71 protein-coding genes and 4 tRNA genes (1 of these 75 running past the window's edge) are annotated in these 82,881 nt (G+C 71.0%); 36 read left to right on the top strand and 39 right to left on the bottom strand.

All coding sequences use genetic code 11. From position 1 onward, the window contains the following. Positions 1 to 179: 179 nt before the first annotated feature. The 8 genes from ACFZA2_RS08920 to ACFZA2_RS08885 are packed head-to-tail and all read left to right on the top strand — an operon-like array spanning position 180 to position 8,269. A complete protein-coding gene (locus ACFZA2_RS08920; RefSeq protein WP_391403386.1) occupies positions 180 to 1,124 on the top strand; it encodes a carbohydrate ABC transporter permease in 945 nt (314 codons plus the stop codon). Further along, positions 1,121 to 2,050 (top strand): carbohydrate ABC transporter permease, encoded by a 930-nt coding sequence (locus ACFZA2_RS08915; RefSeq protein WP_391403383.1) that lies wholly within the window; start codon positions 1,121 to 1,123, stop codon positions 2,048 to 2,050. The genes ACFZA2_RS08920 and ACFZA2_RS08915 overlap by 4 nt, the downstream gene beginning before the upstream one ends. Next, positions 2,047 to 2,928: an NAD-dependent epimerase/dehydratase family protein gene (locus ACFZA2_RS08910; RefSeq protein ID WP_391403380.1), complete on the top strand. Its 882-nt coding sequence runs from the start codon at positions 2,047 to 2,049 to the stop codon at positions 2,926 to 2,928. The genes ACFZA2_RS08915 and ACFZA2_RS08910 overlap by 4 nt, the downstream gene beginning before the upstream one ends. Next, positions 2,925 to 4,190, top strand: a complete 1,266-nt coding sequence (locus ACFZA2_RS08905; RefSeq protein WP_391403377.1) for an enolase C-terminal domain-like protein — start codon at positions 2,925 to 2,927, stop codon at positions 4,188 to 4,190. Before ACFZA2_RS08910 ends, ACFZA2_RS08905 begins: the two co-directional genes overlap by 4 nt. Before the next feature lie 31 nt (positions 4,191 to 4,221). Continuing rightward, positions 4,222 to 5,502, top strand: coding sequence for a DUF4038 domain-containing protein (locus ACFZA2_RS08900; RefSeq protein WP_391403374.1), 1,281 nt, complete (start codon positions 4,222 to 4,224; stop codon positions 5,500 to 5,502). Further along, complete coding sequence (locus tag ACFZA2_RS08895) at positions 5,502 to 6,416, top strand: sugar kinase (RefSeq protein ID WP_391403371.1); 915 nt, start codon at positions 5,502 to 5,504, stop codon at positions 6,414 to 6,416. Before ACFZA2_RS08900 ends, ACFZA2_RS08895 begins: the two co-directional genes overlap by 1 nt. Beyond that, positions 6,413 to 7,246 carry a hypothetical protein gene (locus tag ACFZA2_RS08890; RefSeq protein WP_391403368.1) on the top strand — a complete coding sequence of 278 codons (834 nt, stop codon included), beginning with the start codon at positions 6,413 to 6,415 and terminating at the stop codon, positions 7,244 to 7,246. The genes ACFZA2_RS08895 and ACFZA2_RS08890 overlap by 4 nt, the downstream gene beginning before the upstream one ends. A 12-nt stretch (positions 7,247 to 7,258) precedes the next feature. Then, on the top strand, positions 7,259 to 8,269 hold the full coding sequence (locus ACFZA2_RS08885) for a LacI family DNA-binding transcriptional regulator (protein ID WP_391403364.1): 1,011 nt from the start codon (positions 7,259 to 7,261) through the stop codon (positions 8,267 to 8,269). Between the two features lie 150 nt (positions 8,270 to 8,419). Here the strand turns inward: ACFZA2_RS08885 and ACFZA2_RS08880 are convergent. After that, positions 8,420 to 8,510: transfer RNA gene (locus ACFZA2_RS08880), tRNA-Ser, on the bottom strand. A gap of 125 nt (positions 8,511 to 8,635) precedes the next feature. Here ACFZA2_RS08880 and ACFZA2_RS08875 point away from each other — a divergent pair. Next, positions 8,636 to 9,589: an L-lactate dehydrogenase gene (locus ACFZA2_RS08875; RefSeq protein WP_391403361.1), complete on the top strand. Its 954-nt coding sequence runs from the start codon at positions 8,636 to 8,638 to the stop codon at positions 9,587 to 9,589. 416 nt (positions 9,590 to 10,005) lie between these two features. Beyond that, positions 10,006 to 11,373: a DNA repair protein RadA gene (radA, locus tag ACFZA2_RS08870; RefSeq protein WP_391403358.1), complete on the top strand. Its 1,368-nt coding sequence runs from the start codon at positions 10,006 to 10,008 to the stop codon at positions 11,371 to 11,373. Between the two features lie 447 nt (positions 11,374 to 11,820). Here the strand turns inward: radA and ACFZA2_RS08865 are convergent, their stop codons facing one another. The 6 genes from ACFZA2_RS08865 to ACFZA2_RS08840 all read right to left on the bottom strand — a co-directional run bounded on the left by ACFZA2_RS08865 (position 11,821) and on the right by ACFZA2_RS08840 (position 17,399). Then, the gene (locus tag ACFZA2_RS08865) at positions 11,821 to 12,231 is read right to left on the bottom strand and encodes a dehydrogenase (RefSeq protein WP_315993738.1); all 411 of its coding nucleotides are present in this window, start codon (positions 12,229 to 12,231) and stop codon (positions 11,821 to 11,823) included. A 64-nt stretch (positions 12,232 to 12,295) separates the two neighbouring features. Next, positions 12,296 to 13,012 (bottom strand): GntR family transcriptional regulator, encoded by a 717-nt coding sequence (locus tag ACFZA2_RS08860; RefSeq protein ID WP_315993739.1) that lies wholly within the window; start codon positions 13,010 to 13,012, stop codon positions 12,296 to 12,298. A 24-nt stretch (positions 13,013 to 13,036) separates the two neighbouring features. Beyond that, positions 13,037 to 13,816 carry a 3-oxoacyl-ACP reductase gene (locus ACFZA2_RS08855; protein WP_391403354.1) on the bottom strand — a complete coding sequence of 260 codons (780 nt, stop codon included), beginning with the start codon at positions 13,814 to 13,816 and terminating at the stop codon, positions 13,037 to 13,039. Positions 13,817 to 13,934: 118 nt separating this feature from the next. Further along, the gene (locus ACFZA2_RS08850; RefSeq protein ID WP_391403351.1) at positions 13,935 to 15,290 is read right to left on the bottom strand and encodes an aldehyde dehydrogenase family protein; all 1,356 of its coding nucleotides are present in this window, start codon (positions 15,288 to 15,290) and stop codon (positions 13,935 to 13,937) included. Beyond that, positions 15,287 to 16,063 carry a gamma-glutamyl-gamma-aminobutyrate hydrolase family protein gene (locus ACFZA2_RS08845; RefSeq protein ID WP_315993742.1) on the bottom strand — a complete coding sequence of 259 codons (777 nt, stop codon included), beginning with the start codon at positions 16,061 to 16,063 and terminating at the stop codon, positions 15,287 to 15,289. Before ACFZA2_RS08845 ends, ACFZA2_RS08850 begins: the two co-directional genes overlap by 4 nt. Further along, the gene (locus tag ACFZA2_RS08840) at positions 16,044 to 17,399 is read right to left on the bottom strand and encodes a glutamine synthetase family protein (protein WP_391403348.1); all 1,356 of its coding nucleotides are present in this window, start codon (positions 17,397 to 17,399) and stop codon (positions 16,044 to 16,046) included. The genes ACFZA2_RS08845 and ACFZA2_RS08840 overlap by 20 nt, the downstream gene beginning before the upstream one ends. 151 nt (positions 17,400 to 17,550) lie before the next feature. Here ACFZA2_RS08840 and ACFZA2_RS08835 point away from each other — a divergent pair, with 151 nt between their 5' ends. Continuing rightward, on the top strand, positions 17,551 to 19,086 hold the full coding sequence (locus ACFZA2_RS08835; protein WP_391403345.1) for an amino acid permease: 1,536 nt from the start codon (positions 17,551 to 17,553) through the stop codon (positions 19,084 to 19,086). Between the two features lie 263 nt (positions 19,087 to 19,349). Here the strand turns inward: ACFZA2_RS08835 and ACFZA2_RS08830 are convergent, their stop codons facing one another. The 4 genes from ACFZA2_RS08830 to ACFZA2_RS08815 form a co-directional block, all read right to left on the bottom strand. Next, a complete protein-coding gene (locus ACFZA2_RS08830) occupies positions 19,350 to 20,129 on the bottom strand; it encodes a hypothetical protein (protein WP_391403342.1) in 780 nt (259 codons plus the stop codon). Between the two features lie 738 nt (positions 20,130 to 20,867). After that, on the bottom strand, positions 20,868 to 21,530 hold the full coding sequence (locus tag ACFZA2_RS08825; RefSeq protein WP_315993745.1) for a hypothetical protein: 663 nt from the start codon (positions 21,528 to 21,530) through the stop codon (positions 20,868 to 20,870). Positions 21,531 to 21,630: 100 nt separating this feature from the next. Further along, a complete protein-coding gene (locus ACFZA2_RS08820; RefSeq protein WP_391403339.1) occupies positions 21,631 to 22,140 on the bottom strand; it encodes an amino-acid N-acetyltransferase in 510 nt (169 codons plus the stop codon). 70 nt (positions 22,141 to 22,210) lie between these two features. After that, positions 22,211 to 24,736 carry an ATP-dependent Clp protease ATP-binding subunit gene (locus ACFZA2_RS08815; protein ID WP_391403336.1) on the bottom strand — a complete coding sequence of 842 codons (2,526 nt, stop codon included), beginning with the start codon at positions 24,734 to 24,736 and terminating at the stop codon, positions 22,211 to 22,213. Between the two features lie 189 nt (positions 24,737 to 24,925). Between ACFZA2_RS08815 and ACFZA2_RS08810 the strand changes: the two genes are divergently transcribed. Then, positions 24,926 to 25,552, top strand: a complete 627-nt coding sequence (locus ACFZA2_RS08810; RefSeq protein WP_391403333.1) for a hypothetical protein — start codon at positions 24,926 to 24,928, stop codon at positions 25,550 to 25,552. Next, on the top strand, positions 25,549 to 25,782 hold the full coding sequence (locus ACFZA2_RS08805) for a helix-turn-helix domain-containing protein (protein WP_315993749.1): 234 nt from the start codon (positions 25,549 to 25,551) through the stop codon (positions 25,780 to 25,782). Before ACFZA2_RS08810 ends, ACFZA2_RS08805 begins: the two co-directional genes overlap by 4 nt. 17 nt (positions 25,783 to 25,799) lie before the next feature. Here ACFZA2_RS08805 and ACFZA2_RS08800 read toward each other — a convergent pair whose 3' ends face one another. From ACFZA2_RS08800 to ACFZA2_RS08790, 3 genes are all read right to left on the bottom strand, one after another. Then, positions 25,800 to 26,552, bottom strand: coding sequence for a hypothetical protein (locus ACFZA2_RS08800; protein ID WP_391403330.1), 753 nt, complete (start codon positions 26,550 to 26,552; stop codon positions 25,800 to 25,802). 87 nt (positions 26,553 to 26,639) lie between these two features. Continuing rightward, positions 26,640 to 28,106 (bottom strand): cardiolipin synthase, encoded by a 1,467-nt coding sequence (cls, locus tag ACFZA2_RS08795; protein WP_391403327.1) that lies wholly within the window; start codon positions 28,104 to 28,106, stop codon positions 26,640 to 26,642. A gap of 64 nt (positions 28,107 to 28,170) precedes the next feature. Next, entirely contained in the window at positions 28,171 to 28,368 is a 198-nt protein-coding gene (locus ACFZA2_RS08790) for a hypothetical protein (RefSeq protein WP_315993752.1), read from the bottom strand. A 114-nt stretch (positions 28,369 to 28,482) separates the two neighbouring features. On the opposite strand from ACFZA2_RS08790, the gene ACFZA2_RS08785 reads away from it, so the two are divergent. Beyond that, positions 28,483 to 29,637, top strand: a complete 1,155-nt coding sequence (locus ACFZA2_RS08785; RefSeq protein WP_391403322.1) for a DUF4192 family protein — start codon at positions 28,483 to 28,485, stop codon at positions 29,635 to 29,637. Here the strand turns inward: ACFZA2_RS08785 and lysS are convergent. The 13 genes from lysS to tilS form a co-directional block, all read right to left on the bottom strand. Then, positions 29,588 to 31,108, bottom strand: coding sequence for a lysine--tRNA ligase (lysS, locus tag ACFZA2_RS08780; protein WP_391403320.1), 1,521 nt, complete (start codon positions 31,106 to 31,108; stop codon positions 29,588 to 29,590). The two genes, ACFZA2_RS08785 and lysS, sit on opposite strands and share 50 nt — an antisense overlap. A gap of 156 nt (positions 31,109 to 31,264) precedes the next feature. After that, complete coding sequence (panC, locus tag ACFZA2_RS08775) at positions 31,265 to 32,119, bottom strand: pantoate--beta-alanine ligase (RefSeq protein ID WP_391403317.1); 855 nt, start codon at positions 32,117 to 32,119, stop codon at positions 31,265 to 31,267. Continuing rightward, a complete protein-coding gene (locus ACFZA2_RS08770) occupies positions 32,116 to 32,838 on the bottom strand; it encodes a DUF2520 domain-containing protein (RefSeq protein WP_391403314.1) in 723 nt (240 codons plus the stop codon). The genes panC and ACFZA2_RS08770 overlap by 4 nt, the downstream gene beginning before the upstream one ends. Beyond that, a complete protein-coding gene (locus tag ACFZA2_RS08765; RefSeq protein ID WP_391403311.1) occupies positions 32,835 to 34,670 on the bottom strand; it encodes a PH domain-containing protein in 1,836 nt (611 codons plus the stop codon). Before ACFZA2_RS08765 ends, ACFZA2_RS08770 begins: the two co-directional genes overlap by 4 nt. After that, the gene (locus ACFZA2_RS08760; RefSeq protein WP_391403421.1) at positions 34,667 to 35,221 is read right to left on the bottom strand and encodes a PH domain-containing protein; all 555 of its coding nucleotides are present in this window, start codon (positions 35,219 to 35,221) and stop codon (positions 34,667 to 34,669) included. Before ACFZA2_RS08760 ends, ACFZA2_RS08765 begins: the two co-directional genes overlap by 4 nt. A gap of 64 nt (positions 35,222 to 35,285) precedes the next feature. Beyond that, complete coding sequence (locus ACFZA2_RS08755; RefSeq protein ID WP_315993758.1) at positions 35,286 to 35,771, bottom strand: DUF3180 domain-containing protein; 486 nt, start codon at positions 35,769 to 35,771, stop codon at positions 35,286 to 35,288. Continuing rightward, positions 35,768 to 36,295 (bottom strand): 2-amino-4-hydroxy-6-hydroxymethyldihydropteridine diphosphokinase, encoded by a 528-nt coding sequence (folK, locus tag ACFZA2_RS08750; protein WP_391403308.1) that lies wholly within the window; start codon positions 36,293 to 36,295, stop codon positions 35,768 to 35,770. The genes ACFZA2_RS08755 and folK overlap by 4 nt, the downstream gene beginning before the upstream one ends. Further along, positions 36,292 to 36,660 (bottom strand): dihydroneopterin aldolase, encoded by a 369-nt coding sequence (gene folB / locus ACFZA2_RS08745; RefSeq protein ID WP_391403305.1) that lies wholly within the window; start codon positions 36,658 to 36,660, stop codon positions 36,292 to 36,294. The genes folK and folB overlap by 4 nt, the downstream gene beginning before the upstream one ends. Next, complete coding sequence (folP, locus tag ACFZA2_RS08740; protein WP_391403302.1) at positions 36,660 to 37,451, bottom strand: dihydropteroate synthase; 792 nt, start codon at positions 37,449 to 37,451, stop codon at positions 36,660 to 36,662. Before folP ends, folB begins: the two co-directional genes overlap by 1 nt. Further along, the gene (gene folE, locus ACFZA2_RS08735) at positions 37,448 to 38,035 is read right to left on the bottom strand and encodes a GTP cyclohydrolase I (RefSeq protein ID WP_366374381.1); all 588 of its coding nucleotides are present in this window, start codon (positions 38,033 to 38,035) and stop codon (positions 37,448 to 37,450) included. Before folE ends, folP begins: the two co-directional genes overlap by 4 nt. Before the next feature lie 6 nt (positions 38,036 to 38,041). Continuing rightward, a complete protein-coding gene (ftsH, locus tag ACFZA2_RS08730) occupies positions 38,042 to 40,045 on the bottom strand; it encodes an ATP-dependent zinc metalloprotease FtsH (RefSeq protein WP_391403298.1) in 2,004 nt (667 codons plus the stop codon). Positions 40,046 to 40,168: 123 nt separating this feature from the next. After that, entirely contained in the window at positions 40,169 to 40,720 is a 552-nt protein-coding gene (gene hpt, locus ACFZA2_RS08725) for a hypoxanthine phosphoribosyltransferase (RefSeq protein WP_315993764.1), read from the bottom strand. 50 nt (positions 40,721 to 40,770) lie between these two features. Next, positions 40,771 to 41,769, bottom strand: a complete 999-nt coding sequence (gene tilS, locus ACFZA2_RS08720) for a tRNA lysidine(34) synthetase TilS (protein ID WP_391403294.1) — start codon at positions 41,767 to 41,769, stop codon at positions 40,771 to 40,773. A 167-nt stretch (positions 41,770 to 41,936) separates the two neighbouring features. Here tilS and ACFZA2_RS08715 point away from each other — a divergent pair, with 167 nt between their 5' ends. Then, on the top strand, positions 41,937 to 42,470 hold the full coding sequence (locus tag ACFZA2_RS08715; RefSeq protein ID WP_136586076.1) for an inorganic diphosphatase: 534 nt from the start codon (positions 41,937 to 41,939) through the stop codon (positions 42,468 to 42,470). A 57-nt stretch (positions 42,471 to 42,527) separates the two neighbouring features. Here the strand turns inward: ACFZA2_RS08715 and ACFZA2_RS08710 are convergent, their stop codons facing one another. Further along, a complete protein-coding gene (locus tag ACFZA2_RS08710; RefSeq protein ID WP_391403291.1) occupies positions 42,528 to 43,970 on the bottom strand; it encodes a M23 family metallopeptidase in 1,443 nt (480 codons plus the stop codon). 213 nt (positions 43,971 to 44,183) lie between these two features. Between ACFZA2_RS08710 and ACFZA2_RS08705 the strand changes: the two genes are divergently transcribed. The 4 genes from ACFZA2_RS08705 to ACFZA2_RS08690 all read left to right on the top strand — a co-directional run bounded on the left by ACFZA2_RS08705 (position 44,184) and on the right by ACFZA2_RS08690 (position 47,108). Beyond that, positions 44,184 to 44,256: transfer RNA gene (locus tag ACFZA2_RS08705), tRNA-Glu, on the top strand. Positions 44,257 to 44,286: 30 nt separating this feature from the next. Next, positions 44,287 to 44,360: transfer RNA gene (locus ACFZA2_RS08700), tRNA-Asp, on the top strand. 64 nt (positions 44,361 to 44,424) lie between these two features. Further along, positions 44,425 to 44,497 (top strand) — tRNA-Phe (locus tag ACFZA2_RS08695). A gap of 550 nt (positions 44,498 to 45,047) precedes the next feature. Next, positions 45,048 to 47,108, top strand: coding sequence for an MDR family MFS transporter (locus tag ACFZA2_RS08690; RefSeq protein WP_391403289.1), 2,061 nt, complete (start codon positions 45,048 to 45,050; stop codon positions 47,106 to 47,108). A gap of 380 nt (positions 47,109 to 47,488) precedes the next feature. Here the strand turns inward: ACFZA2_RS08690 and ACFZA2_RS08685 are convergent, their stop codons facing one another. The 3 genes from ACFZA2_RS08685 to ACFZA2_RS08675 all read right to left on the bottom strand — a co-directional run bounded on the left by ACFZA2_RS08685 (position 47,489) and on the right by ACFZA2_RS08675 (position 51,380). Further along, positions 47,489 to 49,072: an AMP-binding protein gene (locus ACFZA2_RS08685; protein WP_391403286.1), complete on the bottom strand. Its 1,584-nt coding sequence runs from the start codon at positions 49,070 to 49,072 to the stop codon at positions 47,489 to 47,491. Positions 49,073 to 49,176: 104 nt separating this feature from the next. Then, the gene (gene chrA / locus ACFZA2_RS08680) at positions 49,177 to 50,370 is read right to left on the bottom strand and encodes a chromate efflux transporter (RefSeq protein ID WP_391403283.1); all 1,194 of its coding nucleotides are present in this window, start codon (positions 50,368 to 50,370) and stop codon (positions 49,177 to 49,179) included. Positions 50,371 to 50,423: 53 nt separating this feature from the next. Next, entirely contained in the window at positions 50,424 to 51,380 is a 957-nt protein-coding gene (locus ACFZA2_RS08675; protein ID WP_391403280.1) for a Gfo/Idh/MocA family protein, read from the bottom strand. A 106-nt stretch (positions 51,381 to 51,486) separates the two neighbouring features. Here ACFZA2_RS08675 and ACFZA2_RS08670 point away from each other — a divergent pair, with 106 nt between their 5' ends. The 8 genes from ACFZA2_RS08670 to ACFZA2_RS08635 all read left to right on the top strand — a co-directional run bounded on the left by ACFZA2_RS08670 (position 51,487) and on the right by ACFZA2_RS08635 (position 59,754). Then, positions 51,487 to 52,641 carry a polysaccharide deacetylase family protein gene (locus ACFZA2_RS08670; RefSeq protein ID WP_391403277.1) on the top strand — a complete coding sequence of 385 codons (1,155 nt, stop codon included), beginning with the start codon at positions 51,487 to 51,489 and terminating at the stop codon, positions 52,639 to 52,641. A gap of 159 nt (positions 52,642 to 52,800) precedes the next feature. Continuing rightward, positions 52,801 to 53,928 (top strand): glycosyltransferase, encoded by a 1,128-nt coding sequence (locus ACFZA2_RS08665; protein ID WP_391403274.1) that lies wholly within the window; start codon positions 52,801 to 52,803, stop codon positions 53,926 to 53,928. A gap of 79 nt (positions 53,929 to 54,007) precedes the next feature. After that, complete coding sequence (locus ACFZA2_RS08660) at positions 54,008 to 54,265, top strand: glutaredoxin domain-containing protein (protein WP_055959528.1); 258 nt, start codon at positions 54,008 to 54,010, stop codon at positions 54,263 to 54,265. Positions 54,266 to 54,312: 47 nt separating this feature from the next. After that, positions 54,313 to 55,194, top strand: coding sequence for a hypothetical protein (locus ACFZA2_RS08655; protein WP_391403271.1), 882 nt, complete (start codon positions 54,313 to 54,315; stop codon positions 55,192 to 55,194). Between the two features lie 31 nt (positions 55,195 to 55,225). Then, the gene (locus tag ACFZA2_RS08650) at positions 55,226 to 56,470 is read left to right on the top strand and encodes a kynureninase (protein WP_391403418.1); all 1,245 of its coding nucleotides are present in this window, start codon (positions 55,226 to 55,228) and stop codon (positions 56,468 to 56,470) included. A gap of 46 nt (positions 56,471 to 56,516) precedes the next feature. Continuing rightward, positions 56,517 to 58,265, top strand: coding sequence for a cation:proton antiporter (locus ACFZA2_RS08645; protein ID WP_391403268.1), 1,749 nt, complete (start codon positions 56,517 to 56,519; stop codon positions 58,263 to 58,265). Between the two features lie 95 nt (positions 58,266 to 58,360). Continuing rightward, positions 58,361 to 59,113 (top strand): SDR family oxidoreductase, encoded by a 753-nt coding sequence (locus ACFZA2_RS08640; RefSeq protein ID WP_363387464.1) that lies wholly within the window; start codon positions 58,361 to 58,363, stop codon positions 59,111 to 59,113. Positions 59,114 to 59,277: 164 nt separating this feature from the next. Then, positions 59,278 to 59,754, top strand: coding sequence for a dehydrogenase (locus ACFZA2_RS08635; RefSeq protein WP_315993777.1), 477 nt, complete (start codon positions 59,278 to 59,280; stop codon positions 59,752 to 59,754). Between the two features lie 118 nt (positions 59,755 to 59,872). On the opposite strand, the gene ACFZA2_RS08630 is transcribed toward ACFZA2_RS08635, so the two are convergent. The 8 genes from ACFZA2_RS08630 to ACFZA2_RS08595 form a co-directional block, all read right to left on the bottom strand. Further along, positions 59,873 to 62,212 carry an ATP-binding cassette domain-containing protein gene (locus ACFZA2_RS08630; RefSeq protein WP_391403263.1) on the bottom strand — a complete coding sequence of 780 codons (2,340 nt, stop codon included), beginning with the start codon at positions 62,210 to 62,212 and terminating at the stop codon, positions 59,873 to 59,875. Positions 62,213 to 62,375: 163 nt separating this feature from the next. Further along, a complete protein-coding gene (locus tag ACFZA2_RS08625; RefSeq protein ID WP_391403260.1) occupies positions 62,376 to 63,929 on the bottom strand; it encodes a DEAD/DEAH box helicase in 1,554 nt (517 codons plus the stop codon). Positions 63,930 to 64,125: 196 nt separating this feature from the next. After that, a complete protein-coding gene (locus tag ACFZA2_RS08620) occupies positions 64,126 to 64,695 on the bottom strand; it encodes a DNA-3-methyladenine glycosylase I (RefSeq protein ID WP_391403257.1) in 570 nt (189 codons plus the stop codon). 166 nt (positions 64,696 to 64,861) lie between these two features. Further along, positions 64,862 to 66,964, bottom strand: a complete 2,103-nt coding sequence (locus ACFZA2_RS08615) for an acyl-CoA dehydrogenase (RefSeq protein ID WP_363387479.1) — start codon at positions 66,962 to 66,964, stop codon at positions 64,862 to 64,864. A gap of 178 nt (positions 66,965 to 67,142) precedes the next feature. After that, positions 67,143 to 69,179 carry a DNA helicase RecQ gene (recQ, locus tag ACFZA2_RS08610; RefSeq protein ID WP_391403254.1) on the bottom strand — a complete coding sequence of 679 codons (2,037 nt, stop codon included), beginning with the start codon at positions 69,177 to 69,179 and terminating at the stop codon, positions 67,143 to 67,145. Positions 69,180 to 69,260: 81 nt separating this feature from the next. Continuing rightward, positions 69,261 to 73,265 (bottom strand): type VII secretion protein EccCa, encoded by a 4,005-nt coding sequence (eccCa, locus tag ACFZA2_RS08605; RefSeq protein WP_391403250.1) that lies wholly within the window; start codon positions 73,263 to 73,265, stop codon positions 69,261 to 69,263. Next, entirely contained in the window at positions 73,262 to 74,299 is a 1,038-nt protein-coding gene (locus ACFZA2_RS08600; RefSeq protein WP_391403247.1) for an FHA domain-containing protein, read from the bottom strand. The genes eccCa and ACFZA2_RS08600 overlap by 4 nt, the downstream gene beginning before the upstream one ends. Then, on the bottom strand, positions 74,296 to 75,660 hold the full coding sequence (locus tag ACFZA2_RS08595) for a hypothetical protein (protein WP_391403245.1): 1,365 nt from the start codon (positions 75,658 to 75,660) through the stop codon (positions 74,296 to 74,298). The genes ACFZA2_RS08600 and ACFZA2_RS08595 overlap by 4 nt, the downstream gene beginning before the upstream one ends. 294 nt (positions 75,661 to 75,954) lie before the next feature. Between ACFZA2_RS08595 and ACFZA2_RS08590 the strand changes: the two genes are divergently transcribed. The 9 genes from ACFZA2_RS08590 to eccB all read left to right on the top strand — a co-directional run. Continuing rightward, positions 75,955 to 76,266: a WXG100 family type VII secretion target gene (locus ACFZA2_RS08590; protein ID WP_076673401.1), complete on the top strand. Its 312-nt coding sequence runs from the start codon at positions 75,955 to 75,957 to the stop codon at positions 76,264 to 76,266. A 28-nt stretch (positions 76,267 to 76,294) separates the two neighbouring features. Then, positions 76,295 to 76,582: a WXG100 family type VII secretion target gene (locus ACFZA2_RS08585; RefSeq protein WP_076673399.1), complete on the top strand. Its 288-nt coding sequence runs from the start codon at positions 76,295 to 76,297 to the stop codon at positions 76,580 to 76,582. Between the two features lie 116 nt (positions 76,583 to 76,698). Continuing rightward, positions 76,699 to 77,094 (top strand): hypothetical protein, encoded by a 396-nt coding sequence (locus ACFZA2_RS08580; protein WP_391403240.1) that lies wholly within the window; start codon positions 76,699 to 76,701, stop codon positions 77,092 to 77,094. Next, entirely contained in the window at positions 77,091 to 78,389 is a 1,299-nt protein-coding gene (locus tag ACFZA2_RS08575; RefSeq protein WP_391403237.1) for a S8 family serine peptidase, read from the top strand. Before ACFZA2_RS08580 ends, ACFZA2_RS08575 begins: the two co-directional genes overlap by 4 nt. Positions 78,390 to 78,445: 56 nt before the next feature. Beyond that, positions 78,446 to 79,930: a hypothetical protein gene (locus tag ACFZA2_RS08570; RefSeq protein WP_391403235.1), complete on the top strand. Its 1,485-nt coding sequence runs from the start codon at positions 78,446 to 78,448 to the stop codon at positions 79,928 to 79,930. A 41-nt stretch (positions 79,931 to 79,971) separates the two neighbouring features. Further along, positions 79,972 to 80,289 carry a WXG100 family type VII secretion target gene (locus ACFZA2_RS08565; RefSeq protein WP_076673392.1) on the top strand — a complete coding sequence of 106 codons (318 nt, stop codon included), beginning with the start codon at positions 79,972 to 79,974 and terminating at the stop codon, positions 80,287 to 80,289. Between the two features lies 1 nt (position 80,290). Then, positions 80,291 to 80,578, top strand: coding sequence for a WXG100 family type VII secretion target (locus ACFZA2_RS08560; protein ID WP_076673391.1), 288 nt, complete (start codon positions 80,291 to 80,293; stop codon positions 80,576 to 80,578). 120 nt (positions 80,579 to 80,698) lie between these two features. Further along, positions 80,699 to 82,033, top strand: a complete 1,335-nt coding sequence (eccD, locus tag ACFZA2_RS08555) for a type VII secretion integral membrane protein EccD (RefSeq protein ID WP_391403230.1) — start codon at positions 80,699 to 80,701, stop codon at positions 82,031 to 82,033. Positions 82,034 to 82,037: 4 nt separating this feature from the next. After that, on the top strand, positions 82,038 to 82,881 hold the 5' portion of the coding sequence (eccB, locus tag ACFZA2_RS08550) for a type VII secretion protein EccB (protein WP_391403227.1). Its footprint extends 485 nt past the window's final position; the window shows 844 of its 1,329 coding nt (coding positions 1–844); its start codon is at positions 82,038 to 82,040; its stop codon lies off the right edge, out of view.

Here is an 82,881-nt window from a genome sequence, read left to right as displayed (position 1 = left end):
GGACGTGGGGGGCCGGCACCCCCCGCGGGGGGGGGCGGGCCCCGTTGGTGGGGGCGGCGACCCCACCCCCGCCCCCCGCACCCCCCCACCCCCCCCCGTGCAGGCGCCCCACCCCCGCTGACCCCCCCCCCGGGGGGGGGCCGCGGGGCGCCCCGCCCCTCCCTCCCCCGGAGACGTCCATGACCGATCTCGACGAGCGTCCGCGCACCGCCGCGCGAACCACCGCCACTCCCGCGCGTACCGCCCGCCGGCGACGCCCCTGGCGCCCCGGCCTGACCGCGCTGCTCATCGCCGCCCCGGCGATCCTCGTCTACGCCTACTTCTCGTGGGGACCCATCCTCAGCTCGCTCGTGATGAGCGTGCAGCGCGTCGTGTTGACCGGGCAGAGCGACTTCGTCGGTCTCGACAACTTCGTCTACGTCCTGAGCGATCCGGGTCTGCCGCAGGCCGCGGGCAACACGGTGCTGTACACGGCGCTCGCCATCGTCTTCGGCTTCCCGGTGCCGCTCGCCCTCGCGGTGTTCATCTCCGAGATGCGCTCGCGCGCCTGGTACTTCAGCGCCCTCGCCTACCTGCCCGTGATGGTGCCGCCGGTCGTGGCGATCCTCCTGTGGAAGTTCTTCTACGCCCCCGACGCGGGCGGCCTGTTCAACACGGTGCTCGGCTGGGTCGGCATCGGTCCCCTGCCCTGGCTCAACTCCCCCGCGAGCGCCATGCCCTCGATCGTCCTGGAGACCACCTGGGCGGGAGCCGGAACCGCGGTCATCATCTACATCGCGGCGCTGACGAGCATCCCCGGCGAGCTGTACGAGGCCGCCGAGCTCGACGGCGCCGGGATCTGGCGCCGCGTCTGGCACGTCGCCCTCCCGCAGATGCGCGGGATCATCGGCACGATGCTGCTGCTGCAGATCATCGGCACGATGCAGGTCTTCACCGAGCCGTTCCTGTTCACCGGCGGGGGTCCGCAGGGCGCGACGAAGACGCTGCTCATGACGATCTACGACTACGCCTTCACCCGCGTCGACTACGGGGCGGCGACCGCGCTCAGCGTGCTCCTCGCCCTCGTCCTCGGCCTGTTCTCCCTGGCCTACTTCCGCCTCACGCGCAGCTGGAGCCGCTCATGAGCCTGCTCTCCCTCGGTCGCCGCCGCCCCGCCGCCGCCCCCGAGCCCCTCACCCGCACCAACATCTCGGATGCCGACCGCTCGCGCCCCTCCGTGCGGATCAGCCTCGGCGTCGGTCACGTCCTCGTGCTCGCGGCGCTGATCATCGCCGGCCTCGGGCCGATCGCCTGGCTCGCCCTCGCGGCGGTCTCGCCGACGCAGGACCTCATCCGCGGCCCGTTCTCCTTCTTCTCCAGCGGCGTCGTGCAGTGGGAGAACCTCGGCATCGCGTGGGAACGCGGCCGCATCGGTCACTACCTCACCAACACCGCGATCCTCGCGGCCGGCTCGGTCGTGACCACGCTGCTCGTCTCGACGACCGCCGCCTTCGTCATCACGGTGCTGCGCCCGCGGTGGGGCAAGGTGCTCTCCGGCGCGATCCTCGCCACCCTCTTCATCCCGGGCATCGTCTCGCTCGTGCCGCTGTACCTCACGGTGCGCGAACTGCCGGTCCTCGGCATCTCGCTCATCGACACGTGGTGGGCGGTCTGGCTCCCCGCGGGCGCGACGGCCTTCAACGTGCTGATCATCTCGCGCTTCCTCGAGGCCATCCCCGCCGACCTGTACGAGGCGGCGCGCATCGACGGCGCGGGCCCCCTTCGCATCCTGTGGAGCATCGTCCTGCCCCTGGCACGACCGATCCTCGGCGTCGTCGGCCTGCTGACCGTGGTGGCGTCGTGGAAGGACTACCTGTGGCCGCTGCTGGTGCTGCCCACCCCCGACAATCAGCCGGTCTCGGTGGCGCTGCCGCGCCTGGCCGATCAGACCGAGCTGAGCGTGCAGATGGCCGCGCTGTTCCTCTCGCTCGTCATCCCGGTGGCGCTGTTCCTCGTCTTCCAGCGCCAGTTCCTGCGGGGCGCGAGCATGGCGGGCGGGGTGAAGGGATGAGTCGCATCCTCGTCACGGGGGCCGACGGAGAGATCGGCCGCGCCGTCAGCGAGAGCCTCGTCGCCGCCGGTCACTCCGTCACCGCCTTGTCGCTGTCGTTCTCGTCGCCCCACCCGGCCGACCGCCTCGTCGAGGGGGACGCGACCTCGCCCGACGTGGTCGACCGCGCGATGGACGACGTCCACGCCGTAGCCCACTTCGCCGCGATCCCGCACCCCACCCTCGGCACCCCCATCGACGTGTTCCGCGTCAACACCGCCGCGACCTTCACCGTGCTCACCCGCGCCGGCGAGCGGGGGGTGCGTCGGGCCGTGATCGCGAGCAGCATCAACGCCATCGGATACCCGAACAACCCCCACGGCGCGTTCCCCCCGGCCTTCCCGCTCGACGCGCACACGCCGCCCGACATCGCCGATGCGTACTCGCTGTCCAAGCTCGTCGACGAGCGCACCGCGGCCTACGCCCACCGCCGCTACGGTCTCGACGTCGTCGCCCTGCGCTTCCCCCTGGTGAAGTGGCCCGACGTGCTGCGCGACGTCGCCCTCGAGTTCGAGGCCGACCCGGGGCGGCTCGCCCGCGAGGGCTGGGCGTACCTCACGATGCACGACGCCACCCGCGCGGTGCAGCGCGCGCTCGAGGCCGACGTCGTCGGCGCGCCCGTGATCCCCCTCAGCGCCGCCGACACCCTGCTGCCGGTCGACTCGGCCGAGCTGGTGGCGCGATACGCCCCCGGTACCGTCCTCGCGCACCCGGTCGTCGGGCGCGCGGCCCTCGTCGACACGAGCGCGGCCCGCGACCTGCTCGGCTTCGCGCCGAGCGAATCCATCCACGACGGCACCGCCACCGAACGAGCGTCCCTGATCAGGAGCGAACGATGACCCTCGCCGAGACCGACACGGCCTTCCCACAGCCCTGGTTGCCGCGCGAGGACGTCCGCATCACCGACCTCCGCGCGATCGTCACCGCCCCCGAGGGAATCCCGCTCGTCGTGGTGCGCGTCGACACCGACCAGCCGGGCCTGTACGGCTACGGCTGCGCGACGTTCACGCAGCGCTGGAAGGCGGTCGTGGCGTTCCTCGAGCACGTGCGCCCGCTCGTCATCGGCCGCTACCCCGGCGACATCGACGACCTCACGCGCCTCGTGCGCTTCACCGGGTACTGGCGCGAGGGACCGGTCGGCAACAACGCGCTGTCGGGGCTCGACATGGCCCTGTGGGACATCGCCGGCAAGAGAGCCGGGATGCCGGTGTACGAGTTGTTCGGTGGGCGGGTCCGCGCCGCCGCCGACACGTACCTGCACGCCGAGGGCGCGGATGCCGCGGCGACCACCGACCACGTCCGGGAGCTGATGGCGGCCGGACAGCGTCACGTGCGCATCCAGTCCGGCCAGCAGGGCGCGGGCCACTACGGGGCGCCCCCGCTCGTCGGCGAGTTCCCCTGGGCGAAGCACGCCGCGGGGTGGCGGGTCGAGGACTACCTCGTCGCCACGCCGCGCCTCTTCGCGCACGTGCGCGAAGAGCTCGGCGACGGTGTCGAACTGCTGCACGACGTGCACTCGCGCCTGAGCCCGAGCCAGGCCATCACGCTGACGCGCCGTCTCGAGCCCTATCGCCCCTTCTTCGTCGAGGACGTGCTCGCCCCCGAGCACTGGCACCGTCTCGGCGAGGTGCGTCAGGCCTCCCCCGTGCCGATCGCGGTCGGCGAGCTGGCGACCTCGTTCACCGATGCCGCCCGGCTCGTGCGCGAGCACCAGGTCGACTACCTGCGCGCGCACCTCTCCGACGTCGGCGGGGTGAGCGCGGCCCGGCGCCTCGCGGTCCTCGCCGACATCGAGGGCGTGCGCACCGCCTGGCACTCCCCCGGCGACGCCTCGCCGTTCGCGGTCGCCGCCGCCGTCGCCCTCGACGTCACCTCACCCGCCTTCGGCATCCAAGAGGGTCACGTCTACAACGAGGCGGCCCACGAGGTCTTCCCCGGCATGATCGACATCGTCGACGGCTGGCTGACCCCCAACGACGCCCCCGGGTGGGGCATCGAGGTCGACGAGAAGGCCGCCGCCCGCTTCCCCGCGGGACTGTCCGGCCACGACGCGTGGGCCGCGAAGGTGCGCGCGCCCGACGGCGCGTTGATCGCCCCCTGACCCTTCCGCCCCCTCCGAAGAGAGATCCCGCATGACCTGGTCCCTCGCGCCCTCGCGGCGCTGGCTGCTCCGCGACGGCGAGCCCGCCTTCCTCCTGGCCGACACCGTCTGGGCCGCCTTCGGCGGCGCCCGCCCCGACGAGTGGCTCGATCACCTCGAGCGCCGGCGTCGTCAGGGCTTCAACGCGCTGCTGTTCAGCATCCTGCCGATCGAGCACGATCGCTCCAGCGGCACGCTCTCGCCCTACGCGATCCGCGACGGGCGGCTCGACTTCGCCGCCGGCGACCCCGCCTACTGGGACGACGCCGAGCGCGTGCTCGCCGCCGCCCGCGCGCACGGCTTCACGCCGATGCTCGTGCTGCTGTGGAACAACTTCGTGCCCGGCACGTGGGGGGCCGGACTCACCCCGGATCACGTGATGGATGCCGAGCAGACGGCGTCGTACGTGGCCGACGCCGTCGCCCGCTTCGCGCGCTTCGACCCGATCTGGATCGTCTCGGGCGACGACGACCTCAACGACGACACCGCTCTCGCGCGCTACAGCGCGGTCGCGGCGCAGGTACGCGAGCTCGCGCCCGACCAGCTGATCACCTGGCACGACACCCCCACGGCCCGGATGCCGACCTCCCTCGCCGACGGCGGACTGCTCGACTTCCACGGCCTGCAGTCCGGTCACAACGAGGCCTGGGACACCCTCCCCGCCGAGCTGACCCGGTACTACCGCGCGATGGACGTCGACCGCCCGATCATCAACCTCGAGCCCTGCTACGAGGGGCTCGGGCGCTTCGCCGGGCGCGCACGGCACTCCGCCGGCGACGTCCGCCGGGCGAGCTGGACCGGTGTCGTCGCGGGCGCCGCGGCCGGCCTCGGCTACGGCGCGCACGGCGTATGGTCGTGGCACCGGCGGGGCGAGGGCTTCGCCGCGGCCGACGTGCACGGCGACCCCTTCCCGTTCGCGGTGGCCGCGGCCTTCCCCGGCGCCGACGACGTCGCCCTCGTGCGGCGCATCGTGGATGCCGAGCGGCTGTGGGGCCTTGACGGCGACGACGATCTGCTGGTCGACGAACCCTCCGGCGCCGTCGCGGGCCGCACGCCCGACGGCGTCGTCGCGGTGTACGCGCCCGAGGCGTTCGCCCTGACCCTGCGCGGGCGCGCCGACGCGGATCTCGAGGTGAGCGTGTACGACCTCGCCGCGCGCCGCCCCGACGCCGCGCGCTGGAGTCTCGTCGACGGCGGCGTGCGGCTCGCGCAGCCGGAGTTCCCCGGTGACGCCCTGTACGTCATCCGCGGACTCGCACCGATCGGCCGCTGATGGCGCACGTGTTCACCCTCGGCGAGGCGCTCGCGACCTTCTTCGTCGATGACGGCGGGGAGCCGTCGACGTTCGCCGTCGCCGGTGCCGAGCTGAACACCGCCGTGGGCGTGGCTCGTCTCGGCCACCGTTCGTCGTGGATGTCGCGCCTCGGCGACGACGCGTTCGCCGGCCTCGTGCGCGCGACGCTGGCGGCCGAGGGGATCGACGACCGCTTCGTGCGCGCGGCACCCGGGAAGAAGACCGGCCTCATCGTCAAGCAGCGCCTGAGCGACGACCTGGTGCGCAGCGAGCACTACCGCGTCGGCTCGGCGGCCTCCGGACTCACCGCCGCCGACTTCACGGCCGACGATCTCGCGGACGTCGACCTGGTGCACGTCTCCTGCATCACGGCCTCCCTCGGCGAGGGGCCGCGTGCGCTCTTCGAACGCGTGGTGCGCGAGGCGGCGGGTCGCGGCATCCCGGTCTCGCTCGACACGAACCACCGGCCGCAGCTCATCGACGACGCCGGGCTGCGTGACGCCGTCGACGACGTGATCGAGCACGTGGACACCCTGCTGTGCAACGAAGACGAGGCGCGGGTGCTCACGGGCCTCGACGATGCGGAGGAGGCCGTCGCGACCCTCCTGGCCCGCGGACCGCGCACGGTGGTGGTCAAGCTCGGCCGCCACGGAGCCGTCGCGGGCGACGCCGCGGGCGTGCGACGCGCGCCTGCCGTGCAGATCCCCCCGCCGCACCACCCGGTCGGCGCGGGCGATGCGTTCGCCGCGGGGTGGATCACCGCGGTCCTCGAGGGGCTCCCCGTCGACCAAGCCCTGCGCCGTGCCGCGTGGTGCGCCGCCCGCGTCGTCGCCGACCCGGGCGACCACACCGGCTTCCCCTCCCGCGACCGCCTCGCCGAGGTCGCCGCGTGAGCGCCGGGCCGGCGCGCGTCGCGCTGCGATCGAACGACCTGCTCGTCGAGGTCGACGCCGAGGGGGCGCGCATCGCCCGCCTGACCCACGTGCCGACCAGCCGGGAGATCCTCGCGACCACCCCCTGGGCGGACGAGGCGCGCGACGCGTTCTCGCTCCCCGACTCCAGCGGCGAGTGGCACCGCCGTTACCCGGGCGGGTGGCACGTCCTGCTCCCGCGCGCGGGTGACGCCCCCGTCGACGTCGCGCCGACGCAGCCGTTCCACGGCGAGGCGGCCTGGCGCACGTGGACGCTGTCGCAGGAGGGCGCCTCGTGTCGCGCCCGCGTGCATCTGCGCACGGTCCCCCTCGAGATCGACCGTGTCGTCTCACTCGTCGAGAGCGGGCTGCGCGTCGACACCGCCGTGCACAACCACTCGTCCGAGACCGTCCGCATCGGGTGGGCGGAGCACCCGGCCTTCGCGGGCGATCTGTTCGATGACGCCGCGGTCTCGACCGGCGGCGGCGGCCTCGCGGTCGCCCCGGCGCCGTCGGCGGGCTTCGACGACGTCTCGGGGGCCGCGGGCTCGCTCACCGTCGAGGGTCGTGAGCTCGCGCTCGCGCTGAGCTGGGACGCGCGGCTCTTCCCCCGCCTGTTCGTCTGGCGCGAGCGCCGCGGATCGACCGGTTTCCCGTGGTGGGCGCAGGTGGATGCCGTGGGACTCGAGCCCTCGTCCGACCCGTACGCCCAGCCGGGCGACGCCCTCGGTTCGATCGAGGTCGCCCCCGGGGCGACGGTGCGCTCGACGGTGACCCTGCACGTCCGCGGCATCGGCGCCGCGACGGCCTAAGATCGATCCGCAATGGCGAAAGACGCGATCTCCCTCCGCGACGTGGCGGCTCTGGCAGGAGTGTCGGTTCCCACGGCGTCGAAGGTGCTGCGCGGACAGGGCAAGGTCTCCGAGACCACGCGCGAACGCATCCTGGCCGTCGCGAAGCGCCTGGACTACCAGCCCAACGCGCTGGGGCAGTTCCTCGCGCAGGGGCGCAGCGCCACCGTCGCGGTGCTGACCGTGAACGCCCCCGGCGCCTTCACGATGCCGGTGCTCACCGGCGCCACCACCGCCTTCGGCGCTCGCGACCTCTCCGTGCTCGTCTCCGACGCCCATCTGGACCGCGCCCTGTTCGCGGCGACGGCCCGCAAGCTCCGCGCCCGCAGCATCGACGGCCTGCTCGTGATCGGTGACGGCTCGAGCTCCGACATCCACTCCATCAGCGCCGGCTTCACGGTGCCCGTGGTCTACGCCTACGGCCACTCCGACGACGCCGAGGACGCGTCGTTCCTCCACGACGGTTACGGGGCCGGTCGCCTCGCCGGCGAGCACCTCGTCTCGATCGGATGCCGTCGCATCGCCCACGTCTCGGCCGCCGACCACGACCGCTCCGCACGCGACCGCTCGGCAGGACTCTCCGACGCGCTGAGCGAGGCGGGACTCGCGCTCGACCCCGCCCTCGTGCTGCGCGGCGACTGGTCGCAGGCGTGGGGCCGCGCGGCAGCCCAGCGCCTCATCGCCTCGGGCGTCGCCTTCGACGGCGTGTGCTGCGGCAACGACACGATCGCCACCGCCGTCGCCGGGGTGCTGGCCGAGGCCGGCATCCGCGTCCCCCACGACGTCGCGATCACCGGAATGGACAACCTCGCCGGCTCCACCGGCCAGGACGACGACAGTCTCACCACGATCGATCTGCGCCTGAGCGCCCTCGGCGACCGTGCCGCGAACTACCTCGCCGACGTCATCGGCGGCACCGAATACGCCCCGGGCCGCCACGTCGAGCCCGCGCAGCTCGTCCTCGGTCGCTCGACGGCCCGCTGAGCGCCCGACGTTCGCGCCGCCGACCGCCCGACCCTCGCACCGCAGGGGCGTCCACCCCTCGCGCCGCCGGGTCCTCGCAGCGGCCCGGCTGAGAGCGGGCCCCGGACGCGGAAACGCGAGAACCCCCGGGATGGACCCGGGGGTTCTCACTGGCGGTGACGGTGGGATTTGAACCCACGGTAGGGGGTTACCCTACACAACTTTTCGAGAGTTGCACCTTCGGCCGCTCGGACACGTCACCGCCGACAAGCTTACGACACAAGGGCGGATGCCGCGAATCGGCGCCGGATCGGCATCCGGCATCCGTTCCTCCACCGTCGAAGCACCCCTGTGGAGCCGTTTCGCGCGCGCTGCCAGGATCGAGCCATGAGCGTGATCGAGAACTCGAAGTTGACGGTCGTGGGCGCGGGGAGCGTGGGGGCGAGCGTCGCGTACGCGGCTCTCATCCGCGGGTCGGCCCGCCACGTCGCGCTGTACGACATCGCCGCCGAGAAGGTCGAGGCCGAGGTGCTCGACCTGGCCCACGGCACGCAGTTCACCGGCTCGAGCGACATCACCGGCGGCAGCGACGTCTCCGTCGCCGAGGGGTCGCACGTCGTCGTCATCACGGCAGGGGCCAAGCAGAACCCCGGCCAGACCCGCACCGAGCTCGCCGCCACCAACGCCCGCATCATCCGCGACATGATGCCGCAGCTGCTCGAGGTCGCCCCGAACGCGATCTACGTGATCGTCACGAACCCGTGCGATGTGCTCACCGTGCTCGCTCAGGAGGCCACCGGCCTGCCGACGCGGCGGATCTTCGCCTCCGGCACCGTGCTCGACACGTCGCGCCTGCGCTGGAAGATCGCCCAGCGCGCCGGCGTCGCCACCTCGAGCGTCCACGCGTGGATCGTCGGCGAGCACGGCGACACCGAGTTCCCCCTGTGGTCGACCGCGACGATCGGCTCGGTCCCCATCACGGAGTTCGAGCTGCCCGACGGCTCTCACTTCGACCAAGACGAACTGGATGCCATCGCCGTCGACGTCCGTGACGCCGCCTACAAGGTGATCAAGGGCAAGGGCGCCACCAACTACGCCATCGGGCTCTCGAGCGCCCGCATCGTCGAGGCGATCCTGCGCGACGAGCACGCGATCCTCCCCGTGAGCACCGTCCTGTCGGACTTCCACGGCGTCGACGGCATGGCCCTGTCGGTGCCGTCGATCGTGTCGGCACGGGGCGCGGTGCCCATCGCCGCGACACCGTTCTCCGACCACGAGAAGACGCTCCTGCGCCGCTCGGCGGACGCCCTCACGACGGTCGCCGACTCGCTGCGCGGCTGAGGCGCCGCGGGACCTGCCAGCGTCGCGAGGCGGGCGCCTGCACGCGTCGCGGTCAGCGCCTGCACCGGCGGGCGGTCGGCACCTGCACGCGTCGCGAGGCCCGCGCCTGCACGCGTCGCGCGGTCGGCACCTGCACGCGTCGCGAGGCCCGCGCCTGCACGCGTCGCGCGGTCGGCACCTGCACGCGTCGCAGTCGGCGACAGCGGCATCCGTGCACGCGCGCCCACGGTGCGCGCCACATCCGGCGCCGCGCTCCCCCGCCACACCGGCGATAAACGCGCGCTGCACTGATAAACGCTCTCGCACCGCGTTCATCAGTGCAGCGGGCGTTTATCGACCTGCCGCCCTTGTCCGCGGATCCCGGATGCCGTGGACGAGGCGCGGGCGATGTCGGAGGCCCCGCGTAGCCTGAAGCCATGGCATCCCGTCGTCCGGCAACCGCTCCCGCTCCCTACCGGTGCACCGAGTGCGGGTGGACGACGCTGAAGTGGGTCGGGCGCTGCGGTGAATGCCAGTCGTGGGGCACGGTGGTCGAGGCCGCCGAGCAGACCGGTATCGTCCGATCGATCACGCCGGTGGCGCCGGGAACGGCCCGCGCCGCGCGGCGCATCACCGAGATCGACACGCAAGACGCCCCGCGTCGCACGAGCGGCGTCGGCGAGTTCGACCGCGTCCTCGGCGGGGGCATCGTCCCGGGCGCCGCGATCCTTCTGAGCGGCGAGCCCGGCGTCGGCAAGTCGACCCTGCTGCTCGAGGTCGCGGCGCAGAGCGCCCGCGCCGGACGCCGCGTGCTCTACGCCAGCGGCGAGGAGTCCGCCGCGCAGGTGCGCCTGCGCGCCGAGCGCACCGGAGCACTGCACGACGAACTGTTCCTCGCGGCCGAGACCGATCTCGCCACCATCCTCGGGCACATCGACCAGGTGGAGCCCGGGCTGCTCATCGTCGACTCCGTCCAGACGGTCTCGTCGGCGCACAGCGACGGGGCGGCGGGGCAGCCCGCGCAGGTGCGGGAAGTCGCGTCCGCTCTCATCCGCGTCGCGAAGGAGCGCGGGCTCCCGGTCATCATCGTCGGCCACGTCACCAAAGACGGCTCGATCGCCGGTCCGCGCATCCTCGAGCACCTCGTCGACGTCGTGTGCCACTTCGAGGGCGACCGTCAGACCTCGCTGCGCTTCGTGCGAGCGCTCAAGAACCGCTTCGGCCCCACCGACGAGGTCGGGTGCTTCGACATGACCGGCACCGGTATCGCCGAGGTCGCCGACCCGAGCGCCCTCTTCCTCGGCCACGGCGAGCCCGAGCCCGGAACCTGCGTCACGATCGCGATGGAGGGCCGCCGCGCCCTGCCGGTCGAGATCCAGGCCCTGGCCGTACGGCAGACGGCTCCCAATCCCCGCCGCATCGTGAACGGCGTCGACTCCTCCCGCGTCGCGATGGTGCTCGCGGTGCTCGAGAGCCGCATGGGTCTCACGCTCTCCGACCGCGACGTGTACGTCTCGACCGTGGGCGGTGTGCGCCTCGTCGAGCCCGCCGCCGACCTGGCGATCGCCATCGCCGTCGCCAACGCGGTGAAGAACCGCAAGGTGTCGAAGCGTCTCGCGGCGATCGGCGAGCTCACGCTCACCGGCGAGATCCGCAACGTCACGCAGGCCGCGCAGCGTGCGTCAGAGGCGAAGCGGCTGGGCTATCACACCGTGCTCGACGCCTCGTCGCGCAAGCTCGCGCAGGCGTTGAACGAGCTGCAAGTGCGCGGCGTCCCGCGCGACGACACCGACCCGGGATTCTGACCCTCCCCCGACGTTCGACGCGACAGCGGCGGTCGACCCACCGAGGGCGATGCATACCGTGACCGGAACGCCAGTAGTCCCCCCGTTCGCGGTGCCCGGGGCGGGCTGAACGTCCCCGCCGTCAGCGACCCGGAGGAGCCGACCGGCGACGGCGGTGCGGGGAGGTCATTCCCAGGACGACGGGGATGACAAGTCCGGCGGCGCACACGGCGCCGGCGATCACGTACTCCATGCCGTCGAGTCTCGCACGCGTCCTTCACCCACGCGACTCGAGTCCTTCACCCTCGACGCGTCGGACAGCCGCCGCCGCCGCGTTCCCGCGATGACGCCGGCCCGCGCTGTCCTGCTCGATCGAGCGTCCACGAGATCCGGACGCCCACGAGAACACTCCGGGTGTTCTGGACACTCGGCCACCCGAACGCCGCAACGCGCCCCGCGGCCGCCGCCTCAGGCGTCGAGCGCGGCGATCAGGTCGGCCGGCGACGCTTGGATCGGGTGGGGCCCCGCGATGTCGATGAACACCGTGGTGATGGCATCCTGATGCGCGCCGAGGAACGATCGGAGCCACTGCGGCGACTGCAAGGCGACGTGCGGCGGTAGTGTCTCGGGCTTGTGCGCCGCGTCGCTGAAGAGCAGCAGCGCCAGCTGCCCGGTGTTCGGGTCGCGGTAGGTCCAGACCTCGCCCACGCTGCGCGGGTCGTCGGCGTCGCCCGGGGTCATGAGCGGGACGACCGTGGGTCCGTGCCGGAGCGCAAAAGCGATGGCGGCCATGTCCTGCGTCTGCAGGGCGTCGGTGAGCGCGGTGTTCTTGAAGTCCATGTCGTGCTTCTTCCCCTTGCGCTTCTTGCTCCCGGCCATCCTCCGAGCCTATCCGCGGCATCCATTCCCCGCCCCTCCTGCCGCGACGCCGCCGAGCAGCGACCTACGCCAGGAACCCCCGGAGCAACGCCTCGGATCCGGCGAGGTGATCGCGCATCGCCGCGTGGGCGGCATCCGGTCGGCCCGAGAGGATCGCCGACACGATCGCGGCGTGCTGCGAGGTGGAGTGATCGATGTTGCGGGGCAGCAGCGGGAACGTGTCCAGCCACGCGTTGACCCGCGCGCGGTTGTCGGCGACGAGGGGAACGAGAGAGGGGATGCCGGCGAGCTCCGCGATCGTCAGGTGCAGCAGCGTGTCGAGCCGGCGGTAGTCCTCTCCCCCGGCGACGGCGGCGGCCTCGTGCCGGGCCCACAGCACGTCGCGCTCGTCGGCGGAGAGCGAGCGCCCGGCGGCCGCCCACGCGGCCCCGGGCTCGAGGACGCCGCGCAGGGCGACGACGTCGCTGAGCTCGGCGGGCGACACCACGGCCGGCTCCGACGGACGCGGCACCGGATCGACGACGAACGTCCCGCCGTAGCGACCGCGCCGCGTCTCGAGCCACCCGGCATCGGCGAGCTCGCGGATCGCCTCGCGCACCGTGTCGCGGCTTACGCCGTACAGCGCCGCGAGCTCGCGCTCGGCGGGCAGCGACTCCCCCGGAGCGACCAGGCCCAACCGCACGGTCTGCACGATGCGCGCGGTGGTGTCCTCGAGCGCGTTGCCGCTGCGGACGGGTCGGTAGACGGCCCGGCGCAGATCATCCAACGGCGCTTCGGTCATCACCTCAGCCTGTCATGCCGCAGGTCACAGGGGCGTCACGTACGCGTTGGTGATGCCGCCGTCGACCACGAAGGCCGTCGCGGTGATGAACGACGCATCATCGGATGCCAGGAACGCCACCGCCGCGGCCATCTCGGCGGGGTCCGCGAACCGGCCCATCGGCACGTGCACGAGTCGGCGCTGCGCCCGCTCGGGGTCCTTGGCGAACAGTTCCTGCAGCAGCGGCGTGTTCACCGGTCCCGGGCACAGAGCGTTCACCCGGATCCCCTGCCGGGCGAACTGCACGCCGAGCTCGCGGGTCATCGCGAGGACGCCGCCCTTCGACGCGGTGTACGAGATCTGCGAGGTCGCCGAGCCGAGCAGCGCGACGAACGAGGCGGTGTTGATGATCGAGCCGCGGCCGGCGGGCACCATGTGCCGTAGCGCCGCGCGGGAGCACAGGTAGACGCTCTTGAGGTTGACGTCCTGCACGCGATCCCAGGCGGGCAGCTCGGTCGTCTCGATCGAGTCGTCGTCGGCCGGCGAGATGCCGGCGTTGTTGAAGGCGATGTCGACGCTGCCGAGGTCGGCGGCGACGCCGTTGAAGAGAGCGTTGACGGATGCCTCGTCGGCGACGTTCACCTGTCGGAACACCCCGCCCACCTCGGTGGCGGCGGCCGAACCCGTGGTCTCGTCGAGATCGGCGATGACGACGCGCGCGCCCTCGGCGGCGAAGCGGCGGGCGGTCGCGAGGCCGATGCCGCTGGCCCCGCCGGTGATGATGGCGACGCGGTCGCGCAGACGCTGGGTGAGGTCGATGGTCATGGTGCGGTGGTTCCTTTCGAGCCGAACCTCGTCCCACTTATGGCTGGTTGGGAGCCTTTGAAGTGGCCATAAGTGGGACGAGGACCGTCATAAGTGGGACAAGGGGGCGAGGGGCAGATCACTCGGTGGCGTAGAACACGTTCTTCACCTCGGTGAAGTGCTCGGCGGCATCCGGACCGAGCTCCCGGCCGAGGCCGGACGCCTTCATGCCGCCGAAGGGGGTCGCGTAGCGCACCGACGAGTGCGAGTTCACCGAGAGCACACCGCTGCGCACCCCGCGCGAGACCCGGATGCCACGCCCCAGGTTCTCGGTCCAGATCGAGCCCGCGAGGCCATAGGCGGTGTCGTTCGCGAGGCGGATGGCATCCGCTTCGTCGTCGAACGGCATCACCGCGAGCACGGGCCCGAAGACCTCGTCGCGCGCGATGCGGTCGCCCGGCTGCGCGAGCACGACCGCGGGCGCGAACCAGAAGCCGTCACCCGCGGGCGCGGAGCCGCGGAACGCGACGTCGACGCCGTCGAGGAAACCCTCGACCGTGGAGCGGTGGGATGCCGAGATCAGCGGCCCCATCTGGGTCGACTCGTCGTGGGGGTCGCCGACCGTCCACGCGGCTACCTCGGGTTCGAGCATCTCGAGGAACCTGTCGTAGACGCTCCGCTCGACGAGGAGGCGGCTGCGGGCGCAGCAGTCCTGGCCGGCGTTGTCGAAGACGGACCCCGGGACCCCGGCCGCGGCCTTCTCGAGATCGGCGTCGGCGAAGACGATGTTCGCGCTCTTCCCGCCGAGCTCGAGGGTGACGGGCTTGAGCATCCGCGCGCACCCGGCAGCGACCTCGGTGCCCACCTCGGTGGACCCCGTGAAGACGACCTTGTGCACGTCGGGGTGCGAGACGAACCGCTGACCGACGACCGAGCCCGATCCCACGATCACCTGGAACAGCCCCTCCGGCAGCCCCGCGTCGAGAGCGAGCTCGCCCAGTCGCACGGCGGTCAGGGGCGTGAGTTCGGCGGGCTTGAGCACCACGGCGTTGCCCGCGGCGAGCGCGGGAGCGAAGCCCCACGCGGCGATCGTCATAGGGAAGTTCCACGGCACGATGATCCCGACGACCCCGTAGGCCTCGTGGTAGGTCACATCGAGGCCACCGGCGACCGGGATCTGCGATCCGATCAGGCGTTCCGGGGCACCGGCGTAGTAGTTGAGCACCTGGGCGACGTGCTGCGCCTCCCACCGCGCCGAGCCGATCGGGTGCCCGGAGTTGCGCACCTCTAGGGCGGCGAGCTCCTCGACGTGGGCCTCGACGACCCGCGCGAAGGCCCGCAGCGCGTCGGCGCGGGCGACGGGGGCGAGTGCCGCCCACGCGCGCTGCGCGCGCACGGCGCCGGCGACGGCGGCATCCACCTGGTCGATCTCGGCGCGCGGCAGCGTAGTGATCGGCGATCCGGTCGAGGGGTCGATGACGGTGAAGGTGCTCATGCGGAGACTCCCTGGTGCGCGGAGGAATGCGAGGCGCGGTAGCGTGCCGCGGCGGCCACGAGCCCGAGGAACAACCGCCGGTCCTCGGCGTTCTCCTCCGGATGCCACTGCACGGCGACGAGGTAGTCGTCCCCCTCGGTCTCGACGGCCTGAACCAGACCGTCGTCCGTCCGGGCGGTGACGACGAGACCCTCGGCGACCCGGTCGACCCCCTGATGGTGGTAGCTGTGGACGGTGAGCGCGCCGGCCCCGACGAGGCCGGCGAGGCGGGTGTCGGCATCCACCTCGACGACGTTCTCGGCGAAGACGCCGCCGCCGATGCGGTAGCGCTCGGTGCCGAGCGCGTCGGGCAGGTGCTGGTGCAGCGTCCCGCCCATCGCGACGTTGATGAGCTGGAGCCCGCGGCAGATGCCGAAGACCGGGATGCCGCGCTCCCGCGCCCCCGCGAGCAGCGCGATCTCCCACGCGTCGCGGTCGGCGCGCGCGGGGTCGGTGGTCGGGTGCCGTTCGGCGCCGTAGAGCTCGGGCTGCACGTCGAGACCACCGGTGAGGATGAGCCCGTCGAGGCCCTCGAGCACGGCGGCGGCGGCCTCGGCGGGTCGGGGCTGCGGCGGGAGCAGCACGGCGGCGGCGCCCGAGGCGGTCACCGCGTCGAAGTATTGCTGCGGCAGGAACGATGCACGCACGTCCCACACGCCCTGCTTCGCTCGTTCGAGATAGGTGGTGAGCCCCACCACGGGGGTCCTGCTCGGATCAGAGGCGCTCGAAACCACGCACCCGCTCCCAATCGGTCACGGCGGCATCGAAGGCCTCGACCTCGATGCGCGCCTGATTGAGGTAGTGCTCGACGACGTCGTCGCCGAAGGCGGCGCGGGCGATCGCCGACTCGCTGAAGAGTCGCGCCGCCTCGCGCAGGGTCGTGGGCAGGGTGTCGACGCCCGCCGCGTACGCGTTGCCGGTGAGCGGGGCGGGCAGCTCGAGCTCGTTCTCGACGCCGTAGAGGCCTCCGGCGATGATGGCCGAGATCGCCAGGTAGGGGTTCACATCTCCCCCGGGCACGCGGTTCTCGACCCGCAGCGAAACCCCGTGGCCGACGACGCGCAGCGCGCACGTGCGGTTGTCGACGCCCCACGCGACACCGGTCGGCGCGAACGAGCCCTTCGCGTAGCGCTTGTACGAGTTGATCGTGGGGGCGTACAGCAGCGTGAACTCGCGGAGGGTGGCCAGGATGCCGGCGATCCAGTGCTCCATGAGCGGGCTGAAGCCGTGCTCCCCGTCGCCCGCCATGACGGCGTCGCCGCCGTCGCCGCGCACCGAGAGGTGGATGTGACAGCTGTTGCCCTCGCGCTCGTTGAACTTCGCCATGAACGTCAGCGACTTGCCGTGGCGGTCGGCGATCTCCTTGGCGCCGTTCTTGTACAGCGTGTGATTGTCGGCGGTCTCGAGCGCCTCGGCGTAGCGGAAGGCGATCTCCTGCTGACCGAAGTTGCACTCGCCCTTCACGCCCTCGCAGTACATTCCCGCTCCATCCATGCCGAGACGGATGTCGCGCAGCAACGGCTCCAGGCGCGTGGTGGCCAGGAGGTTGTAGTCCACGTTGTAGTCGGTCGAGGGGGTGAGCCCGGTGTATCCCTTCGCCCACGCGTCGCGGAACGAGTCGTCGAAGACGATGAACTCCAGTTCCGTCCCCGCGTAGGCGGTGAGACCGCGCTCCGCGAGCCGCTCGCGCTGGGCGTTCAGGATGCCGCGGGGCGACTGCACGACCCGCTCGCGGTCCTCCCACGCCAGGTCCGCGAAGACCAGCGCCGTACCCGGCTGCCACGGGATGCGACGGAGGGTATCGAGGTCGGGAACGAGCAGCATGTCGCCGTAGCCCTTCTCCCAGCTCGACATCGCGTAGCCGTCGACGGTGTTGAGGTCGACGTCGACGGAGAGCAGGTAGTTGCACGCCTCGGCCCCGTGCCCCCGCACCTCGTCGCGCCAGAACCGCGCGGCCACGCGCTTTCCGACCAGCCGGCCCTGCGCGTCGGGGAAGGCGACGACGACGGTGTCGATCTCTCCCGCCTCGATTGCGGCATCCAGGTCGTCGGTGGTGAGATTGCCCGCCATGTGTCGTGTCCCTCTCGCCTCTTCGACGCCCTCCGGTGCGGAGGACGTAACGAGGAACTTACACGCCAAAGGTAGACAGGTCGACCAATAGAGGGCCATGATCTTCCGCAAAGGCGAGCCCGACGCCAGCCCGCATCTTCTTGGAGGTCACATGTCCACCTCGAGCAGTTCCCGCAAAAAGGTCGCCGGAGCCACCTATACGGCAACGGATGCCGGCTACTTCGAGAAACGCACCCTGAAACGCTCGGCGGGCGTGTGGGGCCTGTGGGGTCTCGCGGTCGCCGCGGTCATCTCGGGCGACTTCTCGGGGTGGAACTTCGGCATCGGCTTCGCCGGTTTCGGCGGCATGCTGATCGCCTTCGTCGTCCTCGTCGTCATGTACTACGGCCTCACGTTCTCGATCGGCGAGATGGCCGCCGCCATGCCCCACACCGGCGGCGCGTATTCGTTCGCCCGCTCGGCGATGGGCCCCTGGGGCGGTCTCGCGACGGGCCTGGCCGAGACGATCGAGTACGTCGCGACCACGGCGGTCGTCGTCTATTTCTCGGGCCAGTACGCCGACTCGGCACTCGAACTGCTGACCGGGGTGAGCCTTCCGGCCTTCGTGTGGTGGATCATCCTGTACGCGCTGTTCATCGCTCTGAACGCCGCGGGGGCGAACATCTCGTTCGGTTTCGCCATCGTCGTCTCGATCGTCTCGATCGGCATCATCGTCGTCTTCGGCGCGATGGCGCTGATGTCCGGCGCGTTCGACTGGGGCTCGCTGTGGAACATCGCCCCCACCGACGGCAACACCGAGTTCCTGCCCTTCGGCGTGGGCTCGATCCTGCTGGCGCTCCCCTTCGCGATGTGGTTCTTCCTCGGCATCGAGGAGCTCCCTCTCGCCGCCGAGGAGTCGCACGACCCGGCCCGTGACATCCCGCGCGCCGGCCTCTGGGCGCGGGGCACCCTCATCGTGACCGGCCTCATCGTGCTGTTCCTGAACACCGGCGTACTCGGAGCCGAGGAGACGGGCGGGTCGCTCGAGCCCCTACTCGACGGATTCCGCGCGATGGTCGGCGACCAGGCCGCGGCCCTCCTCTCGCTGCTCGCACTGGTCGGGCTGCTGGCGTCCCTGATGGGCATCATGTTCGCCTACGGCCGCAATATGTACTCGCTGTCGCGCGCCGGCTACTACCCGCGCTGGCTGTCGCTCACCGGGGCGCGCAAGACGCCCTGGGTCGCCCTCGTGTTCGGCGCGGTCCTCGGTTTCCTCGCCCTGGTGATCGTGCAGGCGGCGGGCGGGGACGCGAGCCCCGCCGGAGCGATCGTGCTGAACATCGCCGTGTGGGGCGCGGTGTTGGCGTACTTCCTGCAGATGGTCGCGTTCATCGTCCTGCGGCGGAAGTTCCCGAACGCCGTCCGGCCCTACAAGAGCCCGTGGGGGCTGTTCGGCGCCTACTCGGCCGCGATCATCGCCGCGGTGGTGTTCTTCGGGCTGCTGCTGAACCCCGCGTATCTGCTGGCGATCGTCGCGATCATCGTCGTCTACGCGGTGATCTTCATCGCCTTCGCCGTCTACGGCCGCCACCGCCTGGTCCTCTCCCCCGAGGAGGAGTACGCCCTGTCGGGCGGACTGCACGGCGACCCGCAGAGGGAGGGTTACGACGCAATGGAGGGCGAGGTCTTCGGCGACCGACGCTCCTGAGCGAGAACGGCGGAGTCTCTAGGATGCGAACGTGAACAGGGTATGGATCGTTTTTCACGACAGCAGTCCGCACAACACCATCCTCGGCGTCTTCGACAATGCCGAAGACGCCGGAGCCTATGCGGAAGAGGTCGGATCTGAGTATCAGAACGGTGCTCTTATTACGAACCTCCCCGTCCCATGGCGGGCCACCGACAGAGGAACGACCATAGAAATATAGGTCCTACCCCCCTCATGAGAAGACAGCTGGCCTCGATAGAGGATTAGCCGCACTGCAACCGGTAAGAACCTGTCGAGTCTCGTCCGACGCCGGTCTGCCCCCTCGAGTTCGTACCCCACCCGGTTGTGATCACCTCGAAGTATCTGTCCGTCAAGTTCGCGCAGACGTATTGAACACTCAACTGCTGCATGTTCCCCGTGCCGTAACTGTTGAAAGTCCCAGCCACCTTGACCCAATTCACCCCGCTCCAGCGATACACATCACTGTGCACACCCGTCTTGACCACCCCCGGCGTGCACTCGAGGAGTCTCGGCTTAGATCCGACGGTGCCGTACTTGTAGCCGTATCCTGAAGTTCTCTTCCACATGTTGCCGGGGTCGAGCCGGCAGCGATCCCCGCCAAGCGCGGCATAGACCGCTGGCTTGACGGAGACGCTCATCGCGCTAGGCAGATAGGCGGCCGCTGTCGCGGTCGCACCAGCACGAGAAGCCTCGGCAGCCGGCACTCCAGCGGCCTCACCCTCAGGCATATCGAGGCCCATGCCTGCATCCGGGATCGCCGCATTCAGCTCGCCAACCGGCTGATCGATGTCCAGCACACCGTCTGATGCGGTGATCTCCTTCATCTCCGCCGTCGTGATCGTCTCCGGAAGGTCGGGCACCTGGATACCGCTATCCGATGTGTCAAGGAGCGGTTCCTCAAGGGGAGCTGCTGACGACGACACAGTGACCGTCGGCTCCTCCGAGAACGCCGCAGTCGGCAGCATCAGGACTGCAAAGGTCGCCAAGGCGACCCCCATGGCTGACGTCAATCTCACGCTCATCGATGTCTCCTAATCCTCCGTACGAATTTCACCGAGCAGATTAGGAGGAAACGCTCATGTCTGGGATGGTCGGCTGGCGGGTGAGGAGCTCCCCCTTGACCTGGTGAAGGTGAAGGTAAAGGTGTCGATGGCTTCACCCCGGGGCATCGGCGAGCGCCCACACCGCGTCATGGGGGCCGCAAACGTCCACTCGAACGCGACGAAGCTTGCAGAAGAGTGCACTTGATTCGAGTCCGTCATGGACATCGGGTCCTCTTCGAATGATCGAAGGTGCCGAGACTCCAGGCTCGCGGTTACCCCACGCAGCGCCACTGGTTTCGGCGCCGCATCTGGCGCCCCTGAACGCTCCTCAGCTTTGGATGGCCGTCATTCACCCTGGTGATGCGTCGTGCCGCGAACAGATCGCGACGCGCACGCTGGACGCTTGCTGTTGACGGAGTGCCCTGGTCCTGGCTGCTCGCTCGTCTAGGAGACGGGTTTGAACCCGACTCGCCAACGTGGAGCGAGACCACCGCCGATCTGCTGCTCAGCTGTCATGCGCTCGGCGGAGAGATTGGGGCAACGTCAGGGCCTGATGCAGCAGAGGCCAAGCGGACCGGTCGCAGTGCGCGAGCGATGACACTGACTGACAACGCTCGTGGTGGTGACGAGCGCCCGGTTCCGATGTCGGCTTATGCGTCTACGCGGGGAGGCGCAGCCGGGTTTCTCCTCATGGTCATCTTTCTGGATATCCCGGCGTCACTGCAGGACGAACGACGCGGTCCCCGCGGACGGGATGCCGCCGATCGACACGCTCAGGTGATACGTCGCCCCTCCGCCCGGGGCGTACGGGCGCTCGCTCTCGCATGACCCGACGGACGACCGCGTGCGGTCCCACGTGAGCGGGGCGGAACTGGTGACGACCTGGCCGGCGGCCAGGGTCACCTCCATGTCGCTCGGCTCGGTCTGGCAATCGGTCGAACGCCACCAGACGTCGGATCCGCTCGTGACGGTGAACGACTGCGCGCTGGTGCCGACGTTCATCGTGCACGGATTCGCCGAGGTGTTGGTGAGCCGGATCGACAGCTGCGGGTTCTCTCCCTGGCCGTACTCGCCCTTGTCGGAGAGCGCCTCGACGGTGATGTCGGCCGCGCTGCACTCGACGGGCCCCGAGGGCGCGCTGGCGGTCGGCGTCGGAGAGGTCGACGGTGCCGCCGCGGGGGCGGACGACGAGGGGGCGACGGCGGGGGTGCTCTCGGCGGGCGCGGGGGCGTCGAGCGCTGTCGGGGCGGAGCGCCACGGCGGAGCCGCGACGAGCCACACGACGAGGCCGATCACGACGAGGGCCAAGAGGCCCGCCGCGAGACGACGACGACGGTAGACCGCCGGGGACTGCCTCCGCCTACGGGGGGCATCGGTCATGGTTCCAGGGTAGGCGCCACGGCCGTGGCCGCATTCCACGGCGCGCACGCAACGGCGCGCTCACAGGCTCTTCCGGGCCTGTCCGCGAACGCGGGAACGATCAGAGGTGCTTGAGCATCCGGGTGTTGCCGAGCGTGTTGGGCTTCACGTGCGCGAGGTCGAGGAACTCCGCGACGCCCTCGTCAGGGCTCCGCACGAGCTGCGAATAGACGTCGGGGTCCACGACCTGCTCGCCGATCGGCGCGAATCCGCGCCGCGTGAAGAAGTCGACCTCGAAGGTCAGGCAGAACAACCGGGCGACGCCCAGCTCCCGCGCGCGCTGCTCGAGGTCCTCGACGATCGCCCGCCCCACGCCGTGGTGCAGCCAGTCGTCGTGCACGATGAGCGTGCGGATCTCGGCGAGATCGTCCCACATCACGTGCAGCGCACCGCAGCCGATGACGACACCGTCGGCCTCGGCGACGACGAACTGCTGCACCGAGCCGTAGAGGACCACGAGGTCCTTGCCCAGCAGGATGCGCTTCTGCACGAAGGGCTCGAGCAGCTCGTGGACACGTCGGACGTCGGCCGTTCCGGCGGGGCGGACGACGAACGGCGCGGGAGAGGTCATCGAACCAGCGTACGCCGCATCGCAGAAGGGACCTGGATGCCGTGGCATCCAGGTCCCTGTCTGTTACGCGTCAGCTGCCCGCGAGCGTGTCGGGGGTCGCGGCGATCTCGCCGGCCGTCCCGACGCCGATCGCGACCTTCTCTCCGCGCTGGGCGGTGTCGAAGGTGAACTGGCCGTTCTCGACGCCGACCTTCACGTGGTCGCCCGACTCGAGCTCGCCGTGCAGGATCTTCTCGCTGAGACGGTCCTCGACCTCGCGCTGCATGGCGCGGCGCAGCGGACGCGCACCGAGCGTGGGGTCGAACCCGATCTCGATGAGCTTGTCCTTCGCGTCGTCCGACAGCTCCACCGTCATGTCGCGGTCGAGCAGACGGTCGGCGAGGCGCTTCACGAACAGGCCGACGATCTGACGAAGCTCGTCCTTGTTCAGCTGCGGGAAGACGATCACGTCGTCGACGCGGTTGAGGAACTCGGGCTTGAAGTGGCGCTTGAGCTCTTCGTCGACCTTGCCCTTCATGCGCTCGTACGAGGTCTGGGCGCTGCCCTCGACCTGGAAGCCCACGGGACCACCGGCGATCGCCGACGAACCGAGGTTCGTCGTCATGATGATCACGGTGTTCTTGAAGTCGATGACGCGACCCTGACCGTCGGTCAGGCGACCCTCTTCGAGGATCTGCAGCAGCGAGTTGAAGATGTCGGGGTGGGCCTTCTCGATCTCGTCGAAGAGCACGACCGAGAACGGCTTGCGGCGCACCTTCTCGGTGAGCTGGCCGCCCTCTTCGAAGCCGACGAACCCGGGAGGGGCACCGAACAGGCGCGAGACGGTGTGCTTCTCGCCGAACTCCGACATGTCGAGGGAGATCAGCGCGCCCTCGTCGTCGAACAGGAACTCGGCGAGAGCCTTGGCGAGCTCGGTCTTTCCGACTCCGGTGGGGCCGGCGAAGATGAACGAACCCGAGGGGCGCTTGGGGTCCTTGAGGCCCGCGCGCTGACGACGGATCGTGCGCGAGAGGGCAGCGATCGCCTCTTCCTGGCCGATGACCCGCTGGTGCAGGGCCTTCTCCATGAACATGAGGCGGCTGGACTCCTCCTCGGTGAGCTTGAACACCGGGATGCCGGTCGCCTGGGCGAGCACCTCGGCGATCAGGCCCTCGTCGACCACCGCGTGGGAGGCGACGTCGCCCGAGCGCCACTGCTTCTCGAGGCGCAGACGCTCAGCGAGGAGAGACTTCTCCTCGTCACGCAGCGACGCGGCCTTCTCGAAGTCCTGCTCCTCGGAGGCCTGCTCCTTCTGCTCGCGGACCTTGGCGATCTTCTCGTCGAACTCGCGCAGCTCCGGCGGCGACGACAGGATCGACAGCCGCAGGCGGGCGCCGGCCTCGTCGATCAGGTCGATGGCCTTGTCGGGCAGGAAGCGGTCGCTGATGTAGCGGTCGGCGAGATTGGCCGCCGCGACGATCGCGCCGTCGGTGATCTGCACCTTGTGGTGCGCCTCGTAGCGGTCGCGCAGACCCTTCAGGATGTTGATCGCGTGGGGCAGGCTCGGCTCGGCCACCTGGATCGGCTGGAAGCGGCGCTCGAGAGCGGCATCCTTCTCGAAGTGCTTGCGGTACTCGTCGAGCGTGGTGGCACCGATGGTCTGGAGCTCACCACGGGCGAGGAGGGGCTTGAGGATGGATGCCGCGTCGATCGCGCCCTCGGCGGCTCCCGCACCCACGAGGGTGTGGATCTCATCGATGAAGACGATGATGTCGCCGCGCGTGCGGATCTCCTTGGTGACCTTCTTCAGGCGCTCTTCGAAGTCACCGCGGTAGCGGGAGCCGGCGATGAGCGAACCGAGGTCGAGCGAGTAGACCTGCTTGTCCTTCAGCGTCTCGGGGACGTCGCCCTTGACGATCGCCTGGGCGAGGCCCTCGACGACGGCGGTCTTTCCGACACCGGGCTCGCCGATGAGGACGGGGTTGTTCTTCGACCGGCGCGACAGGATCTGCATCACGCGCTCGATCTCCTTCTCGCGCCCGATGACGGGGTCGAGCTTGTTGTCGCGCGCGGCCTGGGTGAGGTTGCGTCCGAACTGGTCGAGGACGGCCGAGCCGCCCTGCGCGCCCGAGGACTGCTGCTCGCCGGCACCGGTCGCCACTCCCGCGGGCTCCTTGCCCTGGTAGCCCGAGAGCAGCTGGATGACCTGCTGGCGCACCTTGTTGAGGTCGGCGCCGAGCTTGACGAGCACCTGCGCTGCGACGCCCTCGCCCTCGCGGATGAGGCCGAGCAGGATGTGCTCGGTGCCGATGTAGTTGTGGCCGAGCTGCAGCGCCTCGCGCAGCGACAGCTCGAGCACCTTCTTCGCCCGCGGCGTGAAGGGGATGTGGCCGGTCGGCTGCTGCTGACCCTGGCCGATGATGTCCTGCACCTGCTCGCGCACGGCGTCGAGCGAGATGCCGAGCGACTCGAGCGCCTTGGCAGCGACACCCTCGCCCTCGTGGATCAGCCCGAGCAGGATGTGCTCGGTGCCGATGTAGTTGTGGTTGAGCATCTTCGCCTCTTCTTGGGCGAGGACGACCACACGACGGGCACGGTCGGTGAATCTCTCGAACATCTCAGTCCCTCCAGAAATGGGCTGACAGGCACGCCTCCGCGCGCCGTACATCGAGAGTAACCAGCGCCCGGATGCCAGAGACGCGTGTTCGCCGTGGGCATACCGCCGCAACACCGGGCATTGCAAAACCCATCGATCATCGATACCCTATCGACGATCGATAACAACGAATTTCGTTAAGGAGCGACCATGGCATCCCCCCGATCCACCTCGCGCACCCTCTCCCGCGGCGACACCGGCAGCTTCCTGCTCTTCATCGTCGCCGGCGTCGCCATCGCCGTCTGGGCGGTGATCCGCTCCGCGGGAACGATCGTCGCGGCGGCCGGCAACCGTGACGTGCGCGTCCCCGTCGACTTCCTCGACACCATCGCCCAGGCACCGATCGGCCCCGACGGAGCGTCGGTGCCCGTCGAGCTGACCGGCGCGGTCGTCACGGCCCCCTCGCTCCCCCTCGCCTCGCTCTGGGCGCTGTTCCTGGCGGAGGGGACCTTCGCCGCTGCCGTCGTGACGGTGGTGACTCTGCTCCTGATCCTGTGCATCGGCATCCTCCGCGGAGAGATCTTCAGCCGCCGGCACACCCGACTGGTGGTCGCGGTCGGCATCGTCTCGCTCATCGCGGCCTTCGCTGTGCCGTTCTTCCAGAACATGGTCGCGAACGGTGCCCTCGCCTGGCTGTCGGATCGCACCTACGACCGCGGACTGACCCAGCAGATCGATCTCCCGATCCTCATCGTGATCGGCTTCGTCGCGGGACTCTCCAGCACCGTCTTCGCGGTCGGCGACCGCCTGCGTCGCGACACCGAGGGGCTCGTATGAGCCCGGCGGTCGCCGACGAGGGGCCCACCGGCATCCACTGCCGTCTCGATGAGCTGCTGGAAGCCCGCGGGATGACGCTGACCCGCCTCAGCGAGCTCGTGGGCGTTTCGGTCGTCAACCTCTCGGTGCTGAAGAACGATCGGGCGCGGGCGATCCGCTACTCGACGCTGTCGGCCATCTGCCGCGTGCTCGAGTGCGAGGTGGGCGACCTGCTGGTCGTCGCCCCGTGAGGCCCCTCAGGCAGCGCTCAGCGCGAGCCGAGCACCGGGATGGGGTCCGTCGCGTCGACGCCGTCGCCCGACAGAACCACTGACGCCGCTCCGGCGGGCGCCCCGTCTCCGACGTCGGCAAGGGTGACGCGGGGGGCGAGATCCATCGTGCACACCTGATCGGCGGGCGGGGCGGCGAACTGCACCGCGATCTCCGTGCCGGTCGTGGTGACCGACTCCACCGTGGGCGGGCAGCCCGAACTGCCGTAGGTCACGAGGGCGATCGTGCGGGCGTCGACCCACCCGGCGCTCGGCGCGAACTGCCCCGCGTCGGACGGGGCGGTGGTCAGCGCCGCGAGGGTCGTTCGGCCTTCGGCCGCGCCCTGCACGGTCACCTCGAGCGGTCGAGTCGGATCGACGCCCGCGGGCACGCCCACCAGCGTGGCCCGCGGAGCCATATCCCTCGTGCAGTCCGTACGCGCCGACTCCTCGAGGGTGACGGTGAGGGTGTCTGCGGACGCGCTCGGCTCTCCGCTGACCACGGGCACGCACGTCGAGCTCCCGCGGGTGACGACGGCGATCGCGCGACCCGCGTCGAGCCAGGCGGCGCCGAGTTCCGCGGGCGACGCCGACGCCCCGGAATCCGGACGGGACGTCGCGGTCGAAGGGGCCGCCTCCGGCGACGACGACGCGCCGGTGGCGCAGCCGGTGAGAGCGCCGGCGGCCAGCAGGCCGGCGCCGAGAGCGGCGACGAGAGTCAGACGGTGACGGGACAGGCGATCACGGGACATGCGAACCTCCGGGGCGAGTTCCGCCCCATGATGGCGGAGATTCCTGGATGCCGGCGGCGAGAACCGCCACGCGTCACCGCCGTGGGATCACTGCAGCGCGGAGGTGAGCCGCGCCAGGTTGTCGAGGATCGTTGAGCGGAGGGGCTGACGCTTCCACTCCTCGATGGTGAGCTGGCGACTGAGGCTGCGGTATGTGTGCTCGACGGCGCGCATGTCGCGGACGAACTCCTCGCCCCGCACCAGCATCGACACCTCGAGGTTCAGACCGAAGGAACGCATGTCCATGTTGCTCGAGCCGATGACCGCGACCTCGTCGTCGATCGTGACGCTCTTGCTGTGCAGGATGAACGGCTTGCGGTACATCCAGATGACCACTCCCGCGCGCAGCAGCGCCTCGTAGTAGCTGCGCTGGGCGTGGTAGACCATCGCCTGGTCGCCCTCTTCGGAGACGAAGAGTTCGACGTGGACGCCGCGCTGACATGCCGTCGTGATCGCGAGCAGGAGGGCCTCGTCGGGAACGAAGTAGGGGCTGACGATGATGATGCGCTCGCGCGCGGCGAACAGCAGCCCGAGGAAGAGCTTGAGGTTGTTCTGGAAATCGAAGCCGGGCCCCGAGGGCACGATCTGGCAGTCGAGGTCTCCGGGGCCCGAGCTGACCGAGAAGAGGTCGATCTCGTCGGTCAGCGTCTCGTCGGTCTCGCTGTACCAGTCCGAGAGGAAGACGGCGTTGACGCTGGCCACGACCGGCCCCTCGACGCGCACCATGAGGTCGACCCAGTGCAGGCCGCGACGGATGTTCTTGCGCAGGTTGTACGACGAATCGGTGACGTTCTGCGAGCCCATGTAGGCGACGTCGCCGTCGATGACGAGGAGCTTGCGGTGGTTGCGCAGGTCGGGCCGCTGGTAGCGCCCGCGCAGCGGCTGCACCGGCAGCATGAGGTGCCAGTGCGCGCCCATCGCGTCTAGGCGCCGGAGGGTCTGCTTGTAGAAGGGTTTGCCACGATTCGCCCAGTGGTCGAGCAGCACGCGGACGACGACACCGCGCTCGGCCGCCTCCTCGAGAGCCCGGAAGAAGTTGTCGGTCGAGTCGTCGGTCTGCAGGATGTAGAACTCGACGTGCACGTACCGCGTGGCGCGGCGGATGGCCTCGGCCATGGCATCCAGGCTCTGCTGGTAATCGGCGATGAGGGTGGCGGCGTTGTCGCCGGCGATCGGCATCGCCCCGAGGTTGCGGTTCAGGCGAACCAGGGCGCGGAACCAGTCGGGGGCGTTGGGGCGCAGGGTGCCGAACTCCAGCGATGCGCTGGTGTCGTGGATGTATTCGTTGATCGCGGTCTGCTTGCGGCGGCGCTTGCGGGGCAGGCGCGGGTTGCCGATGAGCAGGAAGAGGAAGACCCCGAGGAAGGGGATGAAGTAGATCGCCAGGAGCCACGCCATCGCGGCGGTGGGCCGGCGGTTGCGCGGCACGATGATGATCGCGGCGATGCGCACCACGAGATCGACGACGAACAGCGTGATGACGAGCCAGCTCGCGTCGAACGTCGCGTTGATCACGTGTCCTCCTGGGCGGGTTGTCCACCCAGCGTAGCGACGGGCCCCGACACCCGTCGCGCGTCCGTCAGTTCGCGGAGCCGTCGCCGGGGGACGCGACCGGCGGAAGTCCGCGCTTCGCGCGTTCCTCGGCCTCGATGCGCGAATAGACCTTGCGCTCGGTGCGGTCCATGCGGATCACGTTGCGGAGGATGAAGAAGAACACGACCGAGACGACGATCGTGGGCAGGATCGCCCACAGCATCGCGACCCAGGTGTCATCCATACGATCCAGGATACCCGCGCACCACTCCTCCCCACGCGCCGGGGGCGCCGGGTCATCCACGATCGAGCTTTCCGAAGACCCGCCGGGATGTGGCTTCCCGGCACCCTCGTGCTCATGACCCCCACCGTCGTCCGAACCGCCTCGTCCGCCTCGTTCCTCGCCCTCGTGCCGCACTTGTTGGAGTGCACCCCGCGGCACAGCCTCGTCGTCATCCCGTTCGCGGACGGTCGGTCGCTCGGGGCCATGCGCGTCGATCTCCCCCGCGGCGGGCCCGCCGAAGCCGAGAGCATCGCGTCGACCGTCATCGGCATGGCCTGCAAGGTCGCCTCCACCGACGCCATCGTCCCCGTCGTGTACACCGACGAGGCGGTGACCGGCGACTCCGGGCTCCCGGAACGCGCGCTGATCGACGAGGTCGTCTCGCGCGCGGGCATCTGCGGTCTGCGAGTGCTCGACGCCCTCGTCGTCGGTCCCGACGCCTGGGCCTGCTATCTCGACCCCGCGGGTGCGCCTCCGGGCCTGCTGTCCGAGATCTCCGACGCAGCGGCTCGGGTGCCCGACGGTCTCCCCCGCACCGATCAGTTCTCCGCCGCAGCGCTGCCCGCGGTCGACGCCGAGGCCGTGAAATCGGTGGCACGACTGCTCGGCGACGTCGACGACGCCCTCGGTCGGCCGAGGGACCGCCGTCGCCTGCCGCTCGCGCGCCGCGCGCAGGCCGACGAGGTCGTGTCGCTGCTGACCGATCCGCCCGCCCTGTTCGAAAGGGCGGTCACCGCGACGGGGGGCATGCGGTGGCCGGTGACCGCAGCCCTGGCGTTCTGCCTCGAGCGACCCTCGCTGCGCGACGTCGCCCTCATGCAGTGGGCCGCCGATGCCGCCACCGGCGATGCGGTGCTGCGCGCGCAGACCGCGTTCAGCGCGGGCACGCCCTTCCCGGAAGACCTCGCGCGCCCGATGTGGGGAGAGGGCGAGCGGCCCGATCCGGAGCGCCTGCGCACCGCCTTGGAGGTCTCTCGTCGAGTCGCCGCAATCGTTCCGCTCGATCGTCGACCCGGGCCCCTGTCGGCCTGCTCGTGGCTGGCGTGGGCCCAGGGGCGCTCGTCGCACGCGGCGACCTACGCCGAAGAGGCGCTCCGCATCGACTCGCAGCATGGTCTGAGCACCATCATGCTGAGCCTGCTCGACGCGGGCCGCCTCCCGGAATGGGTCTTCGAGAGGCCTACTTCACCAGCGGGAAGAGGATCGTCTCGCGGATCCCGAGCCCGGTGATGGCCATCAGCAGACGGTCGATGCCCATGCCCATTCCACCCGTGGGCGGCATGCCGTGCTCGAGGGCCCGGAGGAACTCCTCGTCGATCGGCATCGCCTCGGCGTCACCGCGCGCGGCGAGCTTCGCCTGCTCGACGAAACGCTGGCGCTGGATCACCGGATCGACCAGCTCGGAATACCCGGTGGCGAGCTCGAACCCGCGCACGTACAGGTCCCACTTCTCCACGACGCCCGCGATGGACCGGTGCTCGCGGACGAGAGGGCTCGTGTCGACGGGGAAGTCCATCACGAAGGTGGGGCGCGTCAGGCCGCCCTTCACGAAGTGCTCCCACAGCTCCTCGACCCACTTGCCGTGCGTCTCGTGCGGCGGCGCGTCGACACCGGACTTCTCGCCGAGAGCGCGCAGTTCGTCGAGCGACGTCTCGGGCGTGACCTGGTGACCGGATGCCGCCGACAGCGAGTCGTACATCGAGATGCGATCCCACTCGCCGCCGAGGTCGTACTCGGTGCCGTCGGCCCACGTGACGGTGGTCGAACCGGCGACCGCGATCGCGGCATCCTGGATGAGGGTCTGGGTGAGATCGGCGATGCCGTTGTAGTCGGAATAGGCCTGGTAGGCCTCGAGCATCGCGAACTCGGGGCTGTGCGTGGAGTCGGACCCCTCGTTGCGGAAGTTGCGGTTGATCTCGTACACGCGGTCGATGCCGCCGACGACGGCGCGCTTGAGGTAGAGCTCCGGCGCGATGCGCAAGAAGAGTTCGGTGTCGAAGGCGTTCGAGTGCGTCGTGAACGGTCGCGCCGATGCACCACCGTGCTGCACCTGCAGCATCGGGGTCTCGACCTCGACGAAGTCCCGCTCGGTGAAGGTGCGGCGCAGGCTCGCATTGACCTTCGCGCGGGCGAGCACGGTCTCGCGAGCGCGGTCGCGCACGATCAGGTCGAGGAAGCGGCTGCGCACGCGGCTCTCCTCGCTGAGCTCGGTGTGCAGGTTGGGCAGCGGCAGCACGGCCTTGGCCGCGATGCGCCACTCGGCGACCATGATCGACAGTTCGCCGCGGCGGCTCGAGATGACTTCGCCCGAGACGAACACGTGATCGCCGAGATCGACGAGCTCCTTCCACGCCTGCAGCGACTCCTCGCCGACCGCGCCCTGCGAGACCATCGCCTGGATGCGGCTGCCGTCCCCGGCCTGCAGCGAGGCGAAGCAAAGCTTCCCGGTGTTGCGGCTGAACACCACGCGGCCCGCGACGCCGACGGTCTCGCCGGTCTCTGCGCCGGCTTCGAGCTCTCCGAAGCGGGCGCGCACCGCGGTGATGGTGGTGGTGACCGGCACCGACACCGGGTAGGCGCCGCCCGCGGCGTCGTCGCGCTCGGCGAGCAGTCGCTCGCGCTTGGCCAGGCGCACCGCCTTCTGCTCGAAGACCTCGTCTTCGGTGGGTTCGGCGGCGTCGTTCGCGGGCGCGTCGGTCATCGTGGAAGCTCCTCGGGGTCTTCCCCAGTGTAATCGCCCGGCCCAGGCCCCTCGGGGCACCGCGACCCCCGGCCATCACCGGTCGGAGGCCGTCGACCTCGGCGAGCCCACGCCCGCACGGCGCTCCCGCGCCGGTGGCGTCGGGCCTGCGGGACGTCAGCGCAGCGAGATCTCCGCGTTGTCGATGAATCGATGACCCCCGACGGTCGCGGCGATGAGCGCGAACGCGCGGCCGCGGTGGCCCTCATCGACCGGCAGGAAGGTCGCCGGGTCGACGACGCTCAAGTACTCCAGGGAGATGCGCTGTTCGCCCATGAGCGCCGACTGGGCCGCCGCGATGCACGCATCGACGCCCATGTCGGCGTTCGAGGCCGCGGCCTCCAGAGCACGCGGGAGCTTGGCGACCGCACGACGATCCGCCTCGTCCAACAGGGCGATCCGGCTCGACACCGGCAGGCCGTCGTCGGTGCGCACCGTGGGGACCGTGTCGATCTCGACGCGGAAGTTCAGGTCGCGCACCATCCGCCGCACGAGGAAGACGCGCTGCAGGTCGCGCTCCCCGTAGACGGCGACATCGGGAGCGATCAGGTGGAAGAGCTTCGCCTCGACGGTCAGCACTCCGTCGAAGTAGAAGGGGCGCACCCGCCCTTCGTAACGGAGTCCGATGTCACCCGCCGACACCCGCGTGGTGGCCGTGCCGGCCGGCAGCAGTTCCGCCGCGCTCGGAGCGAACACCACGTCGACCGCGAGGTCGTCGAGCACGCGCGCATCGGCCTCGGGAGAGCGGGGGTAGGCCGCGGTGTCGTCCGCCGTGCGGAACCGCAGCGGGTTGACGAAGGTCGAGACCACGACCACGTCGGCCTGCTCCCGAGCGCGCGTGATGAGGTCGACGTGGCCCTCGTGCAGGGATCCGAGCGTCGACACGAGGGCGATACGCGGTCCCTGTGCGGCGCGGTCGGTCCCTCGGATCTCGTCGAGTCGGGCGCGCAGATCCTCGAGGGTGGCGATCATCCGTCGATCGTAGCGTCGCCGTCGAGGCGGCCCGCGCCACTGCCCTCGACGAGCGCCTGGTCGACGCTCGAGCGCACCAGGGCCGACAGGTACCCGCCGGGATTGTCGACCCCGACGCGGCTCAGCAGCTCCGACGATTGGCGCACGATCGAGCGGGAGAACTCCGTCGCCGTCGCGATCGCCTCCGCGTACGTCAGCCGATCCGCCTCCGCCACGACCACGGGTTCGCACCCGAGCTCGACGGCGAGCGCCTGGGCGATCGGCAGCACGGGCGCCGGCGCCGTCACCGCGGCGTACGCCTGGGCGAGCTGGCGGAGGTCGATCGACGACGCGCCGGTGAAGACGATCGCGGGGTGGATGGCGAGAGGGATGGCCCCCCGCTGCGCGGCGGGGTCGAGCACCCGCGCACCGTGTGCGGCGTCGGTGTGCAGCACGAGCTGTCCGGGCTGCCAGGCACCGAGCTCGGCGAGTCCCGCGACCAGTCCGGGCAGCTGGTCGTGGGGCACCGCGATCACCACGAGTTCGCTGCGACGCACGACCTCGTCGGCCGTGAGCTGCGGCACCCCGGGGAGGATCGCCTCGACGCGATCGTCATCCGACCCCGAGGTGATCCCCGTCAGGAGGTGTCCCGCGCCCGCGAGAGCCGCCGCGATGACCGGTCCGACACGTCCGGCACCGATCACGCCGACGCCGAGGCGTCCGTCGCGACCGGCGCTCATCCGGCCCACCGGTGCGTGCGGTCACCCGCGGCCGCCGCCACGCCGGCGCGCGCGGTGGCTTCGAACACGCGCAGCGCGTCGTCTCGGTCGATCGCGCCGAGATGGGTCTGCACCGTGCCCGTGATGACGTGGCCCGTGAGGGTCGCGGTGCGGGCCGCACGGGTCAGCGGACCCTGGCGCACACCGATCGACTGCAGCCGGGCGAGCGGCAGCACGGTCAGCGAGCGCCACACCCAGCCCCGGCGCAGCAGCAGCGCGTCGGCGGTGAGAAGGACGCCGTTGCGGCGCCACGACAGGGGCCGCAGCCACCGCGCGCGGCGCGGAGTCGTCACGTAGGGGTCGTCATCCACCGGACCCAGGATGCCGTCACGGAACACGAGTGTCCATTCCTCGCTCGACAAGCCGGGCGCGAGGATCCGCAGCACCCGCTCGACGTCGGCGCGCGTGCCGATGGGCAGCACCGCCGCGACCTGATCGGCGCCGGAGTCGGTGGAGGAGCGTCCTGACAGCCGGTTCACGGTCACCGCCCACCAGCCGAAGGGACGCCACATGAGCGGTTGACGGACCTCGATCGCGTGCACGCGGCCCGGCGGAATCACCTCGCTCACCGTGGTGAAGAGTCCGAACGTCACCCGCACTCCGTCCGGGGTCGGCGCGATCGAGTACCGCAGCCCGCGCGCGATCGAGCGCACGTAGTACGCACCGAACGCGAGGAACATCGGCACGACCGTGAAGAGCAGCCACAGCGTCGACACGGAGGCCGCGACGGCGATGCCGATCACGAAGGCGATCAGCACGAGGGTGGAGCCACTGAGCACACGCGAGGCGACGAGTCGACCCACGGGGATGCGGACGATGCTCTCCGGCTCGGTATCGGAGAAGTCCTCCCCGTCGACGATGCCCTGCAGACCGTCCGCGACGGTGTCGGCGGCCGCCGTCACGAGGGAGCGCTTCGCGCCCGGCCCGGCACCCGCCTCGGCGAGACGCCGACCCGACGCCAGCCGCAGGATGTCGCCGCGGATCGCCTCGGCATCCTTGCCCGAGAGGTACTCGAGCTTGACGTTGGCGTCCAGGCCCGCCCCCACGACCTCGAGCTTCGCCAGCCCGAGAAGGCGCGCGACCATCGGACGGGTCAGGTTCACGCCCTGCACGCGATCCAGCGGGGCTCGGCGATGGGTGCGGAAGAGCACACCCGAGCGCACCTCGACGTCGTCGTCGCCGATGCGCAGGGTGTGGAAGCGCCACGACAATCGGAAAAGACCCAGCAGCACCAGGAGGACCACCAGCGCCGCTCCCGCCGCGATGAGGATGAGGTTGTTCGCCAGCAGGAAGTCGACCGGGTCGGGCGGAACGGCCCCGGGCGGCAGGTCGGTGAAGACGGGGAAGAACAGCTCCAGCAGCCGCTCGCGGAGATTCGCGACGATGAGGCCCACGATGACGAGCAGGGACAGGCCGCCGCGCAGCAATGGCGTCAGCGGGTGCAGTCGGTGCCATTCGCCGTCGCTGTACGGCGAGCGCACGACCGCCCGCGCCCCCGCCCGCCCGCCCGCGCCCGGCGCGTCGACATCGCCGTCGCCGGACGGCTCTCCCGCACCCGGCGCGAGACCGCCCCCGTCGCCGACCGGCGCGCCCGCAACCGGCCCGAGGTCGCGCCCCTCGCCGGACGCCACGCCCGCCCGCGGCACGAGACCATCCCCGTCGCCCGACAACGCGCCTGCGGTATCGACGGGAGCCCCCGCGGGGGGCCACGGCGCGTCGCTCGACCGTGGCGGCGTCACCCCCGCGCCGGTCTCGACCGCCTCGCCGCGGTTGCGATCGTCGGTGTCGCTCACAGTCCGGTCCGTCGCGTCTCCGCCACGGCGACGAGCGTGTCGCGCAGCTGCTCCGCCGCCTCCTGCGTGAGCCCCGGGATCGTCACCCCCGTCGAGGCCGCGGCCGTGACGAGCTTGAGCTGCGCGATACCGAATCCGCGGTCGAGCGGGCCGTGCGTGATGTCGACGAGCTGCATCCGCCCGTACGGCACCGCGACGACGCGCTGCCACAGGATGCCGCGGCGGAAGACGAGATCGTCCTGACGCAGCTGGTAGCCGAAGGAGCGCGCCTGCCGCGGCGTGATGAGCAGCCCGATCGCCGTCACGACGAGAACGATGCCGGCGGGGATCCAGGGCCAGGGCACTCCGGTGAAGGCTTGGATGCCGACGGCCACCGCCAGCACGAGGAGGAACACCGCTCCCTGCGAGATGAGCTGCACCCACACGTACGCGCGCGCCAGTTGGTGCCACGTGCCGTCGCCGAGCGGTAGTCGGCCGGCCGCGCGCGGCTCCAGGACGCGCGAGAACGTCCGCGCATCGAGCGCCTTGACACCTGCCCCATCGGCACGCAGCGCATCGGCACCTGCCCCATCGGCGCGCACCGCGGAGGCGCCTGACGCGTCGGCGCCCACCGCCTCAGATGCCGACGGGTCCGGCAGGGGTGTTCCCGGGGGTGTCGTCATCATCGTCCTTCCGGAGGGTGCACAGCTGCTCGGCCACGAGCCCCGCGACGACGAGGACGACCGCGCACACGACCGTCGCGATGATCGATCCCATCGAGCCTAGCGAGGGGGTCGCGGGCCGGCTCAGCAGGAACGCGAGGAGTCCGACGCCGAACCCGAACGCCGCAGCCCCCACCAGCGACGACGCCTTCGCGAGCATCGCGACACGCAGGGCGCGGAAAGGATCGATGCGCCGCTCGCTGCGCCCGCGCGTCGCGCGGAACACCGGTACCGCCAGGATGACGATGACCGCACCGACCAGCGCGAGGATCGTGGGCAGGCTCGCCGCGGGGGTGAACGTCGCGCGCCCCATCGCGGTGAGCATCGTGTCGAGGACGAAGCCGACCACGCCCCCGATGATGGCGGCGATGAGCAGGATGCCGGCACCCGTGCGTTTCATCGCGCCCCTCCCCGCAAGTCGGCGAGCAGGGCGTCGACCCGGCCGCGCCCGGGGATCACGGCATCCGGGTCGACGTCGAGCCACGGCACCAGCACGAACTCGCGCTCGTGCGCGCGCGGGTGCGGCACCATGAGGTCGTCCCGGTCGATGATCTCGTCGCCGTAGGCGATGAGATCGAGGTCGAGCGTGCGGTCGCCCCAGCGTTCCCGGCGCACGCGCCCGTGTCGCGCCTCGATGCGGTGCAGGGCGGCGAGCAGCTCCGTCGGAGCGAGTCGGGTACGCAGCGTCGCGACCGCGTTGAGATAGCGGGGGGCGTCGTCGTCCTCGCCGTCCAGGGTCACGGCGGTCGTCTCGATCGGGGTCGACACCGTGACGTCCGTGGTGAGGGGCAGCGCCCGCACCTCCGTCACGGCTGCGGCGAGCGTCTCGGCCCGCTCCCCGAGGTTGGCGCCCAGGGCGATCACCGCGGCGACGGGGGACGTGCGCGGTGCCTCTCCGATGCCGTGGGCCAGTCGCACGCTCACGAGCGCCCGCGCGTGATCGTAACCGACACGTCGGCGAAGGGGACGGGGATGGGCGCCGCGGGCTTGTGCACGGTGATCGTCACGGATTCGACCCGCTCGTCGCGAAGCACCTCGTCGGCGATGCGCGTGGCGAGCTTCTCGAGGAGGTCGACCGGCTCGCCCGACACGATCTCGGCGATCCGCTCGGCGAGTTCGCCGTAGTGCACCGTGTCGGCGACGTCGTCGGTCTCGGCCGCGCGGGCCAGGGGCAGGACCACCGTCGCGTCGACGATGAACTCCTGCCCGTCGCGCTTCTCGTCGGGATAGACCCCGTGGTTTCCGAAGGCGCGGACACCCGTCAGGGTGATGTGGTCGACGGCATCCATCAGCACTCCCAAGCGCGGGCGACGGCGAGCGCGTCGCGGGTGGTCGGCACGTCGTGAACGCGCACGGCCCAGGCGCCGGCCTGGGCGGCGAGGGCGCTCGTGACGGCCGTGGCCAGGTCGCGGCGCGCGAAGTCGGCGTCGTCGCCGAGCGCGTCGGCGAGGAACCTCTTGCGGCTCGTGCCGACGAGTACGCGTCGGCCGCGGGCGACGAGCGCGGGCAGCGCACCCAGCGTCCGCCAGTTCTGCTCGCCGCGCTTGCCGAACCCGATACCGGGGTCGACGACGATGCGCGACGACGGGATTCCGGCTGCCTCCGCGGCCGCGACGCGCTCGTCGAGCTCGGCGGCCACCTCCGCGGCGACGTCGACGTACTCCGCTCGCGCGTACATCTCGCTCGACGGCCCGCGCCAGTGGCCGATCGCCATCTCCGCACCGCTCCGGGCCACGGCGTCGAGCATCTCGGGGTCGGCGAGACCTCCTGAGACGTCGTTGACTAGACGAGCCCCGGCCGCGACGGCGGCTGCGGCGGTCGAGGCGTTCATGGTGTCGATACTGACGTACGCCCCCTCGGATGCCAGGGCGGCGACGACGGGCAGGACGCGCTGTTGCTCGACCCGGGGCGAGACCCGTTCGGCGCCGGGTCGTGTGGACTCGCCGCCGATGTCGAGCAGGTGGGCTCCCTCGGCGCGAAGACGGCGCGCGTGCGCGATCGCCACGTCGGGATCGAGGTACCTCCCGCCGTCGCTGAAGGAGTCGGGGGTGACGTTGACGATCGCCATCACGAGGGTCACGCGCGTGCTCCGATCAGGGCGACGAGTTCGGCACGGGCGACCGGCTCAGCGTACGCACCGCGCGCGGCGATCGTCACGGTCGAGGCGTCGAGCTGTCGTCCGCCGCGCATGGTCACGCACTCGTGGGTGGCATCCAGGACGACGAGCACACCCCGCGCATCGAGGGCGGATGCGATGGCGTCGGCGATCTGCTCCCCGAGACGCTCCTGCACCTGCGGACGGGCGGCCAGGATGTCGATGACCTTCGGCAGCGCCCCGAGCCCCACGACCTCCTCGCCCGGCAGGTACGCCACGTGGGCGCGGCCGCGGAAGGGCAGCAGGTGGTGCTCGCACATCGAGCGGAAAGCGATGTCGCGCAGCATCACCGCTCCCGAGGGGAGCGTGTCGGGCGCGGGCCCGCGTGACACCGAGATCGTGTGCTGCAGCGGGGCGCCGGCATCCTGGTTCACGCCCGAGAAGAACTCGGCCCAGCTGTCGGCGACGCGGGTCGGGGTCTGCCGCAGGCCGGGGCGATCGGGATCTTCCCCGATCGCCTCCAGCAGCTCACGGACGAGGGCTGCGACCCGCTCTCGATCGACGGCCACGGCGCCTCAGGCGGTCGCCGGGCGCGTCTGTCCGCTCGGACGGCGCTGCGCCTGGGCCTGCGTCTGCGCCTCCGCCTCGGCGGACGCGGCGATGCCGGCCGGAGCCTGGCGACGCGGGACGTCGACCGGCGGCTGGTTCGACACGGGACGATCGCCCGACGACAGCCACTGCGGGCGAGGGGTGAGGCGCTTGACGTCTTTGAATATCTCGGCGAGCTCGATGTGGTCGAGCGTCTCCTTCTCGAGCAGCGCCAGGGCCAGGCGGTCGAGCACCTCGCGGTTGTCGTTGATGACCTGGTACGCCTCGTTGTGCGCCTGCTCGATGAGCGCGCGCACCTGGGCGTCGACACGCTCGGCGATGCGCTCCGAGAAGTCGCGGCCGTGTCCCATGTCGCGGCCCATGAACACCTCGCCCGACGACGAGCCGAGCTTCACGGGGCCCACCTCGTTGGTCATGCCGTACTCGGTGACCATCTTGCGGGCGATGCTCGTGGCCTTCTCGATGTCGTTCGAGGCGCCGGTGGTGGGGTCGTGGAAGACGATCTCCTCCGCGACGCGGCCGCCCATGGCGTACGTCAGCTGGTCCTGCAGCTCGTTGCGGGTGACGGAGTACTTGTCGTCGAGCGGCAGCACCATCGTGTAGCCCAGCGCCTTGCCGCGCGGGAGGATGGTGACCTTCGTCACGGGGTCAGTGTGGTTCATCGCCGCCGCGGCGAGGGCGTGACCGCCCTCGTGGTACGCCGTGATGAGCTTCTCCTTGTCCTTCATCACGCGCGTGCGACGCTGCGGTCCGGCGATCACGCGGTCGATGGCCTCGTCGAGGGCGCGGTTGTCGATGAGCTGCGCGTTCGAGCGCGCGGTCAGCAGGGCCGCCTCGTTCAGCACGTTCGCGAGGTCGGCACCGGTGAACCCGGGCGTCTTGCGCGCGACGACTTCGAGGTCGACCGAGTCCGACAGCGGCTTTCCGCGGCCGTGCACCTCGAGGATGCGCTGGCGGCCCTTGAGGTCGGGGGCGTCGACGCCGATCTGACGGTCGAAGCGGCCCGGACGCAGGAGGGCGGGGTCGAGGATGTCGGGGCGGTTGGTCGCGGCGATCACGATGACGTTGACCTTGGGGTCGAAGCCGTCCATCTCGACGAGCATCTGGTTCAGCGTCTGCTCGCGCTCGTCGTGACCGCCGCCCATGCCGGCACCGCGGTGGCGGCCGACGGCGTCGATCTCGTCGATGAAGATGATCGCCGGCGAGCTCTCCTTGGCCTGATTGAACAGGTCGCGGACGCGGCTGGCGCCGACACCGACGAACATCTCGACGAAGTCCGAGCCGGAGATCGAGTAGAACGGCACGCCGGCCTCGCCGGCCACGGCGCGGGCGAGCAGGGTCTTGCCGGTTCCGGGAGGGCCGTACAGCAGCACGCCCTTGGGGATGCGCGCACCGACCTCCTCGAACTTCTTGGGGTCCTTCAGGAATTCCTTGATCTCGTCGAGCTCTTCGATCGCCTCGTCGGAGCCCGCGACGTCCTGGAAGGTGACGGTGGGCGTCTCCTTGGTCACGAGCTTGGCGCGCGACTTGCCGAACTGCATGACCTTGCTGCCGCCGCCCTGAGCGCTGGACAGCAGCCACCAGAAGAGCAGGCCGAGGAGGATCAGCGGGAGCAGCAGGCCGATCAGGCCGTCGAACCAGCTGGGCTTGGGCACGACGTCGTTGAAGCCGTCGGCGGGCGCCGCAGCGTCGATCGCGCTGGCGACCTCGTCCGCGCGGGCCTGGCTGAAATAGAACTGCACGTCGTTCGCGCCCTCGAAGGGCTGCGACAACGTCAGATCGACGCGCTGATCGGGGTCGTTGGTGACGACCTGGGTGACGGTGCCGCCCTTGAGCAGGTCCAGACCCTCCTTGGTGGACACCTGGCGGGCCCCGCTGAGGTTGGAGATGAGGGAGAAACCGACGACCAGAAGCAGACCGACCAGCAGAACGTAGACGATCGGGTTGCGCGTGATCTTCTTGAAATTCATGGTGGGCGAGCCCAGCCCTTTCGTGATCCTCCGCAGAAACGCGGTCGCATCAGGCTAACGCCCGTGGACTATGCCGGGCCTGTGCGTTCGTCGAGGGCGTACGGAGACTCCGCTCCGAACGCCTCAGGAATACACGTGCGGCGCGAGCACCGCGACGTCGCGCAGGTTGCGGTACTTCTCCGCGTAGTCGAGCCCGTACCCGATCACGAAGTCGTTGGGAATGTCGAAGCCGACGTACCGGCAGTCGACCTCGACCTTCATCGCATCGGGCTTGCGCAGCAGCGCGAGCACCTCGACCGACTCCGCCCCGCGCGAGGCGAAGTTCTCGAGCAGCCAGCTCAGGGTGAGACCGGAGTCGATGATGTCCTCGACGATCAGGACGTGCTTGCCCGTGATGTCGGTGTCGAGGTCCTTCCGGATCTGCACGACGCCGCTCGAGCGGGTGGAGGCCCCGTACGACGACACGGCCATCCAGTCCATCGACACGTGCATGGGCAGGTGACGGGCGAAGTCGGCCATGACCATGACCGCACCCTTGAGCACGCCCACGAGCACGACGTCGCGACCCTCGTAGTCGGCGACGACCTGCGTCGCCAGTTCGGCGAGCTTGTCGTGGATCTGCTCCTCGGTGAGGAGCACTTCACTGATGTCGTCGGAGATGTCGGCCGCGCGCATTGGGAAAGTCTACGTCGTCCGATTCCGGATGCCGCCCGGCCCCGACGGGCTCAGGATGCCGTGCGCGCGACGATCTCGACCCGGTTGCCGACGCGACGGGCGGCGCACCCCGGCAGGTCGATCGGGCCCTGCCCTCGCCAGTCGACCGCGAGCCGCGCGACCTCGAGGGTCTGGGCACGCGTCAGCGATACGCCGAACTCGCTCTCGACGACGAAGCGCACGATGCGATTGCGCAGCGCCGCGGGATTGGCCGCGAGGGCGGCGACCGAGATCGAGATGCCCGCCTCCGCGTGCTCGACGATGTCCTCGATCGTCTCGTCGATCATGTCCTGGAAGGCAGCGGCATCCTCCCGCAGCTGTTCGGCGGTGCGGGCGAGCGCCTCGGCGACTCCGGGACCCAGCTCCGTCTCCAGAACCGGCAGCACCCGCTCGCGCACGCGCACCCGGGCGTACGACGGGTCGGTGTTGTGCGGGTCGGACCATGCGTCCAGTCCCTCCGCAGCGCACGCGGCGACGGTCGTGCGGCGGCGCACACCGAGGAGGGGTCGCAGCCACACCGGACCCGCGGCATCCCGCCGCTCCGGCGTCATCCCGGCCAGGCTCGTCGCCCCGGAGCCGCGGGCGAGCCCCAGCAGCACCGTCTCCGCTTGGTCGTCGAGGGTGTGCCCCAGCAGCACCGCGTCGGCACCGGTCTCGGCCGCGGCGCGCGCCAGCCCCGCGTACCGCGCGGCGCGCGCGTCGGCCTCCGGACCGTCCTTCGCGACGACGTGGACCGCGACCACGCGCGCCGCCATCCCCCGCTCGCGCACGATCTCCGCGGCGCGTCGCGCCACCGCATCCGACCCGTCCTGCAGGCCGTGATCGATCACGACCGCCTCGACACGGATGCCGAGCCGCTCGGCCTCGAATCCCGTCGCCGCCGCGAGGGCCAGCGAGTCCGCTCCGCCCGACAGCGCCACCACCACCGCGCCGGTGCGTCCCTCCAGCGCCGCACGAACGGCTCGGCGCACCTCGGCGACAGCGGGCGAGAGTCCAGGGCGGCGGTCCATCCCCCTACGGTATTGGCCCGTCGCCCTCCCGCGACGTTCTGCGCCGGGCGGCGACCGCGCCGCCGCAGCAGGGGCGCTCCGCGTCCGCCCGCCGCACAGGACCAGACCCCGAAGCCGTGCCCGACTAGGCTGGGCCGCGGAAATCCACAGATCTAAGGAGCACGAGTATGGGCGCTTTCGACGCCGTCATCGAGATCCCCCGCGGCAGCCGCGTGAAGTACGAGGTCGACCACGGCACCGGCCGTGTCTACCTCGACCGCATCCTCTACACGGTGTTCGGCTACCCGGCCAACTACGGCTTCTTCGAGAACACCCTCGGTGAAGACGGCGACCCGCTCGACGTGCTCGTGCTGCTCGACCGCGACCTGCACCCCGGCATCCTGGCCAAGGTGCGCCCCGTCGGCGTGCTGAAGATGAGCGACGAGGCCGGTGGAGACGACAAGGTCGTCGCCGTGCTCGCGAAGGACCCGCGGTGGGACCACATCCAGGACGTCGACGACATCGACGAGTGGACCAAGAAGGAGATCTCGCACTTCTTCGAGCACTACAAGGACCTCGAGCCCAACAAGTGGGTCAAGGTCGACGAGTGGGCGAACGCCGCCGAGGCCGAGCGTCTCGTGGCCGAGGCCTTCACGCGCTTCGACGAGCACGACGCACAGACCAAGACGCAGGGTGCGGGCGAGGCTCCCAACACGCTCTGAGTTCGGTGACACGAAGAAACCCCCGGTCGATGGACCGGGGGTTTTCTCGTGCCGGGATCAGACCCAGACGCCGCGATCGCGGAGCCAGGGGGCCGGATCGGTCGTGCCGCCCCAGGGCGGGTAGACCTCGAAGTGCAGGTGGCAGCCGAAGGAGTTGCCGGTCTGGCCGGTCGCCGCGATCTGCTCCCCCGCGCCGACGCGCTGGCCGTACGACACGTAGATGCCGCCGTTGACGATGTGCGCGTAGCCGGTCGCCGACCCGTCGTCGTGCTGGATGCGGATGTAGTTGCCGTAGCCGCCGTTGTACCCGGCGTAGGTCACGCGCCCGGCCGACGCCGCGTAGATCGGCGAGTAGCAGCCGGCGCCGAAGTCGAGACCGAGGTGCCACGAGCTCGCGCAATAGCTGCCGTTGCACTGGCTCGATCGCGGGCCGTAGCCCGAGGTGGTTCCGGCCGACGACGGACGCGCCCAGCCGGAGCCGGTGGCCTGGCCGCCGCCTCCGCCACCCCCGCCGCTGTCGGAGCCGCCGCCCCCGCCGCCGCCACCACCGTTGTTGTTGTTCTGCCGGTCGCGTTCTTCCTGCTCGCGACGCGCGCGCTCGGCGCGGTCCCGCGCCTCGGCCTCTTCCCGAGCCTTGCGCTCGCGCTCCTCGCGCGCCTTGCGCTCGGCCTCGACACCGGCCTGGTAGTCGGCGACGGTCTTGGCCGTGGTGTCCTGGAGAGCAGCCAGCTGGGCCTCGAGGACCACCTGGTTCGCCTGCTGGGCGGCCAGGGCCTCCTGAGCGGCCTGGGCGGCCTGCTGGGCGGCCACCATCTTCTCCTCGGCGATCTTCTGCAGGCGATCGCGCTCGGTGCGGGCGTCGTTGGCCTGGTTGCTCAGCTGCGTCGCGGAGTCGCGCGCCGTCACGGCCGCGGCGTACACCGAGCGGTTGCGCTCGATGAGCTTGTCCATCGTGCCGAGCTTGGCCAGCAGGTCGTCGGCGCTGGCGGCCGACCCCGAGAAGAAGAGGTCGAGCGAGGTGTCGTCGCCGCCGGAGCGATAGAGCTGCGCGGCGACCTTGCCGGCTTTGGCCGCGGCGTCGGTGGCCTTGGCCGCTTCGGCGTCGGCCTGCGCCTGAATCTGCTGCGCACGGTAATCGGCGTCGAGGTAGGCCTGCTGCGCGGTGTAGTACTCGTCGGAGCGGGCGACGACCTCGGCCTGCGTGCGCGCCACCTCGGACTGCAGGCCCTGGATGAGGCCCTGGATGCGGGCGATCTCGCCGGCTTTCGCCGACTCGTTCGCGCGCGCCGCCTCGACGTCGGCCCACGAGGGGTAGTCGGCGGCGACGGCGGGAGAGGAGAATCCGGATGCCGCAGCGCCGAACGCGCCGAGGGCCGCGGCGCTCAGGGCACCGAACTTCAGCGCGCTGCGTCGATCGAACGTCGGCCAGAGGCGCCGCCGCTCGCTCGCGGTGGGCGCGCAGCCGCAATCGTCTGACTCAACGGGGCGCTCGAGCGTCACGGGAATACCTCATCTCACCGGTCGCAACTCGACTCACAGTAGCAACACGAGTCACACACACAACAGGGCGAGTTCCCGTCGGCAGCGCCCATCCTGCGCCCCCGACACGCGCGAGCCGCGTACGCCACGCCCCGAATTGGCAATCTCGCGAGATGTGAAGTAGGCTCGGTCGTCGGCAAGCGAGAAGGAAATCGCAAGGTTTCCGCCTCATCCGGCCCCATCGTTTAGCGGCCTAGGACGCCGCCCTTTCACGGCGGTAGCACGGGTTCGAATCCCGTTGGGGTCACTTTCCGGTGAAGTACAATTGAAAATGCATGGCCCTGTAGCGCAGTTGGTTAGCGTGCCGCCCTGTCACGGCGGAGGTCGCGGGTTCAAGTCCCGTCAGGGTCGCTCCACAGCGACGGGCCTTCTTTCGAGGAGGCCTTTCGTTTAGGAAGCGGCAGACATGCCGCTCGGCTCTGTAGCTCAGTTGGTAGAGCGCACGACTGAAAATCGTGAGGTCACGGGATCGACGCCCGTCGGAGCCACACGGACCGTCGTTACAACGGTCCTAGAAACCCTCGCCTAGCTTCTACATGGCGGGGGTTTTGCTTTTCCCGGCGGGGGACGCCGTCCCGCATGGCTCCGACCACTCGGTCGTCGAGCCACCGCATCACGCTGATCCGCCGCGCCGGGCGTCGGCCTCCCCCACGCGCCACGCGTGAAGACAGGCGAGGGTTCGAGAACAGGACGACCAGCCCCGACAACGCCCTGTCCCGGCGCGATCTCCTGTTCTCGCGCGACGCCGCCACGATCCGCGCCCGCCGCGCCCCGCCGCCCGCGCCCCGCCCGCGCCCGCCGCCGGCGCCCGCCGCCGGCGCCCGCCGCGCGCACGTGCACGGCCCGCCCGCACTCCGGACGCCGGTCCGGGGCACGACTCCCCCCACGGGGGTATTTCTGCGGGCCCGGGGCGATGCCGACCCGCAGGTGGTTCCCCGACCCCGGTGGACGGCGCTACTATTTGTTGACTTTTAGCAAACACCTGGCGCCCGGCCCCGCCCGATCGAGCCGCCCGCCACCCCTTCTCGATGAGGACAGATGTCAGACATCACCCGCAGCCGGCGCGCGCACACCGGCACCACCGACACGGTCATGACCCACCGCATGATCATGTTCGTGATCTTCGGCCTCATGGCCGGAATGTTCCTGTCCGCCCTCGACCAGACGATCGTCGGAACCTCGATCCGCACGATCGGCGACGACCTCCAGGGCCTGAGCCTGCAGGCCTGGGTCACGACCGCCTACCTGATCGTCTCGACGATCTCGACGCCCATCTACGGCAAGCTCTCCGACATCTTCGGCCGTCGCCCGCTGTTCCTGCTCGCGATCCTCATCTTCATCGTCGGATCCGTGCTCGCGAGCTTCTCGACCTCGATGGCCGAGCTCGCCGCCTTCCGCGCCATCCAGGGCCTCGGCGCCGGTGGCCTGATGTCGATGCCGCTGGCGATCATGGGCGACATCCTCGCCCCGCGCGAGCGTGCGAAGTACCAGGGCTACTTCCTCGCCGTCTTCGGCATCTCCAGCGTCATCGGCCCGCTCGTCGGCGGTCTGTTCGCCGGCGCCGACCAGATCCTCTTCATCACCGGCTGGCGCTGGGTGTTCCTCATCAACGTGCCGATCGGCATCGCGGCCCTCGCGATCGTGTGGCGATTCCTGCACATCCCCAAGCAGCCGCGCCATTCGGTGCGCATCGACTGGTGGGGCGCCACGACCGTCATCGTCGCGCTGGTCCCGCTGCTGCTCGTGGCCGAGCAGGGGCGCGAGTGGGGCTGGGGCTCGCCCATCGCGATCGCCTGCTACGCGGTCGGGGCCCTCGGCATCCTGGCCTTCGTCATCGCGGAGACGAAGATGAAGGACGACGCGCTCATCCCGCTGAAGCTCTTCCGCTCCCCCACCTTCTCGATGGCGACGATCATCGGCGTGCTCGTGGGCTTCGGCATGTTCGGCGCGATGCTCACGCTGCCGCTCTACCTGCAGCTCGTGCTGGGCTCGACGCCGACCGAGAGCGGCTTCGAGATGCTCCCGATGATCCTGGGCCTCATGATCGCCTCGATCGCGAGCGGTCAGATCATCGCGCGCACCGGTCGCTACCGCATGTTCCCGATCCTCGGCACGGCGCTGATGTCGGTGGGCTTCTTCCTGCTGACCTTCCTGAAGTACGACAGCCCCTACTGGCACGTCGCGCTCGCGATGCTCGTGATCGGCCTGGGCCTCGGCCAGCTCATGCAGACCCTCACGATCGCCAGCCAGAACTCCGTGGGCCTGCGCGACATGGGCGTGGCGACGAGCGGGTCGACGTTCTTCCGCCAGATCGGTGGAACGCTCGGCACGGCCGTGCTGCTCTCACTGCTGTTCACGCTGATGCCGTCGAACATCATCGGGTCCTTCTCCGACCGCGGCACCCTCACCGACGCCCTCGACGCCGCCTTCGACCCCACGGTCGCCTCGGCACCGGCCAACGAGAAGATCATGTCGGGCATCTACACGCCCATCGTGACCCAGACGACCGATGCCGTGACCCAGCAGGTGCAGCAGGGCGTGCAGCAAGCACAGGATGCCGCGACTCAGGCCGTGGCGGCGCAGGTCGCCGCGGGGCAGATCCCGGCCGCCGCGCAGGCGCAGGCCACGCAGGCGGCGATCGCCCAGGCGACGTCGGCCGCCGCGACGCAGATCCAGCAGCAGATTCCGGTCGCCCGCGTGGGCAGCGACGGATCGGTGAGCCTGGACTTCTCGAACGCCGCCGACCGCGCGGCCTTCGTCGACACCGTCGCGACGACGCTCGAGGAGCGTTTCACGGACGGCGGTGAGAACACCTCGATCGGCGACTCGACCCTGGACGACACCTCCTTCCTCGTGGGCGCCGACGCGCGTCTGACCAAGCCCTTCCTGGTCGGCTTCAACTCGTCGGCGACGAGCGTCTACTGGGTGGCGATGGGCGTGGTGCTGCTCGCGTTCGTGCTGTCGCTGTTCTTCCGCACGCCCCCGCTGCGCGCGAAGTCGGCATTGCAGGAAGCCGCGGACGAGCGTCGCGGCCGCGACGACGAGGAGAAGCGCGCGGAGGAGTCCGCCGCGCAGACCGGTGCCCTGCTCACGCCGTGACCTGAACGACGAAGGGCGGGGCCGTCGCAAGACGCCCCGCCCTTCGCCATACCTGAGGCTGCGGGCGCGCCCCGCGCGCGAGCCCGTACCGCGAGAGGGCGGCCACCCGGCAACCGTGTCCCACTTGTGGTGTGTCGGCACGCTTCGCACCCACCACAAGCGGGACACGCACCGCCATAAGTGGGACGAGGCGAATGCACGGATGCCGGCCGAGAGCGGCGTCCACCTCGGCACCCATGTCCCACTTCTGGTGGGTCAGAGCCCTTCCCACCCACCACAAGCGGGACACGCACCGTCATAAGTGGGACGAGGTGGATGCAGGGACGCCGACTGAGGGCGACAATCGCGCGACGTCACCACGCGACGGGGAGGGGCCGAGATCACACCGCTTCGCGCGCGCGCAGGTCCTTCCGCAGGATCTTCCCCGACGTCGACTTGGGCACCACGTCGATGAACTCCACCCGCCGCACCTTCTTGTGGGGCGCGACCTGGCCGGCGATGAAGGCCATGACGTCCTCCGCCGTCAGGCCGGCATCCGGTGCCGCCACGACGAACGCCTTGGGGATCTCCTCACCGTCGTCGCCGCGCACGCCGATGACGGCGGCATCCTGGATCTTCGGATGCGACAGCAGAAGCGCCTCGAGCTCGGCGGGGGCGATCTGGTAGCCGTGGTACTTGATGAGCTCCTTCAACCGGTCGACGATCGTGAAGTAGCCGTCGACGTGGTGGACGCCGATGTCGCCGGTGTGCAGGAAGCCGTCGGCGTCGAGCGTCTCGGCGGTGGCGTCGGGGCGGTTCAGGTAGCCGAGCATGACGTTGGGGCCGCGCACCCAGATCTCGCCCGGCGCGGTCAGCCCGTCGTCACCGTGCTGCTCGAGCTCCGCGCCGGTCTCGGGGTCGACGAGCTTGGCGTCGCACCCCGGGATGAGCACGCCGACCGAGCTGACCGGGAATCCCGAGCCGGCGGGGATGGCGTGCGAGACGGGACTCAGCTCGCTCATGCCGTAGCCCTGGAAGAACCGGGCACCGATGCGCCGGCCGGCCGTCTCGGCGGTCTCGCCGTCGAGCGGGGCGGCACCGGAGAAGACGCTGTGCACGCTGGAGAGGTCGAACTGGTCGACGGCGGGGTGCTTGGCGAGGGCGACCGCGATGGGCGGCGCGATGAAGAGGAACGTGCAGCGGTGCTCCTGCACGACCCGGAGGAACTCCATGAGGTCGAAGCGGGGCATGGTGACCAGCGTCGCCCGCTGGCGCAGCGCGAGGTTCAGCAGCACCGTCATCCCGTAGATGTGGAAGAACGGCAGCACGGCGAGGACACGGTCGTCGGGTGAGATCTCGATGACCGATCGGCACTGGTGCACGTTCGCCACGAGGTTGCGGTGCGACAGCATGACCCCCTTCGGCACCCCGGTCGTGCCCGACGAGTACGGCAGCACGGCGACGTGCGTGGCAGGGTCGAACGACACCTCGGGCGGCGTCCGGCCCTCGGTGAGCAGCGACCGCAGATCGGGGTGCCCGTCCGCACCGTCGAGCACGATCACGTGATCGTCGGCGATGCCCGCGGCGTCGGCCGCGGCCTTCGCCTGGGCGAGCAGCGGTGAGACGGTGACGAGCCAGGTGGCGGAGGCGTCGCGGAGCTGGTTCTCGATCTCGCGGGCCGTGTAGAGGGAGTTCACGGTGGTGATCGCGGCACCCAGACGCAGGATGCCGTGGAACACCGTCGCGAACGCCGGCACGTTCGGGCACAGCATCGCCACGACCGTGTCGGTGTCGACCCCGCGTGCGGCGAGCGCCCCGGCGAAGCCGTCGACCTGCGCGCGCAGGGCACGGTAGGTGGTCTCCGCCCCGCTGGACGGGTCGACCAGGGCCACCCGGTCGAGATCGTCGTCCCCCAGCGAGGCGAACAGGTAGTCGTAGATACTCTGATCCGGAACGTCGATGCTCGGATAGGGGCTCTGGAACACGGTTCTCTCCCTCGAAAACAGGCGCGGCGGCCGGGGCCGTCCGCTCATCCTGGCATCGGTGGGACGCGGTGTCACCCCGTGCGGAACCGGCTCTCGGCCGCCGCTCAGGCGAGCGACAGGATGACGCCGCCGGCCGCCCCCACGAGCACCACCGCCCACGCCGGCGTCTTGACCGCGACCAGCAGCACGAATCCCGCCACGGCGAGCACGAGGGGCCCCGGCCCCGTGATCGCGGTGGTGAACACGGGAGTGTAGAGAGCAGCGCCCAGGATGCCGACGACGGCGGCGTTCGCCCCGCGCATGGCCGCCCTAACACGCGGCCGCGTGCGCACGGCATCCCAGAACGGGAGGACTCCGAGCAGCACGAGGAACCCGGGGAGGAAGATCGCCACGAGCGCGACCGCGGCGCCCGCGACGCCGCCCGGTCCCACGTCGGAGACGGCGCCGAGATAGGCCGCGAACGTGAAGAGGGGGCCGGGCACGGCCTGCGCCGCGCCGTAGCCGGCGAGGAAGGCCTCGGGCGTGACCCACCCCGTCTGCACGACACCGGCCTGCAGCAGCGGCAGCACGACATGACCGCCGCCGAAGACCAGGGCGCCCGAGCGGAAGAAGGCATCGGCGAGGGCGAGCACCCCCGCCCCGGTACCCGCGGCGAGCAGCGGGAGAGCGACGAGCCCGACGGCGAAGAGCACGAGGCACGACACCGCAGCCGCGCGGGGGACGCCGAACGGGGGCAGCTCGACCCCCGGCGGTTCGTCCGCACCGCGCAGCAGGAGCAGCCCCGCGACGACGCCCATCGCCAGCGCGCCGAGCTGCCCCGGAGCGGCGGGGAGCAGCAGCGCGAGGGCCAGGGCGACCACCGCGATCCCGGCTCGGCGGGCATCGGGCGCGAGGGTGCGGGCCATCCCCCACACCGCGTGGGCCACGATCGCCACCGCGACGATCTTGAGCCCGTCCAGGATCCCGTCGCCGACCGGTCCGCCGATCACGGCCGCGCCCGCCGCGAAGGCGACGAGCAGCACCGCCGAGGGGAGGGTGAAGGCCGCGAAGGCCGCGAGCGCGCCCGCGATGCCCGCGCGCTGGAGCCCCATCGCGAACCCGACCTGGCTGGACGCGGGTCCGGGGAGGAATTGGCACAGGGCGACGAGGTCGGCGTACGCCCGATCGTCCATCCAGCGGCGCCGGGTCACGAGATCGTCGCGGAAGTACCCCAGGTGGGCGACGGGGCCGCCGAAGGAGGTGACTCCCAGCCTCAGGAACGCGAGGAAGACCTCGCCCACCGATCCCGCCCGCCGCATCCGTCGATCCTCTCGCCGTGGGGGAAACGGCAGGTGAACTCGTGGAGCTCCGTCTACGCCAGCGGGACGGCGAGCAGCTCGTCGACGAGGCGCAGCGTCGCCGCGGTGAAGTCCTGGTCCCCGGCGATGTCGGCCCCCTCGATCGCCTGTCGCAGACGCTCGACCTCTCCCACCATCGGATTGTCGGGGGCGTCGACCTCGATCGCGTACGGGGCCCGACCGCGCGGGGTCACGGTGAGCCGTCGGGGTGCATCGACGGCGTCGATCGCGAGCGAGGCGTCCTCGCCCTGGATCTCGCTCGGCAGGGCCGTGTCGGTGATCTTCGACCAGGCGACGTCGGCGATGAATCCGTCGTAGACGGCGAGGGCGCTGCCGAGACCGTCGGTCCCGGAGGCGATGCCCACGCGCGCGCCCTGGATCGACCTCGGCTCGCCGAACAGGCGGACGAGGGCATGCAGCGGATAGACCCCGAGATCGCGCAGCGCGCTGCCCCCGAGCGCCGGGTCGAAGATGTTCGTCTGCTCTCCCGCGAGGACGTGGTCGTACCGCGCGGATCTCTTCTCGTAGCGCAGCGAGACCCGTCGCACCGCGCCGAGACGCGGCAGGAGGTCGCGCACGGCGGACAGCCCGGGGTCGTAAGCGGTGCGCATGGCCTCGAGGAGCACCACGCCCCGCGCCCGGGCACGTCCCACCGCGGTGTCCCAGTCGGCGGCCGACAGCACCGCCGGCTTCTCGACGAGGGTCGGGATGCCGGCATCCACCGCCTGAGCGATCTGCGCGGCGTGCACGGAGTTGGGGCTGGCGAGGTAGACGGCATCCACGTCGGGGGCGGCGAGGAGGTCGTCGAGCCCGACCGCGACACCGGGGGCGCCGATCACGTCGGCGAAGGCGCGCGCCCGGCCCTCGTCTCGAGAGGCCACTCGCGAGACGACCGTGCCGTCCACCGCACCCACCGCCTCGGCGAAGCGCTCGGAGATGCTGCTGGTGCCGACGATGCCGATACGGATCATGCGCCCATCCTCTCGCGCCCGCGCGTCGTGACGCGAAGGGTCCCGAGTGTGCGCGAAGCGTCCCGCTAGGATCGCGGCGAGCCGCCCCACCCGATCCCGAGGCACCATGACGACCACCCGAGCCGCCCGCCGTCGGCGCGCCAGCCGCCGCGTCCGCGCGCGGCGCACCCTCGTCGCGACCGTCGCCGTCGCCCTGATCGCCGGGGCGGTCGCCGTCTTCGCACTCACCCGTGCTCCGGTCGCGCCGTCCGAGACGAGCGCCGCGAGCGGAGCGCCGACGAGTTCCCCGACGCCCACCCCGACGCCGACGCCTCTCTCCCCGGCGCAGCGGTTGCTGTCGACCACCACCGACCCGAACGCCTGCGCGGTGTCGTTCGCGGGCGACGGCATCGCCCTCGACCCGCAGGTGCAGACGCAGGGGGTCCGCTACGAGGCGCTGCCGATCCCGCGCGCGGACGGCCGTGTGTTCGCCGGCTGGTACCCGACCACCGCCGACGCCTCCGCGCTGACCGCCTCGACCCGCGTCAACGGCGCCGACCTCGTGACCTGCACCGATCGCGAACGGGTGCTGCACGCCGGATGGGTCACCCCCCAGGCGAACACGGCGGAGGATGCCGGCATCCCGATCCTCATGTACCACCAGTTCACGCGGAAGCCCGAGGGAGAAGACGGCTGGCTGCGCGGCAATTACGCGTACGTCGGCGACTTCGATGCCCAGATGGCGTACATCAAGGACGCGGACTTCTACCTGCCGACGTGGGACGAGCTGAGCGCCTTCATCGACGGAGCCCTCTTCCTACCCCGACACTCCGTGATCATCACCGACGACGACGCGGACTCCAGCTGGCTCGAACTCGCCGCTCCCATCGTCGACGGCAAGAACCTGCTGACCACGTCGTTCGTCATCACGTCGTTCCGCACCGAACCGACACCGAACACCTTCGTGCTGCAGCGTTCGCACACGCACGACATGCATCGCGCCGGCGCCGACGGCAAGGGGCGCATGGTCAACGAGGATGCCGACACGATCGCCGCCGATCTGGAGCAGTCCGCCCAGATCCTCGGGGCGAAGGAGGTCGTCGCGTATCCGTTCGGCCACTACAACGACACGACCAAGGAGGGCGTGCGCCGAGCCGGCTTCGAGCTCGGGCGCACCATCGAGCCCGGGTACGTCCGCATCGGCACGGATAAGCTGGCACTGCCCGTCGTCCGCATCAATTACGGAATGACGGTCGACGATCTGAAAGCGAAGATCGGATGAGCGTCGACGCGATATCGCGCCGGTGACGGGCGGTTTCTGGCCGGACGCTGGGGTGAACACCCGCTAGCTCCCAGGTAACTCCTCCACAATCCCAATTTGGGCACGCGTCGGCCGGTCTACGCTGTGTACTTCTGGCTTACCGAGAAAACGCGAGCACACATGGATATTTCCGTCATCGTTCCGACCTTCAACGAGGGTCCGAACGTCGCCGAGCTCGTTCGTCGCACGACGGACGCCCTGCTCGGTCGTGACGTGGAGATCATCTTCGTCGACGACTCCCGCGACGACACCCCCGACATCATCCGGGCCGTCGCGGCGACCTCCGCCGTTCCCGTTCGCCTCATCCACCGCGACGAGCCCGTCGGCGGGCTCGGTGGTGCCGTCGTCGAGGGCATCAAGGCCGCGGTGTCCGACTACTGCGTCGTCATGGACGGCGACCTGCAGCACCCGCCGGAGGTCATCGCCGAGCTGCTCGCGCGCGCCGAGGTGGGCGACGCCGACGTGGTCGTGGCATCCCGCTACATCGCGGGCGGAACCTCCGACGGTCTGGCCAACGCCGTACGCACCACGGTGTCGCGGGCGTCCACGCTTCTCACCAAGGCCATGTTCCCGAAGAAGCTGCACAACTGCTCCGACCCCATGACGGGGTTCTTCCTCGTCGACCGGCGCTCCCTCGAGGTCGAGACCCTACAGCCGCGCGGCTTCAAGATCCTGCTCGAGATCCTCGCGCGAAAGCAGATGCGCGTCGCCGAGGTGCCCTTCTCGTTCGCTCCCCGCTTCGCCGGCGAGTCGAAGGCGTCGTTCAGCCAGGGCATGCGCTTCCTCACCCAGCTCACGATGCTGCGGTTCGGCCGCATGTCGGCCTTCGCCCTCGTGGGCGGCCTCGGGGCCGTCGCGAACCTCGTGATCATGTGGGCGCTGCAGGCCGTCGGCGTGCAGTACCTCATCGCCGCGGTGATCGCGAGCGTCGTGACCATCGTGGCGAACTTCCTCGCCCTCGAGTACCTCGTCTTCGCCGACATGCGCGCGGAGTCCGGGCTCATGCGACACCGGTTCATCAAGTCGTTCACGTTCAACGGCGTCGAGGCCATCGTGCGCATCCCGGTCATCTGGGTCCTGGTCAGCCAGGCGCACATCCAAAGCGTCGTCGCCGCCGCGCTCACGCTCATCGCCGCCTTCGTGGTGCGATTCGTCTTCCACGCGCTCGTCGTGTACGCGCCCAAGAAGAGCCGCGTCGGCAAGGTCGTCCACGCCATCGAGCCCCTCGAGGACGAAGTCACCGCCTGACCCCGACCACGGGTCATCCGCCGCTCGTCGGGTAAGGGCTCTCAGCGCCCGCCGAGCGCGGGCGGCGTACGCTGGAGCCATGTCTTCCGACGCATCCATCCGTATGTTCGGCGCCGACTGGTGCCGTGATTGCATCCGCACCAAGAAGCAGCTCGACGAGCTGGGCATCGACTACGAGTACGTGGATCTGGTCGCCGATCCCGCCGCCGCCGACGTCGCCAAGGAGATCTCGGGTCGCACGAGCATCCCCGTCGTCGTCTACCCCGACTCCAGCCACCACGTCGAGCCCTCCAACGCCGACGTCGAGGCCAAGCTCCGCGAACTCTCGCTGATCTGACGACCGTGCGGTCGGTCCGACGGGCGTTGACCGGCGAAAGCGGCACGATGCTGCCGGCCTTCGTCGACCACCACGTGCATCTGCACCTCGTCGACTCCGCCGACCTCCCCCGGCGCGGGATCGCCGCCGTCGTCGACCTCGGCGGTGATCCTGTCGCGCTCGCCCGGCGGCCGGACGGGCTCCCCCACGTCGCCTATGCGGGAGCGTTCCTCACCGTCCCGGGCGGCTACCCCGCCGGGCGGCCATGGGCACCGGAGAGCATCGTGCGCGTCGTGACGGGCAGTTCGCGGCATCCGGGAGTCGGCGGAGGAGCGCGCACCGCCGTCGACGCGCAAGCGGATGCCGGCGCGTCGGTCATCAAGGTCGCCCTCCATGCCGACGCGGGCCCCGTCCCCGACGACGACACGCTCGCCGCGATCGTCGAGAGCGCGCGCGAGCGCGGACTCGCCGTCGTCGCGCACGCGCAGGGCGACGGCCAGGTGGAGCGCGCGATCGACGCCGGCGTCTCGACTCTCGCCCATGCCCCTTTCGAGGCTCCGCTGTCGCGGCGGCTGATCTCGCGGGCCGTCGCGGCCGGGCAGGCGTGGATCTCGACCCTCGACATCCACCGCGGCGAGGCCCGGCGCACGGCGATCGCGAACGTCCGCGCCTTCGCCGCGCGCGGAGGGCGCGTGCTGTACGGCACCGACCTCGGCAACGGTCCCCTGCCGGTGGGGGTGAACCGCCGCGAGCTGCTCGCCCTGCACGAGGCGGGCATCCGCGGCGACGCCCTCGTCGGCACCCTGACGGACCCCTGGCCCGGCTCCCCGGCGACGGACGCCGTCTCGACCTTCATCGCCGGTCCGACCCCCACCGACCCCGACGACGTGCCCACCTGGCTGAGCCGGGGGACGGTCGTCCCGACCGAGGAGCTCACGCGTGTCGACTGACCCCTCCCCCGCCTTCGGATCCGTCGACCGCATGGAGGTGCCGCACGCCTCCCTCGAGGTCGAGGCGGCGGCCCTCGACGCCGACGATCCGCTCGCGTCGTATCGCGACGCCTTCGTCGGGGCGGAGACCCCGCTGGTGTACTTCGACGGCAACTCGCTCGGACGACCGCCCCGGGCCACCGCCGAGCGACTCTCCCGGTTCGTGACCGAGGAGTGGGGCGGCCGCCTCATCCGCGGCTGGGACGAAGCGTGGATGGAGCTCCCCTTCGCGATCGGCGACCGGATCGGGTCGATCGCGCTCGGCGCGGCATCCGGACAGACGGTGATCGGCGATTCGACCACCGTGCTGCTCTATAAGCTGCTCCGCGCCGCGCTCGACGCGCAGAGCGCGGCCGACCCCGAGCGGGTCGAGATCGTGGTGGGGCGCGACGACTTCCCCACCGACCGCTACCTCGTCGAGGGCATCGCGGCCGAGCGGGGCGCCCGCGTCGTCTGGGTGGAGGTCGACACGGAGCGCGGCGTGGATGCCGACCTGCTGCGCGACGCGGTCGGCCCGCGCACCGCGGTGGTGCTGCTCAGCCACGTCTCGTACCGCTCCGGGTACCTCGCCGACGGCCCCGCGCTCACCGCGATCGCGCACGAGGCGGGAGCCCTCGTGCTGTGGGACCTGTGCCACTCCGCCGGATCGGTGGCGATGGAGCTCGACGCGTGGGGCGCCGACCTCGCCGTCGGGTGCACCTACAAGTACCTCAACGGCGGCCCCGGCTCCCCCGCGTTCGCCTATGTCGCCGCACGCCACCAGCGCCGCCTCACCCAGCCGGTGCAGGGGTGGATGGGGGCGGCCGACGTCTTCTCGATGGGGCCGCAGTACCACCCCGCCGACGGCATGCGCCGCTTTTTGTCGGGGACGCCTCCGGTGCTCGCGATGATCGCGATGCAGGACACCCTCGACCTGCTCGCGGAGGCGGGCATTGCGGCGGTTCGACGCAAGTCGATCGCGCTGACCGAGTTCGCGGTGCGCGTGGCGGACGGCATCCTGGCTCCTCTCGGGGTGCGCCTCGCGTCGCCGCGCGATGCCGCCGAGCGCGGAGGGCACCTGACGCTGTCGCACCCCGCGATGCGTGCGGTGACCGCCCGCCTGTGGGAGGACGACGTCATTCCCGACTATCGCGACCCGCACGGTCTGCGCATCGGGCTGTCGCCCCTGTCGACGAGCTTCACCGAGACGCTGACGGGACTGCACGCCGTCGCCGACGCGCTCCGCGCCGAGGACTGAAAGCTGCCGGTCGAGGTCGTATGAGGCGGGGGGCTAGCCTCAGAGGGTGATCGATCCCCTCCTCGTCGTCGTCGCCGGCGTGGTGGTCGTCGCCCTCGCCACGGTCATCGGGCCGCGCTTCAACATCGCCGGACCCCTGGTGCTGCTCGCCATCGGCGCGGGGGTGAGCCTCCTCCCCTTCGTCCCCGCATTCGCGGTGAACCCCGAGGTCATCCTCATCGGGGTGCTCCCGCCGCTGCTGTACTCGGCGGCGGTGCAGCTGCCCGCCATCGAGTTCCGGCGCGACTTCGCCCCCATCGCCGGACTCTCGGTGCTGCTCGTCGTCTTCAGTTCCCTCGTGCTCGGCCTCTTCTTCTGGGCCGTCATCCCCGGCCTCGGGCTCGCTCTCGCGATCGCGCTGGGCGCCATCCTCAGCCCCACGGATGCCGTGGCCACCTCGATCGCCAAGCGCTTGGGCATCTCGCCGCGCGTGGTGACGATGCTCGAGGGAGAGAGCCTGCTCAACGACGCCACCGCGCTCGTGCTGCTGCGCACCGCGGTCGCAGCCGTGGCATCCGGATTCGCCTTCGGCGATGCCCTGGCCTCGTTCGCGTGGGCCGTGGCGATCGCCCTCGCGCTGGGCGCCGTGGTCGGCTGGGTCAACCTCCGCGTGCGCGAACGTGTGACGAACTCCGCCGCGAACACCGCGTTGAGCTTCACCGTGCCGTTCATCGCCTACCTGCCGACCGAGCACCTGGGCGGCTCGGGTCTGGTCGCCGCGGTGGTCGCGGGCATCGTGACCGGACAGGGCGCGGCACGGCGCTTCACCCCGGAGCAGCGCATCAGCGACCGACTCAACTGGCGCACGATCGAGCTGATCCTCGAGGGCGGGGTCTTCCTCGTCTTCGGACTCGAGCTCAAGGACATCGTCACGGCCAACCTCCGCGAGCACGAGGGCCTCTGGCACGGGACGTGGCTGGCGCTCTCGGCGCTCGGCATCACCCTCGCCGCCCGTGCGCTGTACGTGTCGTGGCTCATCTGGATCCAGGGGCGGCGCAGTCACCGCGCCGACCGTCACCAGGAACGCGTCGACGACGCGCAGCGCCGCCTCGACCGGTTCGAGGAGGCCTACCGCACGGCGCCCGAGCAGTTCGGCATCCGGGCTGAGGACCCCGCTCGCGCCGCGCGGCGCATCGGGTGGATGCGCACGCGCATCTCGCGCACCCTGGCCGATCTGGACTACTACCGCGACACCCCGTTGGGCGCGCGGCACGGGAGCGTCATCGTCTGGGCGGGGATGCGCGGCGTGGTGACCCTCGCGGCGGCGCAGACCCTCCCCGAGGACACCTCGCAACGCCCGCTCCTGATCTTCGTCGCCTTCCTGGTCGCCCTGTTCAGCCTGGTCCTGCAGGGGCTGACCCTGCCGGCCGTCGTCCGCCGGGTCGGACTCGCGGGCGACGGGGGCGAGGGACCGTCGCGCGAGGAGCAACGCGCCCTCGACGCGGAGCTCCGGGATGCCGCGATCGCGGCCGTGCAGTCGGGCTCGCTCGTCCGGCGGGACGGCGCCGCCTTCCCGGCCGACATGATCGAGCGCGCGGGCGCCCGCCTCGTGCAGCCGCCCGACGAGGAGGCTTCGATGCGCGTGCGCGACTTCCTCGAGTTGCGGCTCGCCTCGATCGAGGCGATGCGCCGCCGTCTGCACGACGTCGGCCGCGACGGCCGTTACAGCACGGCCGCACTCCGGCATGCCCTCGCCGAACTCGATGCCGACCAGCTCAGCCTCGAGCTGCGCATCGACGACGGCGAGGACGACTGAGGCGGAATACCGCGGCCGGCGCCGGGGTTTTCATTCACGCGCATGCGGTCAGCGCGAGATCCGCGATGACTCGACGGCGGGAGAGAAGTGCATCCATGAGCAGGTTCGCCCAGAAGGTCGCCCTCGTCACCGGTGGCGGAAGCGGAATCGGAGCCGCGATCGCGCGGGAGCTGGCCGCGGAAGGCGCGTCGGTCGTCGTGACCGACATCAACGAGGATGCCGCCCAGGGCGTCGTGCAGCAGATCACCGACGCGGGAGGAACCGCTGCGGCCTTCGCGCAGAACACCGCGAAGTGGGAGGACTCCGAGGCGGCCGTCGCCTTCGCCCGCTCGACCTTCGGCGGACTCCACCTGGCCGTGAACAACGCCGGCATCGGCGCCCCACCCCAGAACATCGGCGACTACGACATCGAGGCCTGGGACCGCGTGCGCGCGGTCGACCTCGACGGCGTCTTCTACGGCCTCAAGTTCCAGCTGCCGGCCATCGTCGCCTCCGGCGGCGGTGCGGTGGTGAACATGGCATCCGTCCTCGGGTCGGTCGGCATCGCGCAGAACGCGGCCTACGTCGCCAGCAAGCACGCGCTGGTCGGTCTGACGAAGGTCGCCGCCCTCGAGTACACGAAGCAGGGCGTGCGCACGAACGCCGTGGGCCCGGGCTTCATCGACACCCCGCTTGTGCGCTCGAGCCTGACCCCCGAGGCCCTGACGCACCTCGAGAACGAGCACGCGACCGGACGCCTCGGCACGGACTCCGAGGTCGCCGCGTTGACGCTGTTCCTGCTCAGCGACGCCGCGTCGTTCATCTCGGGCAGCTACCACCTCGTCGACGGCGGGTACTCGGCCCACTGAGTCCCGCCTTCCGGGCCCGTCGCACGTCGCGTGCGGCGGGCCCTTTCGTATGCGGGGGCTGAGGGGGGTGGGTCGGGCCGGGACGAGGGGCCGCGGGCGTGGCCCGGGGGGGGGGGGGGGGCGGTTTCGCAGGAGCGTGGGGCACAATGGTCGCGGAGGTTTCCATGAGCGATCCGATCCCGACGATGCCGTCATCCACGGATGCCGCCGGGAGCGCCGCGGTGCCCGTGATGCATACCGCGGCCGAGTGCCCGAAGTGCTTCACCGAGCTGCAGAGCGATCGGGACTGGTGGCGTGCCCGCCCCGCGGGCTCCCGCCTCGTCGGACTGGTCGTGTCGCGTCCCGACATGCCCACCGTCGTGCAGCAGCGTGACGACCTGACGCGCTTCGGGGTGCCCATCGAGGGCTTCCGACACCCGGCTCCCGAGACGCTCGAGGGATGGGCGAACCGACTCGACCGATTCTTCGGCACGCTGACGCGCGGCGATGTGCTCGTGGTGGCGAGCGTTCACGCGCTCGGTCTGACGCGCGAAGACGAAACGCGCGCGGTGGCCGACCTGCGCCGCCGCGGCGTCATGGTGAAGGTGCTGTCGCACGGCGACCGGCACCTGCACGACGCATCGCTCCCCGCGCGCGGCTGACCGGAGTCCCCCGCGGAGACGGCGGCGCACCGCGAGCTGCGGGTCCGGAACCTCGTCGCGTGCCGACGCGACGTGCGCCGGGCCCGGACACCGACGACGCGCGCGACCGCCCCGGCGATCAGCCGCCGACGTAGCGTGCGAGGTGCTCTCCCGTGAGCGTCAAGCGCTCGGCGACGAGGTCGGCGGGCGTCCCCTCGAACACGACCGTGCCGCCGTCGCGACCGGCCCCGGGGCCGAGGTCGATGAGCCAGTCGGCGTGCGCCATCACCGCCTGATGGTGTTCGATCACGACGACGGTGTTGCCGGCATCCACGAGCTGATCCAGGAGCCGAAGGAGCGTGTCGACGTCGGCGAGGTGTAGTCCTGTCGTGGGCTCGTCGAGGACGTAGACGGCACCGGACTTCGCCATCGAGATCGCGAGCTTGAGGCGCTGGCGTTCTCCGCCCGACAGCGTGCTGAGTGATTGTCCCAGCGTGAGGTAGCCGAGCCCCACATCGCGCAGCCGACCGAGGACGGCCACCGCCGGACCGGCGACGAGGAACTCCCCCGCCTCGGCGACCGACATCGCGAGCACTTCGGCGATGTTCTTCCCGTCGAGCGTGTACTCGAGCACGTCGTCGGAGAACCCGGTGCCCTCGCACAGTTCGCAGACGGTCTCGACCGTGGACTGGAATCCCAGCTGCGTCACGATGACGCCGAGGCCCTTGCATGCGGCGCACGCACCCTGGCTGTTGGCGCTGAACAGCGCCGGCTTGACCCCGTTCGCCTTGGCGAACGCCGCCCGCACCGCGTCGAGGATGCCGGTGTAGGTCGCGGGGCTGCTGCGCCGCGAGCCCTTGATCGCGGTCTGGTCGACCACGACGACGTCGTCGAACGAGGGGAGGTTGCCGTGGATGAGCGACGACTTGCCGGAGCCGGCGACCCCGGTCACCACCGTGAGCACTCCGCGCGGGACGTCGACGTCGACATCGCGGAGATTGTGCTGGCTCGCCCCACGGATGGGGAGCGCGCCGGTGGCCTCGCGCACACTGTCTTTGAGGTGCGCGCGGTGGTCGAGGAAGCGACCGGTCAGGGTGTCGGAAGCCCGCAGCCCCGCGACATCGCCCTCGAACTGGATCACGCCGCCCTCGCGGCCGGCGCGCGGACCGAGGTCGACCACGTGGTCGGCGATGTCGATGACCTCCGGCTTGTGCTCGACGACGAGCACCGTGTTGCCCTTGTCGCGCAACTGCAGGAGCGTCTCGTTCATGCGCTGGATGTCGTGCGGGTGCAGGCCCGCGGTGGGCTCGTCGAACACGTAGGTGACGTCGCTCAGGCTCGAGCCCAGGTGGCGGATCATCTTGGTGCGTTGCGCCTCCCCGCCCGACAGCGTGCCGCTCGAACGGTCGAGCGAGAGGTAGCCGAGGCCGATGTGGACGAAGGCGTCGAGCGTCTCGCGCAGACCCTGCACGAGCGGTGCCACCGGGGGGTCGTCGATCGTGCCCACCCAGGCGGCGAGGTCGGTGATCTGCATGGCTGCGGCATCCGCGATGTTGACGCCGCCGATGCGCGACGAGCGCGCGCCGTCGTTGAGACGCGTGCCCTCGCACGCCGGGCAGGGGACGACCGTGGCCGCGCGGTCGACGAAGGCGCGGACGTGCGGCTGCAGCGCGTCGCGGTCTTTCTGCAGCATGCTCTTGGTGATCTTGGGGACGAGCCCCTCATACGTCATGTTGGTGTTCGCGATGCGCACCTTCGTCTGCTCTTTGTAGAAGAAGTCGTCGCGCTCCTGCGGAGTGAAGTCGCGCACGGGCTTGTCGGGGTCGAGGAAGCCCGACTCGCTGAAGACGCGCACCATCCAGCCGTCGGCCGTGTAGCCGGGCACGAGGATGGCCCCCGCGTTCAGCGAGAGCGACGCATCGACGAGCTGGTCGAGGTCGAGGTCGCCGACCTGGCCGAGGCCCTCGCACTCGGGGCACATCCCGCCGGTGATCTCGAAGGACCGGCGCTCCTTCTGCCCCTTCTTCGCGCCCGTCGCGATCGTCACCGCGCCCGCTCCGGAGATCGAGGGCACGTTGAACGAGAACGCCTGCGACGACCCGACGTGCGGCTGACCGAGGCGGCTGAAGAGCACGCGCAGCATGGCGTGGACGTCGGTGGCCGTGCCGACGGTGGAGCGGGCGTTCGCGGCCATGCGCTCCTGATCGACGCGGATGGTCGCGCTGAGGTTCTCGAGGGCATCGACGTCGGGCCGCGACAGCTCGCCCATGAACTGCTGCACGAAGGTGGGATAGGTCTCGTTGATGAGCCGCTGCGACTCGGCCGCGATGGTGCCGAACACCAGCGACGACTTTCCCGATCCGCTGACCCCGGTGAACACCGTGAGACGCCGCTTGGGCACGTCGAGGTCGACGTTCTTAAGGTTGTTCTCTCGCGCGCCCCGCACGCGGATGACGTCGTGGGCGTCGGGACCGGTCATGGGCGCCTCCTCGGGATCGTCCCCAGTGTGGCGCAGACCACCGACATCGGCCAGCGAGGGCGCGGGGTGCGCCGTCCCCGGAAGTCGGCGGAGCCGGAAGACCCCACCGGAACGCGACGGTGCCCCCGCAGACGGATCTGCGGGGGCACCGGGGGACGGGGGCTCAGCCCTGCGCGCGGCGATTCGTGCGCGGCGAACGGGCGCCGACGACCATGCCGGTCGTCGGGGCACCGGATGCCGAGCGACCCGCGCCCTGGGCACGGGCGGCGCCGGCGCGCTGGGCGCCGCCGGCCGACTGCCCGCGTCCGGCACCCGAACGCTGGCCCTGGCCGCGCCCGCCCTGGGGCGCGTGGCCGGCGGCAGCGGGAGCCTCGGCACCCTGACCGCCACCGCTGCCACCGCGTCCGCGACGACGGCGACCGCCACCGGCGGCCGGGGCTGCGGCATCCTGGCCCGGGGTGCGGGCGGCGCGCTTGCGCTGGGCGTTGGCGCCCTGCGAGCGGCCCCCGCCCTGCGGCTGGGCGACGACCGGCTCGGGCTTGACGTACGGCGCGACCTCGCCGACCAGCGCCACGACCTCGGGCGAGGCGGGGGTGACGGGCTGCGGGGTGGCGGAGATCTTCGCCTTGCGGAGGATGTCGAGGGTGTCGCGACGCTGCTCGGGCAGCATGATCGTCACCACATCGCCGGCGGTGCCCGCGCGGGCGGTGCGGCCGGAGCGGTGCAGGTACGCCTTGTGCTCGACGGGCGGGTCGACGTGCACGACCAGTTCGACGCCGTCGACGTGCACGCCGCGGGCGGCGACGTCGGTGGCCACGAGAACCTTCGCGCGGCCGTCGCCGAAGGCGGCGAGGTTGCGGTCGCGAGCGGGCTGGGACAGGTTGCCGTGCAGGTCGACGGCGGGGATGCCCGAGGCGGTCAGCTGCTTCGCGAGCTTCTTGGCCTGGTGCTTGGTGCGCATGAAGAGGATGCGTCGCGCCGTGCCCGAGGCGAGGGTCTGGACGAGGTCCTTCTTGGCATCCGCGTCGGCCGGGGCGAAGACGTGGTGCGTCATCGCGGCGACGTGCGAGTGCGCCTCGTCGACCGAGTGCAGGACCTCGTTGCGCAGGAAGCGCTTGACGAGCTTGTCCACGCCGTTGTCGAGCGTCGCCGAGAACAGCAGACGCTGACCGTCGGCGGGGGTGCGCGAGAGCAGGCGCGTGACTCCGGGGAGGAAGCCGAGGTCGGCCATGTGGTCGGCCTCGTCGAGGACGGTGATCTCGATGTCGCCGAGGTTCGCGAAGCCCTGGCCGATGAGGTCTTCGAGGCGGCCGGGGCACGCGACGAGGATGTCGACGCCGGCGTTCAGCGCGTCGACCTGACGCTTCTGGTTCACGCCGCCGTAGACGGTCGTGGTGACCAGGCCGAAGGGCTGGGCGAGGGGCTTGATGACCTCGTCGATCTGGTTCGCGAGCTCGCGGGTCGGGGCGAGCACGAGCGCGCGGGGCTTGCGTCCGCGACGGCGATCGGTGGACGCGGCGAGACGCGCCACCAACGGCAGCGAGAAGGCGAGGGTCTTGCCCGAGCCGGTCTTGCCGCGGCCGAGCACGTCACGCCCGGCGAGGGTGTCGGGCAGGGTGTCGGCCTGGATGGGGAAGGGCTCGTTCTTGCCCTGGGCGGCGAGAACGTCGATGAGAGGGGCGGGCACGCCGAGGTCGGCGAAAGTCTGGGACGTCATGAATACTCCTGCCGCGGCGCACGCGCGCACGGCGGTTCGGGATGCCGCGATGCTGCGGCCAAGTGGGCGAAGGCGCCGGGTGGCGCATCCGTTCGCCGTGAAGGTCAAAGGCCCGAGAAGAAGGGGCCGGTGCGTTCGACGACGCGCGGAGCGAAAGCTCCTGGGTCCAGTCTACCGGTTTCGGGCCGCTCGGCCGTCAGGCCGCACGCCAGCACCCCGCCACGTGGTCGTCGACCATGCCCGACGACTGCATGAGCGCGTACATGGTGGTCGGTCCGACGAAGCGGAACCCGCGGCGGCGGAGGTCTTTGCTCAATGCGGCCGACTCGGGCGTCACCGCGGGCACCTCGGCGAAGGTCGCCGGGGGCGTGTGGGATGCCGGGGCGAACGACCACATCAGTGCATCGAGCTCGCCCGGGCCCATGGCCGCGACGATCGCCGCGTTGCCGATCGCGGCCTCGATCTTGCCGCGGTGGCGGATGATGCCGGCATCCTGAAGCAGACGCTCGACGTCGTCGGGGCCGAACCGCGCCACGACCGACGGCTCGAAGTCGTGGAACACCTCGCGGAAGCGCGGACGCTTGCGCAGGATCGTGATCCAGGCGAGGCCCGCTTGGAAACCCTCGAGGCTCATCTTCTCGAACAGCGGGCGGTCGCCGTGCAGCGGGGTGCCCCACTCCTCGTCGTGGTAGCGCTGGTACTCCGCGTCGGAACCGGCCCATGCGCAGCGGGTGACGCCGTCGACTCCGGTCACGAGGTCGTTCATGCTCCCAGGCTAGGCCGGACCGCCGACATCGAACGATCAGGGAGCGCGCTGCACGGACGGCTCGGGCGCGGGTCGTGCGAGGACAGGGGATCACACGAGAACAGGCCGACCCTGCACGGATCGGCCTGTTCTCGTCGCATCCCCTGTTCTGACGACAGGGATGCCGCTAGCGCGCGGGCTTCTTCTCCGGAACCGGGGCGTCGCCCGAGGCCTTCAGGGCGGCGTAGTACGACGCGGCCTCGTTCTGCCGGTCGTCCTCGACGCCGGACGCGATCGACGCGCGGATGTGCTCCGGGCCGTAGCCGAACGCGTCGACGAGGTCCTGCGCGTGCGGACGCAGCCGCGCGCAGAGGCGATCGATGTAGCTGGAGACGGCGGCGGCCCGCTGCGTCGAGAGCCGACCGTGGATCAGGTACCACGCGAGGTGCTTCTCGATCAGCTGCAGTCCGAACAGGTCGCGCAGCCAGGTCAGCACCTTCAGGGTGTCGCGGTCGTCGACGCGGTTGATGGCGTCGGTGAACGCCTCCCACTGCAGCAGCTCGCCGTGCGCGCGCGCGGCCTCGATGAGCTCGGCCTGGTTCTCGTTGAAAAGTGCCGCCGCGTCGTCGCGGGAGAGCTTGGATGCCGGACGGAGGCGCCCCGCGATGTCGGCGATCATCTGCTGGACGCGGCCGGCCAGGAGCTCGTGCTGCTGTTCGGCGCGCAGACCCTTCTCCACCGATCGGGCGGTCGAGCCGAAGTCGCTGACGGCCTGACCCAACTGACGCATACCCGCTCCGTGGAAGAGCTTGCCGGCGGTCTGGCCGACGGCGAAGGCGGCGAGCTGCTTGGCATCCTTGCCCTTGAACTGCTTCGCGTAGTCGGCGAGGAGGCGCTTGCCGACGAGCTGCAGAAGGATGTTGTTGTCGCCCTCGAAGGTGACATAGATGTCGAGGTCGGCGCGCAGACCCACCAGGCGGTTCTCGAAGAGGAAGCCCTGTCCTCCGCACGCCTCGCGCGCCTCCTGCAACGTGTCGAGCGCGTGCCAGGTCGACAGGGGCTTGAGGGCGGCGGCGAGGGTCTCGAGGTCTTCGCGGTCGGCGTCGGTGTCGGCCTTACCGCTGAAGACGCCGTCGAACTTCTGCAGGAACTCGTCGTGCGCGAAGATCTCGGCGTAGGTGGTCGCCAGGCGCGGCAGAAGGCGCCGCTGGTGCTTGCCGTAGTCGAGCAGGGTCACCTCGGGGGTGCCGCTGCCCGAGTCGAACTGGCGGCGCTGGTTGCCGTAGGTGATCGCGATCGTGAGACCGATGGCCGATGCCCAGGCGGCCGCGCCGTCGAGCGAGACGCGTCCCTGGACGAGGGTGCCGAGCATCGTGAAGAACCGGCGTCCCGGGCTCGCGATCTCGCTCGAGTACGTGCCGTCGGCCGCGACGTCGCCGTAGCGGTTGAGGAGGTTCGTGCGAGGGACGCGCACCTGGTCGAAGTGCAGACGACCGTTGTCGATGCCGTTCAGACCGCCCTTCAGACCGTCGTCTTCTCCGCCGATGCCGGGGAGGAAGCTCCCCTCCTCGTCGCGCAGCGGCACGTAGAAGCAGTGCACGCCGTGGTTGACGCCCTTCGTGATGAGCTGGGCGAACACCGTCGCGGCCTTGCCGTGCAGGGCGGCGTTGCCGAGGTAGTCCTTCCACGCACCGCGGAAGGGCGTGTGGATGACGAACTCCTCGGTCTCGGGGTCGTAGGTCGCGGTGGTCCCGATCGCCGAGACGTCGGACCCGTGTCCGGTCTCGGTCATGGCGAAGGCGCCCGGGATCTCGAGGCTCATGATGCCGGGGAGCCACTTGTCGTGGTGCTCGCGCGTGCCCAGCTGCAGCACGGCCGAGCCGAACAGGCCCCACTGCACGCCCGACTTGATCTGCAGGCTGGGGTCGGCCGCGACGAGCTCTTCGAAGCCGGCGATGTTTGCGCCGTTGTTCTCCTCACCGCCGAGGCGCTTCGGGAACGCCCGGTGCACGGCCTTGTTCTGCACCAGGAGGTGGAGCTGGCTGAGGGTGCGCTCGCGGTGCGCATCCATGCCGAGGCTGTCGTCGCGCCAGAGCGCGGGGTCTTTGATCATCTCGCGCGCCTCGCGGCGGGTCTCGGCCCACGTGCCGAGCAGCAGATCGGTGACCCGCTCGGTGTCGATGCGGGCTTCGGCGGCCTCGGCCGCGGTGTGCGCGGCGGTGGGCGCTCCGCCCACGGGCGTGCGCGTGCTCGTGGCGGGCGTGGTGGGACGGACGGCGGCGTCGGTCATTTCGGCACCTTTCGACGTTGCAAAGGGATGACTCCACGGTAGGTGTCCCACAACGACCGCTCAAACCTCCTGTGGGTTCACCACAACGAACGCGCATCCGTCCGCGCGGGGTCGTTGTGGGGGGTCAACATTCCCGAACGGCGGCTGAACGGCCGCCCGCACGACGGAGTGGCGGGGGTCAGTTCGCCGCGACCACCGTCAGGATGCCGTCGCCGTACGCCTCGCGCTTCTTGGCGCCGATGCCGGTGATGCCGTCGAGGTCGCCGATCGCGCCGGGGCGGGCGGCGGCGATCGCGCGCAGGGTGGCATCGCCGAACACGATGTAGGCCGGAACACCCTGCTCTCGCGCCTTCTCTGCCCGCCACGCGCGCAGGGCCTCGAACAGCTCGCGATCGTCGGGGGCGACGTCGTCGGCGCTCGATTTGCGCTGACGACTCCCCCCGCCGCCACCTGTGCGGCCGAGGGCGTCGCGACGCAGAGGGACGGGCGTCTCGCCGCGCAGCACTCCGGCCGACGCCTCGCTCAGCGCGAGCGTGCCGTAGTCGCCCTGGGCCACGATGATGCCGCGCGCGAGCAGCTGGCGGATCACGCTGCGCCAGTCCTGGTCGGACAGATCGGCACCCAGACCGTAGGTGCTCAGGCGGTCGTGCCCCTGCTGCGCGATGCGCTCGGTCTTCGCCCCGCGCAGGATGTCGATGAGGTGGCCGGCGCCGAACGCCTGCCCCCGCTCGCGCTGCAGGCGCACGATCGTGGACAGCAGCTTCTGAGAGGCGATGAGGCCGTCCCAGGTGTCGGGCGGGGTGAGGCACGTGTCGCAGTTGCCGCAGGGCTCGGAGCGTTGACCGAAGTAGTCGAGGAGGTTCTGCCGGCGGCATCCGACCGTCTCGCACAGCGCGAGCATCGCGTCGAGATGCTGACCGAGGCGCATCTTGTAGGAACGATCACCCGGCGACTGATCGATCATGCGGCGCTGCTGCACGACGTCGCCCAGACCGTAGGCCATCCACACCACCGAGGGGTCGCCGTCGCGGCCCGCGCGACCGGTCTCCTGGTAGTACCCCTCGACGGATTTGGGCAGGTCGATGTGGGCGACGAAGCGCACGTCGGGTTTGTCGATGCCCATGCCGAACGCGATCGTCGCGACCATCACCACGCCGTCGTCGCGGAGGAACCGCGACTGGTGCGCCGCGCGCACCGAGGCGTCGAGGCCGGCGTGGTACGGCAGGGCGTCGAGACCCTGCGACGCCAGGTAGGCGGCCGTCTGCTCGACGGTCTTGCGGCTCAGGGCGTAGACGATGCCGGCGGAGCCCTCGGGCTGCGAGCGGATGAACTGCACCAGCTGCCGACGCGGATCGACCTTCGCGTCGATGCGGTACTGGATGTTGGGACGGTCGAAGCTCGCGACGAAGCCGCGGGCGTCGCGCAGGCGCAGGCGCTCGACGATCTCCTGCGCGGTCTCGGGCGTCGCCGTGGCGGTGAGCGCCATGCGCGGCACGCCGGGGAACCGATCGGCGAGGTCGCCGAGCGCGAGGTAGTCGGGGCGGAAGTCGTGACCCCACTGCGACACGCAGTGCGCCTCGTCGATCGCGATGACGCTGAGGCGACCGCGGGAGAGCAGCCCGAGGGTCTGCGCTCCGTTCAGCCGCTCGGGCGCGACGTACAGGAGGTCGAGCTCGCCGGCGAGGTACGCCTGTTCGACGGCCTGGCGCTCGGCGGGCGCCTGCGTGGAGTTGAGATACCCGGCCCGCACACCGTTGGCGATGAGCGCCTCGACCTGGTCGTGCATGAGCGCGATGAGGGGGCTGACGACCAGGCCCGTTCCGGGCCGCACGAGAGCGGGCACCTGGTAGGTGACGCTCTTTCCGCCGCCGGTCGGCATGAGCACGACCGCGTCGCCGCCGTCGACGACGTGCTGGACGATGTCGGCCTGGTCGCCGCGGAACGCGTCGTAGCCGTACACCTCGTGCAGGACGGCGCGCGGGTCGTGGCCGGTGAAGTCGCGCACCGCCGGGAGCTCGCGGGCCGTCCCCGTCGCGGCAGCCGCGCGGGCGAAGGCCGACGCGGGGTCGACCGGCGGCGGTGGCGCGTCGAAATCGTCGGGCGGCGCGAACTGATCGGGGTCCCACTGCGCGCCGGCGTACGGGTCGTCGGGGACGTCGTACGACTCGGGCGGAGCGTCGGCGTACGACTCGGGGGCGGCGCCGGGATATGTCACCCCACCACGGTAACCCGGGCCGCCGACACCGACACCGCCCCGTCATCCGATGGGGATGACGGGGCGGGTGGGGAGGAGGGGTCAGTGCGTGGGCGCAGAGAACGCCAGCTGCGACGCCACGAGCCCGTGCTCACGGCTGACGATCTGGGCGCGGCCCGGCGCCGCCCGCTCGGGCTTGACGCGGCCGATCAGCGCACCCTCCTCCGGGTTGCCACCGAGCAGGATGCCGGTGACACCCAGGTCGGTGAACCGCTGGATGATCGGGTCGTACGCCGCCCGGCTCGCACCACCGGAACGGCGGGTGAGGATCACGTGCAGGCCGAGGTCTCCGGCCTGCGCCAGCAGCGGCTGCAACACGGCGAGCGGGTTGCCCTGGCTCGTGGCGACGAGGTCGTAGTCGTCGACGAGGATGAACCCCTCGGCGCCCTTCCACCAGCTGCGCTCGCGCAGCTGCGTCGGGGTGACGTCGGGCCCCGGGATGCGCGTCGAGAAGTACTGCGCCAGGTCGTTCATGCCGCCGGTCGCGAGGTCGTGCGAGGTGAGGTACGCGCCGAGGTAGTCGTCGGGGATCTCCCCGAGGAGCGCGCGGCGGTAGTCGACGACGAAGATCTTCGCCTCGGCGGGGGTGTACAGCCGCTGGATCTCCTCCGCCACGCCCCGCAGGAACGACGACTTGCCCATGCCGGAGTCGCCGTAGACGAACAGGTGCGGCTCGACGCGGGGGTCGATACCGAAGGGCGAGAGCTGCGCCTCCTCGATGCCGAGCAGCATGCGGCCGTCACCGGGCTCGGTGAGCGCGCGCACCTCGTCGAGCGTGATGTTCTCCGGCAGCAGGCGCAGCTTCGGGCCGGGCTCGCCCTGCCACGCCGCCGCGACGCGGCCGATCATGTCGGCGACACCGTCGGCGATGGTGGCCGGGTCGTCGGAGCCGTCCACGCGCGGCACGGCCGTGAGCATCTGCAGCTTCGAGGCGCTGAGCCCGCGACCGGGCTGCCCGACGGGCACGTTCGCCGCCTGCTTGCGATCGACGTCGGAGTCGGTCGGGTCTCCCAGTCGCAGCTCGAGGCGCGTCTGGATGAGGTCCTTGAGGTTGGCGCGGATCTCCAGCCACCGGTTGGCGGTGACGACCACGTGCACGCCGAAGCTCAGGCCGCGCGCGGCGATGGTCTGCACGCGCGCTTCGAGCGGCTCGAACTCCGCGCGGAGCGTCGACCAGCCGTCGATCACGAGGAAGACGTCGCCGAAGCCGTCGTCGAGCCGCCCCTCGCGGCGCCGCGCCCGATACGTCTCGATCGAGTCGACCGCGTTGCGGCGGAAGTACTGCTCGCGCGCGTCGAGCATGGCCTCGACCTCGGCCACGGCGCGGCGTACGGCCTCGGGTTCGGTGCGCGTGGCGACGCCGGACACGTGCGGGTGCTGCTGCATCGCGGTGAAGCTTCCCCCGCCGAAATCGAGCACGAAGAACTGGAACTCCTGCGGGGTGCCGGTCAGAGCGAGCGCCGAGACGAGCGTGCGCGCGAGCGTCGACTTGCCGCTCAGCGGCGACCCGACGATCGCCACGTGGCCCGCGGCACCGCCGAGGGAGACGGTGAGGTGGTCACGGCGCTGTTCGAGCGGGATGTCGACCAGTCCGATCGGCACGGTGAGCGCACCGGCCTCGCGCCAGCGGCGTGAGACCAGTCCGAGCGCGGGGTCTTCCGCCAGGTCCGGCATGAGGGCGTCCAGCGGCGACGGCTCGGCGAGCGGCGGCAGCCACACCTGGTGGGCCTCGGGGCCGCGGTCCCTCATACGGTCGACCGCGATCTGGAACGTCGACCGCTTCTCGACCGCCGGGGCCGCGATCGCCGCGGGCGCGGCATCCATCTCGTCCGTCGACGGGTCGTCGTCGGGCTGGGCCAGGGCGGTGAACACCTCGACGCGGGCGGGGCCGCCCGACACGGTCTCGTCGCCGCCGACCTCGAGCCCGACCGTGCCGCGCGGACGCCCGGACACGTACGCGGCACGGAACTGCACGAGGTTCTCGGTGTCGCTCTTGAGGAAGCCGACGCCAGGCTCCTGCGGGAGCGTGTAGGCGTCGGGGGTGCCGATGATCGTGCGGGATTCGGATGCCGAGAAGGTGCGCAGACCGATGCGGTACGACAGGTAGGTGTCGAGGCCCCGGAGCTTTCCCTCCTCGAGGCGCTGGGATGCGAGGAGCAGGTGCACGTGCAGGGAACGGCCGACGCGACCGATGTTGAGGAAGCTGTCGACGAACTCGGGCTTGGCCGTGAGCAGCTCGGAGAACTCGTCGACGACGATGAGCAGGGCCGGGAGCGGCGCGAGATCGGAGCGTCCCCCGCGGCGCGCGGCCTCGTACTCGCCGACGTTCGCGAAGTTTCCGGCGGCGCGCAGCAGCTCCTGGCGGCGCACGACCTCGCCCTGCAGGGCGTCCTGGAAGCGGTCGACGAGCGCGAGCTCGCTGCCGAGGTTGGTGATGACCGCCGACACGTGCGGCATCTCGGCCATGCCCGCGAAGGTCGCACCGCCCTTGAAGTCGACGAGGACGAAGTTCAGCTGCTCGGGCGAATGCGTCATCGCGAGCGCGAGCACGAGGGTGCGCAGCACCTCGGACTTGCCCGAACCGGTCGCGCCGACCATCACACCGTGCGGGCCCATGCCCTGCGAGGCGGACTCCTTCAGGTCGAGCACGAGCGGCGCGCCGGAGGGCTCCTGGCCGATCGGCACGCGGAGGCGGTCGCGCTCCAGGCGCGGCGTCCACGCCTGGTCGAAATCGACGGCGCGCACGTCGGGCAGACCGAGGAGCTCGGTCAGCTCCGCCTGCCCCTGGGTCGTGGGGGCGTCGACGACCACCATGGGCGCGGGGCGCAGCGGCATGAGCCGGCGGGCGGTCGCCTCGGCTTCGGCGATGGTCATGGCATCCGGGAGGAAGGACTGCGCGCGGCCGGCGCCGTCGATGAACTCCGCCGGAGCGGGGAGCGGAGCGCCCTCGCCGCGCCGCGAGCGGACCGCGGTCGGCGTCTCGGCCAGGGCCACGCGGGCGACCGTCGGGTCGTCGAGTTCGTCCCAGCGGGTGGGGAGGTCGATGACGGTGACGCCCTGGGCCCCCTCGAGCCCGGTGAGCGGGGCGTTCGACGCGGACTCGACCCCGTCCACCACCAGCACGACGTGAGGGGTGACGCCGCCGCCCGGGGTAAAGCGGGAGCGGGAGGCGAGCTGGGCGGGCAGCATGTCCATCAGCTCGTCGGGGGATGCCGCGATCATGCGCGCGGGGCCGAGACGGTCCTGCACGCGCGACGACATCGCGTGCGGCAGCCACTTGACCCAGTCCCAGGCGCCGATCTGCGCGGGCCCGGCGAGGACGGCGATGATGACGTCCTCGGGGTCGTGCAGCGTCGCCGCCGACGCGACGAGGGAGCGCGCGAGGCTGCGGACGGCCTCCTCATCGGGGCCGACGAGCTCGATGCGCGCGTACTCGCCGAGCGGGAAGCCCAGCGGAAGATCGCGCTGGATCTCGTGCGTGAGCATGAAGCGGTGCGCGGCGGAGGCCGCGACGGGGTCGAGCTGGGCGAGGGGCGGCAGTTCGGGAGCCTCGAGCGCGAGGCTGAGCGGCTGGTCGGCCACGCCGATGCGGGCCAGCAGGAAGGTCTCGTCGCCCGGCTGACGCTCCCAGACGCGCGAGCGCTCCTCCGCGATGAACGGCAGGGCCGCGGGGGCGGGCATGATCCACCCGCCGTGGCGGCGCTGCTTGCGCGCGGCCACGCGCACGGTCTCGCGCAGGTCGGACAAGTACGCGAGGTACTCCCGCCGGTTGCCGAGCACCTCGGCGTTGCGCTGAGAGCGCTGGCGCCAGCCGTTCACGGCGACGAAGCCCAGCGACGACAGCAGGAACATGCCACCGATGAGGAAGCCGGTCGGACCGCTGTTCGAGATCGTCACCATGACGATCGCACCCACACTGCCCAGCATGGGCAGGAGGGAGGTCAGGATGCCGCTGCCCCCCTCGTTCGGGACCAGCTCGGGCGGCGGCTGCAGCACGATCCGCCCGTTGGGCAGCGATGGCGGGGCGATACGCGGACCCGTGCTCACACCGGACCTCCGATCAGTCGGCTCAGGGTGAACACGCGCTCGCTCAGACGCACGCGGGTGCCGTCTTCGAGCAGGGTGCGCGCACCGGGCTGCAGGGGGTGGACGGCGCCGTCGTCGTCGATGAGCTCCGAGCCGTTCGTGGAACCGGCGTCGATGACCCATGCGGTCTCGCCGTCGTGCTCGAGGCGCAGGTGCGTCTTGGAGATGAGACGGTCGGGGTCGTCGACGGCGATCAGCACGTCTGCGGGCTCGCTCGCGACCGGGGCGCGCCCGAAGTTGACCGCGGCGGGCAGGTCGATCTGCTCGCGCTGACCGGTGTCGAAGACCACGAGGAGCTGCGCGCGGCCGACGCCTCCGGTCAGGATCGGTTCTTCGGAGGCGCGAGCCGGCGGCGTCGCAGCCGGCGGCGTCGCAGCCGGAGCGCGCTCCCCCGCGGCGGCGGGCGCGTCGACGACGGCCGGGGCCTCCACGGCGAGAAGCGGGGTGTCCCAGGCCGGCGCGGTCGGCAGGGCCGCGGCGGCGGCGGACACCTGCAGCGGCTCGCGGCCGGCGGCGGGGCGCGCGTGGACGGTGGGCTCGGCGATCCCGGTGGTACCGTCGGCATCCTGATCGGGGCGTCCCCGGGGAGCCACCACGAGCACGGTGCCGGCGGCGCGATCAGCCCAGGATCGACGCAGGCCGGAGCGGTCGAAGGCGGCGGAGGCGACCACGACCCAGGCCCCGGCGACCAGCACCAGCCCGCCGAGCAGCACGAGAGACCCGCGCACGAAGGCCCGCCCGGCGCCCGGCACGAGCGGCGCCTCGGCGCGCGAGGTGCGGAGTCCGAACAGCAGCGCGCCGGGGCCGAACCCGCGACGCGCCTGCAGGATCCACAGGCCCAGCAGGGCCTCCGCGGCGACCGCGGCACCGAGAACGGGCGAGCCGAGGAGGGATGCCGCGCCGGCGGCGATGACCACGAGGGCGGCGTCGACGCTGAAGGCGCCGATGCGCACCCCCACCGTCGCGGGCACGCCGAACGGCGGCGACTGCGTCATGTCGCCATCATCGCACGCGCGACCTCGATCGCTCCGGCGGCCAGCATGCCCGTCGGAAGGGACAGGGCCGTGGCGAGCGCCTCGAACACATCGCCCGTGCGCGACCATCCGAGCGAGCGCAGGCCGCGACCGACCGGAACGATCAGCAGGGCCGCGGCGAGCGCCACGACGAGGAGGACACCGGCCACCGTCACGAGCATCGCGGGCGCGATGGTGGGGACGAGCGCCGCCAGCACGGCCGCCACCACGACAGCCGCACCGCAGCGGGCCACCCAGCGTAGGAACGGCACCGTGCTCTTGCGCGAGCTGAGCAGCAGGGCGAGGACGACCGTGACGGCCAAGGCGATGCGGCCCCCGAACACGACGGGGTCGGCGACCGCGAACGTCGGCAGCGCCGTGAACGCACTGGCCGCCCCGGCGGCGACCAGCAGCACCACGCCGATCGTCAGCCGCGCGGTCGAGCGCTCCACCAGGGCGTCGGCGTCGTCGGCCTCGATCGTGCGCACCTCGTCGGGGAGGTTCTGGCGCACCGTCCACCGCGTGCTCTGGAAGCGCCCGTAGTCGATGAAGGTGCCGGGCTCGACGTCGACGAGGCTCGACTGCAGGATGCGCTGCGCGACCGGAACGAGCCCCAGCGTCACTGCGGCCGGCGCCGAGGGGTCGAGGTGGAGCAGGAGCGACACCGCCCACACCGCCGCGAGGACCGCAGCGATGACCGACGCGGTGCGGCTCTGGGCACGTAGCGTCTGCGTCGCCCCCATCACGCCGGCGACCCCGGTCAGGACGGCCGCGGCGAGCAGGCCCGTGAACACCGCCACCTGAGCCGAGGACGCCGGTAGGTCGGGCACGATCGCCACGCCGCCACCGAACGCGAGCGCGGAGACGGACACGACGGGAGCGAGCGTCGGGGTGCGCGGCCGCGCGCGCAGCGAGAACACGGTGACGGCGGCGAGGGCCGCGAGCAGGGCCAGGGCCGCGACGGGCGTACGGACCGCGGCCGGAAGGGTGCCGGTTCCGAGAAGCGACAGGAAACCCAGGATGCCGCCCGCCGCGGCGATCACCATCCACACGGCCGTCGCGCGCGCGGCGATCGGCGGGCGGGTCGTGCGTCGATCAGCCGGATCGACCGTGGCGGTCGGATCGACCAACACGAGGACGACTCCGTCCTCCAGCGCGGTCATCGCCGTCGAGCGGTCGATCTCGCGGCCCGACAGCCCCACCACGCGGACGTCGCGCTCGATCGGGGCACCGCCGGCGCGCAGCACGTCGACGACCCGCGCGTGCAGCGGCACCACGAGATCATGCCGGGAGGCACCGTCGATGAGCGCGACGCGTCGCCCCTGCATCACTTCCGCGCTCAACGGTCCCCCTCGTTCTCGCGCCGCCGACCCCAGGGCCGGCTCAACCGCACCAGCGTATCCGGCCCCGCGGAGGCGGTCGCGTCCTTTCCGCACGCCACCGGGGCTAAAGATGAGAGTTTTGTCATTTTTGAATAAGCGCAAGAGGGTTGTCGGCGCGCGGGGCATTACGTATGTTCGAAGGCCGGTGGGGGGCTCCGGTCACTCCATCGATCCCGCGCGCGGGGCCGAATCCCGTGCGTGCAGACATGATCCGCAACGCCCGGGCGCGCCCCGGAGGAACATCGAGGAGACAACGTGGCAGATCTCATCGCAGCCCAGGAGGGTGCGCTTCGTCGCGGGGCCGAAGCGGTCAACACCGCGAAGTCGGGCATCGACGAGCAGGTCCGAAAGGTCCGCAGCGAGCTCGACCAGGTGGCCGGGTTCTGGACCGGCGCCGCAGCCGGTTCCTACACCCAGCTCATGCAGCGCTGGAACGAAGAGACCACCAAGCTCAACAACGTGCTCGTCACGCTCGAGGACGCCCTCCGCGGCACCGAGCGCGACCAGGCGGCGTCGGAAGAGTCGCACCAGCAGACCATCGGAAACCTGGGCTCCCTGCTCGGCTGACCCGCTCGACACGAAAGAAGGAACTCTCATGCAGTCCATGTCCGTTCGTCCCGAGCAGGTCATCGCCCTCTCCGGTCAGATCCGCAACGGTGCCTCCGGCATCCGCACCCGCCTCGATGAGCTCGAGTCGCAGGTCAACGCGCTCCGCGCCTCCTGGGATGGCGAGGCGCAGACCGCCTACGACCAGGCCCAGGCGCAGTGGACCCAGTCCATCACCCGTCTGAACGAGCTGCTCCAGCAGATCGCCGGCAAGACCGACGAGATCGCCCAGGGCTACACCTCGACCGACAAGTCGGCCGCGGGCCGCTTCGCTTGACCCCCTTCGAACCGGCGGTCGCTGCGGCGGCCGCCGGTTCTCTGGGCTCCCGCGCCCCCGTCGCACGCGAGCCCGATCCCCTCGCATCCCGATCACAGAGAAACGAGTGATCCCCCATGGCCGACTCGATCTTCCTCAACCTCGACCTCGCCATCCAGCGCGTTCTGCAGCTGACGCAGGTGCCGGAGGAGCTCCCGACCGCGGGCGCCATCGAGATCGTCGACGGCAACGGCACGGAGCCGGCTGCCGCGGCGTTGACCCAGCGAGTTCGCCAGTGCGCGCAGGATATCGCCGCCGAGGTCGAGAAGCTGCGTCAGACCATTGCGGGGAGCGCCGACGCGCTCTCGCAAGCTGCGCAGGCGCTCCAGGAGACCGACACGTCGGGTTCGGCGATGGCGCAGAACGCGCTTTCGCTCGTCGAGTCGGCGTCGCAGCCTTCCGCCTCGCCCGTGCCGTCCTCGCCGGGCTCCAACGGGACCGGACGCTCCGTCATCCCCGGAGCACCCCAGTGACCCGACGTTCTCGCACCCTTCGTGCTCTGGCTGCCGCCGCTGTGACGAGCGCGCTCGCGGTCGTGGGGGTGGCGCCTGCTGCGCAGGCAGCAGCCGGGGGCGACTACGACTGGTGGTACGACACCTATCAGGTGCAGGCGGCGCACGACTCCGGTATCACGGGGGCGGGCGTCAAGATCGCCGTCATCGACACTCAGATCGATCCCGATCTGCCGATCTTCGAAGGCCGTAACCTCACCGTCAGCAACACCCAGATCTGCAAGTCCCGCACCGAGCCGGTGTCCGATGCCGCGACCGACCAATCCATCCACGGCACCACGATGGCCGCCCTGCTCATCGGCAACGGCACGGGAGCGAGCGGCATCCGCGGCATGGCCCCCGACGCCGACGTGACCTTCTACGGCTACGGCACTCTCGACTCCCGGCAAGAGGAGTACTGCCGCCCGAACACGGACGACGACGTCACGATGTTCGGCTACGCAGTCAAGAAGGCGGTGGACGAGGGTGCCAAGATCATCACCACGTCCGTCCAGATGAGGGCGTACGTGAACGACGCACCGGCCATCGCGTACGCCCTCGCGCGCGGGGTGACGATCGTCGTGGGCACACCGAACGCCGACACCCCCGTCGACAGCGGGACGGACGTGGCGAGCTTCAACGGTGTCGTAGCGGCGAGCGCGATCAACCGTCACAGCGACTTGCAGCGCGATGCGGCCGGTAACCTCTTCGTCATTCCGGACACCGACGTCGTCGCCGCGGGCGTCGACCTACCGACAGTCGGAACCGACGGCAACTGGGACTCGACGCGCGCGGCCGTGGGATCGTCGTTCGCTGCTCCGATGGTCGCGGGCATGCTCGCCCTCGCCGCGCAGAAATATCCTGCCGCCACCGGCAATCAGCTCGTGCAGTCGATGATCGCGACCACGACGGGTGAGCAGCGCGAGCCGACACGCACTGATGACGGCTACGGATACGGGGCCGCGTGGCTCCCGGGTCTACTGAGCGTCGATCCGACCACGTTCCCCGACGAACCGCCGCTCATGAGCAAGCCGCTGGGCACACCGACGCTCGATCAGATCGACACGGCCGAGACACAGGGTTTCGTCCCCGTCACCGTCCCCCGCAGCATGGACCAGTACGGAGACACGGGTTCGCCGTCATCCGGTTTCGACATCGCCTCACTCGTCATCTGGATCGTTATCGGCATCGGCATCCTGCTCGTGGTGGCCGCCGTCGTGATCGTGCTCATCGTCGTCGCCCAGCGCCGCAAGGCCGGAAAGGGGAATACACCGTGACAGGTACGTGGGAACAACGGCTGCAGAACCTCGCGGAGGGTGGCGTTCCGTGGGACATGCCCACGCGATTCGAACTCGCCAACGCCCTCGAATCGTTGAGGCAAGTCCTCGATGCGGCATCGCAGGACACCGGTATCGACGGAGATGCGGGAAACGCGGCGAGGGAGAAGTTCGCGAAGTCGGCTGTCGAAATCGATGAGCAGATCCGGTATCTGCGTGAGCACGTCGACGGTCGCCTGAATGACGCGAACGAGGTGCGTCGCAGAGCGCGGGATTCGGCGGCGTCATTGCCCGCGGGCGAGATGAACGGCAATCAGGAAGCGATGGTCCGCGGGGCGGCCGTCGGCGCGTCGATCGTCCTCGGGCCGGTCGCGTTCCTGGCCGGTGAGGGAGCGAGTCGCGCGATCAATGCGTACATGGCATCGCAGCGCGAAGACGCCGCACGCACGGCGGTCGAGACGCACTCCGGTGAGATGGATGCCGTGAAGCTGGACCCGCCGCCGACCTTCTCATCGACGGTGATCTCGGACCCGGTCTTTCCGCAGCGCGGGACGGAGGTGCCGTCAGGGGGGTACGGCTCGCAGCAACGCAGTTTCGAGTCCTATCCGGACTGGAACGTCTCCGGCGGCGGCTCCGTCGGCGGCGGCGGTGGCAGTGTGACTCCGCCTCCCGGCGGCGGCGGCGGTGTCACCCCGCCCCCCGGCGGCGGTGGCGGCGGCATCCAGCCTCCCCCGAACGAATACGGCCCGTTCCCGAACCCTCCCGGTCAGACCCCGGGCGGGCAGCCGCCGATCGACATCGGCAACATCCCGCCCGAGCCCACGCCCGACGGCCCGATCAGCGGCAGCCCCACCCTTCCCGGTGGCGTGCCGTTGACTCCCGGCGGGGGCGGCGGACTCGTCGGAACGCCCGGTGGTCCGGGAGCCGGGCTCGGCTCGGGCCTCGGAGCGGGACTCATCGCCGGCGGCGGCGGGGCGCTCGCACTCGGACGCGTCGGCGGCGGTGCGGGTGCACCGGGAGTACCCGGCGGCCGTCTCTTCGGCGGACCCGCGGGCGGATCGGTCGGCGCGGGCGGGGCCCGATCCGGTGGCCTGCTCGGACGTCCCGGTGCTGGCGCCGGTCTCGGGACGCGCGGCGTCGGCGGTCTCGGCGCGGCGGGAACGGGTTCGGCGAACTCCGCGGCTCGTGGCGCGGGTGCGCGAGCGGGCGGCCTCGGTGCCGCGGGCACGCGCGCCGGTGGTGTCGGCGGAGCGGGTGGCTCGGCCGCGGGCACGTCCGGCGGGCGCGCGGGTGCAGCGAACGGTCGCCCGGGTGCCGGCGCGGGTGGCGCCGGTCGTTCCGGCGTCGGAGCGGCCGGAACAAGCCGCACCGCGGGTGCCGGTTCGCGTGGCGTGGGCGGCATGGGCGGCCCCGGCTCTCGCTCGGAGCGCAAGAAGGACGAGGCACGCGGCCTCGCGGGTCCGATCGCTCCGCGCTTGGAAGACGACGAGCAGATCGGTCCCCGGTCCGAGAACGCCCAGGCCGGCGGCCGCGACGAGTGACCCGCGTCGCCCGATGACCTTCACCGACAAGAAAGAAGAAGATGTCTGATCGCATCTCCGCCCAAGAGGGCGCGCTCGTCCGTGGCGCCGAAGTGGTGATGGGCGCGCACGCCGACATCAGCGACAGCGCCCGCCGCGTGCTCGCCGAGCTCGACGAGCTCGCCGCCAACTGGTCGGGCGACGCCGCGAGCTCGTACAACGCGCTCGTGAACGAGTGGACGGCCGGAGCCACGCGCCTGAACGACGTGCTCGTCACGCTCAGCGCGGCCCTCCGTGCGACGGCGAGCGACCAGGAAGCGGTCGAGGAGCAGCACCGCACCACCATCCAGGGCCTCGGCTCGCTGCTCGGAGGAGAGTGAGATGGGCGATCTCCGCGTCACCCCCGAAGCGCTGCACGCCGCCGCTGCACGGCTGCGTTCCGAGAGCGCCCGCATCGACGCCGCCCTCGGCGGACTGGATGCCGAGGTCGCGCGCCTGCGCGGGAGTTGGGAAGGCACCGCGCAGGCGGCCTACAACAACGCCCAGCAGCAGTGGAGCGCCACCCTCGAGCAGATGCGGGACGCGCTGTCGCGCATCTCGAACGCGACCGACTCGATCGCCGACGACTACGTCTCGGCCGACCGGGCCTCGGCCGCGCGTTTCCAGTGAGCGCTGAGCGCCGGGCGGTGAACGATCACCGCTCGGCGCTCGGTCGACGCCGTGATCGACGGCGATAGGCTTTCGAAGTCTGACCGCAGGGGGCTTCGGTCCGGAAAGAGGGGGCCGCGGATGGCTGACGTCATGAACGCGACACGAGCGCTGTTGCGACTCTCCGTGCAGAGCGAGGGGCGCCGGCTCGACATCGCCATCCCCGCCCAGGTGCCGGTCATCGAGTTCCTGCCCGGGTTCGCCCGCTCGCTCGGCGTTCTCGACGCCTCGATGACGTCCGCGGGGTACGCCCTGCAGCGCGCCGACGGATCCACCGTCGACCCCTCGCTCGGCGCCTCGGCGCAGGGCATCGTCGACGGCGAAGTGCTCACGCTCGTCCGCGGCGGTCTCGTCGCGCAGCCGCGCGTCTACGACGACATCGTCGAGGCGGTCATCGACGCCACCGCCCAGCAGAACCGTCCGTGGACCACCCGCGACAACGCCCGCACCGCGCTGGCCGTCAGCCTCGCCCTGCTCGGGGTGTGCGCGGTCCTGCTGCTCGCGGCGGGCCGCGCCCTGCCCTTCGGGGCGCTCGTGGCCGGCGGAGGCGCCCTCGTGCTGCTCGTCGTCTCGGCCGTGATCGCCCGGCTCGGTCAGCGGGAAGCGGGCCAGGGCCTGGGCATGGCGGCATCCGTCTTCGCCGCCGTCGCGGGGTTCCTCGCGATCCCCGCCTCGTTCGACATGTGGGGGTGGCCGCTGGCCGCCGCCGGAGGCGGGGCCTTCATCGTCGCCGGCGTCGCCCTGGCGCTCACCCGCGATCGCGCCGAGCTCCAGCTCACCCCGCTCGTCGCCGGAGGCGCACTCGGCGTCACCGGCACGCTCGCCGCGTTCTTCCCGGCCCCGACGGTGTGGACGCTCATGGTCGGAGTCGTCGCGACGCTCGCCGGCGCCCTGCCCTGGCTCGCGATGAGCACGACCCGCCTGCGCGTGGCCTCCCCGCAGAACGACGTCGAGATCTTCGCCGATCCGCAGCCCATCGACGCCGACGACATCGCCGCCCGCGTCGCCCAGGGCAAGCGCATCCTCATCGCGCTCCGGCTGGCCCTCGCGGTGGCGATCATCGTGGCCACGCCCCTCGTCGCGGCGCAGAACGCCACGGGTGCGATCGTCTGCGCCCTCGCCTTCGCGGGCATGATGTTCCCCTCGCGCCAGACCTACGCCCGCTCCGGGGTGCTGACGGTCATGGCCACCGGCATCCTGGGGCTCGTCGTCGCGGGCGTCGTGGCCTCCCTGGCGCAGCCGGGCCTGCGCATCGGCATCCTGGTCGTGCTCCTCATCGCGACGGTCAGCGTCGTGACGGTCACCCTGCTCGCCCCCAAGACCCGTCTGCGCCTGATCCGCGTCGCCGACACCGCGGAGCTGCTCGTGCTCGCGGCGCTGCTGCCGCTCGCGGTGATCTCGTCCGGGCTGGCCTGACGCGATGGCCACCAAGGGCGATCTCATCGAGGCGCAGAACTTCTCGCGCCGACGCCTTCTCACCGCGTTCGTCAGCGGCGCCCCGGGCGGCAAGGAACTGCAGCCGACCGCTCCCCTGCGCGCCGTCATCGCCGCGATCGCGCTCACGGTCATCGTCGTCCTCGTCGGGGTCTTCTACGGACTCATCCGGCCGGGCCTGCCCACCGGGTGGGAGAACGGCAAGCTCGTGCTGGTCTCCGACACCGGCGCGCGCTTCGTCACCGTCGACGGCACCCTTCACCCCGTCATCAACACCGCCAGCGCGCGTCTGCTGCTGCCGGCGAACGAGTACGGCGTGATCTCGACCGACCAGGCCACCCTCGCGGGCACCCCCGTCGGCGACACCCTCGGCATCACGGGCGCACCCGACGAGCTTCCGCCGGCATCCGGCCTCGTCAACACGGGGTGGAGCGCCTGCGTGTCCGACGACGCGGCGCTCGACGTGCGCGTCTCGACCTCCACCGGCCCCACGCCTGCGCCGGATCGGGCCGTGGTCGTGTCGGTCGACGGCATCCTCCACGTGATCCAGGGCGAACGGAGCTTCGCCGTGTCGAGTGAAGACCCTGACGCCGTGCTGCGCGCCGCGGGCATCTCCGCGCTCGACCCCGTCACCGTTCCGGCCTCGTGGCTCGACCTCTTCACCGCGGGCACGGCGCTCACCCCGATCACCCTGAAGAACTACGGCGAAAGCGTCTCGGGAACCTCGCTACGCGTCGGTCAGGTCGTCCGTCAGGCGGGCGCGCCCGAGGACGAGCGCTTCCTCGTGCAGACCGGAGGGGTGCTCGAGACGCTGTCTCCGCTCGCGTGGC

This window comes from Microbacterium sp. NPDC007973 (genome assembly GCF_042958465.1).
Classification (GTDB): Bacteria; Actinomycetota; Actinomycetes; order Actinomycetales; family Microbacteriaceae; genus Microbacterium; species Microbacterium galbum.
The sequence above is the reverse complement of the archived record's forward strand: the minus strand, read 5'-3'. Positions and strand labels throughout refer to the sequence as shown.

Excerpts from the sequence above, each read along its gene's own strand:
- ACFZA2_RS08910 (WP_391403380.1), top strand. The coding sequence starts at position 2,047 with ATGAGTCGCATCCTCGTCACGGGGGCCGACGGAGAGATCGGCCGCGCC.
- ACFZA2_RS08620 (WP_391403257.1), bottom strand. The coding sequence starts at position 64,695 with ATGAACGACCTCGTGACCGGAGTCGACGGCGTCACCCGCTGCGCATGG.
- ACFZA2_RS08660 (WP_055959528.1), top strand. The coding sequence starts at position 54,008 with ATGTCTTCCGACGCATCCATCCGTATGTTCGGCGCCGACTGGTGCCGT.
- ACFZA2_RS08630 (WP_391403263.1), bottom strand. The coding sequence starts at position 62,212 with ATGACCGGTCCCGACGCCCACGACGTCATCCGCGTGCGGGGCGCGCGA.
- ACFZA2_RS08855 (WP_391403354.1), bottom strand. The coding sequence starts at position 13,816 with ATGACCATCGACCTCACCCAGCGTCTGCGCGACCGCGTCGCCATCATC.
- ACFZA2_RS08840 (WP_391403348.1), bottom strand. The coding sequence starts at position 17,399 with ATGGCGGGCAATCTCACCACCGACGACCTGGATGCCGCAATCGAGGCG.
- ACFZA2_RS08820 (WP_391403339.1), bottom strand. The coding sequence starts at position 22,140 with ATGACCTCTCCCGCGCCGTTCGTCGTCCGCCCCGCCGGAACGGCCGAC.
- ACFZA2_RS08585 (WP_076673399.1), top strand. The coding sequence starts at position 76,295 with ATGCAGTCCATGTCCGTTCGTCCCGAGCAGGTCATCGCCCTCTCCGGT.
- ACFZA2_RS08570 (WP_391403235.1), top strand. The coding sequence starts at position 78,446 with ATGCCCACGCGATTCGAACTCGCCAACGCCCTCGAATCGTTGAGGCAA.
- eccD (WP_391403230.1), top strand. The coding sequence starts at position 80,699 with ATGGCTGACGTCATGAACGCGACACGAGCGCTGTTGCGACTCTCCGTG.
- ACFZA2_RS08860 (WP_315993739.1), bottom strand. The coding sequence starts at position 13,012 with ATGACCGAAGCGCCGTTGGATGATCTGCGCCGGGCCGTCTACCGACCC.
- ACFZA2_RS08825 (WP_315993745.1), bottom strand. The coding sequence starts at position 21,530 with ATGACCGATGCCCCCCGTAGGCGGAGGCAGTCCCCGGCGGTCTACCGT.
- ACFZA2_RS08635 (WP_315993777.1), top strand. The coding sequence starts at position 59,278 with ATGAGCGATCCGATCCCGACGATGCCGTCATCCACGGATGCCGCCGGG.
- ACFZA2_RS08665 (WP_391403274.1), top strand. The coding sequence starts at position 52,801 with ATGGATATTTCCGTCATCGTTCCGACCTTCAACGAGGGTCCGAACGTC.
- ACFZA2_RS08625 (WP_391403260.1), bottom strand. The coding sequence starts at position 63,929 with ATGACGTCCCAGACTTTCGCCGACCTCGGCGTGCCCGCCCCTCTCATC.
- ACFZA2_RS08810 (WP_391403333.1), top strand. The coding sequence starts at position 24,926 with ATGGCATCCCCCCGATCCACCTCGCGCACCCTCTCCCGCGGCGACACC.
- hpt (WP_315993764.1), bottom strand. The coding sequence starts at position 40,720 with ATGCGCGCGGCCGACATCTCCGACGACATCAGTGAAGTGCTCCTCACC.
- ftsH (WP_391403298.1), bottom strand. The coding sequence starts at position 40,045 with ATGAATTTCAAGAAGATCACGCGCAACCCGATCGTCTACGTTCTGCTG.
- ACFZA2_RS08875 (WP_391403361.1), top strand. The coding sequence starts at position 8,636 with ATGAGCGTGATCGAGAACTCGAAGTTGACGGTCGTGGGCGCGGGGAGC.
- ACFZA2_RS08640 (WP_363387464.1), top strand. The coding sequence starts at position 58,361 with ATGAGCAGGTTCGCCCAGAAGGTCGCCCTCGTCACCGGTGGCGGAAGC.
- ACFZA2_RS08600 (WP_391403247.1), bottom strand. The coding sequence starts at position 74,299 with ATGACGCAGTCGCCGCCGTTCGGCGTGCCCGCGACGGTGGGGGTGCGC.
- ACFZA2_RS08850 (WP_391403351.1), bottom strand. The coding sequence starts at position 15,290 with ATGAGCACCTTCACCGTCATCGACCCCTCGACCGGATCGCCGATCACT.
- ACFZA2_RS08835 (WP_391403345.1), top strand. The coding sequence starts at position 17,551 with ATGTCCACCTCGAGCAGTTCCCGCAAAAAGGTCGCCGGAGCCACCTAT.
- ACFZA2_RS08800 (WP_391403330.1), bottom strand. The coding sequence starts at position 26,552 with ATGTCCCGTGATCGCCTGTCCCGTCACCGTCTGACTCTCGTCGCCGCT.
- folB (WP_391403305.1), bottom strand. The coding sequence starts at position 36,660 with ATGGATGCCGTCGACCACATCACCCTGACGGGTGTCCGCGCCTTCGGA.
- radA (WP_391403358.1), top strand. The coding sequence starts at position 10,006 with ATGGCATCCCGTCGTCCGGCAACCGCTCCCGCTCCCTACCGGTGCACC.
- ACFZA2_RS08655 (WP_391403271.1), top strand. The coding sequence starts at position 54,313 with ATGCTGCCGGCCTTCGTCGACCACCACGTGCATCTGCACCTCGTCGAC.
- ACFZA2_RS08690 (WP_391403289.1), top strand. The coding sequence starts at position 45,048 with ATGTCAGACATCACCCGCAGCCGGCGCGCGCACACCGGCACCACCGAC.
- ACFZA2_RS08895 (WP_391403371.1), top strand. The coding sequence starts at position 5,502 with ATGGCGCACGTGTTCACCCTCGGCGAGGCGCTCGCGACCTTCTTCGTC.
- ACFZA2_RS08615 (WP_363387479.1), bottom strand. The coding sequence starts at position 66,964 with ATGACCGACGCCGCCGTCCGTCCCACCACGCCCGCCACGAGCACGCGC.
- ACFZA2_RS08670 (WP_391403277.1), top strand. The coding sequence starts at position 51,487 with ATGACGACCACCCGAGCCGCCCGCCGTCGGCGCGCCAGCCGCCGCGTC.
- ACFZA2_RS08915 (WP_391403383.1), top strand. The coding sequence starts at position 1,121 with ATGAGCCTGCTCTCCCTCGGTCGCCGCCGCCCCGCCGCCGCCCCCGAG.
- ACFZA2_RS08565 (WP_076673392.1), top strand. The coding sequence starts at position 79,972 with ATGTCTGATCGCATCTCCGCCCAAGAGGGCGCGCTCGTCCGTGGCGCC.
- ACFZA2_RS08785 (WP_391403322.1), top strand. The coding sequence starts at position 28,483 with ATGACCCCCACCGTCGTCCGAACCGCCTCGTCCGCCTCGTTCCTCGCC.
- ACFZA2_RS08675 (WP_391403280.1), bottom strand. The coding sequence starts at position 51,380 with ATGATCCGTATCGGCATCGTCGGCACCAGCAGCATCTCCGAGCGCTTC.
- lysS (WP_391403320.1), bottom strand. The coding sequence starts at position 31,108 with ATGACCGACGCGCCCGCGAACGACGCCGCCGAACCCACCGAAGACGAG.
- tilS (WP_391403294.1), bottom strand. The coding sequence starts at position 41,769 with ATGGACCGCCGCCCTGGACTCTCGCCCGCTGTCGCCGAGGTGCGCCGA.
- ACFZA2_RS08580 (WP_391403240.1), top strand. The coding sequence starts at position 76,699 with ATGGCCGACTCGATCTTCCTCAACCTCGACCTCGCCATCCAGCGCGTT.
- ACFZA2_RS08885 (WP_391403364.1), top strand. The coding sequence starts at position 7,259 with ATGGCGAAAGACGCGATCTCCCTCCGCGACGTGGCGGCTCTGGCAGGA.
- panC (WP_391403317.1), bottom strand. The coding sequence starts at position 32,119 with ATGATCGCCACCCTCGAGGATCTGCGCGCCCGACTCGACGAGATCCGA.
- ACFZA2_RS08905 (WP_391403377.1), top strand. The coding sequence starts at position 2,925 with ATGACCCTCGCCGAGACCGACACGGCCTTCCCACAGCCCTGGTTGCCG.
- ACFZA2_RS08920 (WP_391403386.1), top strand. The coding sequence starts at position 180 with ATGACCGATCTCGACGAGCGTCCGCGCACCGCCGCGCGAACCACCGCC.
- ACFZA2_RS08755 (WP_315993758.1), bottom strand. The coding sequence starts at position 35,771 with ATGAAACGCACGGGTGCCGGCATCCTGCTCATCGCCGCCATCATCGGG.
- ACFZA2_RS08900 (WP_391403374.1), top strand. The coding sequence starts at position 4,222 with ATGACCTGGTCCCTCGCGCCCTCGCGGCGCTGGCTGCTCCGCGACGGC.
- ACFZA2_RS08830 (WP_391403342.1), bottom strand. The coding sequence starts at position 20,129 with ATGAGCGTGAGATTGACGTCAGCCATGGGGGTCGCCTTGGCGACCTTT.
- ACFZA2_RS08770 (WP_391403314.1), bottom strand. The coding sequence starts at position 32,838 with ATGAGCGCCGGTCGCGACGGACGCCTCGGCGTCGGCGTGATCGGTGCC.
- ACFZA2_RS08815 (WP_391403336.1), bottom strand. The coding sequence starts at position 24,736 with ATGTTCGAGAGATTCACCGACCGTGCCCGTCGTGTGGTCGTCCTCGCC.
- ACFZA2_RS08790 (WP_315993752.1), bottom strand. The coding sequence starts at position 28,368 with ATGGATGACACCTGGGTCGCGATGCTGTGGGCGATCCTGCCCACGATC.
- ACFZA2_RS08560 (WP_076673391.1), top strand. The coding sequence starts at position 80,291 with ATGGGCGATCTCCGCGTCACCCCCGAAGCGCTGCACGCCGCCGCTGCA.
- ACFZA2_RS08805 (WP_315993749.1), top strand. The coding sequence starts at position 25,549 with ATGAGCCCGGCGGTCGCCGACGAGGGGCCCACCGGCATCCACTGCCGT.
- chrA (WP_391403283.1), bottom strand. The coding sequence starts at position 50,370 with ATGCGGCGGGCGGGATCGGTGGGCGAGGTCTTCCTCGCGTTCCTGAGG.
- ACFZA2_RS08650 (WP_391403418.1), top strand. The coding sequence starts at position 55,226 with ATGGAGGTGCCGCACGCCTCCCTCGAGGTCGAGGCGGCGGCCCTCGAC.
- ACFZA2_RS08715 (WP_136586076.1), top strand. The coding sequence starts at position 41,937 with ATGGGCGCTTTCGACGCCGTCATCGAGATCCCCCGCGGCAGCCGCGTG.
- ACFZA2_RS08865 (WP_315993738.1), bottom strand. The coding sequence starts at position 12,231 with ATGGCCGGGAGCAAGAAGCGCAAGGGGAAGAAGCACGACATGGACTTC.